Origin of the sequence: Arthrobacter sp. efr-133-TYG-120 (genome assembly GCF_030209785.1) — a bacterium.
Classification (GTDB): Bacteria; Actinomycetota; Actinomycetes; order Actinomycetales; family Micrococcaceae; genus Arthrobacter.
The window spans coordinates 1-113,062 of the sequence record NZ_JARVRI010000013.1 but is presented as its reverse complement, the minus strand read 5'-3'; the positions used below and the strand labels follow the sequence as shown (position 1 = coordinate 113,062).

Below are 113,062 nucleotides of genomic sequence, written 5' to 3'. Positions count from 1 at the left end.
TGCTGAACCGTCAGGTCTTGGCTCCTGCCGGAACGGCAGCACCCTGGAACGCCGCCGACGGCTGGCGCGTCGGCGCGCCCGCACCGTGGAAGACCACAGTCGGACGTCCCGACGGCGGACTGGCCACCGTGGGATTGACAGTGAACGGGCCAGGCTTCACCGCCCGCGTGGACAGCGGCGTCGAGCACTCTGCCGTCATGCGGCCGGGACCCTCGGGACATGCGGTGCTGGTGCTCGACGGCGTCGAGCACCCTTTCGCGCACGGCTCACCATCTTCGGAGCTTGGGACACGCGAACTCTGGCTGGGCAGCGACGGCTGGTCCTGCCGGCTGGAGATCCTGGACCGCGAAGCCCGGCTCCAACGCATCCTCGCGGGCATCCAGCGCGAAGAAGGCGCCGCGGATCCCGAAGTCCGGTCTCCCATGCCGGGAACCGTCGTCTCCGTTTCGGTGCACAACGGCGACCACGTGGAAGCGGGCGACGTCCTCCTCGCAGTAGAGGCCATGAAGATGGAACACCAGCTCGTGGCCTCTGTGTCCGGCACGGTGCACCTCAGCAGCAAGACCGGGGACCTCGTCAAGGCTGACCAAGTCCTCGCCACCATCCACGTGGCGGCGGAGCCCGCCCCAGAAGTCTCAGCAGAAAACCAGAAAGACGAGGAAGTCTAGCCATGGCAAGTTTTGAACTCACCGAGGAATACCAGGACCTGAGCGACTCCGTCCGGGAATTCGCCGACGAGGTAGTGGCCCCTGTGTCCACCAAGCACGACGAGGAACACAGCTTCCCGTACGAGGTAGTCAAGCAGATGGGTGAGATGGGTCTTTTCGGCCTGCCCTTCCCTGAAGAGTTCGGCGGAATGGGCGGGGACTACTTCGCCCTGGCGCTCGCGCTGGAACAGCTGGGCCGGGTGGACCAGTCCGTGGCCATCACCCTCGAGGCGGGTGTCTCGCTCGGCGCCATGCCCGTGTACCGCTTCGGCACCCAGGAGCAGAAGGAACACTGGCTGCCCCAGCTGACCTCGGCCGAAGCGCTCGCAGGCTTCGGTCTGACCGAGCCGGAAGCCGGCTCGGACGCCGGTGGCACCAAGACGAACGCGCACCTCGAGGACGGCCGCTGGGTCATCAACGGCAACAAGGAATTCATCACCAACTCCGGGACCGACATCACCCGGCTCGTCACCGTCACCGCCGTCACCGGGCAGCACGAACGCAAGGACGGGAGCATCAAGAAGGAAATCTCCACCATCCTGGTTCCCACCGACACACCCGGTTTCACCGCCGAAAAGGCCTACAACAAGGTGGGCTGGAACGCCTCCGACACCCACCCGCTGACACTGAACAACGTGCGGGTTCCCGAAGAGAACCTGCTCGGTGTCCGGGGACGGGGCTACGCCAACTTCCTGTCCATCCTGGACGAAGGCCGCATCGCCATCGCCGCGCTTGCCACCGGAGCGGCCCAGGGCTGCGTCGACTTGTCCGTGAAATACGCCAAGGAACGCGTGGCCTTCGGACAGAACATCGGCAAGTACCAGGCCATCCAGTTCAAGATCGCCCGCATGCAGGCACGGGCCCACACAGCCCGCCTGGCCTACTACGATGCGGCCGCGAGGATGCTGGCCGGCAAGCCGTTCAAGACCGAAGCGGCCATCGCTAAGATGGTCGCAGGCGAGGCAGCCATGGACAACGCACGGGACGCCACCCAGGTGTTCGGTGGCTATGGCTTCATCAACGAATTCACGGTGGCACGGCACTACCGCGACTCCAAGATCCTGGAAGTCGGGGAAGGCACCACCGAGGTCCAGTTGATGCTCATCGCCCGCGAGCTGGGCCTTTAACCGTCAGGGAAGGTAAACGATGATCGACAAAGTTGTTGCCAGCGCCGCGGAAGCGGTGAAGGACATCCACGACGGTGCCTCTCTCGCCGTCGGCGGGTTCGGCCTGTGCGGTATCCCGGTGGCGCTGATCGATGCGCTCCACCATCAAGGCACCAAGGACCTTGAAACAGTCAGCAACAACTGCGGCGTGGACGACTGGGGCCTGGGCATCCTGCTGAAGGACGGACGGATCCGCCGGACCATCAGTTCCTATGTTGGTGAGAACAAGGAGTTCGCGCGGCAGTACCTCGCCGGTGAACTCGAGGTGGTCCTCACCCCGCAAGGTACCCTCGCCGAGAAACTGCGCGCCGGCGGGGCCGGAATCCCCGCGTTCTTCACGGCGGCCGGCGTCGGGACGCAGGTTTCGGAAGGCGGTCTGCCGCAAAAGTACGACGCCGACGGCAACGTGGCGATCGCATCCTCACCTAAGGAAGTGCGCACCTTCAACGGGGCGGACTATGTCCTGGAGGAATCCCTGACACCCGATTTCGGACTGGTCCACGCCTGGAAGGGGGACCGTCACGGGAACCTCGTCTTCCACGCGACGGCTATGAACTTCAATCCACTGTGTGCCATGGCGGCCCGGATCACCATCGCCGAGGTCGAAGAGCTTGTGGAACCCGGCGAACTCGATCCGCAACATATCCACACCCCGGGCATCTTCGTCCAGCGGGTCGTGGTTGCACCGGACACGGAGAAACGCATCGAAAAGCGGACCGTCGCGTTGACCCGGCAGGCAGGAGCGTAGCCATGGAATCGAACATCACCCAGGATGTGCCGCCGCGTCCCGAAGCGGTCAGGCACGAGTACCGCCGCGCCGGCGCCGAGCACCACGAGGGCAAGGGCTGGACGCGGAACGAACTCGCCGCCCGCGTAGCCCGCGAACTCACCAACGGGCAATACGTCAACCTCGGGATCGGCATGCCCACCCTGATCCCCAACTACATCCCCGAGGGCGTCGAGGTGATCCTCCATTCCGAGAACGGGATACTGGGCGTCGGCCCCTACCCGGCCGAGGACGCGGTGGACCCGGACCTGATCAACGCCGGCAAGGAAACGGTCACAGTCAACGCGGGCGCCGCGTTCTTTGACTCGGCTACCTCGTTCGGCATGATCCGCGGGGGCCATGTGGATGTCGCCGTGCTGGGGGCCATGGAGGTCGCGGCCAACGGGGACCTGGCCAATTGGATGATCCCCGGCAAAATGGTCAAGGGCATGGGCGGCGCCATGGACCTGGTCTTCGGCGCCAAGCGGGTGATCGTGATGATGGAGCACGTGGACCGCAACGGCAAGCCCAAGATCGTCAAGGAATGCTCGTTGCCCGTCACGGGGAAAGGCTGCGTGGACCGGATCATCACCGACCTCGCCGTGATCGACGTCGTCTCCGAGGGCGGGGCCTCGAGGCTCGTGCTGCGCGAGCTGGCACCGAATGTCTCGGCCGAGGACGTGGCGGCAGCGACCGGCGTCGAGCTCTTCGAAGAGGACCAGGAGCTGACTGTATGACGGCGGACGCTGAACCCCGCGTGGTCGAGCAGCGGGGGATGTACTTCGACGAACTCGAGGAAGGCGTTGTGTACGCCCACCGGCCCGGGCGGACCGTCACCGAAACGGACAACGTCCTGTTCACCACGTTGACCATGAACACCCAGGCCCTCCACCTGGACGCGGCGTGGAGCGCCAAACAGCCCTTCGGGCAGAGGCTCATGAACTCGATGTTCACGCTGTCCACCATGGTGGGACAGTCCGTCACCCAGCTGACCCAGGGCACCATCATTGCCCAACTGGGCCTCACGGACGTCTCCTTCCCGCACCCCCTCTACCACGGCGACACCCTCTACACGGAGACGGTCATCATCGGGAAACGGGAGTCGTCGTCGCGTCCCGGGCAAGGCGTGGTGACCATGAAACATACCGGCCGCAACCAGGACGGCACTGTGGTGGCGCTGGCGACGCGGGCCTGCCTCATGTGGAGCCGGACAGCGCATCTGGAGGCGCAACAGGGGACAATCAATACATGACCTTCACCATGGGCCCCGCTTTGCTTTTCTGCCCCGCCGACCGGCCGGAACGGTTCCAAAAGGCCGCTGAGCGTTCCGACGCCGTCATCGTGGACCTCGAGGATGCTGTCGCGCCCGCAGACAAGAAGCGGGCCCGGGGCGCGATCCTCGCCCAGCTCGGCTCAGGCGGCGAGACCGCCGAACTCGACCCCAGCCGCACGATTGTGCGCGTCAATCCGGTGGGCACCCCGGACTTCGAGAAGGATCTGCACTGCCTGGCGCATACTCCTTACCGCACCATCATGCTGGCCAAGGCCGAGACCGCCGAACAGTTGAAAGCACTCGACGGATACCACGTCATCGCCCTGTGCGAGACGGCCAAGGGAATCGTCAACGCGGCTGAGATCGCCCAGGCTCCCAACGTCGTCGGGCTCATGTGGGGCGCCGAGGATTTGATCGCCTCGATGGGCGGCACCTCCAGCCGCAAGGACGATGGCGGCTACCGAGCCGTCGCAACGCACTCCCGGTCCACCGTGCTGCTGGCGGCCAAAGCCGCAGGCAAGGAGGCCATCGACTCGGTCTACGTCGACATTCCCGATCTTGCGGGGCTGGCCGTGGAATCCGCCGACGCCGTGGCCAGCGGATTCGGTGCCAAGGCCTGCATCCACCCGAACCAGGTAGCCGTTGTCCGCGAAGCCTATGCACCGTCGCCCGAAGCCGTCGCAGTGGCGCGGGAACTGCTTGACGCTGCGGCTGCGGCCGGAACCGGTGTGTTCCAGCACAAGGGCAAAATGGTGGACGGTCCCATCCTGAAACACGCCGAATCCACGCTGCGCAGGGCCCGGCTTTCCTGATGGGTCGCCCCGGGTCTATTGACCGCGCCGTCGTGGCTTCGGCAGCGACAACGGGGCGATGACCTCGTAGAGCTCCATCCGGATCCAGCGCTGACCCGTTTCCCGGAACTCGGCCCTCGTGGCGAAGCGGTACAGGAAGCTGCGGGCCCGCACCCAACGCGGCCGGTCGCCGTCGAACGGGTCCTGGCGCAACAAGCGCAAGGTGGGCGGATCGGCGTCGAGCAGCTTGCCCAGGAACGCGTAGAACCATTCCTCGTGCACAGTGCGCAAGGGCAGGAACCACATCAGCCAGTCGAGGCGCAAGTGGTAGGGCGCCCATTGCCGGGGGAGCCGGCGGACGTCGCCGGGCTTGCCCTTGAAGCCGTATTCGCGCCAATCTGCCTCGTCGACGGGAACGTCTGCCTGGGTGCCTTCCACCACGATTTCCACGCGGTGCCGCGTCACCGTGCCGAACGCCCCGTACGTGTTGACCAACTGCCATCGGTTGAAGCTCGCGTTCATGAGCTGCCCCCGTGAGAGCAGGTTGCGGATGGGCCAATAGCTGAGCACCAGGAGGAGCACCGTCACCGCGAGCACGACGGCGAGCCACCACATCGGGGTCTGCGGAACCGCCGCTGCCGGGTTGGTCCGTTGCGGGATGAAAGGCAGCACAGCATGGGCAACCGGGTCGCTCACCGCAGCGAAGGCAAGCACGATCGCGGACCAATTGAGCCACGCGAAGTTTCCGCTCCCCACCAGCCAAAGCTGCGTGAAGACCACAATTCCTGCGGCGATGGTGGCCAGCGGCTGCGGGGCGAACAGGAAGAACGGCACCACCAGCTGGGCGAAGTGGTTGCCGAGCACCTCCATGCGGTGCATCGCTTTGGGCAGGAGATGCGCCTGGCGGCTCAACGGTCCGGGCATGGGCTGGGTTTCGTGGTGGTAGTACAGGGCGGTTAAATCACGCCACTCGCTTCCGCCATGGATCTTGATCATGCCGGCGCCGAATTCCAGCCTGAAGAGCAACCACACGAGCAGGACGAGGATGGTCCTGGGCGGGGGGACCTGGTCCGAACCGAGGAAGCCGACGGTGAAGCCCATTTCCAGCAGCAGCATCTCCCAACCGAAGCCGTAGAAGGTCTGGCCGACGTTGACGATCGACATGTAGAGCAACCACAAGGCCAGGAACGCGGCCAAGGGAAGCCACGGCGGGCCAAGCTGCGGCAGCCCGCCCACGAGTGTCAGGGACACGGCAAGTCCTGCGGCGCACACGGCGCGGAGCAACGTGTCCGAGTACTTCCAGCGGAACAGGCTGGGCCTGCGCAAGACCCTGTGGCCGTCCACATACCTCGGGACAGGCAGGAGCCCATGTTCGCCAAGGAGTGCGGGAAACTGGTTGAGGCTGGACAGGAACGCGATGAAATAGAGCGCGGCCGTGCCGCGCTGGAGCACCTGCCGGGCGAATTCATAGTCCGGCGCCTCGAACCACGAGACCCAGTCCACAAACCAACGCTACGCCTGGGGTGCGGGATACTTAAGCAATGCAGCCGCGCAAGATCATCCTCCTCGGGTCCACTGGTTCAATCGGCACTCAAGCGATTGACGTCGTCGACGCCGCCCCCCACCTGTTTGAGGTCGTGGCGCTGAGCGCAGGTGGCGGGAACCTGGAACTCATCGCGCAGCAGGCAGTCCACACCAAGGCACAGGCAGTCGGCATCGCCTACGGCGACGCCCACGAACTCCACAGACTCATCGGCGCTGCCGCCTCCGCCGCCGGACTCCGGAACTACGATCCGGCGATCATCACGGGGCCGGATGCGTCCACCAAGATTGCCGCGATCGAAGCGGACGTCGTACTCAACGGCATCACGGGGTCCATCGGGCTGGCGCCCACGCTGGCAGCACTCAAGTCGGGCGCCATCCTGGCCTTGGCGAACAAGGAATCCCTCATCGTGGGCGGTGCCCTGGTGAAGGCCGCTGCCGCCGTTGACCAGATCGTGCCCGTGGATTCCGAGCACTCGGCCATCGCCCAATGCCTCCGCGCAGGAACCGACAAAGAGGTTGGGAAACTCATCCTGACGGCGTCCGGCGGACCTTTCCGGGGCCGCAGCCGGGAGCAACTCCGCAACGTCACCCCGGCCGAGGCCCTTGCGCACCCCACGTGGGACATGGGCCTCATGGTCACCACCAACTCGGCCAGCCTCGTCAACAAAGGCCTGGAGGTCATCGAAGCGCACCTGCTGTTCGACGTCCCGTTGGACAGGATCGACGTCGTGGTGCACCCGCAATCCGTAGTGCACTCGATGGTGGAGTTCGTGGACGGCTCCATCATTGCCCAGGCCTCGCCGCCGGACATGCGACTGCCCATCGCCCTCGGCCTCGGGTGGCCGGACCGCGTGCCCGGCGCCGCCAAGGCCTGCGACTGGACCAAGGCCACCCGTTGGACGTTCGAGCCCCTCGACTCGGTGGCTTTCCCGGCCGTGGAACTGGCCAAGGACGCCGCGAAGCAGGGGAGCACGTTTCCAGCGGTCTTCAACGCGGCCAACGAGGAAGCGGTGGAAGCCTTCCACGCCGGGAGGATCCGCTTCACCGACATCGTGGACACGGTGGAGTCCGTCCTCAGCGAACATTCAGGATCCTTGGAGCTGACGGTGGACTCGGTGTTGGATGCTGAGAGGTGGGCACGCACGCGCACCCACGATCGTTTAGCCAACAGCACCCTTTAGGAAGCAGTACTTAAGGCATGAATCCCGTCATTCTCTTCATTCTCGGAGTCGTCTTCGTCGCGATCGGCGTGGCCGTCTCCATTGCGCTGCACGAGGTGGGGCACTTGCTTCCCGCCAAGCTCTTCAAGGTGCGCGTCACGAAGTACATGATCGGGTTCGGTCCTACCCTGTGGTCCACGCGGAGAGGCGAGACCGAATACGGCGTCAAAGCGATCCCGCTGGGCGGCTACGTCGCCATGATCGGCATGTACCCGCCCAACAAGGAAGATGGCAGCGTCAGGCCGTCCAGCACCGGCATGTTCCAGACACTCGCCACCGAAGCCCGGTCCGCGGCGCACGAGGAAGTGGGCCCCGGCGACGAGAACAGGGTCTTCTACAGGCTGCCGGTCTGGAAAAAGGTCATCATCATGCTGGGTGGGCCGGCCATGAACCTGCTCATCGGCCTGGTGCTGACAGCGGTGCTGCTCATGGGCTTCGGAGTGTCCACCGCCACCACCACCATCGCCGAGGTGTCAAAGTGCCAAGTCAAGGCCGGTGAGACCGTCGATCCGAACTCGCCGAACTGCCAACTGACCCCGGCCGCGGTGGCCAAGCTCCAGCCGAACGACGTTGTCACCAGCTTTGACGGCAAGCCTGTGACGAGCTGGGCCGAGATGAGCGGCTGGATCCGGGCATCCGCCGGCAAGTCCGTGCAAATCACCGTGGACCGTGGCGGCAAGAGCGTCACCACGCAGGTTACCCCGGTGCTGTCCGCACGCCCCGTCATCGCCGACAACGGGCAGCAGGCCAAGGGCTCGGACGGCAAGCCACTGTACGAGGAGGTCGGGTTCCTCGGCATCGGTGCGCAAACCGCCATGGTGCCCCAACCGGCGTCGACCGTTCTTCCGATGGCCGGCGAGAACATCAAGCAGATCGCCGGAGTCATCCTCAACCTCCCCGCCAGGGTAGTCGGAGTAGCGCAAGCGGCTTTCGGCTCCGAACCGCGCGATCCCAATGGCCCTATCAGCGTCGTCGGCGTTGGCCGGGTGGCCGGTGAAGTGGCTGCCATGGATCAGGTTCCGCTGCAATCGCGCGTCAGCGCCCTCGTGGGGCTCCTCGCCGGACTGAACTTCGCCCTCGCCGTCTTCAACCTGGTTCCGCTCCTGCCGCTCGACGGCGGACACGTGGCGGGCGCGCTCTACGAGGGAGCCCGGCGTCGATTCGCCAAGCTGTTCGGCAAACCGGATCCCGGCGCTTTCGACATCGCCAAGCTCCTGCCGCTCACCTACGTCGTGGCGAGCGTCCTCATGGCCATGAGCGCTCTGCTGATCTACGCGGACATCGTCAAGCCCGTCAACCTCTTCGGCTGATCCGGATTGGGCTGGGGGGATAGGCTATCCATATGACTGTTTTCGCTGTTGAGTACGTTTACGACGCCGAGTCCGCCGAGGTGCGCGACGCGAACCGCCCCGCCCACCGCGCCTGGCTCGCCAGCCTCGCCGAGCAGGGAACCCTGCTGGCGAGCGGCCCTTACACCGACGGGGCGGGTGCGCTGCTCCTGCTCGAGGCCGCCGACGAGGCCGAGCTGAACGCCACGTTGAAGGAGGATCCGTTCGCCGCCGTCCGGGGGATTGCAGGCATCCGGACGTCGGAGTGGAACCCCGTCATCGGAATGCTCTCCGCCCACGCTTCCTAGCAGCATGACCGGCCGGGTTCCCGGCCCTACGATCCACCCATTTCAACCCAAGGAGTCCACGTGACCTCGGTCAGCCTGGGAATGCCGTCAGCCCCGCCCCCCGTTCTCGCGCCCCGCCGCAAGACCCGCCAGATCAAGGTGGGTTCGGTCGGCGTGGGCTCCGATTCACCCATCAGCGTGCAATCGATGACCACCACCCCCACCACGGACATCAACGCCACCCTGCAGCAGATCGCCGAGCTGACGGCGTCCGGCTGCGACATCGTGCGTGTCGCTTGCCCCTCCGCGGACGACGCCGAGGCACTGCCGATCATCGCCCGCAAGTCCCAGATTCCCGTGATCGCGGACATCCACTTCCAGCCGAAGTATGTCTTCGCCGCGATCGAGGCCGGTTGCGCCGCGGTGCGCGTCAATCCGGGCAACATCCGCAAGTTCGATGACCAAGTGAAGGAAATCGCGGCGGCAGCGCGCGATCACGGTACGTCCATCCGGATCGGCGTCAACGCCGGGTCCCTGGAGCCCGGCATCCTGAAGAAGTACGGCAAGGCCACCCCGGAGGCCCTCGTCGAGTCCGCTGTGTGGGAAGCGTCGTTGTTCGAGGAACACGGCTTCCACGATTTCAAGATCTCCGTCAAGCACAACGATCCCGTCATCATGGTGGCGGCCTACGAGATGCTTGCCGAAAAGGGCGACTGGCCGCTGCACCTCGGCGTGACCGAGGCCGGGCCCGCCTTCCAAGGCACCATCAAGTCCGCGACGGCCTTCGGGGCGCTCCTGTCCAGGGGCATCGGCGACACTATCCGCGTGTCCCTCTCCGCCCCGCCTGTCGAGGAAATCAAGGTCGGCAACCAGATCCTGCAGTCCCTCAACCTGCGCCCCCGCAAGCTCGAAATCGTCTCCTGCCCTTCATGCGGACGCGCCCAGGTGGACGTCTACACGCTGGCTGAGCAGGTCACGGCCGGGCTTGAGGGAATGGAGATTCCGTTGCGCGTCGCCGTCATGGGTTGCGTGGTGAACGGCCCGGGTGAGGCCCGTGAAGCCGATCTCGGTGTGGCCTCCGGAAACGGCAAGGGCCAGATCTTCGTGAAGGGCGAAGTCATTAAGACTGTCCCCGAGAGCCAGATTGTTGAGACACTGATCGAAGAGGCCATGCGTATCGCCGAAGAGATGGGGGAGGCCGATGGCGAAGATGCTGTCAAGGGTAGCCCCGTGGTTAGCGTCTCGTAGCGAGACAGCCGCCGATGGGATTTCCGTCCGGGTGCTCGGCGCTGCCGACACCCGGGCCCTTCGCGTGCTCGCGATGGAAGACCCTGTAGCGAATGTCTTCATTCTGGCGCATCTCGATTCGTCGGGGAGCGCCGCACCCACGTCCGGTGGGGCGAGCGTCTTTGGAGTGTTCGACGGCGATGCCCTGGTGGGTGCCTGCTGGGCCGGCGCCAATCTGGTTCCGGTGCAGCTGGACCCCGGGCTGGCTTCCCGCGTTGCGGCTGTTGCGCACCGGGCAGGACGCCGGTACGCCTCGATCTTCGGGCCGGCGGAGACCGTACTGGCGCTGCATTCCCGCTTGGAGCAACTGGGCCATTTCGCCCACGAGGTACGCGCCGACCAGCCACTTCTGGCCATCTCGGGGCCACCCGCCATCGAAGCCAATCCGCAGCTCGGCTTCGGAAACATCGCGGATTTCGACCGTATCCTGCCCGCGTGCGCAGCCATGTTCGAAGAGGAAGTGGGGTATTCTCCCTTCCTCGGGAGCGAGGACTTCTACAGCCGCAGGGTGGCCGGACTGATCCGGCAAGGCCATTCCCTGGTGCACATCGACGCCGGCGGGAAAGTGAAGTTCAAAGCCGAACTCGGGGCGGTCACCGCTCAGGCCACCCAAGTGCAGGGCGTCTGGATGAACCCCGAGTTCCGCGGCCAAGGACTCAGTGCCGGGTACATGGCGGGAGTCGTTGTCCTGGCCCAGCAGTTCGCGCCGATCACCAGCCTCTACGTCAACGAGTACAACACCAGGGCGCGCGCCACGTACGAGCGGGTCGGGTTCAAGCGCCTGGGAACCTTCGCCACGGTGCTGTACTGATCAACCCCGTTCTAGGCAACCCAACTAACTCGCAATAGATGTCGTTTTGAGGGCTCATAACGACGTCTAATGCGAGTCAGTTGGGAGGGGTGAGCGCGCCGGTGAGGTAGTGCTGGACGTTCGGGGCCACAAGCCGCACTACCTCGTCCTGGGATGCCGAAGCCAGGGGCTCCAGCCGGACCACGTAGCGCATCAGCATGAGACCCACCACCTGCGTGGCAACAAGGGTGCCGCGCATCTTCGTCTCCTCAGGGGAACCGGGAAGACCCGCTGTGATCCTGGACAGGATGGTCCTCGCCACCATCTCCCGCAGCAAGGCGGTCTTGGCCTTGGAGCCGATCGTTCCCCTGACAAACGCGACAAGCCCGTGTTGTGCCGGGCTTTCCCACAGACGCAACACGGCGCGGACGATTGCTTCGGAGCGTTGCGCCGGGGCCAACGATTCGACGCCGGCCAGGACCTCGTCGGGATCAGCCGGGAGTTCGATGCTCTGGGCGAAGAGTTCGTCCTTGCCCTTGAAGAAGTGGTGGACCATGGCCGGGTCCATCTCTGCTTCGCGGGCCACTTGCCGCAGGCTCGTGCCGTCGAAGCCGTGTTCGGCGAAGAGCCGGCGCGCTGTAGCGAGGATCAGCTCGCGGGAGTCGCTCCCGCCGCTGCGGCGTCCCCGCCGCAGGGGAGGCACGCCGCCGCTCATGAGGTCCGCCGTCGGAGGGTGAACGAAGCCAGGACCAAGACCCCCACAACGATCGCCGCCATGACCCCGGCATCCTGCCACATGGCCTGCGTCGCCTCGGTGTTGTCGGCGATCTGCTGGAGCGCATCGACCGAAAACGTCAACGGCAGCACATTGGAAATGCCCTCCAGGAGGCTGTTCATGTGGTCCCTGGCCACGAAGAGTCCGCACAAGAGGATCTGCGGTATCACCACCACCGGCATGAATTGCACCGCCTGGAATTCGGTCCTCGCAAAGGCCGAGCACAACAGGCCGAGCGCAACACCGAGTACTGCGTTGATGACGGCAATCATCACGACGTAACCGGGACCGCCCTTGATATCCAGATTGAAGATCCAGTAGGCCACAGCGGTTGCCACAAGGGACTGCAGGGCCGCCATGATGGAGAACGCCAACGCGTAGCCGAACAGGAGATCGGCTTTGTGGATGGGCGTCGTCAGGAGCCGTTCCAACGTCCCCGACGTCCTTTCGCGCAACATCGTGATCGACGTGACCAGGAACATCACCACAAACGGGAAAATGGCCAGCATCATGAGTCCCACGCGGTCAAAGGTCCGGGGGAATCCGGGAGGCGGGGTTTCGTTCTCGAACAGATAGTAGACGCCCGTGAGTAGCAGGGCCGGAACCACCATGATGAGCGCGACGCTCCGGTGGTCGTGCCGCAGTTGTTCCAGGACCCGCCTGGTGGTGGCAAACATCATCCGTGGATTCATCACGCCACCTGGCTTTCATTGGCACTCCGGTGGCTCGAAGCGGCGCCCGCTTCCTGGATGATGTGCAGGAAGGCCTGTTCCAGGTCGTTGCTGTGTCCCCGCTCGCTCAGTTCCGCCGGACTGAGCTGCGCCAGCAGCAATCCATCGCGGAGCAGGAGCAACGAGGAACAGTGCGAGGCCTCCTCCATGACATGGCTGGACACCAGCAGGGTGGTGCCCGCTTTGGCCAAGGCGGCGAACCGTTCCCACAGCTCGGCACGCAGTACCGGATCCAAGCCAACCGTCGGTTCGTCGAGGACCAGCAGCTTCGGATGCGAGACGAGCGCGCAGGCCAGCGAGACCCGGCTGAATTCACCGCCGGAAAGGTCTGCCGTTTTCCGCCGTGCCAGTGATTCGAGCCCGACGGCGGCAATCGCCTCCGCGGTGTCGGCCGCCGAGACGCCGTGCATGGCTCCGAAATACCTCACGTTCGCCTCGACGCTGAGGTCCGTGTAGACGCTCGGTGCCTGGGTGACGTATCCGACGTCGTGCCGCAATGACGGAGTACCTGCTGGACGGCCCAATACGTCCACGCTGCCGGCTGTCAGCCGCTGGACGCCGACGATGCAGCGCATGAGGGTTGTCTTGCCGCTCCCCGAGGGTCCAAGCAGGCCCGTGATCCGTCCGGGTTCCATGGCGAAGTCCACGCCACGGAGAATCTTCTTGCGGCAGCGCGTGACGTGCAGGCCCTCCACCGTGACCGCAGGGGACATGCCTGGTGCAGGACTTCCCGCTGGACTGTGGGACATCGCGGCCTCCGATTTATTCATCAGGTGATGAATAAAAGGTAAATCCATTACACAGGCGCGTCAACTGTGAGCCTCGGTGACAGATCCTGCAACGCGGGGTCACTTACGGCCCATGTCGGACCTCCGGATGGGCGCTAACTGACCCCGCGTTGTTCGTTGCCAGAATTGATTAGTCCAAGCCCTTGAAAAAAGTGTCCACCATCACATAAATTCAGAACCAGCCGTGTCGCTGGGGCGCGGACGGTTTCAGAGAGGAAACACAAAACCAAATGGCTGTAGGCGTTGATCTTTCGAAGGCATTCGACGAGTCCGACTAAGCCTCCAGGACAACGCCCGCGGCCGACCAGCCGCTGAGCCACGCCATGGCAGGATGACCAGCCGCCCAGCGGCCAGGGGCTTCCTCGCACCATGGCGTGGCTCATGTTCGTTCGGGGCGGCTTTGCTTTCCGAAGAACCCGGGGAAGGGATCCGGGGGGGACGGCCCCGGCAGGTTCCCCGGCCGCAAGCCGGTAGATTGGTACACAGTAGTTTTTGCCAGCTCTTGCCATAGAAACGGATTCTGACCCGTGGTCCTTCGCCTCTCCCAGCTGTTCCTGCGCACCTTGCGTGAAGATCCCGTCGACGCCGAAGTCGCAAGCCACAGACTCCTGGTCCGTGCGGGCTATATCCGCCGTGCCGCACCGGGCATCTACACGTGGCTGCCTTTGGGATTGAGCGTCCTGCGCAAGGTCGAGCAGATCATCCGCGAGGAAATGGCCGCTATCGGCGCCCAGGAAGTCCACTTCCCGGCACTGCTGCCCCGCGAACCGTACGAGGCGACCAACCGCTGGACCGAATACGGCGAAGGGCTGTTCCGCCTCCAGGACCGCAAGGGTGCCGATTACCTCCTCGCCCCCACGCACGAGGAAATGTTCACCCTCCTGGTCAAGGACCTGTACTCCTCGTACAAGGACCTGCCGCTGAGCCTGTACCAGATCCAGAACAAGTACCGCGACGAAGCACGCCCCCGGGCAGGCCTCCTCCGCGGCCGCGAATTCATCATGAAGGATTCCTACTCGTTCGACGTCGACGACGCCGGCCTGGACGCGAGCTACGCGGCCCACCGTGCCGCGTACCTGAAAATCTTCGAGCGCCTTGGCCTTGAGGTCATCCCCGTCGCCGCCACGGCAGGCGCCATGGGCGGATCCAAGAGCGAGGAGTTCCTGCACCCCACCGAGATCGGCGAGGACACCTTCGTGCGCTCGGCGGGCGGCTACGCCGCCAACGTCGAAGCCGTGACCACCGTGGCCCCGGCCGAGATCGACTTCAGCAACGTGCCTCCCGCACGCGTCCTGGACACCCCGGACACGCCCACGATCGACACCCTCGTGACGGCTGCCAACCAGCTCGCACCGCGCAGCGATTCCGACGGCGGCGCCTGGACTGCCGCCGACACCCTCAAGAACGTGGTCCTCGCCGTCACGCTGCCCACGGGCGAACGCCAGATCGTGGTCATCGGCGTTCCCGGTGACCGCGCCGTGGACCTCAAGCGCGTCGAAGCCAACATCGGTTCATTCCTGCCCATTGCCGGCGAAATCGGGCTCGAAGCGGCGAACGAGGACGACCTCAAGAAGATTCCGGAACTCGTCAAGGGCTACATCGGCCCCGGACTTGTCCTCGGCGAGGCCGTTCTCGGGCTCGAAGGAACGTCCAAGTTGCTCTTCCTTGTTGACCCCCGGGTTGTCTCGGGTACCAGCTGGGTTACCGGGGCGAACGAAGACGGAAAGCACGTGTTCGGTCTCGTAGCCGGGCGCGACTTCGCCTGGGATGGCGTCATCGAATGCACCGAGGTCCGCGCGGGAGACGAAGCCCCGGACGGCTCCGGCCCCTTGGAGACTGCCCGCGGCATCGAAATGGGACACATCTTCCAGCTCGGCCGCAAATATGCCGAGGCCCTCGACCTGAAGGTCCTTGACCAGAACGGCAAGCAGGTTGTGGTCACCATGGGCTCCTACGGTGTCGGCGTGACACGTGCCGTGGCCGCCCTGGCCGAGGCCAACAACGACGACCGGGGCTTGATCTGGCCGCGCTCCGTGGCCCCCGCGGACGTCCACGTGGTCGCCGTCGGACGCGGCGAGGAAATCTTCGCTGCGGCCGAGAAGCTCTCCGCCGAGCTCGAGGCCGCCGGCCTCGACGTGATCTACGACGACCGCCCCAAGGTTTCCCCCGGCGTGAAGTTCGGCGACGCCGAGCTCGTGGGCGTCCCCACCATCGTGGCGGTGGGCCGTGGCTTGGTGGACGGCGTTGTGGAGATCAAGGACCGTCGCACCGGCCAGGCAGAGAACGTGGCAGTCGAGAAGGCTGCCGACTACGTGGTCAACGCCGTACGCCAGAAGTGATCTCCGGCTTCGAGTCGGTCCAGCTCACCACGCTCGTCATGATCGTCGTCGCTGGATTCGCGGCCGGTTGGATCGATGCCGTGGTGGGCGGCGGGGGACTGATCCAGCTCCCCGCGTTGCTCCTGGTTCCGGGGATCACCCCGGTCCAGGCGCTGGCCACCAACAAGATGGGCTCTATTTTCGGGACGACAACCAGCGCTGTCACCTACTACCGCCGGGTTGGCCCTGACCTCAAGACGGCCATACCCATGGCGGTGATTGCCCTCGCGGGCAGTTTCGGCGGAGCCGTCCTGGCGGCCAACCTTCCGTCGAGCGTCTTCAAACCCATCATCGTGGTGGCCCTCATCGCCGTCGCGCTCTTCACTGCGCTGCGCCCCAATGCAGGCGAGCTGACCGCTCTGCGTCATGACGGCCACACGCACTACGTGGTGGCCTGCGCCATAGGCAGCGTGATCGGGTTCTACGACGGCCTGATAGGTCCTGGTACAGGCTCCTTCCTGGTGATCGCCCTCGTCTCCGCGATGGGCTATGCCTTCCTTGAGGCCAGCGCCAAGGCGAAGATCGTCAATATGGCCACGAACGCCGGTGCCCTGTTGTTCTTCCTGCCGCACGGATCACTGCTGTGGGGCGTCGGCGCCGTGCTGGGCTTGTCCAACATGGCCGGCGGCTACCTGGGCGCCCGGACAGCCGTGAAACAGGGCAGCGGGTTTGTGCGGATTGTGTTCCTGATCGTGGTCGGCGCGTTGATCGTCAAACTCGGCGTGGACGTCTGGAACGACTACTTCGCCGCGTAGCGCCCCGGACGTCGCAAGCGATGGCCGCAGGGAAGCCCCGGGCGTAGCATGCACTCATGTGGGTCGATTCCGGCGACTATGAGCAGGCACTGGAACGTGCATGGGAGCATACGCGTGAGTGGTTGAGGGCCTTGCCCAGGCGGCCGGTACGGCCAAGCATCACGGCTGACGACGTCGCGGCAGTCTTCGGTGGACCGTTGCCGGCCAGCGGACTGGACGCGGCCTCGGTCATTGATTTCCTTGCCGAACATGCAGAGCCCGGGCTCATGGCCATGCAATCGGGGCGTTTCTTCGGTTGGGTCATCGGCGGCACGGTGCCGGCAGGCATGGCTGCGGACTGGATGGTTTCCGCATGGGACCAGAACTCCGGACTGCGTTTTGCCACACCCGCCACTGCCGGGATCGAAGAGGCGGCAGGGCAATGGCTCCTTGAGCTGCTCGGCCTACCTGTTGGCTCCGACGTCGGATTCGCGACCGGCGCAAGCATGGCCAACTTCACGGCGCTCGCGGCGGCCCGATGGCGCCAGCTGGCCGCCGTCGGCTGGGATGTCAACGCCGGGGGACTCCAGGGCGCGCCGAAACTTCGTGTCCTCGTCGGGGCCGAGCGCCACGAGAGCCTGGACATGGCCTTGCGCTTCCTGGGCTTCGGGGCCCCGGAGGTTGTTGCGGCGGACCATCAAGGAAGGATTGACCCAGCCGCGCTTCGGACTGCGTTGGAGTCCGGTTCCGGTCCGGCAATCGTGTGCCTCCAGGCCGGGAACCTGCATTCCGGAGCCTTCGATCCTTTCCCCGAGGCGATTTCTGCTGCCAAGGATCATGGCGCGTGGGTCCATGTTGACGGGGCTTTCGGGCTGTGGGCAGCCGCTGTGCCGGGACTGCGGCATCTGGTGGAGGGCGTCGGATTGGCCGATTCGTGGGGAACCGATGCCCACAAGACCCTCAACGTGCCGTACGACGCCGGGATCGTGGTGGTACGTGACGTTGCTGCCCTGCGATCCGCCATCGGCATGCACGCCGAATACTTGATGCAGGATGACCACGGCCCCGGCGACCCCATGGAGAAGGTACCCGAGCTTTCCCGACGGGCCAGGGGAGTGCCGGTATGGGCGGCCTTGCGTTCCCTGGGTGGGGATGGCGTGCGGGAGCTTGTCGCCGGGCGCGCCGAGTGTGCCGCGGAACTGGCCAGGCGGCTTGCCGAGGTGCCCGGCGTCGAGGTCCTCAACGATGTGGTGTTCACGCAGTTGTCGCTGGCCTTCGGTTCCGACGAGAGGACGCGTGCCGTGACGGACTTCATCATGGCCGACGGGAGGGTCTGGATGTCCGGTTCACGCTGGCAGGGCAGGGATATCCTGCGAGTCTCGGTGACCAACTGGTCCACGGACTCGGCAGACCTGGATATCGCGGTGCAGGCCATCAAGGATGCTCTGGCGGCCACCGCCTAAGCGTGGCGCCTGAACGGTACGGCCTCCGGCGCCCTGAAGCTAGCTCGAGGCGGCCAGTCCAGGTTCGGGCAGGTCGTGTGCGGCGGGCAGGCCGTCCAAGGGACGTCCTGCGAGGGTGCTGGCCACCCACAAGGAGCGTGCAAGGTCGCCCTCATGCCGTGGCTTTCGGGCATACCACAGGGCGTTTTCGACCTCGCGAACCAGGCTCCATTCGCGGGCCGCTTCGCCGTCCAGGCCGGCCGCGCGGCTGAAATCCGCGCAACGCTCCAGGAGCGCAACCTCCGGGGCCGTCGTGGAGAGGTCGCGGATACGGTTCCACAAGATCGGGGCGACGGCGAACTCCGCCTCACCGATCTTTGGTTGCGGATCGATCGCCACGTATGCGCGCCTTCCGGCGGCCCGGGCGCCATTGAGGTGGGGGAGGATGTTCATGAAATGCAGGTCGCAATGGACCAGGACGTCCCTGCCCGCCCGCCGTCCGACAGCGCCCCGGGTCTGGCACACCTCCAATGCGGCTTCCAGGAGCCATCGGGGGAAGGGCTGGCCAAGGTGCTCCCAGTCCGCCGGCAACTCATCGCTCCAGCGCTCGGCACGTGCCGCTATATGCTCAAACTCTTTCCACTCGGGCCGCTCGTCGGGTTCGATGCTGAGTTCCTTCACGAGCGATCCCCACACGTCGCGGGCTTCGTCCATCGGGGCGCCCTGTAACCAACTGACGGCGTCGAGCCGCTCCAGGAGCATCGCGCAGGACGCGGCATCGGCGTCGAGCATCCTGACGGCCCCGGTGCCGCCCCACAGGGCCAGCGCGTGCCGTTCAACGAGGGCCTCCTCGTGCGGGAACGCTATCTTGAGCACCGAACGGGCGCCGTTGTAGAGGACCGGAATGACGATGCCGCCGTGGCCATTCCAAGGTTGCCCGCCGGGTTCCAGGTCAACGGACAGCCGCCAGCGTTCCAAGCTGGCATTGATCAGTCCGGGCAACCCTGAGAGCCACGCCCGCCCCTCCGCTGTGCGGGAGTAGCGTGCCTGGAGGTCGCCAGGGATCGAAACGAAGGTAGACATCACTGTCAGCCTACCCAAGCCGGTCCGGGGATGGTTCAGACCACTCCGGAGGAGCCCAGGAGGCTTCCGATGAAGAACGTCGCAGCAAGCGCAAGGGCTCCGCCGATGACGACCCGCACGGCGGCGCGGGTCTTCGAGCTGCCGCCGATCCACGCCCCGATCGCTCCCGTGATGGCCAAGGCGAGCAGCACGGAAATGAAGGTCAGCGGTACACGCAGTCCCGGAGGCGGGAGCAGGATCGCGAGCATCGGCAGTACCGCGCCGAGGGTGAAGGCAATGGCGGACGCGAAGGCCGCATGCCAAGGGCTCACGATGTCGTCCTCGTCGATGTTCAATTCGGCGGAAAGGTGGGCCGCCAAGGCGTCATGCTCCGTCAACTCCACGGCCACTTTCCGCGCTGTTTCAGGCCGCAGTCCCTTGGCCTCATAGATCGCAGTCAATTCCGCGAGCTCTTCTTCGGGTTCCTCGGCGAGCTCCCGGCGTTCCTTCTCGATGAGGGCCTTTTGGCTGTCACTTTGGCTGCTGACGGAGACGTACTCGCCGAGTGCCATGGACACCGCGCCGCCCACGAGTCCGGCGGCTCCGGCAGTGAGGATCGCGCCGGTGTTCGTGGTGGCGCCGGCGACACCCACCACGATGGCGGCGACGGAGACGATTCCGTCATTGGCGCCAAGGACGCCTGCCCGGAGCCAGTTGAGCCGGTGGGCGAGGTCGTTGGCGTGTGGTTCATTCTCGTGCAGGGCTGCAGTTTCGATGGAAGCCATGGTACAAGCCAAGCACTTGGAATCTGCTGCCGCCAGCAAAGAAAGGCTTTCCTATGGACCCGGAGTGCCGCTCGGCAGTGGGGGCAGCGCCTTGCCGTCGACCGCAAGGCCGGCGAAGGGACCAACCGGGGTTCCCCAGGCCTGGCTGCGTTTGGCGGCGTCCACGAGCCCGTCGATCGCCCATTGGCGCGTCTCGCCCTCCGACAACGCGACGAGGTCGGCGTAGGCAGTCAGCGAGCTGGACTCCATGCTCCCGAGCGCCAGCCCGGGTTTGGCGGCGAAAGTCGCAGGCAGGCGATAGCCGGCTTCCCGCGGGGGCGTGGCGATGCAGTGCAGCCGGCCCTGGGCCTCCGCTCCGCGGAGCAGCTCCTGGTGGCGCGCCAACCACGTGCTTGCCGTCGCCGACGCCTTCGCGTCCAGCTTGGTCAGGGCCACTTGGTACGCATAGATCGCCTCCTGTTCGGAGCTGACGACGGCGGCAAGGGCTCCGGGCAGATTGGCCTGGGTGGGCGCCGTTCCGGGTGTCGGCGCCGTCGTCGAGGTGCCCGTTGAGGCAGGGCAGCTCGGCGGCGGTGCCGGGGCGGCACTCGCCCCGGGCGGGGTCGCTGGTAGCGGCAAGCCCCAGTTCGTGGCAAGCCGCGATGACTCAAGCAGCTGGGCGGTCCCGACGGCGGCAAGCAGCCGGGCCATGCCGCCGTCGGCATTCGCGGCGTCCGCCAAGCGACGGGAAGCGCTCGCGGAGAGCGCGGAGACGAAGCCAGCCCGCGTTGGGCGGTCCTGCGTGGCACGGAGGCTGGGGGTGGCCGTGGGAGTGCTCGACGCCGACGGGCCGGAAGGTTGCAGCAGCGCCTGCGCCTGGCTTGTAAGCAACATCACAGTCTCGGTGCTCTCCAGGAGCGATGCGTTGCCCAGGAGCGTCTCGGCCGAAGAGAGCGCTTCGGAACGGGCAGTTTCGGAAAACGGCACCGCCTGGGGCTTTCCAACGTCCCGCGGGACAAGCACGGCGCCGACTCCGAGGACGAGGACTGCGAGGAAGGCCAGCAGGAGGGTCCTCATCCAGCCATGGCTCCGTGGTTTCTCAACAGTCTCGTGGTTCACAACAGACTATGGTGTCACGCCCGCAGGCAACTTGCGTCCCCGCGGAGGGACCCCGTGCACCACGCCGCCGCAAATGTCGTTAAGCTAGTAGTCACAACATCATCTATCGGGAGGCGGCTGGCCAGTGAGTCATTCGGAAGCCACGACTTCAACAGACCAGGCTGGAACGGATCCGACGAGTCCAGCACAACACGAGGTCCGCAACCCCGAGGAGAGCAGGCTGAAGGCCCTTCTGGAGCCTGCCGTCCTGGCGAGCCGGCTCTATCTTGAGGATGTTGCCATCCACGTTGCCGGTTCGCACCGGGTAGTCCACGTGGTCATCGACCTGCCCCAGGAGGAAACCGGCGGCGTCAGCCTGGACGTCATCGCGGAAATCTCCAGGGCGCTCTCGGACATCCTGGACAACGATCCCCGCACCGACGGCCGCCCCTACGACCTTGAGGTCTCCTCGCCCGGCGTCGGGCGCCCCCTCACGGAGCCCCGCCACTGGCACCGGGCGCGCGGACGCATGGTCAAGGTCAACGTGATCCAGGGAGAGAACCTGACGGGCCGCATCCAGTCCGTCGACGACGACGGCGTCACGCTGGTTCCCGAGCAAGAGGTCAAGAAGGGCATGAAGCCCAAGCAGGGCGAACCCGTGAAGATTCCTTTCGACAGGATCCGCCAAGGAAAAGTCGAGATAGAGTTCAGCCACCTCAACGAGGCCGTGCTGGAAGACGAGTACAACGGACCTTCCGAGGAGGCCTAATGGATATTGACATGAGTGCGCTGAGACTCCTGGAGCGTGAGCGTGAAATCCCGCTGGACCTCCTGATTCCCACCATTGAGCAGGCGCTCCTGGTGGCATACCACAAGACGCCGGGCGCCTTCGAAAAGGCCCGTGCGGAGCTGGACCGCAAGAGCGGGCACGTGACCATTTGGGCCACGGAAATCGACGACGACGGCGAAGCCATCGGCGAGTTCGAGGACACTCCTGCCGGATTCGGCCGCATTGCGGCGAGCACCGCGCGGCAAATCATCCTGCAGCGCCTGCGCGACGTCGAGGACGACAACGTCCTCGGCGAATTCAAGGGCCGTGAAGGCGAACTCGTCGCCGGCCTGATCCAGCAGGGCAACAACCCGCACATGATCCAGGTGAACCTCGGTTCCGTGGAAGCACTGTTGCCGCCGCCCGAGCAGGTGCCGGGGGAGAAGTACACCCACGGCAACCGCCTGCGTGCGTTTGTGGTGGACGTCCACCGCGGCGCCAAGGGACCCTCCATCACGCTGTCGCGTTCACACCCGGGCCTTGTACGGAAGCTTTTCGAACTGGAGGTCCCGGAGATCGCGGACCGATCCGTCGAGATCGTGGCATTGGCACGCGAGGCCGGACACCGGACCAAGATGGCCGTCAAAGCCAACACCCCGGGCATCAACGCCAAGGGTGCCTGCATTGGTGAAATGGGTTCCCGCGTCCGCGCGGTCATGACCGAACTCAATGACGAAAAGATCGACATCGTCGACTTCAGCGACGATCCGGCGACCTTCATCGCCAACTCCCTTTCGCCGTCGCGCGTGAATTCCGTCACTATCACGGACGAAGCCACGCGTTCGGCCCGCGTGGTTGTTCCCGACTACCAGCTCTCCCTCGCCATCGGCAAGGAAGGCCAGAACGCCCGCCTCGCAGCCAAGCTGACCGGCTGGCGGATCGACATCGTCTCTGACGCCACTCCGGCCAAGGGCAACTAAATAGACCAAACGGTGCCCGGCCCCGGATCCCCGCAGCTTGTGGATTCGGTGGCCGGGCACTCGGGGGCTTAGAATGGATGGAACCGGGCCTATGCCCGGTATCCGTGCGCTTTGGCGTGCTCGCGGCTTGTGGGGCAATAATCCCGGCAAGTCGAGGGTGGGCGCCGAGCCAAGCAGAACCGCAGAAGACAGGCAAAGACACTGAGGCAGGTTGATACACCCAGTGACTGAACTGCTTCACACCAGGCACCAGCCTGTGCGCACCTGCATCGGATGCCGGAAACAAGGCAAGCGGAGCGAGTTGATCCGGCTTGTCGCCGAAGGCGGCGGGTCACCCGTCGTCCTGGTGGATGAACGACGCCGGATGGCTGGCCGGGGTGCGTGGCTGCACCCCAGCACCACGTGCCTGACGCTGGCAAGCAAACGGCGTGCTTTCGCTAGGGCCCTCGCGGGCGCAAGTGAAGTCACCGCCGTCGAACGCTACCTGGCGGCAGTCATACCCCCTGCGGACACCCACGTGAAAGCAGGAAAACCGTCCAAACCTGAAAGCGGGTCAGAAAACTGATGGAAACCCGATGAGTTCCCAGCGATGAGTGCGCAACGATGACAACTTTGTTGCGCTCTGCACAGGGCCTATCCGCCGCGTTAGCGGCAGGGGCCCGCAGTAAGAATTAGACGGTTCGTGCCTGGCTCGGTGCGGACCGAGACAGGAGAAATGTGGCCAAGGTCCGCGTACATGAGCTCGCCAAAGAGCTCGGTATTACTTCCAAAGATGCAGTGACAAAACTGCAGGAATTGGGCGAATTCGTTCGCTCCGCCTCTTCGACAATTGAGGCACCGGTCGTGAAGAAGCTTCGCGACGCCTATCCGGGCGCCGGCGCTGCGAAGGCCGCTGCCCCGGCAGCACCTCGCGTTGCAGCCCCCGCGGCACCCGCTGCCCCTGCTGCACCGGCAGCATCCCGCCCGGCTCCGGGCCCCGCTGCGCCCAAGGCTCCGGTTCCAGCCCCCAAGGCTGAAACCCCCGCCCCGGCGGCGCCTGCGGCTCCCGCAGCCGCAGCAAGCCCCGTTTCCGCCAAACCGGGTGCCCGTCCGGCACCCAAGGCCGAAGCCCCTGCCCCGGCACGTCCGGGCAGCCAGGCACCGCGGCCAGGCGGCCCCCGTCCGGGCAACAACCCGTTTGCGACCTCGCAGGGCATGCCCCGCGGCCGTGGCGACGGCGAGCGTCCTCCCCGTCCGGGCAACAACCCCTTCGCAACTTCGCAGGGCATGCCGCGTTCCGGTGGCCGCACTGACGGCGAGCGTCCCGGCGGTCCGCGTCCCGCGGCCGGCGCAGGCGGTCCCCGCCCCGCAGCCGGTTCCGGTGGTCCGCGTCCGGGTGCTCCGCGCCCCGGTGCTCCCCGTCCGGGCGCTCCGCGTCCGGCAGGTGGCCCCGCAGGAAACCGTCCCAGCCCGGGCATGATGCCCAACCGCACCGAGCGTCCCGCTCCCGGTGGCGCAGGCCGTCCGGGCGGCGCTGGCCGTCCCGGTGGTGGCGGCCCCGGCCGTCCGGGTGGCGCTCCTGGTGCCGGCACCGGTGGCGGAGCTCCCGCCGGCGGTGGCTTCGGCAAGGGCGGCCGCGGACGCGGCGGTACCCAAGGTGCCTTCGGCAAGGGTGGCGCAGGACGCGGCAAGCAGCGCAAGTCGAAGCGTGCAAAGCGTCAGGAACTGGAGCAGATGAGTGCTCCGTCGCTGGGTGGCGTATCCGTACCCCGCGGCGACGGCAACACCGTAGTCCGGCTCCGTCGCGGCTCGTCCATCACGGACTTCGCCGACAAGATCGAGGCGAACCCCGCTGCACTGGTGACCGTGCTGTTCCACCTCGGTGAAATGGCAACGGCTACGCAGTCGCTGGACGAGGACACCTTCGGCCTGCTCGGCGCCGAACTCGGCTACAAGGTACAGGTTGTCTCTCCGGAAGACGAAGAGCGCGAGCTCCTCGACTCGTTCGACATCGATCTCGATGCCGAACTGGAAGCCGAAGGCGACGACGTCCTCGAACCGCGTCCGCCGGTTGTCACCGTCATGGGTCACGTTGACCACGGTAAGACCCGATTGCTCGACGCTATCCGGAAGACCAACGTGGTTGCCGGCGAACACGGCGGCATCACGCAGCACATCGGTGCCTACCAGATCAGCCACGTCCACGAAGGCACTCCGCGCGACATCACCTTCATTGACACCCCGGGTCACGAGGCGTTCACCGCCATGCGTGCACGTGGTGCCAAGGTCACCGACATCGCCATCTTGGTTGTCGCAGCCGACGACGGCGTCATGCCGCAGACGGTGGAAGCACTCAACCACGCACAAGCGGCCAACGTGCCGATCGTCGTCGCGGTCAACAAGATCGACAAGGAAGGTGCGAACCCGGACAAGGTCAAGGGCCAGCTCACCGAGTACGGCCTGGTTCCCGAAGAATACGGTGGCGACACCATGTTCGTTGAGGTTTCTGCCCGCCAGAACATCAACATTGACGAACTGATCGACGCCGTGCTGCTGACCGCAGACGCCGCTTTGGACCTGCGCGCCAACCCGGACAAGGACGCTCGAGGCATTGCCATCGAAGCGAACCTGGACAAGGGCCGCGGCTCCGTGGCCACCGTCCTGGTCCAGTCCGGTACCCTGGCCGTCGGTGACACGATCGTGGCCGGTACGGCCCACGGCCGCGTGCGTGCCATGTTCGACGAAGACGGCAACGCCCTCGACGTCGCGCTCCCGTCCCGTCCGGTCCAGGTCCTGGGCCTGTCCAACGTACCGCGTGCAGGCGACACCTTCCTGGTGACCTCCGACGAGCGTACGGCCCGCCAGATCGCTGAAAAGCGCGAGGCAGCCGACCGCAACGCGGCACTGGCCAAGCGCCGCAAGCGCATCAGCCTCGAGGACTTCGACAAGGCTGTGGCCGAAGGCAAGATCGACACCCTCAACCTCATCCTCAAGGGTGACGTTTCCGGTGCGGTCGAAGCCCTCGAAGACGCCCTGCTCAAGATCGATGTGGGCGACGAAGACGTTCAACTGCGCGTCATCCACCGCGGTGTGGGTGCCATCACGCAGAACGACGTCAACCTCGCCACGGTGGACAACGCCATCATCATCGGCTTCAACGTCAAGCCCGCCGAGCGCGTGGCTGAACTGGCCGATCGTGAAGGCGTGGACATGCGCTTCTACTCCGTCATCTACTCGGCAATCGATGACATCGAGCTGGCCCTCAAGGGCATGCTCAAGCCGGAGTACGAGGAAGTCCAGCTCGGTACCGCCGAGGTCCGCGAAGTCTTCCGTTCTTCCAAGTTCGGAAACATCGCCGGTTCGATCGTGCGCTCGGGCATCATCCGCCGTAACACGAAGGCCCGCGTCAGCCGCGATGGCAAGGTCATCGGCGACAACCTCACCGTTGAGACGCTCAAGCGCTTCAAGGACGACGCCACCGAGGTCCGCACGGACTTCGAGTGTGGTATCGGTCTTGGCTCGTACAACGACATCAACGAAGGTGACATCATCGAGACCTTCGAGATGCGCGAAAAGCCGCGCGTCTAAGGTGTCGCAGGCCGGTGCTGCTCTCGGGCGGCTCCGGCCCGTTCCGCCGATATGGGGGCCCCGCCCCTACGCTGGGCGGCTGACGTCTTACGACGTCGGCCGCCCAGCTTCGGCAGGCCCGATGCCACTCCCGGGCCCCCCATATCGGCTCCACGGGCCTCAGTGGGAAGCTCGCGGCCCGTTTCGGGCCTTTTTTGGCGAGTGGCATTTTTTTGACTTAAGTACGCGAGACGCCACCGCGCCGTCGTACGCAAATTTTAGGAGTAGAAATGGCTGATCCGGCACGCGCTGCCAAGTTGGCGCAGCGGATTAAGGTTGTTGTTGCTGAGGCACTGGGCCGGCGGATCAAGGATCCTCGGGTTGAGGGCATCACTATTACGGATGCCCGCGTCACCAACGATCTTCAGCACGCCACCGTGTATTACACCGTCTTCGGCGACGAAGCCGCCCATTCTGATGCTGTTCGGGCGTTGGAGAAGGCCAAGGGTGTTTTGCGCCAGGAAGTGGGCCGCAACATCACCGTGCGGCTGACTCCGACCTTGGAATTCGTTGCCGACCTCATCCCGGTCAACGCCTCGAACCTTGAGGAGCTCTTGCGCACCGCCAAGCAGCGCGACGCCGAGGTGGCCGCCCTGGCCGCCGGCGCCAAGCACGCCGGCGACGCAGACCCGTACAAGAGCGATGCCCCGCAGGATGCGGACATCGACGAAGACGATTTTGACGAAGAAGACATCGACCTCCGTGCCGATGAAGATATCGACGAAGACGGCGGCAAATAGTCCGGCGCTTCCCGGGTGGGGCCGGATCCGCAGTTCTCGCGACTGCCGGATCCGGTCCTGCGTGTTTAACCGTGAAAAGCCGGGCCAAAATGCTGGCCCGTCGCTAAGATCGGAGCATGGCGGCCCACGATGCAGCTCAGAGTCCCGAAGACTACCTTGAACACGCCGTGCGGCTCGCGGTGCAAAACGTGGCCGACGGCGGCGGCCCTTTCGGCGCCGTCGTGGTCACCCCGGACGGACGGCTCCACGACGGCGTCAACCGGGTCACCCGCGACAACGACCCCACAGCGCACGCCGAAGTAGTGGCCATCCGGCGGGCCGCGTCGGAACTGGGGAGCTTCAACCTCAGCGGCTCGGTGCTCTACTCAAGCTGCGAACCGTGCCCTTTGTGCCTCTCGGCGGCCCTATGGGGCCGGGTCAGCCGCGTCTACTTTGCCGCCGATCGGCACGGGGCAGCGGCCGCAGGCTTCGACGATGCCGTGTTCTACGAATATTTCGACGGCAACAGGCCCGACCTGCTGCCCGTCCAACACACTGACGTTCCTGCATCCGAGGCTCCCTTCGATGCCTGGCGCGGGCACAAGAACCGGACCAAATACTGAGGCTCACGTCCGCGCCGGGAGACGCCCGACGCCGTCGAGCAGTTGCTGCTGGTCACCGCACAAAGCGATCCTGATCCATCCTTCGCCGATGGAACCGAACGCGGTTCCCGGTGCCACGGCCACTCCAGAGTCTGCCAAGAAGGTGCGCACCCAGGCACGCACGTCCCCGCCGCTCACATGCGAGACGTCCGCCCAGAGATAGAAAGCTCCCTGGGCGCCCAGGAAGGGAATGCCCTTCCGGGCAAGCACCGCCGAGGCGGCATCGCGGTTGGAACGGTAGTGCTCCCGCGCCGTGTCCACATAGTCCTGCGGGCCGGTCAGCGCCGCGACGGCAGCGTACTGGGACGGCGAAGCCACGCAGGAAACGATCGCTTCCATGACGTTGTTCATCTTCCGTTCGAGGCCCGGCGGGCAAATGAGTGCGCCGATCCGCAGTCCCGTCAGCCCGTACGTTTTGGACAAGGTCAGGGACGTGAAGACCCGGGCCTCCCCGGGAACGGCGCTGTCGAAGCGGGCGGGACTCGTGTGCGGAACGTCGAAGGTGAAGGCTTCGTAGCATTCATCCGAAATGATCCACAGATCGTGTTTGACGGCCAATTCCACGAGCTCGCGCGTCGTTTCCTCGCAGATCACTGCGCCCAGGGGATTGGACGGCGAATTCAGGACCAATACCTTGGTGCGCGGCGTGATCAGGGCCTCGATGTCCTCGATGCGGGGTTGGAACTCGTGCTCCGGGTAGAGCGGATACTGCACCGGGACGGCGTGCAACAAATGGCTTGTCATGGCAAAAGTCGGGTAGCCCGGATTGGGAATCAGGATCTCGTCGCCGGGGGAGAGGAGCAGGCTCATGGCGAAGTGCAGTCCCTGCTGGGCTCCGTCCACGACATATACGCGCTCCGCCCCGATATCCACGTGGTTGTGGGCACGGAAGCGGTCGGCGAAGGCTTCACGCAGCGCCGGGATTCCGGCATTGGGGGTGTAGTTGGTCTCGTCCCTGTCCAGGCACGCGATCCCCGCGTCCAGGATGTGCCGGGGCAGCGCGAAGCCCGGCTCGCCGATGCTGAGGACGATCGCCCCGGGGGTGCTCCAGGCCGCCTCGGTGATCTCGCGGATCTGGTTCACGGGCACTTCGCGGACGTGTGCGGCAAGCTCAGGCATGGGAGCCATCTTAGCCGCGGTCCCGGAGCGTCCAGGGAAGCCGCGGGCCGCAGGATGCATGCCCCGGCGCGGATATACTGGGAGGCGTGCTTTCTGGACTGGTAATCGTTGACAAGCCGCAAGGATGGACCAGCCACGATGTGGTTGGACGGATGCGGCGACTGGCCGGTACCCGGAAAGTGGGCCATGCGGGGACCCTGGATCCCATGGCCACGGGGGTGCTTGTGCTTGGCATCAACAAGGCCACGCGATTGCTGACCTACATCGTGGGCACCTCCAAGACGTACTCCGCCACCATCCGGCTCGGTGAATCAACCATCACGGACGATGCCGAGGGCGACATCACCGCAAGCCGCAGCGCCGCCGCAGTCACTGAGGACGCCATCCGTTCCGGCGTCGCGCAGCTGAGCGGCGAGATCCAGCAGGTCCCCAGCAGCGTCAGCGCCATCAAGGTCAACGGCGAACGGTCCTACGCGCGCGTGCGTTCGGGGCAAGAGGTCAAGCTCGCCGCCCGGCCCGTGACCATCCACCGTTTCGAGATCCACGCCATCCGGAGGGTCGACGACGGCAGGATAGTGGACATCGACGTGACCGTCGAATGCTCCTCAGGCACCTACATCCGCGCGCTGGCACGCGACCTGGGCGAGGCTCTCGGCGTCGGCGGCCATCTGACGGCGCTGCGCCGCACCCACGTGGGGCCGTACTCCCTGGAGCAAGCCCGCACCCTCGAACAGCTTGCCGAGGAACTGGAAGTCCTCGACATGTCCGCCGCCGCCCGGGCGCTCATGCCCAACCGGGAACTGAGCGACGCCGAAACCACCGAAATCTCCTTTGGCCGCAGGATCGCCGCGGGACCCGCTGCCGGCACGGCCGGCGCGGCCACCGCCGAGAACCCGGCTGCCGCGTTCTCTCCGTCAGGGGAGCTGGTGGCGCTGTTGGCCGATGCGGGGAGCTTCGCCAAGCCCGTCCTGGTGTTCGCCCCCGACAACGAAAAGCAGGCACAGTAACCATGGACGGATACTTTTACGCTGTCCTGATAGTGGGCCTGTTGTCCACCATCATTTGCGTCGCGGCCGGCATCATGAAGAAGGCCCCCAACGACGTCACCATACTGTCGGTTGCCGCCGTCGAACTCGTCCTGCTGGTCTATCTGGTGGGATCGATCATCCGCGTGGCGATGGGTGAAAAGATCGCGGGGGAGCCCTGGGAATTCTGGGGCTACATCATCACGGCGCTGATCCTCCCCGTCGTCGCGGTGTACTGGTCCATCCTGGAGCGGACCCGTTGGAGCAATTTCGTCATGGGCGCCGTGGGCGTCACCGCATTGGTCATGGCGGCCCGCATGAACCAGATCTGGTACTGACATTGGAAGAAGCACACGAAGTGACTGTTGAAACCACCGGGAAGAAGAACCGGGACACCCGCAACACCGGGCCCGGGAGGCTGCTGATTGCGGTCTACGCGGTGTTCGCGATCTCGGCCACGGCCCGTGCCGGCTACCAGATCCTGACCAAGTTCTCGGATGCTCCCTTGGCCCACATCCTCTCGGCTTTCGCCGCCGTGGTGTACATCGTGGCGACGGTCTCCCTCGCGAAGCCAGGCCGCACGTGGTTCAAGGTGTCCCTCGCGGCCGTCCTTGTTGAGATGATCGGCGTGGTGGTGGTTGGCGCCATCAGCCTTTTCGATCCGGTGGCTTTCCCGCACGACACTGTGTGGTCCTTGTTCGGACGTGGATACGGCTTTGTGCCGTTGATCCTGCCGGTCCTGGGACTACTGTGGCTCTACCGTCGGCGTCCGGCACCACTCACGCAGTAGAAATCGGAGCTCCGCCACCGGGCAAGGGCGCCGTGGGATAGCGGGTAACCTTAGAGAATTCCGGCGCCGGAGCAGGCACCGGGCATAGTGAATACCAGCAGTAAAAGGCGAGGTTGATGGTCCACATCTGGAACGATCCCACCGAGGTCCCCGAGGATTTCGGTCCCAGCGTCGTGACCATCGGCAACTTTGACGGCGTCCATCGCGGACACCAGCAAGTGCTGACGCAACTGTTGCGCACGGCAAAGCAGCACGGTGCGCGGTCCGTCGTCGTGACCTTCGATCCCCACCCGGCACTGGTCCATCGGCCCGACTCGGCGCCGGAGCTCCTCATGGGGCTGCAGGACAAGCTCGATGCCCTGGCCGGCACGGGCGTGGACGCCGTCCTCGTCATGAAATACAACCTCACGCTTGCCGCCATGACGCCCGAGGAATTCGTCGTCAAGGTCCTGCTGGACGGGCTTCACGCAGCACATGTCGTTGTGGGCCACGATCTTCGTTTCGGCGTGGGAAATTCCGGCGACGTCGGCACCATGCAGGAATTGGGCAAGGAACTCGGATTCGGCGTCCACGTGGTCAACGAGTTCGGCGCGGAAGGCTTTCCAGTACACGACGACGGCGGCACGGACCGCCGCTGTTCCTCCACCTGGGTGCGCGAGGCCCTTGCCGAAGGCGACGTCGAGACCGCGTCCGCCGTCCTCGGCCGCCCGCACAGGATGCGCGGCGAAGTGGTCCATGGCGCTGCGCGCGGACGCGCCCTGGGCTTTCCGACCGCAAACCTCGACCACGGCGCCACGGGCTACGTACCGGCGGACGGAATCTACGCCGGCTGGCTCGTGGACGAATCCGGAACCCGCTGGCCAGCCGCGATTTCAGTGGGTTCCAACCCCACGTTCGACGGCGTGAGCCGCCAGGTGGAAGCGCACGTGATCGACCGCCCCGAGGAGGCGGTGGAGGACTTCAACCTCTACGGCCAGACCGTCGTGGTGGAATTTACGGCGCGGCTGCGAGGCATGGTGGCCTACCGCGGACCCGAGGCCCTGGTGGAACAGATGCGGCTGGACGTCGTCCAAGCCCACCATCTCCTGCTGGACAAGTAGCCCCCTACCGTGAGCGTTGAGAAGAACACCCGGCCACTCGACGAAGGCATCGTCAAGGACTTCAGCTCACGCATGAGCTACGCCTCCTACCTGCAGCTGCCCGTGCTGCTCAGCGCCCAGCAACCTGTCAGCCAGCCTGAACACCATGACGAACTCCTGTTCATCATCCAGCACCAAACCACCGAGCTCTGGCTAAAGCTGGTCCTGCACGAACTCCGCAGCGCGGCCGCCTGGCTCCGCCAGGACGACCTCGGCTCCGCGCTCAAGGCCATCGCCCGGGTCAAGCACATCCAGAAGACGCTCACCGAGCAATGGTCGGTGCTCGCAACGCTCACCCCCACCGAGTACTCCCAGTTCCGTGGCTTCCTGGGCAATGCCTCCGGCTTCCAGTCGAGCCAATACCGCGCGGTCGAGTTCATCCTCGGCAACAAGAACGCCAAAATGCTGCCAGTGTTCGAATCGGATCCGGAGTCCCGGACCATGCTGGAGGAGCTCCTGAATGCCCCGAGCATCTACGACGAATTCCTGGCTTACCTGGACCGGCATGGCTACGAGGTTCCGCGGTCCGTCCTGGATCGGGACGTCACCCAGGCCCACGAGTTCGCCCCCGAGCTCTTGCCTCTTTTCAAGCACATCTACGAACATGCCGTAGACAACTGGGCGGCGTACGAAGCGTGCGAGGAACTGGTGGACTTGGAAGACAACTTCCAATTGTGGCGCTTCCGGCACCTCCGCACGGTGCAGCGGACCATCGGCATGAAGACCGGAACCGGAGGCTCGAGCGGTGTGTCCTTCCTGAAGAAGGCCCTTGACTTGACGTTCTTCCCTGAGCTTTTCGCCGTCCGGACTGAGATCGGGCAGTGAGCGGCGGCCGTCGTTGAAGAGGCTTTGATGAGGGTCACACGGCAGCTTTCGACAAGATTGCCGGGCTGCCGGTAAACTGAGGGATGGATCCGGCTGCAGTCCGTGGCGGCTGGACCTGTTTTGTGTGCGGTCATCGGCGCATTACAACCCGGCAGCGAGGCGCTGAATCGGGACGCACGGCACAACTCTAGGAGTTCACGTGGCACTTGAAGCCGCTGTTAAGCAGTCCATCATCGAGGCATACGCAACGTCCAAGGGCGACACTGGTTCGCCGGAGGTCCAGATTGCAGTCCTGACTCAGCGGATCAAGGATCTGACTGAGCACATGAAGGAGCACAAGCACGACTTCCACACCCAGCGCGGTCTGCTGGCCATGGTTGGTCGTCGCAAGCGCATGCTGGGCTACCTCAAGAAGACTGACATTGCCCGCTACCGTGCGCTCATCGAGCGCCTCGGCCTGCGCCGCTAGTTTGACTTCGGGCGGCCCGATCCTCCGCGGAACGGGCCGCCTTTTCTCCATAACTAAATCCAACACTTAACAGGAGTTCAACCGCATCGCGCATTCGCGGTCCTCGGTAGTGATCCCCGGGAGCAGCCTTCTGTGATGAAGGCACAGCCCGTGGGTCTCGATCGATGACCGGGTGTCGTACAGGCCAGGAACAGACGCTGGCCTGGGTCGATGCGGGAGGACTTCCGCTAAACAAGAAACGGAGGTGACTCTCAATGGAGGGTCCCGAAATCCAGTTCTCAGAAGCCATCATCGACAACGGCCGCTTCGGCAAGCGTGTAATCCGCTTCGAAACCGGCCGCCTCGCCAAGCAGGCAGCCGGCGCCGCGATGGTCTACATCGACGAAGACACCGCACTGCTGTCCGCAACCACCGCAGGAAAGTCCCCGCGTGAAGGCTTCGACTTCTTCCCGCTGACCGTCGACGTCGAAGAGCGCATGTACGCCGCCGGCCGCATCCCGGGCTCGTTCTTCCGCCGTGAAGGCCGCCCGTCCACCGAAGCCATCCTTGCTTGCCGCCTCATGGACCGCCCGCTGCGTCCCGCGTTCGTCAAGGGCCTGCGCAACGAGGTCCAGATCGTCGTGACCGTCCTGGCGATCAACCCGGACGAGCTCTACGACGTCGTGGCCATCAACGCCTCGTCCATGTCCACCCAGCTCTCCGGCCTCCCGTTCTCCGGCCCGATCGGCGGCGTCCGCGTTGCCCTCATCGCCGACGAACAGGGCACCGAATGGGTTGCCTTCCCGAAGCACTCCCAGCTCGAGAACGCCGTCTTCAACATGGTTGTTGCCGGCCGCATCGCCGGGGACGACGTCGCCATCATGATGGTTGAAGCCGAAGCCACGGACAACTCCTGGAACCTCATCAAGGAACAGGGCGCCACCGCTCCCACCGAAGAGGTCGTTTCCGAGGGCCTCGAGGCTGCCAAACCGTTCATCAAGGCCCTGTGCGAGGCCCAGGCTGACCTGGCCGCCCGCGCTGCCAAGCCTACGGTTGAATTCCCGGTCTTCCTGGACTACCAGGACGACGTTTACGCCGCTGTTGAAGCCGCCGCTGCCGAGAAGCTTGCTGCTGTCTTCCAGATCGCCGACAAGCAGGACCGCGACAACGCCTCCGACGAACTCAAGGACGAAGTCCTTGGCGCCCTCGCCGGCGAGTTCGAGGGCCGCGAGAAGGAACTGTCCGCAGCCTTCCGCTCCTTGACCAAGCAGGTTGTCCGCCAGCGCATCCTCAAGGACCAGATCCGCATCGACGGCCGCGGCCTGACGGACATCCGCCAGCTGACCGCCGAGGTAGAGGTCCTGCCCCGCGTTCACGGTTCCGCCATCTTCGAGCGTGGAGAAACCCAGATCATGGGTGTCACCACGCTGAACATGCTCAAGATGGAACAGCAGATCGACTCGCTGTCTCCTGTCACGCGCAAGCGCTACATGCACAACTACAACTTCCCGCCGTACTCCACCGGTGAAACCGGCCGCGTCGGCTCCCCGAAGCGCCGCGAAATCGGCCACGGTGCACTCGCAGAGCGCGCCCTGGTTCCGGTTCTGCCGTCCCGCGAGGAATTCCCGTACGCCATCCGCCAGGTGTCCGAGGCCCTCGGCTCCAACGGTTCGACGTCGATGGGTTCCGTCTGTGCTTCCACGCTGTCCCTGCTCAACGCAGGCGTGCCGCTGAAGGCCGCCGTTGCCGGTATCGCCATGGGCCTGGTTTCCGACCAGGTTGACGGTCAGACCCGCTACGCTGCCCTGACCGACATCCTCGGCGCCGAAGACGCTTTCGGCGACATGGACTTCAAGGTTGCCGGTACTTCCGAGTTCGTCACGGCCATCCAGCTGGACACGAAGCTCGACGGCATCCCCGCATCGGTCCTGGCCGCAGCCCTGAAGCAGGCCCGCGAAGCCCGCCTGCACATCCTGGACGTCATCAACGCCGCCATCGACACCCCGGACGAGCTCTCCGAGTTCGCACCGCGCGTGATCGCCGTCAACATCCCCGTTGACAAGATCGGTGAGGTCATCGGCCCCAAGGGCAAGATGATCAACCAGATCCAGGAAGACACCGGCGCCGACATCTCCATCGAGGACGACGGCACCGTCTACATCGGCGCCACCAACGGTCCGTCTGCTGAAGCAGCCCGCGCCGCGATCAACGCCATTGCCAACCCGCAGATCCCGGAAATCGGTGAGCGTTACCTGGGCACGGTCGTCAAGACCACCACCTTCGGTGCGTTCGTTTCCCTGACCCCGGGCAAGGACGGCCTGCTGCACATCTCCGAGCTGCGCAAGCTGGCCAGCGGCAAGCGCGTGGACAACGTCGACGACGTCGTCTCCGTGGGCCAGAAGATCCAGGTCGAGATCACCAAGATCGACGACCGCGGCAAGCTCTCCCTCTCCCCGGTTGTGGCCGAGGAAGAAGGCGCCGTCTCCGAGGAAGCTCCCGCCGAAGAGGCTGAAGTTTCCGCCGAGTAGCCTGAACCGGCAAACACGCGGCAGGACCGGTGGACATGTCCACCGGTCCTGCCCGGTTTTAACAACGGATTCCCGTCCCGGGGGCGATGCACCCGCTGGTACGATTGCAGCCAGATTTGGCACCCATGATTTCCCGCAGAACTGAAAGGTCTTGATGACTGTCGTACCCCTCCCATTGGCGCAGACCGTGCCCGGCGGCGAATTGATCCATGGCGCCGAAGGCGGCTCCGTTGTCCGGCGTTCAGTGCTTCCGGGAGGCGTCCGGGTGCTCACAGAGGCCATGCCCGGGCAGCGATCCGCAACCATCGGATTCTGGGTGGGTGTCGGTTCCCGGGACGAGGCGGACGGCCAGCACGGCTCCACCCACTTCCTTGAGCACCTCTTGTTCAAAGGCACCAAGAAGCGCACAGCCCTGGAGATCGCGTCCGCTTTCGACGAGGTCGGCGGTGAATCGAACGCGGCCACCGCGAAGGAAAGCACGTGCTACTTTGCGCGGGTGCTGGACACAGATCTTCCGATGGCTATCGACGTCATCGCGGACATGATCACCGGCGCCGTGCTGGATCCTGCGGAACTTGAGCAGGAACGCGACGTGATCCTTGAGGAAATCGCCATGGACAGCGATGACCCCACCGACGTCGCACATGAAAACTTCGTGGCCGCAGTGCTCGGTGTGCATCCGCTGGGCCGACCGATCGGGGGCACCCCTGCCGCCATCAAGGCTGTGTCCCGCGATTCGGTGTGGGCACACTACCAGCGCTACTACCGACCCGACGAAATCGTGATCACCGCTGCCGGCGGCCTGGACCACGACATCGTGTGCCGCCTCGTGCTCGATGCCTTGCGGACGGCAGGCTGGGAGCTGAAGGACACCGCCGCCCCCGTTGAGCGCCGTTCCACCGAGCGGGCGGACATCACGGGTACCGCAGGGCTGCATGTGATCAAGCGTCCCGTGGAGCAGGCCAACATCATCATGGGTTGCCCCTCGATCGTGGCCACCGACGATCGGCGCTTCGTGATGAGCGTCCTGAACGCTGTCCTTGGCGGTGGCATGTCTTCGCGCCTCTTCCAGGAGATCCGCGAAAAGCGGGGCCTCGTCTACTCCACCTATTCCTTCGCCTCCGCCTATGCTGACGCAGGCTACTTCGGCATGTACGCCGGCTGCACGCCGTCGAAGGTCAAGCAGGTCCTGGAACTCCTGGGCGCCGAGCTGGACAAGCTCGCTGCCGACGGAATCACGGACGAGGAACTGCGCAAGGCCGTCGGCCAATTGTGCGGCGGAATCGTCCTGGCCCTTGAAGACACCGGTTCGCGGATGTCCCGCCTCGGCCGCGCCGAGCTCGTCTCCGGCGAATTCCAGGACATCGACGAAACGCTGGACCGCATCAAGGCCGTCACCGCCGAGCAGGTCCAGGAACTCGCCCGGGTGCTCGCCGAAGCCCCCCGCACCGTAACCGTCGTCGGGCCCTTCGAGGAATCCGAGACGTTCGGCCTCTAAACCCGCGTCCGGGTGGGGAAGGCTGGACGCGCCTGCTCGATCGGGAACATGATGGTGACGTATCCATCGTCCCGCGCAGGAGTCGCCATGAACGAGCCATTGAAGAGTCATGCACACACTGCGCTGGAGGCATTCCTGGGTCATTGGCGGGGGAGCACCGAGCTTGCGGCCTCGCCCTGGGGACCCGCCCGGACCGCCGACGCCGAGGTGACATTCTCGCGCGCGGCGGGAGGCTACGCCTTGGTGCAGAGCTACCGGCACATCGAGCCTGACGGCACCCATTTCGAGGGCCACGGTGTCTTCACCGTTGACCCGGACCACGGAGAGACCCTCTGGTACTACGTGGACAGTATGGGCCGGCCACCGGAAGCTCCGGCCCGCGGGCATTGGGAGGACGGCACGCTCAGGCTTGAGCGGCGTAGTCCTCGCGGGACCGCGCGCCACACCTTCAAGGTGGACGGCGGCGTGCTGACCCACACGGCGGAACTGAGGCTCGGGGATGCCCCGACATTCAGCCCGTTCATGGTCTCTGTGTGCAGGCGCGTCTAAGGCACACGTCCGGCAGGCACAGCGTTCAGAGGACCTTGGCCTCCAACGACTCAACGATCCGCGCATCCGGCATGCCGTCGAGCGAGGCCGGCCTTCCAGGTCCACTCCACACCCGTGTCCGCAAGGTGTCCAGCATTGATTCAGCGCGCTCCCGCTCGGCGAAATCAAGCTCAATCAGGACCCGCTGGGAATCGTCCACGGGCTTGGAGACCCTGTACGAAACAACGCCGGAGCCGGTGCGATCTGCCGGATCCGAGTCGAACGACCGCTTCCATGCGTCGAAGTCGTTCACGGCGTGTTCGATCAGGAGGGTGTACATGGCTGTTCCTTTGCTGTTGCGCGGATAGGCACAGCGTAGGCTCCTTGGACCCCGGGAGCTACCCTCCGGCCGTGGCCGGCTCAGCCCCCGGCAAACGGCGGGAGGACGTCAACGACGTCGTCCGCACCGAGGGCCGCCGAATGGTCGCGGACCGCTATCTCGTTGCGCAGGAAGCTGCTGCGCGAAATGATCCGGGCCAGGGGCGGTGTGCCGGCCGGTGGTTCCGGACGTTCGACGGCGAGCACGGCCGCGATCAGCCCGTCCAAGCTGGTTCCGTCCGGGAGATCGTGGTGTTCCTCTTCGACGCCTGCCGCGGCGCGCGCGGCAGCGAAGTATCTTACGAGCAAAGCCTCAGCCTCCGATGGCGCTCATGCTGCGGTCTGGTTGGACGAAGTCGGGTGCGCCGAGGCCGCTGTGGTCCATGCCGTGTGCTTTGGGTTTGATCCACATGGCGTCCTGCCAGCGTTGGGCGAGTTCCTCGTCGCTGGCTCCGGACCGGAGTAGTCCCAACAGGTCGAATTCTTCGCGGGAGAACAGGCAGCTCATGATCTTGCCTTCGGCGGTGATCCTTGTGCGCCGGCAATCGGAGCAGAACGGTTCGGTGACGGAGGCGATGATGCCGACGGTGCCCAGGAGCGGACCGGTGGCTTGGACGGATGCCGGGTCCCGCCGTCGTACTTCGAATCGTTCCGCTGGTGCGCCGTCGCGTTCGCGCGGGTCCGGGGCCAGGGCGAAGTCGCGGGAGAGCAGTTCGCGGATCTCGGCTGCGGTGATCATGTCGCGCCGGGTCCAGCCGTGGTCGGCGTCCAGCGGCATTTGTTCGATGAAGCGCAGTTCATAGCCGCGCTCCACTGCCCAGGCCAGGAGCTCGGGGGACTCGGCGTCGTTGATTCCGCGCATGAGGACGGCGTTGATCTTGACCGGTCCCAGGCCCGCGGCCCGGGCGGCATCGACGCCTGCCAGGACCTTGTCCAGGAAAGGCCGCCGGGTCAGCTTCGTGAAGGTTTCTTCGTGGAGGGAGTCGAGGGAGACGTTGATGCGGGTGAGTCCGGCTTGCTTGAGCGCTGCTGCTTTCTTGTCGAGTCCGACGCCGTTGGTGGTCATGGAGATCGGCAGATCGGGGTGCGCCTGGCGGAGGGCGGTGATGATGTCCACCAGGTCGGCGCGGACCAGGGGCTCGCCTCCGGTGAGGCGCAGTTCGCGGACCCCGAGGTGTTCGACGCCGATCCGCACCAGCCGGACGATCTCGGCGGCGGTCATCACGGCTTGTTTGGACAACCATTCGAGGCCTTCGGCCGGCATGCAGTAGGTGCAGCGGAGATTGCATTTGTCGGTCAGGGACAAGCGCATGTCGGTGGCCCGGCGTCCGTAACGGTCGAACAGGCCCGGAGGAGTTCCGGCAGGGCGCGGCGGAGGAGCAGACACGCTGCTTCCCGTCCCATCGCCCGTAGGGGGCAACGGCATGCCTAGCTGAACACTCATGGGTTCAGGCTACGCCAGGCAGGGCCCGAGCGTGATATCGGCCACCAGTCACGTTCGTCATCCGCTCCCGTGGAAGGCAACGCAAGAGGTGACTTCTTACGGAATGCATACGGTTGGCCCGTGGACGCCCGGAACACGTACCGCGGGCACCCCGCGAATCTATGCTGAAGGTGTGAACACGCAGCCCGCCCCGCACGGTGCCGACGTCGGCAATCGGCGTATCCTGCTGGTCGAAGACGAACAGACCATCGCCGACGTCGTCCGGGACTACCTGGTCCAGGCAGGCTTCCAAGTCGATCTCGCGGGGGACGGCTTCACCGCGCTGAGCCTCGCGGCCGCCAGGCGGCCCGACCTTGTCATCCTGGACCGGATGCTGCCCGGACTCGACGGCGTGGAAGTGTGCCGCAGGCTCCGCCTGGCCATGAGCGTACCGATCATCATGGTGACCGCCCTCGGCACGGAAGACGACCGGATCCTGGGATTGGAAAGCGGAGCGGACGACTATGTCACCAAGCCCTTCTCGCCCCGCGAGTTGGTCCTCCGTGTGAAGTCCGTCCTGCGCCGGAGCATCCGGGAATTCAGCCCGGAACCGCCAGTCGAACTCGCCGGCTTCGAATTGGATCCTGCCTCGCGCACAGTGCTCCAGGATGGCAAACCCCTGATGCTCACGGTGCGTGAGTTCGATCTGCTGGCGTTCCTCCTCCGCCGGCCCAACCAGGTGTTCAGCCGCGAGGATCTCATCAAGGCAGTGTGGGGTTGGGACTTCGGGGATTTGTCCACTGTGACCGTCCACGTGCGTCGCTTGCGGGAAAAGATCGAAGACAACCCCACCACCCCGGTGCTGCTCAAAACGGTCTGGGGAGTCGGCTACCGCTTTGACGCGAAGGAAGGTGGACATGCAGCCGGCTGAAATGTTCACCATCCTGGGCTGGATGCTGCTGTGGGCGGTCCTCATCGGCGCCTTGACCCTTGCCTTGCTGCGTTTCCTGCGTGGCGCGTCGATCCTGGTCCAGATTTGCCTCGTGGTGGTGGCCACCGTTGCCGTCCTCGTGGCAGGGATGGTGAGCGCCTTCAATGCGATGTTCATTTCCGCCCTGGACCTCGAAGTCATGTGGTACATCCTCGGGGTAGCCTCGGCCGTGGCGATCGCGATTTCCCTGGTCCTCGGGGCCGGGGTGTCCCGCAACGCCATCCGGCTCGTCGCAGCAACGCGGCGCCTCGGCAGCGGAGAAGCCCTCGATGGCTCCTTCCTGCCACAATCGGGATCGCGGCGGGCCGGACCGGCAATGAACTCCGAGCTCGCCCAGCTAGCCCAGGAACTCGAAGCGAGCAGCGTCAAACTTGAGGAATCCCGGCGACGGGAAGCCGCCGTCGAAACCGCCCGCCGCGAACTGGTCTCCTGGATCTCGCACGACCTCCGGACCCCTTTGGCCAGCATGCGGGCCATGGCCGAAGCGCTGGAAGATGGCATGGCCTCCGACATCCCCGCGTACTACCGCAAGATCATCGCCCAGACGGACCAGATGGCGGTCATGGTCAACGACCTCCTGGAACTGTCCAAAATCCAGGCGGGAACGCTCCGCCTGAGCGCAGAATCCCTCGACCTCTACGACCTCGTGAGCGACGCCATCGCCGATCTCGCGCCCCTCGCCGCCCAACGCGGCATCCGGCTCGACGGCGGCGGCGACCGGGAGTGCATGGCCGTCGCGGACGGCCCCAGCCTGGGACGGGCCGTCCGGAACGTGCTGCTCAACGCGATCATCTACAGCCGGCCCGACGGCGGGGTCATGGTTCGCGTCGGACGCGACGGGAGCGACGCCGTCGTCGACGTCGTGGACAGCTGCGGAGGCATCGACGAGGAGGATCTCGCCCACGTTTTCGAGACCGGCTGGCAAAAGGACCGTGCCCGGGGAGCGGGGAAGCCTGTGGAAGGGGGTCCACCGCGATACAGCGGAGCAGGCGTGGGGCTCAGCATGGTGGCAGGCATCGTGAAGGCTCACGGCGGCACGGTCACGGTGGCGAACACCGGCGAGGGCTGCCGATTCACGCTCCGCCTTCCGTCGGGTGCACAGGCCGCCCCGGCCCACGCCGAGGTATTTCCGAAGCAGACAGTCCACGCGGACACCGTTCCGTCCGAGAGCCCCAAACAGGCAGGCACATTATGAGCAGGACCACTTCGAAGAAAGCCGGTACCAGGACGGCCGTCCGGTGGGCGGCGGCGTGCGGCGTGGTGGCCATCGGGTTCGGGGTGGCGGCCGGCGAGTTGCTGGCCGGGTTCCTGAGCCCGTCCGTTTCACCGGTCACCGCGTTGGGCGGTGTGGTCATCGACGCCGTGCCGGGTTGGGCCAAGGAACTGGCCGTCAACCTTTTCGGCACCGCCGACAAACTTGCCCTGATTGTCAGCATCGCCCTGGTGACCTTGGTCCTCGCCGCGGTAGCAGGACTGCTGGAGTATCGGCGAAAAGGAGCGGGGCTGGCGCTCGCCTTGCTCGCTGGAGCTGCGGGGCTGGCTGCAGTGCTGACCCGTGCCCAAGCCGCGCCGACAGCCGCAATTGCCCCCGTCGTGGCCACGATCGTCACCATGCTTTTCCTCCGGCTCCTGATCCAGCGGCTGGAAACCTGGCGACCCGTGCCCGTTGCAAGCGACATGCCCTTGGCGCGCCGAAGCTTTATGCAATTGCTGGGTGGAACCGCGATAGCAGCGGCGGCGGCGGGGATCGTCACGACCCTCGTGCGGAGGGCGGGAACGGTGGCATCCGATTTCCGCCGCGGGGTGGCGCTTCCTGCCCCGGTGACGCCCCCGCAAAAGGTTCCCGACGGCGCCGCCCTCACCTTGGCGGGCCTGCAGCCGCTCGTCACGCCGAACCCCGACTTCTACCGGATCGACACCGCGCTGATCCCGCCTGCCGTGAATCCGCCGGACTGGACCCTCAAGGTGACTGGCCTGGTGGAACGCGAAGTCACCTTGGATTTCGCCACCCTGCTGACGAAGCCGATGATCGAGCGTCACGTGACCATCGCGTGCGTATCCAATGAAGTCGGCGGAGACCTGATCGGCAACGCCCTCTGGCTGGGCTGGCCGGTCCGCGAACTCCTCGCCATGGCCGGACCGAAGCCTGGTGCGGACATGGTGCTCTCCCGCAGCACTGACGGCTGGACCGCCGGAACCCCCCTCGAGGCGCTCACCGACAACCGGGACGCGATCCTCGCCGTCGGAATGAACGGCGAACCCCTGCCGCTGGAGCATGGCTTCCCCGTCCGGATGGTCGTCCCGGGCCTCTACGGCTATGTTTCGGCCACCAAATGGCTGACCGAACTGAAGGTGACGCGTTTCGCCGACGATCAGGGCTACTGGGTCCCTCGCGGTTGGAGCGACCACGGTCCCATCAAGACCCAGTCGCGCATCGACGTGCCCCGGGACGGCCGCTCAGTAAAGGCGGGAACGGTCCAGTTCGGCGGTGTCGCGTGGGCTCAACACCGCGGCGTCTCCCGGGTGGAGCTGCGCGTCGACCGCGGCAAGTGGCAGGAAGCCAAGCTCGCGCCGGGGATCTCGTCGGATACGTGGTACCAATGGCAGCTGGGCCTTGAGCTGGGCTCCGGGAACCATGAAGTCCAGGTCCGTGCCACCGATGCCACGGGTACGCCGCAGCCCGAAGCCCAAACTCCCGTCGCCCCGGACGGCGCCACGGGGTTCCACACCATCCATGTCACCGCCAACTGACATTAGGCTGTGAAAGTCTGAGCGAACCAATCCGGGAGGAACCCTCGTGGCACGATCCGTCGCAGCACACCGCCAAGCCGTCCAGGAGCTGCTGTCCGGCCTCGCGGACACGAAGGGCACCGAGGAGCTTCCGCTGATGGGGGCGCTCGGCCGGGTACTTGCCGCCGATGTCCTGGCCCCGCTCAGCCTGCCGCCGTTCGCCAACTCCCAGATGGACGGGTTCGCCGTCCGCTCAGCCGACCTTGCCCCCCACGCAGGGAGCGACGCCGGTGCGGAGTTGACGGTCGTGGACCCGGTCCCGGCCGGCGCGGCACCGGTCCGACTCATCCCGGGCACCGCAGCCCCGATCATGACGGGCGCCATGATGCCCGAGGGGGCCGACGCCGTCGTGCCTATCGAACAGGCCCTGCCTGATGTCTTTCCCGTCCCCGGCGTGCCAGCAACAGTCCGTCTTCCCACCACCGAGCCGGGAACGTTCGTCCGCGACGCCGGGAGCGACATCACCGCGGGAACCGTCGCCTTGCACGCAGGAACTGCCCTCGGGCCCGGGCAATTGGGGCTGCTCGCCGCCTTGGGGATGACCGCCGTCGAGGTCCGCACGCCGGTGCGCGTGCTCCTGGTGACCACGGGCGACGAAGTCGTGGAGCCCGGCACGTCCCTGCCGGCAGGCAAGATCTACGATTCCAACGGAACCCTGCTCGAAGCCGCCATGCTGCAGTCCGGCCTCCACGTCACACGGACGGGAATCAGCGGCGACGATCCCGCCGAGCTGTTGGCGCTCCTCCGCGGCCGGAGCGGGACCGTCGATCTCATCGTCAGCACCGGGGGCGTCAGCAAAGGAGCCTACGAAGTGGTCCGGCAGGCGATGATGGGCCACGCCGTCGAATTCGTGTCGGTGGCCATGCAACCTGGCGGCCCCCAGGGGATCGGAATGTTCGACGGCGTGCCCTTCCTGGGATTCCCGGGCAATCCCGTGAGCTGCCTCGTGTCCTTCGAAATGTTCCTTCGCCCGGCGCTCGCCGCCGTGGTCGGAATCCCCGCCTTGCGGCCCAGCCTGCAGGCCCGCCTTACGGAGTCTTTGACTTCGCCCGCCGGAAAACACCAGGTCCGCCGCGGAACGCTGCTTCCGGGGGGAACAGTCCGGCTGGAGGGCGGTGCCGGCTCCCATCTCATCCATGCGCTGGCCAACTCGAACGCGCTGGTCCAGGTGCCTGCGGCCGTCACGGAACTCGACGCCGGGGCGGAAGTGGAAGTATGGATGTTGTGAACGACACTCCAGAACCCGCCGGCATGGTCGGCGGCGCCCTTACGCATTTGCGCCAAGATGGTACAGCCCAAATGGTCGACGTCTCCGGGAAGGCCGTGACCACACGGGAGGCGACCGCCACGGCCACCGTCCACAGCACCGCCGAGGTGCTTTCCTTGCTCGGCGCCGGTGAGCTTCCGAAAGGCGACGCCCTCGCGGTAGCGCGCGTTGCGGGCATCATGGCAGCCAAGAAGACGCCCGAACTCATCCCGCTGTGCCACCCGCTGCCGATTTCCAAGGTCACCGTGGACTTCGAACTCGGCCCGGACACGGTGGTTGTCCTGGCAACGGTGAAGACCAGGGGTGTCACGGGCGTGGAAATGGAAGCGTTGACTGCGGCATCGGTGGCCGCCTTGAGCGTCTACGACATGATCAAGGCAGTGGACAAGCACGCAGTCATCAGCGGCATCCAGGTGCTGGCCAAGAGCGGCGGAAAGAGCGGCGACTGGGCCGTTCCCGCCCCGTCCGCCGCGACCGGCGAAGGAGAGCGCGCATGAACGCCTGCGAACCCGTCCGTGGGCCGCGGAAGGCCGGCGTGGTCATCGCCTCCAACCGTGCCGCGGCAGGAATCTATGAGGACAAGAGCGGCCCCGTGATCCTGGACTGGCTGGTCGAACACGGCTACGAGACCTTCCCCGTCATGGTAGTGCCGGATGGGGAGCCGGTCGGTGCCGCCATCCGGGCGCTGCTGACCCTGGAACCCGCCGTCGTCATTACGAGCGGCGGTACCGGTCTGAGCCCCGATGACCGCACACCGGAAGTCACCTTGCCTTTGCTTGACCGAGAAATACCGGGGCTCATGGAAGGCATCCGGCGCGCCGGTGCCGCCAAGACCCCCATGGCGATGTTGAGCCGGGGCCATGCAGGTACAGCCGGCAAGACGTTCATCGTGAACCTGCCGGGCTCACCGAAGGGCGTAATGGACGGCCTTGCCGTCCTTGATCCTGTCATCGTCCACCTATGCGATCAGTTGGAGGGAAGCCATGACCACTGAAACCGGCTTCGAAGTCATCAGCGCGATCCTCAGCGCGGAGCCGATTTCCGTCGACCAGGCCATAGCGGCGGTTGAATCGGACACGGCGGGAGCGGTAGTGAGCTTCAGCGGCGTGGTCCGGAACCACGACGGCGGCAAACCCGTCGACAGGCTCAGCTACAGCGCCCACCCCACGGCGCACCAGGTCATGGCCGACGTCGTCGCGAAGCTCGTGGCCGAGCACTCGGGGGAGGCAGCCCAGCCTGTACGGATCTGGGCAGCGCACAGGATCGGCCTGCTGGAGATTGGCGAACCTGCGCTCGTCTGCGCCGTTGCCGCTGCACACAGAGGGCAGGCTTTCGCAGTGTGCTCGGAGCTCGTGGACAGGATCAAAGCGCAAGTGCCCATCTGGAAGGAACAGTTCTTCAGCGATGGCACGGTCGAGTGGGTCGGGGCAGGGGAGTAGCTTCCCGGCGACCCCACGTTGGGGCGAAAAACCCGGCGCGCCGCCCGGTAGGGTTAAGGGCATGACCGAACAACTTGCTGTCGCCGTTCTGGGCGCCCAGGGCCGCATGGGTATCGAAGCCGTCAAGGCGGTGGAGGCAGCCGCCGACATGAAGCTCGTCGCGGCGCTCGGCCGCGGCGATTCCCTTGATACCCTGCTCGACGCCGGTGCGAAATATGTCGTCGACCTGACCGTTCCGGACAGCACCGAAGCGAACGTCCGCTTCGCCGTCGAACACGGCATGCATGCTGTTGTCGGCACCACTGGCTGGGACGCCGAGCGGCTCGCGGCGTTGCGCGAGTTGCTTGCGGCGAACCCGGAGGCAGGCGTCCTGATCGCCCCCAACTTCGCCCTCGGCTCCGTCCTTGCCTCGGCCTTCGCCGCCAAGGCTTCCAAGTATTTCGAATCGGTGGAAATCATCGAGCTGCACCACCCGAACAAGGTGGACGCGCCCTCGGGCACGGCCGTCCGCACGGCCCAGCTCATTGCCGCCGCCCGCGAAGAAGCCGGCGTCCCCGCTAGCCCGGATGCCACGAACACTGCCCTTGACGGTGCCCGCGGTTGCGACGTGGACGGTGTCCGCGTCCACAGCGTCCGTTTGCGTGGACTCGTGGCGCATCAGGAAGTGCTCCTCGGCGGCCCGGGAGAGCAACTGACCATCCGCCACGATTCCTTCGACCGGGCGTCCTTCATGCCCGGTGTGCTGCTGGGACTGCGCAATGTGGCGTCCCACCCCGGGCTGACCGTCGGCCTGGACGGCTATTTGGATCTGGGGCTGTAGGCGCATGGGCTTGCTCTGGAAAGCATTCAAGGAGAACCGCACCAAGATCTGGGTAGGTGCCGTCACCCTGTTGCTGGTTCTCTACCTCGTGGTTACCTTCGAGCGCTCGATCCTGCTGCTCAGTGACGCGAACCTGGTCGCCAAGGGAATCGGAGCCGCCTACCTGGTGCTTCCGATCATTGGAGCGTGGGCATTGATCCGCGAGCTTGTTTTCGGTGCGCGCACGGAAAAGATGGCGAAGGTGCTCGAAGCCGAAGGCGGGCTGCCGGTGGACAACCTGCCGCGCACGCCGGGAGGCCGCATCGTGCGTGCAGCCGCGGACGCCGAGTTTGAAAAGTACCGGGTGGAGGCCGAGGCCGCCCCCGAGGACTGGCGTTCCTGGTTCCGGCTCAGCTGCGCCTACGATGCCGCCGGCGACCGCAAGCGCGCGCGGGAATCCATGCGCGACGCCGTGCGACTCTTCCGCGCTGAGCCCACCGCTGCGGAGCGGTAGCGTCCGGCCCCTCGGAGAGAACACCTTGTATTCGAATATATGTTCGAATACCATGGCTGCATGAACGATCCTTCGAAGCGGCCGAATGGCTATCCCCAAGGCCTGGATGGGCCCATGAAGGCGATGAGCCCGGGCGTCGTCGATTTCCTCTTCCGGCAGCTTGTCGCAGGGGAACCCCCTGAAGATGTGCAGTGGCGCCGCGAGGGAACCGTTCTGGGCGAACAGCAACCGGGCGCCGAACTTGCCAGGCGGCTCGCGGAGACCGACGTTGAATCGCTGACCCCCGTTGAATTGTTCGACTATGTGCGGGCAGCACAGCGGCTGGGAGCGTGGGCGGGCCGCTTGCGGGAGTCCGCGGTTGCCCGGTATTGCTCGCCGGAGAGGCCAGCGACGCCCGGGCGCCACAGCGACGCTTCGGCCTGAGGCCGTGCTCCCATTTCGTTGAATTTGACGACAATCACGCGGGCCCCATTCTCCTAACCCGCAGCTGACAGGGTAACGTTTTTCATATGTCTGACTCTCGTGCGAACGTTCCTGCTCTCGGTACCCTTCTGACCGCCATGGTCACCCCGTTCACCAAGGACGGCGAAGTTGACTACAAGCAGGCAGCGGAACTGGCAGTCAAGCTTGTTGACGACGGCTGCGATGGCCTGGTGGTCACCGGAACAACGGGGGAGACGTCCACGCTCACCGACGAGGAAAACCTCGGCATGTTCCGCGCCGTGAAGGAAGCCGTGGGCGGTCGCGCGGCAATCATCGCGGGCACGGGAACCAATGACACCGCGCACTCGGTGCACCTCTCCCAGGAAGCCGCGAAGCTCGGCGTCGACGGACTCCTGCTCGTCACCCCGTACTACAACAAGCCGAGCCAGGCCGGCGTCCGGGCCCACTTCGAGGCCATTGCGTCCGCCACCGAGCTTCCTGTCATGCTCTATGACATTCCTGGGCGTTCCTCCATCCAGATCGCGCCGGAGACCATGATCGGCCTTGCCTCCCACCCCAACATCGTTGCGGTCAAGGATGCCAAGGCCGATTTCGCCGCGGCCACACGCGTCATGGCGGAAACCGACCTTCTTTTCTACTCGGGGGACGACGGACTGACCCTCCAGTGGATGGCCATGGGTGCGGTGGGCCTGATTGGCGTCACCACCCACGTTGTCACCCGCCGCTTCCGTGAGCTGATCGACGCCATCAACTCGAACGACCTTGGCACGGCACGCAAGATCAACTTCGAACTCGAGCCCGTGATCCGCGCAACCATGACCCGGGTCCAAGGCGCCGTCGCCGCCAAACAAATTCTTAAATGGCAGGGAGTCCTGCCCAACTCGGTTGTCCGTTTGCCCCTCGTGGAGCCGGACGCCGCCGAGATCGCAATCATCCGCGAGGACTTGGCGGAAGCTGGAATGGACTTCACTGTCTAGAACGATTCCGCCGGAAAGTAGCGCATTATGACCCAAACCGCCCTTCCCGGACTTGTCACCCCGCCCAAACTTCCGCAGGGAACACTCCGGATTGTGCCCCTCGGCGGGCTGGGGGAGATCGGCCGCAACATGGCCGTTTTCGAAATCAACGGCAAGCTGCTGGTGGTTGACTGCGGCGTGCTCTTCCCTGAAGAGACACAGCCGGGTGTCGACCTGATCCTGCCCGATTTCTCGTACATCGAGGACAGGCTGGACGACGTAGTTGCCATCGTCCTGACGCACGGCCACGAAGACCACATCGGCGCTGTGCCGTATCTTCTGCGCCTGCGCGCGGACCTGCCGTTGGTCGGTTCCCAGCTGACGCTTGCCCTCGTCGAGGCCAAGCTCCAGGAACACCGGATCAAGCCGTACACGCTGACGGTCGCCGAAGGGCAGGTGGAGCAGTTCGGCCCCTTCGAATGCGAATTCGTTGCCGTCAACCACTCCATTCCGGATGCCTTGGCCGTCTTCATCCGCACTGCCGGCGGCAACGTCCTGCACACGGGCGACTTCAAGATGGACCAGTTGCCCCTCGATGGCCGCATCACGGACCTGCGCCACTTCGCCCGCCTGGGTGAAGAAGGGGTGGACCTGTTCATGGCCGACTCCACCAACGCGGATGTTCCCGGCTTCACCACGGCGGAAAAGGAGATCGGCCCCACCTTGGACCGTTTGTTCGGCCAGGCCAAGAAGCGGATCATCGTTGCCTCCTTCTCCTCGCACGTGCACCGGGTGCAGCAAGTGCTCGACGCCGCCGCCAAGCATGGCCGCAATGTCGCCTTCGTGGGCCGGTCCATGGTGCGCAACATGGCTATCGCCGCGAAACTGGGCTACCTTGACGTCCCGCCGGGAATCCTCGTGGACATCAAGAACATCGACAACCTGCCGGACCACCGCGTGGTCCTCATGTCCACGGGCTCGCAGGGCGAACCCATGGCGGCACTGTCCCGGATGGCCAACGGTGACCACCGCGTGGTGGTGGGCCAGGGCGACACCGTTATTCTGGCCTCGAGCCTCATCCCCGGCAACGAGAACGCGGTCTACCGGATCATCAACGGGTTGCTCAAGCTCGGCGCCGACGTCGTGCACAAGGGCAACGCCAAAGTGCATGTCTCCGGACACGCCGCTGCGGGCGAACTGCTCTACTGCTACAACATCCTCAAGCCCCTGAACGCGATGCCTGTGCACGGCGAAACCCGTCACCTCATCGCCAACGGCAACCTGGCGGAGGACTCCGGCGTGCCCTCGGACCGCGTCATCCTCAGCGACAACGGCACAGTCATCGACGTCAGGGACCACAAAGCCAATGTTGTTGGCCAGGTGGAAGTGGGCTTCGTCTATGTGGACGGCTCCAGCGTGGGTGAAATCACCGACGCCGACCTCAAGGACCGCAGGATCCTCGGCGACGAGGGCTTCATCTCGGTCATCACCGTGATCAACCGGACCACCGGCAAGATCGTCTCGGGCCCGGAAATCCACGCCCGCGGCGTGGCCGAGGACGATTCCGTATTCGACGAGATCATCCCCAAGATCAATGCTGCCCTCGAAGACGCGGTGCTCCACCACGCGGACCACACCAACCACCAGCTCCAGCAAGTCGTGCGCCGCGTGATCGGCACGTGGGTCAACCGCAAGCTTCGCCGGCGCCCCATGATCATCCCGTTGGTTCTGGAAGCATAGCCCGGACGGAGATGACTCCGAACGGCCCGGTTCAAGCGAACCGGGCCGTTCGTGTTTGAAGGCCGGCCCGTCGCGGAACCAGGTCCGCGGATTGTTCTACAGGGGCAACATGGCTCCTCCGTTCCCCTGAAATCCGCGGCTTTCCGGACGGCTTGGGGTAGCGTGGCCGATATGGCGACTCGTACTACCTCCGCGCCTAGAGGCAGCTCCAACAGCAAGACCAGCGGCTCGGGCAGCGGCCGGACCCCGGCCAAGACCGGCAGGAGCGGCACAGGCGCGGCCCGCGGCAAGCAGGCCGCCGTCGTCGAACCCCAACAGCCATGGATCCTGCGTGCGCTTGCGGGCGTCTGGCTGGGAATCGGGCACGTGGTGGGTGCGGGCATCCGCCGGATCGGCCAGGACGTCAGTGACCTTGATCCAGCCGACCGCCGGGACGGCGCCGCGCTCTTCAACCTGGCTCTCGGTGTCTTCATCGCAACCTTCGCCTGGTGGGGCTTCAAAGGCTGGTTCCCGGACGTTGTCTACAGCATCGTGAACGGAACCTTCGGTTGGGTGTCCCTGCTTCTGCCGCTCATGCTTTTCGTCTGCGCCTTCCGGCTCTTCCGGCAGCCATGGGACAGCCGCGGCAACAACCGCGTGGGCATCGGTTTCCTGATCATGACGTTCGCCGGCACCGGCTTGGCCCACATCATCGGGGGCCAGCCGACCGTCGCCGACGGCTTCGATGGCCTCCGGCGTGCGGGCGGGATGCTCGGTTTCCTCGCAGCATCGCCTCTTGCCGCCATCCACCCCGCCGTACCAGTCATGGTCTACGGTGCCTTGGCGTTCGTCTCCCTCCTGATTGTCACGGCCACGCCCTTCGGCGCCATTCCCCGGCGTATCCGGGGCGCCTACGAGCACCTCATGGGCGTCGATCTCGTGGATGGCGGCGCGCAGCACGACGATTCCCACGACCGCAGCTACCTTTACGAAAACGAGGCGGCCGTGGAGCCAAAGAAGAAGCGCCGCAAGCGCTTCTTCGGCAAGGACCACGACGACGACCCCACACTCGAGGGTTATGTGGGCGACGAAGCCTTCGAGCACGCAATCGTCGACGACGATGCCCCTCCCGCGAAGGGCGGGCCCGCCGTGCCGCCGGGCGTGCGCAGGCCGACCCAGGCTGAAATCGCCGTCGAGAAGATCAAAGCCGCGCAAGGTCTTGGAAGTGCACAGGGACTCGGAAGCGCGAAGGCGGTTGCGGACAACGCCACCGAAGCGATCCCCTTGGTCGCGCCGGCCGCCGCCGTTCCACCGGTCATCGTGCCTTCGGCACCGGTCAGTCCACCACCGCCCCCGACGCCGATCCCGCAGCGCACCGAACAACTTTCGCTCGCCGGGGACGTCACCTACACGCTGCCGTCCTCCGACAACCTGACTCCGGGCTCCATCCCGAAGGAACGCACGGAAGCGAACGACGCCGTCGTGGCCGCCTTGACGGACACGATGCAGCAGTTCAACGTGGACGCCACTGTCACCGGATTCAGCCGCGGACCCACCGTGACCCGCTACGAGATCGAACTTGCTCCCGGCACCAAAGTGGAGCGCGTCACTGCCTTGTCCAAGAACATCTCGTACGCCGTGGCATCGAGTGATGTCCGTATCCTCAGCCCTATTCCGGGCAAGTCGGCCATCGGCATCGAGATCCCCAACACGGACCGCGAGACCGTGTCCCTCGGCGATGTCCTGCGCAGCCAGAACGCCAGGCGGACAGACCACCCCATGGTGATGGGCGTCGGCAAGGACGTCGAGGGCGGCTACGTCGTCGCGAACCTCGCCAAAATGCCGCACTTGCTCGTGGCCGGTGCCACAGGTGCCGGTAAGTCGTCGTTCGTGAACTCCATGATCACGTCGATCCTGATGCGTGCCACACCCGATGAGGTCCGCATGGTCATGGTGGACCCCAAGCGCGTGGAACTGACCGCGTATGAGGGCGTTCCGCACCTCATCACGCCCATCATCACCAACCCCAAAAAGGCCGCCGAGGCACTTCAATGGGTGGTGCGCGAAATGGACGCCCGCTACGACGACCTCGCCAACTACGGCTTCAAGCACATCGACGACTTCAACAAGGCGGTCCGCGCCGGCAAGGTTCTGCCGCCGGTCGACTCCAAGCGCGTCATCAAGCCGTACCCGTACTTGCTGGTGATCGTGGACGAGCTCGCCGACCTCATGATGGTGGCCCCGCGCGACGTCGAAGACTCGATTGTCCGCATCACCCAACTGGCCCGTGCTGCCGGCATCCACCTGGTCCTCGCCACCCAGCGTCCGTCCGTTGACGTCGTCACCGGCCTGATCAAGGCCAACGTCCCTTCGCGTATGGCGTTCGCAACGTCCTCCGTCACCGACTCCCGCGTGGTCCTGGACCAGCCCGGCGCGGAAAAACTCATTGGCCAGGGTGACGCCCTCTTCCTGCCGATGGGCGCTTCCAAGGCGATGCGCGTGCAGGGCGCCTGGGTCACCGAGTCCGAAATCCACCGCGTGGTGGAACACGTCAAAGGCCAGCTCAAGGCTGTCTACCGTGACGACGTCGCACCCGAGGCGCAGAAGAAGCAGATCGACGACGACATCGGAGACGACCTCGAGGTCCTGCTCCAGGCCACCGAACTGGTGGTCACCACGCAGTTCGGTTCAACCTCGATGCTGCAGCGCAAGCTCCGCGTCGGCTTCGCCAAGGCCGGCCGCCTCATGGACCTGCTCGAGTCGCGCGGCGTCGTGGGCCCGTCCGAAGGTTCCAAGGCCCGCGATGTCCTGGTCAAGCCCGACGACCTCGCTCCCGTGCTGGCAGCCATGAAGGGGCAGGATGCTCCGGCTATCCCCGACGCGCACACCGCGGCGCTGAGCGACAACGCGAACGCGAACATCGCCGTCGGCGGCTACGCCGAGGACTTGGTCGCCGCCGATCTCGAACGCCGCAAGCAGGCCACGGAGTACCACGACGGAGCAGATGGCCTCGATGACGAGGACGACGGCGGCGAAGACGCCTGGTCATTGACCGGACGGTAGCCTAGAGGGGTGACTACATCCGACGGCAGCAAAGCCGGTTCCAGCAGCTCCGATATCTGGAACCTGCCCAACATCCTGACGATGCTTCGAATTGTCCTCGTCCCGTTCTTCGTGTGGTTCCTTTTGGCGGACAACAGCCAGCACGGCATTTGGCGCTGGGCCGCCGTTGTGGCCTTCGCTGTGGCGATCTATACGGACAAGCTCGACGGCGACATCGCCCGGAGCCGCAACCTCGTCACCAACTTCGGCAAGATCGCGGACCCGATTGCCGACAAGCTGCTGATCGGATCGGCTCTCGTTCTCCTCTCGGCGCTGGGGGAGCTGCCGTGGTGGATCACGATCCTCATCCTCGTGCGCGAATGGGGCATCACCGCCTTGCGCTTCTTCGTCATCCGCTATGGCGTGATGCCGGCCTCGCGGGGCGGCAAGCTAAAGACCGTCATCCAGACCGTCGCGATCTTCCTCTACATCCTGCCGCTGAATTCCTTCGCGCCGTGGCTCGTCAGCGTGGCCTTCTGGGTCATGATCGTCGCACTCGCCATTACAGTGTGGACCGGCGCCGAATATGTGATCGAAGCCGCAAAGCTTCGCTCGGCGGGCAAGCGCGCATGAGCCCCACCGCTGATGAGGCGGCTGCGTCCGCCGTCGCCCTCGCCATCGAGCGGGGCGTTACCGTGGCTACCGCAGAATCCCTGACAGCCGGAATGGTTGCCGCCACCCTCGCCGATACTCCCGGCGCGTCAGGCATGCTCCAGGGCGGGGTGGTCGCCTATCAGAATGCCGTCAAGGCCGGAATCCTGGGGGTCTCCGAGGAGTTGCTGTCCGCCGTCGGATCCGTCGACGCCGGAGTGGCGGCGGCCATGGCCGACGGCGCCAGGCGCGCGTGCGGGGCCGACGTCGGGGTCTCCACGACGGGGGTTGCGGGACCTTTGCCGCATGACGGGAAGCCGGTTGGCACCGTCTTCATTGGCGTCGCCACGCCGGGCGGAGCTGCGGCCCATGCCTACTCCTTTCGGGGAGATCGCCCAAGTATCCGTGCGCAGGCGACCGCGGCCGCACTGGAGCGCTTGTTGGAGTGCCTTGTCCATGCCGACTTACCGCACGTAAAGTAGCCGGGAACAAAAACAGCGGCCCAATAGTTGTTACATTGTGTCGCCCCGGAATGGCCGGGGCGCCTAGGATGTAAAAAACAACCGGTGCACCCGCAAGGTGAACCGGCCTCACGAGGGAGCAAGGCGATACAGATGGTTAAGCAGCCCGTATCCATAAACGGCGTTGTCCGCTGGAAGGATGTGGGCTTGGCCGAGAAGGCACCGAGCGAACAGAAGGAGCGCAAAATGGTTGTACTGCGTCACGAAATTGGTGATGTCCTGCGCGATGTCCGCCAGCGCCAGGGCCGTACGCTCCGCGAAGTCTCGCACAGCGCCCGCGTTTCCCTTGGCTACCTGAGCGAAGTTGAACGCGGCCAGAAGGAAGCATCCTCAGAGCTGCTGTCCTCGATCTGCTCGGCCCTGGACGTTCCGTTGTCCGGCATGCTCCGCGAGGTCAGTGACCGGGTTGCCGTCGCCGAAGGCGTCGCTGTTCCGGACACCGTCCCGCAGGAATTCGCCCAGCGCTATGGCCGCGATCTCGATCGCGAGCTCAGCGCCGAACTAAACGACGACTTCACCCAGGGCATGCTCTCCGGAGCCCGCTAGGCGGACCTGAAGTAAAGAAGGAGGGCCTCCAGCTGGAGGCCCTCCTTCTTGGGCTTTTGTGGCCTGGCGAGGTCAGTCCTTGCCGATACCTTCGCCATACGCGGCGTTGAGCCGTTCAATGTAGTCAGCAAGCGTCTGGATTTCTTCCAGCGGCCATTCACCCAGGCGTTCCCGGAACACCTGCCGGCGTGCGTCCTGGACCTGGTGCATCTTTTCTTCGCCCTTGGGGGTGAGCCGGATGGATTGTGCGCGGCCATCCTGAGGGTCGGCCTCTTTGTAGACCATGCCGATGCTTTCCAGGAACGCGATCTGGCGGCTCACCGATGGCTTCCCGACGCCGATGCACGAGGCGAGCTCCGTGAGGCGGATTGGCCCCTCTTTCCGGATGATCGTCAGCAGTCCGTAGGCGGCTGGTTCCATGTCGGGATGGACCTGGCGGGACAACTGGTGGGACAGCGATCGTGCGCGTCGCCAGAACATGCTCAGCTGGTGTTCCACCTGCTGGAGGGCGGCGTCGACGTTGTCGCCAACCTCCACCATCTCTGGCGCGTCGTCGGGAGTGTTGCTCATGACAACCATTCTAGAGTCCGCTCCCATGAGAGACTCTATTGGTGCGGATCAGTGACTTCTGGCGGCTGATGGACGATGAATTCGGGGCTGGCTACTCCCGGGTCCTCAGCAGCTCCCTTGTATTGGCCGGCGTCGGCGGACGGACGGCAGACGACGCCTTGGCAGCGGGCTACAGCCCCCGCGACGTCTGGCTTGCCCTGTGCGACGTCCAGGACGTTCCGCCGGAGCGACGGCTCGGCAGGGATATCAAGCCCGCCGACAAGGGTTCCCGGACGTTCTGAGTTCCGGTTCCTGGACGGACACGCCCACAAATTTGTTCGAATATCTGTTCGGATGAGGCTATGCTCCTATCAGAGGAAAATTGGTCCTGACGGAGCGGTTTCCGTGTCATTCGAAGCCCGTAGTTGTCCACATAGACGAAGTCGCACACAAAATTGTCAGCGGCTCGTACTAGCGTCGGATGAGACAGGAAAGCGGCCGTTCAGGCCAGTCCACAGCGAGAAAGCATCAGAGGTGTGAACCATGGCGGCAAACCAGGATCGTGAGAAGGCGCTCGAGGCAGCGCTTGCCCAAATCGACAAGCAATTCGGCAAGGGCTCCATCATGCGCTTGGGTGACGATATCCGTGCGCCCATCGAAGTCATTCCCACTGGTTCCATCGCCTTGGACGTCGCCCTGGGAATTGGCGGCCTGCCGCGCGGCCGTATCGTGGAAATCTACGGCCCGGAATCCTCGGGTAAGACCACCGTCGCGCTTCACGCTGTGGCCAACGCCCAGCGCCAGGGCGGCATCGCAGCCTTCATCGACGCCGAGCACGCCCTCGATCCCGAGTACGCGGCGAAGCTGGGCGTCGATACCGACGCGCTGCTGGTTTCGCAGCCGGATACCGGTGAGCAGGCCTTGGAGATCATGGACATGCTGATCGGCTCCGGCTCCTTGGATATCGTCGTGATCGACTCCGTCGCCGCATTGGTTCCCCGCGCTGAAATCGAAGGCGAAATGGGCGACTCCCACGTCGGCCTCCAGGCCCGCCTTATGAGCCAGGCCCTGCGTAAGATCACCGGCCGGCTGAGCCAGACCAAGACGACTGCCATCTTCATCAACCAGCTCCGCGAGAAGATCGGCGTTTTCTTCGGTTCCCCGGAGACCACCACCGGTGGCAAGGCCCTGAAGTTCTACGCGTCCATCCGCATCGACGTCCGCCGTATCCAGACGCTGAAGGAAGGCGCGGATTCGGTAGGTAACCGGACCAAGGCCAAGATCGTCAAGAACAAGATGGCTCCGCCCTTCAAGATCGCGGAGTTCGACATCATCTACGGCCAGGGTATTTCCCGCGAGGGCGGCATCATCGACATGGGCGTCGAGCACGGCATCATCAAGAAGTCCGGTTCATGGTTCACTTACGACGGTGACCAGCTGGGCCAGGGCATGGAGAATTCCCGCCGTTTCCTGCGGGACAACCCGGAGTTGGCTGCGGACCTCGAGCGGCTCATCAAGGAGAAGCTTGGCGTCGGAGTAGTCAAGCCTGCCGAAGCCGAAAAATCTCCGAAGCTGAAGGCCGTTGACGGCTAAGCGCCAGGGCCGCTCCCGTTCCTCAAGTTCTTCCCGGTCGTGGGGCCCGTCTGCGGATTCGTCCGTGGCGGCGGACCCTGAGGCCAATCCGGAATCGGTAGCCCGGTCCATTGTTTTGCGGCAACTGACCAACTCGCCCAAGAGCAGGCTTCAGCTTGCCCGCAAACTGGCCGAACGGAACGTGCCGGAGGAGGTGGCCGAAGCCGTGCTGGACCGCTTCGAGGAAGTCCGGCTCATTGATGACGCCGATTTCGCCGAGATGTGGGTCCGCAGCCGTTCCCAGTCGAGGAAACTCGCCCGAGGTGCCTTGAGGCGCGAATTGGCGGACAAAGGCATCGACACTGAAACCGCGGAGCAGGCGCTCGCGCAAGTGAGTGACGACGACGAGCGGAACGCGGCCAGGGATCTGGTCGCGCGCCGCTTGAGGGCCGGGACGGACCTTTCCGACAGGGCCGAGCGGGACAAGCAAACCCGGCGGCTCGCGTCGATGCTTGCCCGCAAGGGTTACCAGCCATCCACGGCATTCCGGATTGTCGGCGAGGTCTTGGACGAAACCTTGGCGCAGGAGTCTGGCTCCTATGGCGCCGGAGAGTACGGCGGTCCTGAAGCACACGGTCCTGAAGCAGGCAGTCCTGAAGCAGAGGACATCGGCTAAACGGTGTCTCGGAGAAACTGAGAGCTGCCTGTGAGTATTGTCCCCGGCGGCGGGGTTGGGTGGCTTCTGGGTGCCTGTCGGCTAAGGTTCTGGACTAGTGTTCCGAGTCGGGAGGCAGGTCAGATCCAATGAATCCGTTGTCGTTACGGCTTTCGGCAATCATTGTGCCCTTGCTTGTCGCGTCGCTTCTCCAAGCAGGCCCGGCTTCGGCGGACGACGATGCCCCGCCGTCGGGCTATCCCAGCTGGGCAGAAGTACAGCAAGCCCAAGGGAACGAAGCTGCCGCAAGCGCCGAAGTAGACCGCATCAACCAGTTATTGGCTGGACTTCAGCAGAAATCCGGAGAGCTCGGCGCGGCGGCCATCAAGGCCGGAACTGAGTACGCCAAGGCCCATGACGCCCTGCAGCACCAGCAGGCAGTCACCCAGAAACTGGCCGAGGCGTCCCAACAGGCCAAGGCAAAAGCGGATTCCTTGAGAAAGGCCACGTCCTCCCTGGTGGTCCAGGCATACGAGTCGGGCGGCTTCGATCCCGGTCCCTGGTCCCTTGCGAACGCCGCCATCGCGCCGGACAACATTCAAAATTTCGCCTTGCTGAACAGGGTCCTGGATCGTACGGCGAAGCTGCACGATGATGCCCTGAGCGCGTCCCGGGCATCTGCCGCCGCAACCGCCCAGGAACAAGCCGCCCGCGATGTGCTGGCCCAGTTGGACAGCGACGCCGCGGCAAAGGCCCAGGCCGCAGAGTCTGCAAGGCGGGCAGCCGAAGACAGCGTGGCCGCCACGGACGGCCAGCGAAAGACCATGGTGGCCCAACTCGCGTCCTTGACCTCCACTTCTGCCGCTGTCGCACAGAAATATCAAGAAGGCCAGGTTGCGCTTGCCGCGTACCAGGCCGCCCAGGAGGCCAAGAGGGATGCGGCGCAGCGCAAGGCGATAGCCGACGCAGCGGCAGCCGCAGCGGCCGCCGCCAACAACCAGCAAGCGGTCCAGCCGCCCCTCAGCAGTGGAGGAGGCGGCGGCTTCGTAGGCGGGGGTGGCGGTGGCGGGGGAAACGTCGTCAACGACCCCGCCGGCGCACGGCAATACGCGTCCTCCCGGCTCGGCGCCTATGGTTGGGGCCAGGACCAAATGCAGTGCCTGTCCTTGCTGTGGACCCAGGAATCAAGCTGGATGACGGACGCCACCAATCCCAGCAGCGGCGCTTACGGTGTAGCGCAGGCGCTGCCGCCGGACAAGTACTATTCGGCAGGCAGCGACTGGCTCAGCAACTACCGGACCCAGATCGATTGGGGCCTCGGCTATATCCGCGACCGTTACGGTTCGCCCTGCAACGCTTGGCAGCATGAGATGGGCTTCAACTGGTACTAGTCCGAGGGGCTACCCTAGATTGGTGAGTTCCCCTTCTGCAGCACCAGCACCAGCCCCCGTTCAGCAGCCCGCTCCGGGCCCTGTCGTCGATCCGGCACCCGAGCACGCGGCGAAGCGCACCTACCAGGTCCGCACCTTCGGTTGCCAAATGAATGTCCATGATTCCGAGCGCATGGCAGGGCTCCTCGAGGATGCAGGGTACGTGCCGTTCGACGGCGGCGTCGCCGACGTCGTGGTTTTCAACACCTGTGCCGTCCGTGAGAACGCCGACAACAAGCTTTACGGCAACCTCGGGGAACTCAAACAGGTCAAGGCCGCCCATCCTGGAATGCAGATTGCCGTCGGCGGATGCCTTGCGCAAAAGGACCGCGAAACCATCGTGCGCAAGGCGCCGTGGGTGGACGCAGTCTTCGGGACCCACAATGTAGGGGCGCTCCCGGCGTTGCTGGACAGGGCCCGCCACAACAACGAGGCACAGCTGGAAATCCTGGAGTCGCTGGACGTCTTCCCCTCCACCTTGCCGACCAAGCGCGACTCCGTGTACTCGGGCTGGGTTTCCATCTCCGTCGGGTGCAACAACACCTGCACCTTCTGCATCGTGCCGTCGCTCCGCGGCAAGGAGAAGGACCGACGTCCCGGCGAGATCCTCGCCGAAATCCAGGCGTTGGTGGACGACGGCGCCGTCGAGGTGACGCTGCTCGGGCAGAACGTGAACTCCTACGGCGTGGAATTCGGGGACCGCTTGGCTTTCTCCAAACTGCTCCGCGCCTGCGGTGATATCGAAGGCCTCGAGCGTGTCCGTTTCACGAGCCCGCACCCGGCTGCCTTCACCGACGACGTCATCGACGCGATGGCCGAGACCGCCAATGTCATGCCGCAGTTGCACATGCCCCTCCAGTCCGGTTCGGACAAGGTCCTCAAGGACATGCGCCGCTCCTACCGTTCGACCAAGTTCCTGGGGATCCTGGACAAGGTCCGCGACAAGATTCCCCACGCCGCGATCACCACGGACATCATCGTGGGCTTCCCCGGCGAGACGGAAGAGGACTTCCAAGCCACGCTCGACGTCGTCGAGAAGTCACGCTTCGCCTCAGCCTTCACCTTCCAGTACTCCAAGCGCCCGGGCACCCCGGCCGCGGATCTTCCGGACCAGCTGCCCAAGGCCGTTGTCCAGGAACGCTACGAGCGGCTGACGGCCCTCCAGGACCGCATCGCGGCCGAGGAGAACGCGAAACAGCTCGGACGCCGGGTTGAACTGCTTGTCACGGCCCAATCCGGCCGCAAGGCCGAGGAAACGCATCGCCTTTCGGGTCGTTCCCAGGACCAGCGCCTGGTCCACTTCTCCGTGCCGGAAGGCGCGGAGACTCCGCGGCCCGGCGATTTCGTTACCGTGACCATCACCGAGGCAGCTGCCTTCCACCTCGTCTCCGATCCGGCGACAACGGCGGACTACAGCTTGAGGCGCTCCCGTGCCGGCGACGCGTGGGACCGCTCGCAGGCCGATTCCTGCGGCGCTCCAGCCCCGAGTGCCTCGGGCGCAGGGTCCGGCGGCATCGGGTCTTCAGGTTCAAGGGCCGTCTCCCTCGGTATGCCGTCGCTCCCCGTACGACGCGGTTAGCCCGGCATGGCAGCAGTACCGGCCGGGTCAGCTGATCCGAATCCGCCCGTGATCGCCGTCGTCGGCCCCACCGGTTCCGGCAAGTCCGATCTCGCCGTCCACCTCGCCCTCGCGCTCGACGGCGAGGTCATCAACGCCGATGCCATGCAGTTCTACCGTGGAATGGACATCGGCACGGCCAAGATCACCGTCGCCGGACGCAGGGGAGTGCCCCACCACCTCCTGGACACGATGGAGGTCACCGAGGAAGCCAGCGTCTCCGCTTTCCAGGCCGACTGCCGCGCCGCCATCCGTGATATCCATGGCCGAGGCAAGCGCGCCATCCTGGTGGGCGGCTCCGGCCTCTACGTCCGCGCAGCCTTGGATGTCCTGGAATTTCCCGGCACGGACCCCGGCGTGCGGCAGCGGCTGGAACAGGAGCACGAAACCTCCGGTCTTCCAAGCCTCCAGGAACGCCTCCAACGCATCGACCCCGTGTCCGCCGGCAGGCTCGGCGACGCCCGCCGCGTCATCCGCGCGCTGGAAGTCTTCGAGCTCACCGGCCGCCCGTTCAGCTCCTTCATGCCGCAGCGCGAGTACTTCCAGCCGGCCGTGCAGATAGGGCTCGACGTCGACCGGGGGATACTGCGCGAGCGTTTGGCCGAGCGCGTGCTGAAGATGGTCGACGCGGGACTTCTTGAAGAGGTCGCGCGGCTGGACGCCGTCGGACTGCGGCAAGGCAAGACGGCATCGCGGGCGCTCGGATACGCGCAGTTCCTGAAGGTCCTCGACGGCGAATCCGACACAGCTGCCGCGGTCGAAGAAACCATCGTGGCCACCCGGCAATTCGCCCGGCGCCAGCTCACGTGGTTCCGGGCGGACCCCCGGATCCACTGGCTGGACTGGCAGGATACGGATTTGGTGGCCAAAGCCGCAGAAATCTGCGCGAGTCCGGCGTCGGTGATTTAGGCGCAACCCCCAGTACAGGTAGCCTTGAGCCATGGATGAAACCCTTGCATTTTCCGCCCCGCAGCCTGCCGCTGCCGGCGGTTCCGTACCCGCCTCCGGTCTTCACGGGCTGGCCTTCTCCAAGGGGCACGGTACGGGCAACGACTTCGTCCTCATTGCGGACCCCGAAGACGCACACCAGATCTCTCCGGAGCAGGTCGCAGCGCTCTGCAACCGCCACCGGGGCATTGGCGGCGACGGGCTCATCCGGGCAGTCCCGTCACGATTCCTGCCCGAAGGCCTCCAGCTGCTCGAGGCGGATTCCGCTGCCGAGTGGTTCATGGACTACCGCAACGGCGACGGCTCGTTGTCCGAAATGTGCGGCAACGGAGTCCGCGTCTTCGTCCAATTCCTGATCGAGCAAGGACTTGTCACCCTCAACGCCGGTGAATCCCTGACCATCGGGACGCGCGGCGGCATCAAGAAGATTGTCCGGACCGCTGAGGGCTATGCGGTGGACATGGGTCCGTGGGAGTTCATTTTCCCCAAGGATGCCACCAGCAAGGCCATGGACTCCCTCGTGAGCGCCGACGGACTGGAAGTGGCCCGGCCTGCCCTTTCTGTCAGCATGGGCAATCCGCACACTGTGGTGGCGTTGGCCGAACTTTCAGAACTCAAATCCACGCAGCTCTTCAAGGCGCCCGTCGTCGATCCCAAGCCGGCCAACGGCACCAACGTCGAATTCGTGGTTCCCGCTGAGCCCCTCGTCCACGAAGGCGTAGGCAACATCACGATGCGAGTGCACGAACGCGGCGTCGGCGAGACCCAATCGTGCGGCACCGGCGCCTGCGCGGCCGCCGTCGCCATCCGGCACTGGGCCGGGGAAGGTGCTCCCGACACGTGGCGCGTCAACGTGCCGGGCGGCGTCGTCGGCGTGCGGTTCTTCCCCGGAGAAAGCGGCCGCGAACACGTGGAGCTCAGCGGCCCCGCCGTGATTGTCGCTAGCGGGACGCTTTCCTGACCCGCAGGACGCGGAAGGATTTCGACGTGCTTTCCCGGGACACCGCGAAGGAACCATCGAGGGTATCGGCCAGCCAGCGCTGAAGCGAGTCCGCGCCAAGGTTCTTCTGCACCACGAGCCAGGCGTTTCCACCCGGAGCGAGCCGCGGCAGCCAGGTGAGCAGCAGGCTGTGGAGTTCATCCTTGCCGATACGGATGGGCGGGTTTGACCAGATAGTGTCGAACGTCACGGCGGGATCGACCTCGTCGGGCAGGCTCGCGGTGACATTCCCGAGCTCCAGGAGTGCGGCGTTCTCGTTGGTCAAGGTGACGCAGCGTTCGTTGACGTCGACGGCGTGGACCTGAGCGTGCGGCGCCATGAGCCCCATGGTCAACGCAATGGGACCCCAGCCGCAGCCGATGTCCAACAGGTTTCCCTGCGGCGCCGGCGGTGGAACCTCGGAGAGAAGGATCGCGGTTCCCTTGTCGATCCCGTCGGGGCTGAAGATACCGCCCGATGTCTGGAGCCGGCGGGTCGCGCCGGCCAGTTCCACCGTGAGGGGCTTGCGGGTGAACGGCCCCGCGGGCTGTGCGCTGAAATAGTGAGCAGACTCCATAGCTTGCCAGATTAGTGGCCAGCAGCGGGCAAGGGAAACCGCGCACTGCTCCAAACTGCCCCGGCCCGGGCTTGACGAGGTCTGATAGCGTGGTTCGCATGTTCTTGATCTCCGAGTAACCGACTCCGTGTAGCCGGCACCGCCCGCGACGCAGGCCTGCATTATGTGCAGCGCCATTCCGCCTTGGCATGTCCGTTCCAGACGCCGTTCTTGACGCTTGGACACTCAGCAGATCGTCCCCTCCCGCCCCTGGGATCTGTGTTCGCAATCCGCGCAGCCCGTCCGGATGGAGACCCCAGGCCATCGGCAGAGGCTTGCCAGGCATCAGCCCTGCGCGAATTCCGCGCCACAAGAGACGAATCGGCACTATTCTGGAAGTGCCGAACCCCCTAAAAGGAGACCATGACCACGCAGAAGAACACCGGACCCGATTCCGACGCCCAGGACATGAGTCCTGAAGAAATCCAGGCTGTCATCGACCGGATTCTCTCCAAGGACGCACCTGCCATAGTTCAGGACCGCGACGAGCCCCGGGGCGTGTTTGGCAAAGCCCAGGCAATTTCCCGCCTGGACGAAGAGCACAGCATCTACGACGGCGATCAAGAGGACCTGGCCGAACGCCGGGCCCTGCGCCGTACCGCCGGGCTGTCCACGGAACTTGAAGATGTTACCGAGGTCGAATACCGGCAGCTGCGCCTTGAGCGCGTCGTGCTGGCAGGCCTCTGGACCGAAGGCACCCTGGCCGACGCCGAGAATTCCCTGAGGGAGCTCGCCGCCTTGGCCGAAACCGCCGGCTCGGAAGTCTTGGACGGCATCGTCCAGCGCCGCATGAAACCGGACCCCGGCACCTTCCTTGGCTCAGGCAAAGCGTTGGAGCTCAAGGACATCGTGATGTCCACCGGAGCCGATACCGTGGTGGTCGACGCCGAACTGACCCCGTCCCAGCGGCGTGGCCTTGAAGACATCGTCAAGGTCAAGGTGGTGGACCGCACCACGTTGATCCTCGACATCTTCGCGCAGCATGCCAAGAGCCGCGAGGGCAAGGCCCAGGTTGAGCTCGCACAGTTGGAATACCTGTTGCCGCGCCTGCGTGGTTGGGGCGATTCCATGTCCCGCCAGGCCGGTGGCCAGGTGGGTGGCGCGGGTGCCGGCATGGGTTCGCGTGGTCCTGGTGAAACCAAGATCGAACTGGACCGGCGTCGAATCCGTACACGCATGGCCAAGCTGCGGCGCGAAATCGCCGCCATGAAGCCATCGCGCGAGACCAAGCGGGCCAACCGCCGTCGTAATGCCGTTCCTTCGGTTGCCATCGCCGGTTACACGAACGCCGGAAAGTCGTCACTGCTCAACCGCCTGACGGATGCCGGTGTCCTCGTGGAGAACGCGTTGTTCGCCACCCTGGATCCGACGGTGCGCAAGGCCCAGACCCCTGACGGAATCGGCTACACGCTCTCGGACACCGTCGGCTTCGTGCGTTCGCTGCCCACCCAGCTCGTGGAGGCTTTCCGCTCCACGCTGGAAGAAGTGGCCGACGCCGATCTGATCCTCCACGTGGTGGACGTTTCGCATCCCGATCCGGAAGGCCAGATCGCGGCCGTCCGCACGGTGTTCAGCGAAGTGGATGCCCGGAAGATCCCGGAAATCATCGTCCTGAACAAGGCGGACGCCGCTGATCCGTTCGTCATTGAGCGGCTCAAGCAAAAAGAGCCACGCCACGTCGTCGTGTCCACCCGCACCGGGCAGGGCATTGCCGAGCTCCTCGGGGCTATCAGCGAGGCTATTCCGCGCCCTGGCGTGCGCCTTGAAGTCCTGATTCCGTACAACCGCGGCGAGCTCATCAACAAGCTGCACAATACCGACGCCGAAATCCTCAGCCTTGAGCATGAGGAGGAAGGCACCCGCGTGGTGGCCATGGTCCACGAGAACCTGGCAGCCGAGTTGGAGTCGTTCGTCAGCAATGGTTGATCCAGAGGCGGGGGAGCGCGGCGAAACCGTGGGGGAACGGACCGCCCTCGAACTCCTGGACAAAGCCGTTGCCGGCATGGGAGGCCAAAACCGCACGGGCCAGCACCAGATGGCCAGGCAGGTGGCGCGGGCGATCGAGACCGGCGAACACCTCCTGGTCCAGGCGGGCACTGGCACTGGCAAGTCCCTTGCGTACCTGATTCCGTTGATTGCGCACTCGATGGAGAGCAACAAGCCCACGCTCGTGTCCACGGCCACCTTGGCCCTGCAGACGCAGATCGTGGGCCGGGATCTGCCCCGGCTCCTGGAAACCATCAATCCGGAGCTGGAGCGCCCGGTCAGCATCGCCCTGGTCAAAGGCCGGGCCAACTATGTCTGCCGGCACAAGCTGGAGGGCGGGTTCCCCAGCGAGGAACCGGCTGAGGGGCAGCTGTTCTCCCTTGGCGAGGACACCAGCGTTCCGCATCTGGCCGCAGCCATCGGTGGGCCTGCCTCGCAGCTTGGCAAGGAAGTCGTGCGGCTGCGTGAATGGGCGGCGAAGACCACGACGGGGGACCGCGACGAACTCATGCCGGGCGTGACGGACCGGGCCTGGCGCCAGGTATCCGTCACGTCCATGGAGTGCCTCGGAGCGCAAAAGTGTCCGATGGCCGAGGAGTGCTTCAGCGAGCTCGCCCGCCACCGCGCCGCGGAGTCCGACGTCGTGGTCACCAACCACGCGATGCTCGCCGTCAGCGCCTTTGAAGGGCTGGCCGTCCTGCCCGAATACGACGTCGTGGTGGTGGACGAAGCACACGAGCTCCAGGACCGCGTGACCGGTGCCGTGTCCGGGCAGCTGTCCGTGGCGATGATCCATGCCGCTGCCTCCAGCGCCCGCAAACACACGGCCATCACCGTGGACGCGCTGAACGCCGCCGCGGATCGCTTGGAACTGGCGATCACGGGAGCGCCGTCCGGCCTCTTGCCCAACGGGCTCAATGACGAACAACTTGATGGCGTGGACCAGCTCCGGGAAGCGTGCCGTGCGGCGCTTTCCGATTCGAAGGGGGATTCGTCCAACGCGGTCGACGGCGGACGTCAGCTCGCGCGCTCACGGCTCATGCTGATCCTCGAGTTGTGCGAACGGCTGCTCTCCGCCCGGGAAAACAGGGAAGTCGTGTGGCTCTCCCGGAACAGCAGCTTCGATCCCCAGCAGGGCTACACGGCCCCCGACGAGGACTCGCCGGCGCTCATCAACATCGCGCCGCTCAGCGTCGCCGGACGCCTCCGCGAAGGGCTCTTCGCGGGCCATACCGTGGTGTTGACCTCTGCCACTTTGGCTATCGGGTCTGCATTCGAGGCCACAGCCGGAGGGCTGGGCTTGACTGGCCAGGGCGCCCCCAGCTGGACGGGCGTGGATGTCGGCTCGCCCTTCGACTACCCGAAGCAGGGCATGCTGTACGTCGCCAAGCACCTGCCCAAGCCGGGTCGCGGCACCTCGCCCGAAGCGTTGGACGAACTTGAAGAGCTCATCAAGGCCTCGCACGGCGGAGCTTTGTGCCTGTTCTCTTCCCGTCGTGCGGCTGAGGACGCCGCGGAAGCGATGCGGTCGCGCCTGGATGTGGACATCCTGTGCCAGGGAGAATCGACCATGGCCGCGCTGGTCAGGCAGTTTGCCGAGGAGGAGGACACCTGCCTGTTCGGCACCATGTCCCTCTGGCAGGGCGTCGACGTTCCCGGCGGTTCATGCCGGCTGGTCGTAATTGACCGGATCCCGTTCCCTCGCCCGGACGATCCCCTGATGACGGCACGGTCCCGCGCGGTCGCCCAGGCCGGGGGCAACGGTTTCATGGCAGTGTCTGCAACGCACGCGGCCATCCGGCTGGCACAAGGGGCCGGCCGCCTCATCCGTTCAACGGGGGACAAGGGCGTCGTGGCAGTACTGGATTCACGGCTTTCGACGGAGCGCTACGGCAACTTCCTCAGGGCAGCGTTGCCGCCCTTCTGGCCCACCACGGACCGTTCAGTGGTGCGCGGTGCCCTCGAACGTCTTTACGCCGAGTCGGCCACGGCCTAAGGCAGGGGCCCCTCGGGTGAGGGTGCCTTAGAGCGAGCGCGTCCTAGAGTGAGCGCAGGACCGAGACGACTTTGCCCATGATGGTGGCATGGTCGCCCAGGATGGGTTCGTACTGCGTGTTCTGCGGGAGCAGCCACGTGTGGCCGTCGCGCTGCCGGAAGGTCTTGACGGTGGCTTCGTCGTCCAGGAGTGCGGCCACGATGTCGCCGTTGAGTGCGTCGTTTTGACGCCGCACTACCACCCAGTCTCCATCGCAGATAGCGGCGTCGATCATGGAATCACCGGCGACCTTGAGCATGAAGAGCTCGCCATGGCCTACCAATTGCCGGGGCAGAGGCAGGACGTCCTCAACGGTCTGGTCGGCCAGGATGGGTCCACCGGCAGCAATGCGCCCGACGAGGGGAACCATGGCCGTGTCACTGGCACTCGCGAGTTCCGTGACGGCCAGGCCGCCGGCGCTGCGGAGTTTCGCCGGCGCTTCAACGCCGGGGATGACGGAGCCACCGTCCAGGGTCAACGGCATGAGAACTTCCATGGCGCGTGGACGCTTGGGATCGCGGCGAAGATAACCGAGCTTCTCGAGCTGCGACAACTGGTGGGTGACGCTGGACAAGCTGGCCAAGCCGACCGTGTCTCCGATTTCGCGCATCGACGGCGGATACCCGTGATCGTTCACTGAACGTTGGATGGTCTCCAGGATTTTCTTCTGGCGGACGGTCAGGCTCTTGGGGGCCTTCTGCGGCTGCTGGCTCCGCGCTGAGGCCGACCCGCTGCCAGTGGCTTTCGCTGCCATGTTCGCCAACACCCTTCCGTTCCGTCCGCGCGGCCCTGAGGGGCTTGCCGGGACTGTCGGCCTGAAATGTCAGACCCTCCTGTTGCACTGATTCAGTGCTCGTTCCTTCACTCAAACGTAGGGCAGGCGCAGGCGTTTATCAAACATTTGTTCTAGCGAGTCTCGACATCGTTCGTTGATAAGTGCTAAAAATGTCGTAGCAAGGTTCGAATATGTGTTCTATAAAAGTGGTGCGGGGTCCGGGTGTTCGCCCGAATCGTTCGAAGACAACAACGAACAACCGTCCTGCAAGCACTGAATGAAGGCAAGAATTGGCAGCCGCAACCAGAGATTCCGGAACGCGGCATTGTTCAGAAGGGCTCAGCTCATGTCCGCAATCACCATCACCCACACACCCGGCCACGGTGCGCCGGCGGGCCGGCTCCGCCTGACCCGCAGGGGCCGCATGGTCTTCTTCGGCGTCCCGGCCATGCTCCTGGTTGCAGCGCTCCTTAGCCTGGCGGGATTCCTGAATTCGCCGGCCAAGGCTGCTGATTCCGCCGCTGAGCTGCAGCCCACCTCCAGCACGAGCGTCACGGTACAAGTGGGCCAGTCCTTGTGGGGGATTGCGGGAAGCGCCGCACCGTCCCGGGATCCACGCGACGTCGTTGCGGAGATCATCCAGCTGAACAACCTCCAGGACGGCCACATCGTGCCCGGCCAGCAGCTGTTCATTCCTTCGACTTAGCGGCAACTTGGACCGGGTTGCCCGGCCCCTGGACGGTCTCCGTGCCGTCACAGTTTCAGGGCATCCGCCGCGGCACCTTAAACTGTCATGGTGAGTGACCAGCTTGAGCGACTTGACCGACTTCCCCTCCGGACCAACCTTCGCGGCCTGAGCCCCTATGGCGCGCCGCAGCTTGATGTTCCGATTTTGCTCAACGTCAACGAAAACACGCATGGCGTCCCAGCGGACGTCCAGGCGGCCATCACCGAAGCGGTCGCGGCAGCCGCCACCGGACTGAACCGCTACCCGGACCGCGAGTTCACCGAATTGCGCGAAGCCCTTGCGGAATACCTTGGCCACGACCTTTCGGCCGAGAACATCTGGGCAGCCAACGGCTCCAATGAAGTACTCCAGCAGATCCTCCAAGTCTTCGGCGGCCCGGGCAGGTCCGCGCTCGGTTTCCCGCCGACGTACTCCATGTACCCTTTGCTCGCGAGCGGAACCGACACTGCATACATCGCTGGTGTTCGCGCTGAAGACTATGGCCTCGATGCGGCCTCGGCGGCCGCGCAGGTCCGTGAACTCAAGCCCAATGTCGTGTTCCTTTGCTCCCCGAACAACCCCACCGGCACGGGACTTGGCCTGGACGTTGTCGAAGCCGTGTACGACGCCGGCGAGGCGAGCCGGACCGTGGTGATCGTGGACGAGGCCTACCACGAGTTCGCCCACGACAACACGCCAAGCGCGTTGACGCTCCTCCCCGGCCGGGAGCGCCTTATTGTGTCCCGGACCATGAGCAAGGCGTTCGCCCTCGCCGGTGCGCGCATCGGCTACATGGCAGCTGCCCCCGAGGTCGCCGACGCCATCCGTCTGGTACGCCTTCCGTACCACCTCTCCGCCATCACCCAGGCGACCGCACTGGCGGCCCTCCGTCACCGCGAAGCCCTCATGGCGGACGTCGAGGACATCAAGGTCCAGCGCGATCGCATTGTCAGCGAGTTGACCCGCATGGGCTTCAAGCCGGCTGCCTCGGATTCGAACTACGTATTTTTCGGCGGAATCGAGAATCCCCACGCCCTGTGGCAAGGCCTGCTGGAGCGCGGAGTCCTGATCCGCGACGTCGGCATCCCGGGCCACCTCCGTGTCACCGCCGGCACGGAGCCTGAAACCACTGCATTCCTCAAGGCGCTCGAAGCCTTGCTGGACGGCCAGGTCTCCGCACCGGCCTAGACTTGAACAAGTCCCACCACTCCTTCCTCCTAAGGACATATCGATGAGCGAAAACGGCGCCAGCACGGCGGCCGCCCGGACAGCACGCATGGAACGCACCACCAGCGAATCCTCCGTCCTGGTTGAAATCAACCTCGACGGCACGGGCGTCTCGGATATCAGCACCTCGGTGCCGTTCTATGACCACATGCTGACGGCGCTCTGCAAGCATTCGCTCATCGACATGACCGTCAAGGCGAGCGGAGACACCCACATCGACGCCCACCACACCGTGGAGGACGTTGCCATTACCTTCGGCGAGGTCCTGCGCATCGCCTTGGGTAACAAAGCAGGGATCCGTCGGTTCGGCGAGGCCACGGTCCCGTTGGATGAAGCGTTGGCCCACGCCGTCGTCGACGTCTCCGGACGTCCTTACCTGGTCCACGGCGGTGAGCCCGCAGGGCAGGAATACCACCTGATCGGTGGACACTTCACCGGTTCGCTGACCCGCCACGTCTTTGAGGCCATCACCTTGCACGCCGGTATCTGCCTCCACATGAATGTCCTGGCCGGCCGGGATCCGCACCACATCGTGGAGGCCCAGTTCAAGGCCTTTGCCCGTGCACTTCGTTCCGCCGTCGAGTCCGACCCCCGTGTCGAAGGCATTCCGTCCACCAAGGGTGCCTTGTGAGTGGGCAGATCCTCAAGGACGGCGCTGTGGTCGATCCGAAGGCTGCCAGCCGCATCGTCTCGCCCGAGGGAAAGCCGACCGTAACGGTCCTTGACTACGGCTCGGGCAACGTCCGCTCGGCGGTCCGCGCGCTTGAGCGTGCCGGAGCGGCAGTCACGTTGAGCGCCAAACCCGAAGACGTCCTGAACGCCGACGGTCTCCTGGTCCCCGGCGTCGGCGCCTTCGAAACGGTGATGCGCGAACTCAAGGCAGTGGACGCGATCCGGATGATCGGCCGTCGCGTTGCCGGAGGCCGGCCAGTCCTGGGTATCTGCGTAGGGCTCCAGGTCCTGTTCGAGGCCGGAGTGGAGCACGGTACCGAGGCCGAAGGCATGGGCGAGTGGCCCGGCAAAGTGGAACTCCTGCCTGCCCCCGTTGTGCCGCACATGGGCTGGAACACTGTGGACGTGCCGGAAGGCTCGAAGCTGTTCGCCGGCGTCGAGCACGAACGCTTCTATTTTGTGCACTCGTATGGCGTACAGAAGTGGGAATTCGACGTTGTCCAGCCCCGCATGGCTCCGCCGACGGTGACGTGGTCCGAACACGGCGCCCCCTTCATCGCCGCCGTGGAAAACGGACCGTTGTGTGCCACGCAATTCCACCCCGAGAAGTCGGGCGACGCCGGAGCCCGGCTCCTGCGCAACTGGGTTGAGGGTTTGCGCCCGCAAGCAAAAACCCAGCCGCAGCCGACCGAGGCCGGAGGCGCTGCCTGATATGTGGTCCGTTATCTTCATGGGCGCAGCCGGGCTGCTGGTTGGCGGCGGAATCTCCTTCCACCAGCAGAAACGCCCCGCCTGGGTCTCCATTTCGTTCTACGTACTCGCCGGCTTGGCTCTGCTGGCCGCCTACCTCTTCACTTTGCCTGCAAAATAAGTTGCCGGGCAACTGACGCCCGTCCCCACAACACCGAGGACTTCAATGACCACCGCCTCCGAACTGCCCGTTCTGGAACTCCTGCCCGCCGTCGACATCGTGGACGGCCAGGCCGTTCGTCTCCTTCAGGGAGAAGCCGGCTCCGAGACCAGTTACGGCACCCCGCTGGAAGCGGCGCTGAACTGGCAGAACGCCGGAGCCGAGTGGGTGCACATGGTGGACCTTGACGCGGCGTTCGGACGCGGCAACAACGCCGGCCTCATCAGCGAGGTCGTCTCGCAGCTGAACGTCAAGGTGGAGCTGTCCGGCGGACTGCGCGACGACGAATCCCTTGAGCGCGCGCTTGAGCTCGGCGTCGCCCGCGTGAACCTCGGAACCGCCGCGCTGGAGAATCCGGAATGGACCCGCCGGGCCATCGACCGCTTCGGTGACAAGATCGCCGTCGGGCTCGACGTCCGTGGAACGACGCTCGCAGGCCGGGGCTGGACCAAGGAAGGCGGGGACCTCTGGGAGGTGCTGGCCCGCCTTGAGGATGCCGGCTGCGCCCGTTACGTGGTCACCGACGTCACGAAGGACGGGACACTGCAGGGACCCAACGTCGAGCTGTTGCGCCAGATGGTCGAAAAGACCGGCAAGCCCGTTGTCGCGTCGGGCGGCATCTCCAGCCTTGAGGACCTGCGCGTCCTGCGGGAGCTCGTACCGCTTGGGGTCGAAGGAGCGATCGTCGGCAAGGCGCTGTATGCCGGTGCCTTTACGCTCCCGGAAGCCCTGGACGTCGCCGGCCGCCGCTGATGTCGCAGGATCCACAGTCCCCGGCTGCTGACCGGGCTTCGACTCCGGCCGCACGGCCGTTGCCCGGACACATCGCTGCGGCCCTGGCAGGTGCTGGCGGCGCAGGCGATTCCGCCGGCCAGCCCTGGGCAGGCCGCGACCTGAGCGGCGACGCCGCCAAGATCCATAATTTCGAGGACGACGACGGAACGGCCGACGCCGGATACCTCGGCGCCGTCGCGGCATTGCTCTCAGGAACCGGCAGCGAGGCCGGTGTGGTGGCTTCGTTGGCAACGGCGAGGGTGTTCGTCCCGGTGGTGGCCCAGCTCGCTGAGGAAGCCGAGGGCGTGGACGGACTCCATGCGGACAAGCAGGCCGACATGGCGCTCGTGACATTGAAGGCGCCGGATGGCCGCACGGCCATGCCTGTGTTCACGTCGGCGGCCGCCCTTGAAGCCTGGCATCCGCAGGCCCGTCCCGTCGCTGTTTATGCGGCCCGGGCAGCGCTGTCTGCCGTCTCCGAAGGAGCCCAGTTGCTCGTCCTGGATCCCGGTTCGGATGTCACCTTCGTCGTCCGCCGGCCTGCCATGTGGTCACTGGCACAGCAGCGCGACTGGACGCCGTCGTACCTTGATGATGAACTGGAGTCTGCTCTCAATTCCATGGCAGGGATGTACCCGGCCGTGCGGCGCCTGGAGGTGCGGCCGGGATCTGGAATGGCTTCGCGCACGGCTGACGGATCGGCCATGGCCGGCGGGGGACCCGGGCCCGAATTGCGCGTGGTGCTGTACCTCGAAGACGGCCTGGACGCCGCCGCGGTGCAGGATCTCGTCTCCGGACTGAACGGGCGTTGGGCGCAGAACGAATTGTTCGCCGAGCGGGTTGACTCGATCGAGGTCAGCTTGCAGCGGGCGGCACAGTAGCCGAAGGCACAGGGGGAACGTCCTTGTCCTGCCCTCGGCAGAACAGAGGATGAGCTCGTGAATTTCTCTCTCTACCGGGAGATGCTGTCCATCACGTCCGTGCGGCGTCTCCTGCTGGTGGGCATGGTGGCCCGCATACCGCACTCGGCAGCGGGAGTCCTGCTCACCCTGCACATCGTGCTGACTTTGGGCAAGGGATATGCCGCCGCCGGTGCTGCCGCGGCGGTATTCACCATCGGCATCGCGATCGGCGCTCCGTGGCGGGGGCGGCGCGTGGACACTGTCGGCCTGCGCAAGGCGCTTATTCCTTCCGTTGTGTCTGAGTTGGTGATTTGGTCCGTGGTGCCGCACGTCAGTTACGAATGGATCCTCCCACTTGTCTTCGTCGGGGGCCTGTTGACGCTGCCCATCTTCAGCGTCATCCGCCAGTCCCTGGGGGTGCTGGTTGACGGCGAGCAGCGGCGTTCGGCCTATGCGCTGGACTCCATTGGCACCGAAGTGGTCTTCATGATCGGCCCCGCGGTGGGCGCGGTCGTGGCTACCAGCGGGTTCACGGTCCCCGGCCTGACCATCGTGGGTGTGTGCACTTCGGCCGCCGGGCTCTTCCTTCTCTGGTTCAACCCGCCCACCCGCAGCGAGGGCGTCCTGGACGCCGGCCAGACGGCCGACCGGGATGCCGATGAGCTTCATGCGGCCGAAGCCGCGGTGGTGGCATCGGCTCCGGCCCGTCTTCAGGAGGCGGCTTCGGAGATGGCTCCGACAGTGTCGCAACCTTCCGGGTTGCGGGGAAAGATGGCCCGGAACTTCACATGGTTCACCGCGGCGGTAGCCGCCGTGTTCGCCGTCGCCGCAGGATCCGGAATGGTCCTGAGCGGCACCGACGTCGGAATCGTCGCGGTGTTGCAGCGCGGCGGGCACGAGAGCGAGATCGGAATTGTCTTCTTCTTCTGGTGCGCCTCATCGGTAGTCGGCGGGCTCATCTACGGCGCCATGCACCGGCCCGTCTCGCCCATCCTGCTCCTGCTGGGAATGGCGGCATTGACCATCCCGATGGGCTTCGCCGGGGACACGTGGACCCTTGCATTGTTGTCTCTGCTTCCCGGCCTGCTCTGCGCGCCGGTGCTGTCCGCGGCGTCGGAAAAGGTCGCCGACATCGTGGATGAGGAGCGGCGCGGCGAGGCCATGGGCTGGTACGGCTCGGCCCTCACTGCAGGTGTGGCTTTCGGTTCGCCCGTCGCGGGCCTCTTCATCGACGGCGTGGGACCGTGGGCCGGCTTCGTCGCCATCGGGACGGCGGGAGTGGTGTTGTGCCTTGCCGGGTTGTTCCTCCAGTTGCGTCGGCGCCGGAGCATGACCATCACCCAGGCGGGCGCGGGAGACCCCGCCACCTGAGTCGCGCCTAAGCCGCCAAACGACGACGGCGGGCCGGCCAAAGGGGCCAGCCCGCCGTCGGGGTCGTACAGATAGTCCGGATCAGTTGACCGGGCCGGTGAACTTTTCGCCCGGTCCCTTGCCCGGCTCGTCCGGGATCAGGGACGCCTCGCGGAACGCAAGCTGTAGGGAGCGGAGGCCGTCACGCAAGGGGCCGGCGTGCTGCGAACCGATTTCCGGTGCTGCGGCGGTGACGAGTCCGGCCAAGGCGGTGATAAGCTTGCGGGCCTCGTCCAGGTCCTTGAGCTCTTCGGCCTCGGGGTCGTCGGCCAAGCCCACTTTGACGGCTGCCGCGCTCATGAGGTGAACGGCGCCGGTGGTGATGACCTCAACAGCGGGAACTTCCGAAATGTCGCGGATCTGCTGGCTTACTCCGGCACCGGTGCCGGCGGGCTCGTGGTCGAGGGAATTGCTGTCTGAAGTGCTCATGCTGGTAAGCTTGTCACAGACCGACTGGAAGTTGCCATTTTCCATGGCTCACGCAGCGCTCGGCCACCCACCGTTAATGTGCGGTTGGTTGCCGATTTCTGTAGAATTGATTTTCAGTTTGCAAGCGGAGTTCTCTCCCACCCGCGTCAGCCGTTTCCCTTCGGGGATGTAAGTTGCCGGGTACCTGGTCGGACACCGTTCAAGGTCAGCCTTGGATGGTGCGAACGCCTCCTTTGAGGGGCCGTTTCCGATCTTCGAGGCCTTCGATTGCGCCAGCAATTGGGGGCCTTCTCTATTTGCCGGTGGAATACTCATCACAACAACAGGAGCTTTGACATTAGCGAGCCAAGAATCAATGAGCGTATCCGCGTCCCCGAGGTGCGTTTGGTCGGCCCTGCCGGCGAACAGGTTGGAATCGTCCGTATTGAGGACGCCCTGCGTCTGGCTGCCGAGGCTGACCTGGATCTCGTTGAAGTTGCACCGCAGGCGAAGCCTCCGGTGTGCAAGCTGATGGACTTCGGCAAGTACAAGTACGAAGCCGCTGTTAAAGCCCGTGAGGCCCGAAAGAACCAGACCAACACGGTCCTCAAGGAAATCCGCTTCCGCCTGAAGATCGACACCCACGACTACGAGACCAAGCGCGGCCACGCGCTTCGCTTCCTCGGTGCCGGTGACAAGGTGAAAGCCATGATCCAGTTCCGCGGACGTGAGCAGCAGCGCCCTGAAATGGGCATCCGCCTGTTGCAGCGCTTCGCTGAGGACGTTGCCGAAGTCGGCGTGATTGAGTCCAGCCCGCGCATCGATGGCCGCAACATGGTCATGGTGATCGGTCCGCTGAAAAACAAGGCCGAGGCCAAGGCCGAGGCCCGCCGCGCGGCGCAGCGTGCAGAAGCCAAGGCCCAGAATGAAGCCAAGGCCGCAGGCCGGATTGACGTTTCAGGCGAGGATGCTCCCCTGACCCAGTCACTCGCGGACTTGCTGCCGGCGGAACTCCTTGCCCAGGCCGAGGAAACCCAGGCCGAGGAGACCGTATCGGAAGCCGTTGAGGCGGAGGCCGCTGAAGTCGAAGAGACTCCGGTCGCTGAGGAAACGGTTGTCGAAGAGGCTCCCGTGGTTGAAGCAGCTCCGGTAGTCGAGAAGGCTCCTGTAGTTGAAGCAGCCCCTGTGGTTGAAGCAGCTCCAGTTGTCGAAAAGGCTCCCGTGGTTGAAGCAGCTCCCGTTGTCGCGCCGGCGCCCGCAAAGGCACCGGCACCGGCAAAGGCACCTGAGCAGGCAGCTTCGAAGCCTGTTGTGCCGGCTGCCCCCAAGCCTGCCGCCACACCAGTACCGAAACCGATGGCGAAGCCCGCGGTTCCGAAGCCTGCAGCTCGGCCGGCAGCCCCCAAGGCCGCTCCGAAGCCAGCGGCACGCAAGACCAACTAGTCACGCCGCAGGAGGCATTCCCTCCGCCCGGCACGAAAGCAGCAGCCGCCCCCTATGGGGTGGCTGCACGAAAGAACTGCAGACCCAGTCTGCGGACACGTAAGGAGATCGGTTCCCATGCCGAAGATGAAGACCCACAGTGGTGCTAAGAAGCGCTTCAAGCTGACCGGCACCGGCAAGCTGAAGCGTCAGCAGGCCAACCGCCGCCACTACCTGGAGCACAAGTCCTCCACCCTGACCCGTCGCCTTGCCGGCGACAAGATCGTCTTCAAGGGCGATGCCAAGGTCATCAAGAAGATGCTCGGCGTCTAAGTTCCAAGTTTTCTGGTTGCTGCCATCCGGTAGCCGCCGACTACACCAAAGCCTTCTCAGGCCGGCCGGGTTTCCGGCAGTAGCAGCTTGGGATAAGAATTTTGAAGGAGTACGCACGTGGCACGTGTGAAGCGGGCGGTAAACGCCCACAAGAAGCGTCGGGTTGTCCTTGAACGGGCCAAGGGTTACCGCGGTCAGCGGTCTCGCCTGTACCGCAAGGCAAAAGAGCAGCTGCTGCACTCGTTTGTGTACAGCTACGGCGACCGCCGCAAGAAGAAGGGTGACTTCCGTCGCCTCTGGATCCAGCGCATCAACGCTGCATCCCGCGCCAACGGCCTGACCTACAACCGTCTGATCCAGGGCCTGAAGGCCGCTGAGGTCGAGGTTGACCGCCGCATGCTGGCAGAGCTGGCCGTTTCCGACGCCAACGCTTTCGCCGCGCTGGTCAAGGTTGCCAAGGACTCCCTGCCTGCCGACACTTCCGCTCCGGCCGCCAAGGCCGAGGCCGCTCCGAAGGCTGCCGCCAAGGCTGCTCCGGCTGCGAAGACCGCTACCGCCGTCAAGGCCTCTGCCTCCGAGAAGCCGGCCATCGAAGGCGCTGTTGTCGCCGTTGAGGGCGAAGCCGCACCGGAAGGCCACGCCATCAAGGGCAACGCCGAGTCCAACAAGTACCACGTTCCGGGTTCCACCTGGTACGACGTAACTGTTGCCGAGTACTGGTTCTCCACCGTTGAGGCCGCAAAGGCTGCAGGCTTTGAGCCTGCCGGTGGCGAAGCCCGCCAGCAGATCAAGAACTAGTCGCAACTGCCACTAAAGTTCTTTATATGAACGAAACCGGGCGCCCGCAAGAACTTCCGATGTCCAACCCCCGAGCCGATCGGGTCAGGGATGTCGCAAAGCTTGCAGGGCGCCCGGCCCGTTTAAAGCGCGGGCGGTTCCTCGCGGAAGGCCCCCAGGCCGTTCGCGAGGCGCTGGTCCTGCACCGGGAGCGGACCGCGGCGGGGGAGTCCGGCGTCGTACACGAAGTGTTCGCGAGCGAAAGCTGCCTTGACCGGCTCCCTGAACTCGCCGAACTCGCCGACGGCGTTGCCTTGCGGCTGGCGAACGACGATGTCCTGGCCGCCATGGCGGACACCGTCAATCCCCAAGGGATTGTGGCCGTCTGCAGCTTTGTGGACGTCAGCCTTGAATCAGTGCTCGACGCCGGGCCGCGGCTGATCGCCGTCATGTGCCAGGTGCGCGACCCCGGCAACGCGGGCACGGTGCTTCGGGCCGCTGATGCCGCCGGGGCGGACGCCGTGGTCCTGACGGCCTCCAGCGTTGACATTTACAACCCGAAGGCTGTGCGGTCCACGGCAGGTTCGCTCTTCCACCTACCGGTTGTGTTGGGTGCGGACGTCGGGGAACTCGTGGCCGGCTGCAAGGAGCGCGGCATCGGGATCCTCGCAGCGGACGGTTACGGCACCCTCAACCTGGACAAACTTCAGGACGAGAACGCGGCGCGCCGCCTGGGTGCGTCAGCAGCGACTTCCGCCTACGCCCTCGAAGCCCCGACCGCCTGGCTCTTCGGCAACGAGGCGCAAGGACTTTCAGACTCCGAGCTTGCCCTTGCCGACCATCGTGTCGCAGTGCCCGTCTACGGTTCCGCGGAAAGCCTGAACCTTGGCACAGCAGCCACGGTTTGCCTCTACGCCAGCGCACGCTCGCAGCAAGCCTCCTGACACTCCCGCTGCAGGTACGGTATTGCTTGCAGGAACGCGACCTCGCGGTCTGTTCGTGCCTTTCACTCACATCCCCTGAATTGAAGAAGAGGTGGAGCCTCCGTGGCTGCAAATGGCGGTACCAAGGCAATCGTGGCGGCATTGAGTGCCAACCTGGCGATCGCTGTGCTCAAGTTCGTCGCATTCGTCCTGACGATGTCGTCGTCCATGTTGGCCGAGGCAATCCACTCCGTCGCCGACTCCGGCAACCAGTTGCTCCTGCTGCTTGGCGGGAAGCGCGCACAGCGCGCAGCGAGTCCCGAGCACCCGTTCGGCTATGGCCGTGAGCGCTACATTTACGCCTTCATCGTCTCGATCGTGCTGTTCAGCGTTGGCGGACTCTTTGCGCTCTATGAATCCTGGGAGAAGTTCCAGCACCCCCATGCCATTGAGGGCGATTTCTGGTGGGTACCCCTGGCCGTGCTGCTCGGCGCTATTGTGGCGGAATCCTTCTCGTTCCGGACCGCCATCCACGAATCCAATCCCTTGCGCGGCAAACAAAGCTGGATCAAGTTCATCCGCAACGCCAAGCAACCGGAACTGCCCGTGATCCTCCTGGAGGATTTCGGAGCCCTTCTGGGCCTCGTTTTCGCGCTGTTCGGCGTGAGCCTGACCCTCATCACGGGCAACGGCTTGTGGGACGCCGCGGGCACCGGAATGATCGGCCTGCTCCTTGTGGGAATCGCCGTGGTGCTCGCGGTGGAAACCAAGTCCTTGCTGCTCGGCGAATCTGCCACCAAAGAGGACAATGCGCGGATCACGGAAGCCATTGAGTCGGATGGCACGCGCATTATCCACCTCAAGACCATGCATTTGGGCCCGGAAGAGTTGCTGGTCGCTGCGAAGATCAGCGTGGGCGCGGCAGATACGGGGCAGGCGATTGCGACAGCGATCGACGCCGCCGAACTCAGGATCCGCACCGCGGTACCGATCGCCCGGGTCATCTACCTCGAGCCCGACGTAGAGCGTGTCCAGGTCTAGGCAGCCAGCGGCTTCCTGCGTTCCAACCAGCCGCTGATGCCCGCGACGCCGAGCCCCAGGATCGCCAGGACGGCCCCGACGAGGGCAGGGGCAACGTATCCCCAGCCCCAGGCGATGACCACCCCGCCGAGGAATGCGCCAAGGGCGTTGGCGATGTTGAGCGCGGAGTGGTTGAGCGAAGAGGCCAAGGACGGCGCGTCCGGCGAAGCGTCGAGCAGGCGCGTTTGCAAGGGCGGGATGAGCATGGAGCCGATGCCGCCCACGATGAAGACCATGACGAACGCCGACCACGCCCAGTGGGCCGCGACCGCGTAGGCCACCAGCGCCAAGGCGATGAGGGGCAGCACCCGGTAGATGGTTCCCATGACCGACTTATCGGCGATGCGGCCGCCCAGGATGTTGCCTGCCACCATGCCCAGTCCGTACAGGGCCACCACGAGGGGTATCAGCGCCTCCGGGATGCCGGCCACGGACGTCATGGTGTGGGAGATGTACGTGTAGGTGGCGAAGAAGCCGCCAAAACCGATGATTCCGATCAGCAATGCCAACCACACCTGGATGCGTTTGAGGGCACCAAGTTCCCGGCGGATGCTTGCCTCCGGGTGGGCTGGCTCAAAGGGGACGAACTTCCAGAGCAACACACTCGTGGCCAGGCCGATGATGCCCACCACCACGAAGAGAAGGCGCCACCCGAAAGTCTGGCCGAGCCACGTCGCCGCGGGAACACCGATGACGTTGGAGACGGTCAGTCCGCCCATGACCATCGAAATCGCCCAGCCGCGCTTGGTGGGAGCAACCAGGCTCGCGGCGATGACCGCGGCGATTCCGAAGAAGGCGCCATGGGGCAGTCCCGAGGCAAACCTCGTGATCACCATGGTTCCGTAGTCCGGTGCGATGAAGGACGTCAGGTTCGCTATCGACAGGAACAGCATGAGCCCCAGGGCAAGTTGCTTGCGGGGGAGCCGGGCACCAAGTGCCGCGAAGATGGGCGCCCCTACCACGACACCCAAGGCGTAGGCCGAAATCAGGTTCCCGGCCTCGGGAGTGCTGATGTGGAGTCCCTGCTCGATCTCCTTGAGCAAGCCCATCATGGTGAACTCCGTTGTCCCGATGGCAAATCCACCCATGGCAAGGGCGAAGATCGCCAGCGCCACGTGACGGCTTCGGGTCTTTTGGGAGGTCTTGGTGACAGCAGTAGTGGTCATCGTCCTGTTTCTTGGGGCGAGCGGGAGGCCACTCGAAGGGAATAAAGCCGACTTTCAAGCTTAGTGCGAGTCCTGGGTGAATAGCCCTGAATGTGACAACTTCCATAGCGGGGGTGATGACCGGAGGGCCAATAGACTGTTGCGGTGACTGGACTGATAAGCGTGGCGGGCGCCGCCGTCGTCGATTCCCTTGAAAATCCGAAACGGCTGCTCGCCGCGAGGCGCAGCGCCCCACCGCAATTCGCGGGAATGTGGGAGTTCCCGGGCGGCAAGCTGGAGGCCGGGGAATCCTTCGAAGACGCGCTGCACCGCGAGTTGCTTGAGGAACTCGGGATCACTGTCCGGCTCGGGTCCGAGGTGGAGCCTGACGCGGGCGCCGCTTGGCCGCTGAACGAGCGCGCCGTCATGAGGGTATGGTTCGCCGAACTGCTCGACGGCGAGCCGCGTCCGCTCCAGGACCACGATGAACTCCGGTGGGTTCCGCTTGGCAATGGCGACGAGGCGTTGACCTTGCCGTGGATTCCTGCCGACCTGCCGATTGTCCGTGCACTGCTGGAACGGGTGGCCTCCGGCCTGCTCAACTAGAAAAGCGTGGACTGGCCCGTTGTTGGAAAGGAAGCAAGTGGAAGCGAAGCAGGCGTCTCCTTGCCCGCCGTCGCGTTCCTGTGGCTGAAACCGCTGCTCCCGGAGAAACCGTGACGGGCCTTGAAGTAGTTGATACGGCCGCTTAGCCAGGTCCTGTATTCCTTCGAGGCATACGAGCCTTGGCCATAGAGGCGCCGGTACTTGCCAACGAGCTCGGGGTGGTTCGCCGCCAGCCATTGCATGAACCATTCCCGCGTGCCCGGCTTCAGGTACAACGCCCCGGCCGTGACGCCAGTGGCGCCGGCCCCGGAGAGTGCCGTAAAGAGCGACTCCAGTGCATCATCACTGTCCGTCAGCCACGGCAGGATGGGCATGGCCATGACACCGCACGGCAGCCCGGCCTCGCGCAGCCGGCGGATGAGCTTGAGCCTGGCGCGCGGCGCGGGTGTGCCGGGCTCCACTGCCGAGGCCAGGGCTTCGTCAGTCATGGCCAGGGAGATACCCAGGTCCACCGGCACGTGGCTGGCGGCGTGCTTGAGGAGGGGGATGTCGCGGCCCAGGAGGGTTCCCTTGGTGAGGATGGAGAACGGAGTACCGGAATCCGCCAGGGCCCGGATGATCCCAGGCATCAGCTGGTAGCGGCCTTCTGCCCGCTGATACGGATCCGTGTTGGTGCCGAGGGCCACATGATGGTGGCCCCACGAAGGCTTGGACAGTTCCTTGCGCAAGACGTCTGCCGCGTTGATCTTCACGATCACCTGGGAATCGAAATCGTGTCCGGCGTCGAACTCCAGATAGGTGTGGCTCTTGCGCGCAAAACAGTAGACACAGGCATGGCTGCATCCGCGGTACGGGTTGACCGTCCATTCGAAGGGCATCTGGGAACCGGACGCCACCTTGTTGAGCACCGATTTGGCGGTGACCTCATGAAAGGTGACTCCGGAGAATTCGGGGGTTGAGACGGAACGCACAAGCCCGGCCAGCGGCAGCAGTGCGTCCGTTGCTGGGGCGGCTCCGGACGGACCGCTGCTGCTGTTGTCTCCGGGTGCCGGACCACGTTGTGGTGAAAGTGCCTGTGCGTCCCATCTCATGGCCTCCATTCGAATATATGTTCGAAAGCTTGTCAAGGCCGGTTGAAAGAAGGCCGGCTAAAGATCGAACGAGCCACCTGGAAATCGCTCAGCCGTTGCTAGGGTGGATGCATGATTCTGCTGACGGGATTCGAGCCTTTTGGCGGCGATTCCAGCAATCCCTCGTGGGCTGCCGTCCTCGAAGCACAGGAGATCTTGCGCTCAGAAGGCCATGACGTGGAAGCGCTCGAACTGCCGTGCGTTTTCGGTGAATCCGCCGCGGTCCTGCGCGAGGCCGTGGAGAGGCTGCGCCCGGAGCTGGTCATCTGCGTGGGGCTCGCCGGCGGCCGGGACCGGCTCTCGTTGGAACGCGTGGCCATCAACTGCGATGACGCCAGGATTCCGGACAACGCCGGAAACAGGCCCATCGACGAGCCGGTAGTCCCCGAAGGTCCCGCGGCGTACTTCAGCACACTCCCGGTGAAGTCCGCGCTCCGGGCGCTCCAGATCGCCGGAATCCGTGCCGAGGTCTCGCAGACTGCCGGGACCTACGTGTGCAACCACGTGTTCTATGCCCTGATGCACGAACTCGCCGGAGCCGTTCCGCCCCGCGCGCGGGGCGGCTTCATCCACGTTCCCTATGACGAAGCCCTACTTCCGCAGGGTAGTGCGACGCCCGGGATGGCGACGCGGGACATGGGGCGGGGGATCGCCGTCGTCGTTCGCGCTGCGCTTGAGACTCCGGTGGACACCAAGCTGTCCGCGGGCGCCGTTCACTAGGCCGGCTCTGTTCACTTGGCTGGCGCCGCCGAGTCCAGCTCCCACTGCACCACCACGCTCGCGGAAACCGCCACCGATCCCGCTTCGATGGGCACGCCTTCGCTTGCTGAGGCGCGCTGCATACCGGCCGTCATGGGCACCGGAGATCCATGCTCCGGCCGCTGATCGATGGAGAGGACGAGCCCCAAGCGGCCGCCGGCAAGCGCGGCGAAGCGGGCCGCCTTCGCTTCGGCCTCCCGCCAGGCAGCCTCCTGTGCCCGTGCCGCAACGGCCGAGGCATCCGTGAATCCCTGTTCGATCCCGTGGATGCGAAGGTTGTCGCCGCCCGCCGCCACCGCGGCGGAGATGGCCGCGGGGGCCGCCGACGGCGGGCCGACCCTGGCAACCAGGGTGGTTGACGCAACATAACCGCTGACCTTTTGCCCCTGGTTCTCAGCCCACACAAGGTCGGCGCGAAGATTGAGGCCGCTGGTCCGCAAGTCGGAACCGGCCACGCCGTGCCCTCGTAACGCGTCGGTCACCGCCGAGACGATCGCTCCCGCATCGCCATAGGCCGCTTCGGCGGCGTCGCGCCTGACCTCGACGGCGAGCGTGAGCGTGAGCAGGTCGGGAACGGCTTCCGCGGTTCCCTCTCCGGTGACAGTGATGGTGCGGACCGGTGTCATGAGGCCATGCTAGCCCCGGGCGCGCCGATGAATCGATGAGGCAGGGTCACGGGTTAAATCCCCGCGGGACCCTTCTACTAGACTGGTTGTTAGTGCCCGCCGGACGCGTCCAGCGAGCATCGCTCCTGCTTTTGCCATGGCCCTGCCTGGTGAAGACCATTTCCGACTCGTAGCTAAGAACAGTAGATGACTGACACTTTGCCGGGCGCTGCCATCCCGAACCCTCTGGATGAAGCCGCCATCACCGCTGCCGTTGAGGAAGCCGTCGCCGCGATTGCCGCTGCATCCTCCCTCGAAGAACTCAAAGCCGTCCGCTTGGCGCACACCGGCGAGAAGTCGCCCTTGAGCCTTGCCAACCGTGAAATCGGCGGCCTGCCCAAGGAGCAGAAGGCCGCCGCAGGCAAGCTCATGGGTTCCTCCCGTGGCCGCGTCAACCAGGCGCTCGCAGCACGGACCGCTGTGCTCGAAGCCGAAAACGACGCCCGCATCCTTGTCGAGGAAACCGTCGATGTCACGGCAGCGCCGCGGCGGCGCCGCGCCGGTGCCCGCCACCCGCTCTCCACGCTGCAGGACCGCGTGGCGGACATCTTCGTCGGCATGGGCTGGGAAATCGCCGAAGGACCGGAGGTCGAGTCCGAGTGGTTCAACTTCGACGCCCTCAACTTCAAGCCGGACCACCCGGCGCGCGAAATGCAGGACACCTTCTTCGTGGAACCTCCCGAGGCGCACCTGCTCATGCGCACGCACACGTCCCCGGTACAGGTCCGGTCCATGTTGGAGCGCGAAGTACCCATCTATGTGCTGTGCCCGGGCAAGGTATTCCGCACCGATGAACTCGATGCCACGCACACACCCGTGTTCCACCAGTTCGAGGGCCTGGCCATTGACAAGAAGCTGAGCATGGCCGACCTGCGCGGAACCTTGGAGCACTTCGCCCGCCAGATGTTCGGTGACGAGGCACAGATCCGCCTGCGTCCCAACTACTTCCCGTTCACCGAGCCGTCCGCGGAGTTGGACATTTGGCACCCCGGTGCCAAGGGCGGCCCCCGCTGGATCGAATGGGGCGGCTGCGGCATGGTCAATCCCAACGTCCTGCGCGCTGCCGGCATCGACCCGGACGAGTATTCAGGTTTTGCCTTCGGCATGGGCATCGAGCGCACGCTCATGTTCCGCAACGAGGTCGGCGACATGCGCGACATGATCGAAGGCGATGTACGTTTCAGCGAGCACTTCGGGATGGAGATCTAACAGTGCGTATCCCACTTTCATGGCTGCGTGAATTCGCGCAGGTTCCGGCCGACGCCACGGCCGAAGACGTCATGGCGGAACTGGTCAAGGTCGGCTTTGAAGAAGAAGCTGTCCACCGCCCCACGGACGAACTCAAGGGTCCCATCGTGGTGGGCCAGGTCCTGAGCCTCGTCAAGGAACCGCAGAGCAACGGCAAGACCATCAACTGGTGCCAGGTCCGCGTGGTCCCCGAAGGCCAGGAGCAGACCCTGACCGGCAAGGGGATCGATCCCTCCGGCGTGCAGGGCATCATTTGCGGTGCCCACAACTTCGTCGAGGGGGACAAGGTTGTAGTGACCCTCCCGGGCGCCGTGCTCCCGGGCGACTTCCACATTTCCGCGCGCAAGACCTACGGGCACCTGTCCGCGGGCATGATCGCCTCCGTCCGTGAACTCGGCATCGGCGAGGACCACGACGGCATCCTGGTGCTTTCCCGCATCGGCCTGGATCCCGAAATCGGCACCGACGCCATGTCCCTCCTTGGCCTCTACGACGAAGCCGCCGAAATCAATGTCACTCCGGACCGCGGCTACGCGTTCTCGATCCGTGGCGTGGCCCGCGAGTACGCCCACGCCACCGGAACCGTCTTCACGGACCCGGCTGCCAAGGTCAATGCCCCCGCCGCGCTCTCCGGCGGCTACGGCGTCAAGCTCAACGACGACGCCCCCATCTACGGGAAGCCCGGTTGCGACCGCTTCGTGGCCCGTACGGTCCGCGGCGTGGATGCCACCCGCCCCACCCCGCCGTGGATGGTCTCCCGGCTGCGCCTGGCCGGCATCCGCTCCATTTCGCTGCCTGTGGACATCTCCAACTACGTGATGCTCGAACTCGGCCAGCCGAACCACTGCTACGACCTCGACAAGCTTTCGGGCGATATCGTGGTGCGCCGCGCCGTCGCGGGGGAGAAGATCACCACCCTCGACGACAAAGTGCGTTCGCTCGACGTCGAAGACCTCCTGATCACCGACGACTCCGGCGCAATCGGCATCGCGGGCGTCATGGGCGGAGCCAATACCGAGGTTTCCGATTCGACCACCAAGGTCCTGGTCGAGGCCGCGCACTTCGACGAGGTCTCGATCGGGCGCTCGCGCCGCAGGCACAAGTTGCCGTCAGAGGCGTCCAAGCGCTTCGAACGCGGAGTGGATTGGCAGGTTGCCAACGTGGCCGCCCAGCGCGTCGTGGACCTCCTGGTGGAACTCGCCGGCGGGACGGCGGACGAAGCCGGTACCGACGTCGGGACGGCACCTGACGCCGTGACCATCGAGCTGCCGGCCGGCTACGCGGCCTCCCGGATCGGCATCGACTTCACGGAAGAACAGATCACGGGTTCCCTCAAGGACCTGGGCGCCATCGTCCTGAAGGACGAAGTGGGCGGCTCCTATGTGGTCACGGCACCGAGCTGGCGCAATGACCTGGAAACCAAGGAAGACCTTTCCGAGGAAATCGCGAGGCTGGTGGGCTACGACAACATCCCGGCGACCCTACCCGTGGCACCTCCAGGGCGCGGCCTGACCCGGACCCAGCAGCAAAAGCGCCGCGTGGTCCAGGCCCTCGCCGACGCCGGGCTCACCGAGGTCCTCTCTTACCCGTTCGTCTCCAAGTCGGCCAACGACACCTTCGGCGTGGCGGAAGAGGGCGCGGCACGCACCGCCCTCAAATTGGCCAACCCGATCAGCGAGGAACACGGTTACCTGCGTACCTCCGTGCTTCCCGGCCTGATCGAGGTGGCCCGCCGCAACCACTCCCGCGGTTTCCGGGACCTCGCCCTCTTCGAGGCAGGCTCGGTGTTCCTCCCCGACGGTCAGCTGGGCACGGCATCCATCCCGCCGCTGGGAGTCAAGCCAACCGACGAGGTCCTTGACGGACTGTACGACGGCGTGCCGGACCAGCCGCTGCACATCGCCGCTGTTTTGACCGGCCATGATTCCCCGGCAGCCGCGGCCCACACCCCGCGTGCCTGGGACTGGGCCGACGCCCTGGACGTTGCGCGGCTCGTCGGCGACGTCCTCGGCGTGGAACTCGTGGTCAGCCAAGGCAGCCACCAGGCGTTCCACCCGGGCCGTGCCGCCCAGTTGGCGCTTCGCTCGGGCGACGTCGTGGGCTACGCGGGCGAATTGCACCCCAAGCTGCTCGCAGCACATGACATGCCGGCGCGCTCCGTGGCCCTTGAGCTCAACGCGGACGCACTGTTCGATGCTGCTCCGGACGTCATTGTTGCCAAGCACATCTCGGGCTTCCCGGTCGCCACGCAGGACGTTGCCCTCGTGGTGCCGCAGGACGTTCCGGCGGACGCCGTACTGGCTGCCCTGCGGGAAGGCGCCGGCGAACTCCTCGAAGACGTCGCCCTGTTCGATGTCTACGCAGGCCAAGGGATCGAAGACGGCAAGAAATCGCTTGCCTTCGGGCTGCGGTTCCGTGCCACGGACCGCACCTTGACCGCCGACGAGGCCTCGGAGGCACGCGAGGCCGCCGTCGCCGTCGCCGCAGAGCGGTTCGGAGCAGTCCAGCGCTGACGAGTATCAACCCGGGCATCCAGGGGCTGGCTGTTCACATCCAGTCCCTGGATCTTGCCGATTCCGCCGCCATCGAAAAGATAGCGGCGGAATTGCTGTCTCCGGCCGAAACCCTAAGGGGAGACGCCATGGCTGCGACCCTGCGCCTGGAGTTCCTGGCATCCAGGCTGGCGCAGCAAGACTTCGCCGCCACCCTTCTGGGTGTTCCCGCCTCGAAGCTCAAGGCGGCCTATGAGTGCCCGGACTGCGGTTCTGGTCCGGACATCGCGCATGGCCGGCCCGGATACGTACTCGACGGCGGCCCCGCACCCCTGGCGCTCAGCGCCTCACGGTCGTCGGGCTGGGTGCTGTTTGCCGCCATCGCGCATCCCGGGCCCGGGCTGCGGGTGGGCGTCGACCTGGAAAATGCGGCGGGCAAGGAGTTCGTCGGCTTCGACGACGTTGCCCTGACCGCACGGGAGCGGCGCCATCTCGACGCGCTGGAACCCGGACGTCGGGCCCAAGAGCGGACACGATTGTGGGCGCGCAAGGAAGCCTGGTTGAAGATGACAGGCGAAGGGCTCAGGGTGGCGCCGGATTCCCTCGAGGTGCTTGAACGGCCGGGGCTGTGGGACCTGCAGCTCCCGGCCAGCGCTGACGGCCGGGATCTTCCGGCCGGACTGCTCGCCGCGCTCGCGGTAACGTCCCGCTGAGTCCTTGGCTTAGCTGAATTCCAGGGTCAGCTGAAAGCGGGCAGCCCTGCTTGGTACAGCCACGGTTCCAGGACACTGGCCGCGTCGAGTCCCGGGACGTAGGCGTTGGCCGCAGCGATGAATTCCTCCGTGGAGACCGAGCTGTGGCGCTTGGCCTCGGTCCAATGCCGCAGCAACCCGAAAAACGCTGCGTCTCCGCATGCACGACGGACGGCATGGAGGGCAAGGGCTCCGCGCTTGTAGACGCGGTCATCGAACATGTGCTCCGGCCCGGGGTCCCCGATCACCAAGTCCTGGGCGCCCATGTCGAGCTTGCGCCACGCCGTCTTTGCGCGGTTGGCGAGGGACATGACGCCGGCTTCCTCGGACCAGATCCACTCCGCGTAGCAGGCGAAGCCCTCGTGCAGCCAGATGTCCCTCCAGCTGCTCACCGTGAGCGAGTTGCCGAACCACTGATGGGACAGCTCGTGGGCGATGAGGCGCTGCGCGTCCCACGATTGCTCCATGTGGTTCCGGCCGAAGATCGAGAGCGTCTGGGCCTCAAGCGGGATTTCCAGTTCGTCCTCGGTCACCACGGCCGTGTATTCGGCAAAGGGATACGGACCGAAACACTCCACGAAGGTGCGCATCATGTCGGCCTGCCGTGCCAGGCCTTCACGGGCCTCGGTCAATAAACCGGGGGAGACCGCGACGAACTGGGGCACCGGAGCCTGCCGCAGGGCTTCGGCGTGATGGGCAGTCCCGGCGCGGACGCCGTCGGGGGCGGGGCTGAGCTGGTGAAGCCGGTAGCGTCCGATTTGCACCGTGGCGAGATAGCTTGCCATCGGCTCGGCTTGTTCGTAGACCCAGGTTTCGCGGCTTGATTTCCTGCTGTGGGAGACGAGGCGGCCGTTGCAGATGGCACGGTAGTTGTCGTCGGTAGTGATGCTGATCAAGTAGCTGGACTTGTGCCGCGGATGGTCGTTGCACGGGAACCAGGACGCGGCGCCGTTCGGCTGCCCGGCAACCAGCACTCCGTCCTCGAGCTCTTCCCACCCGACTTCGCCCCACAGGCCCCGGCGCGGCTTCGGGTTGCCGTCGTAGCGGAGTTCAACCGTGAAGTGCTGGCCTGCCCGCAAGCGGTCTTTGACGGTGATCACGAGGTGTTCGCCGCGCGGGCTGAACTTCGGCACTTTCTTGCCGTCAACCAGGATTTTGGAAGCCCTCAGGCCCACCAGGTCCAAGACTACGGAGTCCGTGTCTTCGAGGGTTATGCAACGGAGCATGGCGCGGCCGTTGAGCCGGTTGCTGCCCAGGCTATAGTCCAGGTCCAGCTCGTACCTCAGCACCTGGAATGCCGTGCTCCCGTGGTGCAGGGTGTAGGGATCGGCGGCAGTCGCGGTTGTTTCCTGCGCTTGGGTTGTTCCGGGTTCGCTGCGGCTCATGTGCGCTGGCTGCCTCCGTGTAGCTTGTTGTGCTGCGGTCGTGTCACGGGCCGGTATTTCACGCCCTCTTGCCAATCTACGCTACGGTCCGGACCACGGGCTGACCGGGTTGCCCATCCAGTATGTGCCCGCGGGAACCGTCTCGCCACGCATAACCAGCGACGCCGGTCCCACCGTTCCGCCGGCCCCGATACTTGCGCGCGGCAGGATGACGCCGTGCGGACCCATCGTGGCGCCATCCCCGAGGACCACGGTATCGATGCTCATGATGCGGTCATGGAAGAGGTGTGTCTGGACCACGCAGCCACGGTTGACCGTGGAGCTTTCGCCGAGCGTGACGAGGTCGGCTTCGGGGAGCCAGTAGCTCTCGCACCAGGTACCCCGGCCGATTTTCGCGCCGAGGGCACGGAGCCACCACACCAACGCAGGCGTGCCGGATGCCGAACGTGCGAACCATGGAGCACTGACCATCTCGATGAAGGTGTCCACCACTTCGTTGCGCCAGATGAATGAGCTCCACAGGGGGTGCTCGCCCTCTTTGATGCGCCCCACCAGTATCCATTTCGCGGCGACCGAACTTGCCGCGGCCACCGCGCCGGCCGCGAGGACCACGACGCCTCCGAGGACGGCGGCAAGCCAGTAGGAGGTCTCGGTGGCGATCCAGTCGAGGGCCAGCATGATGCCGACGGCGATCCCCACGGTCAGGATGACCGGCACCAGCCGGCATAGTTCCCACAGGGCCCGTTTGGTCTTGAGGGCCAGCGGCGGGTTGAAGGTGAGGCTCAGATCTGCGTTGACGGCGGTCCGGCGCAGCCTGACGGGCGGACTGCCCAGCCAGGAGGTGCCCGATTTGGCCTTGGCCGGCGTGGCCGACAGGACCGCGACGAGTGAGTTCTTGGGCACGCTGCGTCCTGCGGCGGTCATGCCGGAGTTGCCGAGGAACGAGCGTTTGCCGATCTTGGCCGGTCCGATCTTCATCCAGCCGCCGCCGAGCTCGTAGGAGGCCACCATGGTGTCGTCGGCGAGGAACGCGCCGTCGCCGATGGTCGTCATGCGTGGCAGCAGCAGCACCGTGGAAGCCTCCACATTGCGGCCTACTTTGGCGCCCAGCAGGCGCAGCCACACGGGCGTGAAGAGGCTGGCGTAGATGGGGAAGAGCAGATCCCGGGCCATGTCCAAGACCCGTTCAGTGGCCCAAACCTGCCAACCGACGCGGCTGCGGACGCGATAGTATCCCTCCTTGAGACCGACGCCGAGCATCCGGGTAGTCGCCAGGATCAGCAGGAGATTGCACAGGAACCAGGCGAGTGCAGCCAGGGGAATGGCAAGCAGGAGTTCAGGGAAGGCATCCTGCAGCGAGCTCCGGCCTTGGATGAAGACCAGGATGACGATCGCGGCGACGAATGCCGAAATATACGGAATCAAGGCGAGCAGCGCCGAGGCGGCAGCGAACGCCGCAAACCAGAGCCGGCCGATCAGGTGGTGCGACGAGGGGGTCTCGGGCCATCCATTCTTGGCTTTGCCACGGCGTTCGGCGGGGGATCCGGCAACGAGGTGCCCGGCCTTGACCTTGCCCAACACCGCGGAACCGGGCTCCACCCGCGCGCCCGCGCCGATGCTGGTTCCTGGCATCAGCGTGCTGCGGGAGCCGACTGTGGCACCGGCACCTACATGGATGGCGCCGATGTGGACAAAGTCACCGTCGATCCACCAGGCGGAGAGGTCCACTTCGGGTTCGATGTTGCAGCCGCTGCCCAAGGACAGCAGTCCTGTGACGGGAGGAAGGGAGTGCAAATGGACGTTGTTCCCTATCTTCGCCCCCAGTGCCCTGGCGTAGTAGGGAACCCACGGAGCGCTGGCAAGGCTGATGGCGCTCGAAAGGTCCTGGATCTGTTCGGCCAGCCACAGCTTCAAGTGGACTTTGCCCGATCGCGGGTAGGTTCCGGGTTGGACCCCACGCAAGAGGGTTCGCGCGGCCAGGATCGAGATGCCCATGCGTCCGGGCGGGCTTACGAACACCAGCCAAGACGCCAGGATCCACCACCAGGACACCACGGGAGCGGCTGTGAAACCGGCGAGGTCGGCCAGCAAATGGTTCGCGGCCATGAGATACGTGAGCCAGCGCATGCCAACCAGGATGTTGAGGAAGATCCCCATCAGGGTCTGGAAGACCTGCGATTTCCGGGAGGTGGGGCGAACCGTGCGTTCCGCCGCCGGCCCCTGTATGCCGCCTTCGGGCAAAGACTGCCGCGCGGCGTCGACCAGGGCGCCGACGCGGGGTGTCGCGTAGATTTCGGCCACCGTGATGGTGGGGTAGCGCACGCGCAGCGCCGAGACCAGTTGGGCGGCGGCGAGGGAGCCGCCACCGTAGGCGAAGAAGTCGGCGTCGAGCGAGGTGACGCTGGAGCCGAGGACGCTTTCCCATTGCTCAACCACCCATTGGGCGTCTTCGGGAAGGTTGAGTGGTGCCTTGTCGGCATCCGCGGCGCCTGCGCCCGCCAACGGCCACGGAAGGGAATGCCGGTCTACTTTGCCGCTGGTCTTCGTTGGAAGCGAATCCACGACCGTGAGCAGGGGGATCAGCGCCGCGGGCAGGCTTTCCGTCAGGAGCTCGCGGGAAGCTGCGAGGTCGATGTCCTCAGGTCCGGCCGGAGCCAGGTAGCCGACCAGTATCTGGTTCCCCGCCGCCGTCGTGCGGACTGCGGCCGCGGCACCGGCGACTCCCGGGAGGGCCTGGAGGGCGGCGTCGATCTCGCCGAGTTCGATGCGCCTGCCGCCAAGCTTGACCTGTTCGTCCGCGCGGCCTTGGAAGATGAGGCCGGCTTCCTCGTAGCGGACGAGGTCGCCCGAGCGATACGCCCGTTCCCATCCAAGGGATGGCATGGGGGCGTACTTTTCGGCGTCCTTGGCCGGATCCAGGTAGCGGGCCAGTCCGACGCCGCCGATGATCAGTTCGCCCGTCCCGCCTTCCGCTACCGGAACCCCGGCGGCGTCGACGACGGCGAGGTCCCAGCCGTCCAGCGGCAGTCCGATCCGGACGGGGCCGTGCCCGCCGAGGGGAGCCGCGCACGCCACGACGGTCGCTTCGGTGGGGCCGTAGGTGTTCCACACTTCGCGGCCTTCCACCGCGAGGCGCTCGGCGAGTTCGGGCGGGCAGGCCTCGCCGCCGAAAATAAGCAGGCGCACGTTCTCAAGGGCTTCGGCCGGCCACAGGGCCGCGAGCGTCGGAACGGTGGACACCACTGTGATGCCGTGGTTGATGAGCCATGGGCCGAGGTCCATGCCGGAACGCACGAGGGCGCGCGGTGCCGGGACCAGGCAGGCACCGTGCCGCCATGCAAGCCACATCTCTTCGCAGGAAGCGTCGAAGGCCACTGAAAGGCCGGCGAGGACCCGGTCCTGCGGACCGATCGGATCTTCCTGGAGGAAGATCCGGGCCTCGGCGTCAACAAAAGCAGCGGAGGAACGGTGCTGCACCGCCACGCCCTTGGGCGTGCCGGTGGAACCTGAGGTGAAGATGACCCACGAATCGTCGTCCAGCCCTGGGGTGCGCGGAGCCGGGTGCGGTGCCGCGCGCTCCCCGGACACTTCGATCTTGCGGCCCTTGGTGACAACGGCAGATACCTTGGCTTCTCCGAAAACCAGCCGTGCCCGTTCCTCGGGATCGTCCGCGTCCACGGGCACGTAGGCGGCCGCAATCGAGAGGATCGCCAGGATGGCAATGTACAGATCGTTGGATCCGGAAGGGACCCGCACGCCGATCTTGTCTCCCGGCCCCAGTCCGGCTGCGTTGAGCGTCGCCGCAAAACCGCGCACCTGAGCCATGAGTTCGGAGTAACTCAGCGACTTGTGCCCGTCATCGAGGGCAGACGCCTCCGGGAATGTCCGGGCCGTGTCCTGGAGGATCTCGACGAGTGTGCGCGCTGGAGGTGCGGCTGCCGAGCCTTGCAGCTGGGGGAGATGCACGACTTTGAGTTCCAGGCTGTCCGCCGGGATTTCATGTTCCTGGGTCACGTTCCCAAGTTTCTCGGATTGAGGTGAACAAAAAGTGTCAGCGGCCGCGTGGCATTTGCTTCGATTTATGGGACCAACAGTAGTTTGCCTGTGGTGTTGCGCGCTTCCAGGTCGCGATGGGCCTGGGCGGCCTCGGCGAGCGGGTAGGTTCCGCCAACCCGGACTTTGAGGGCGCCGCTGGCGGCAGCGCGGAAGACTTCGGCCGAACGCCAGTGCCGTTCCTGCGGGTTTTGGAGGAAATGGCCAAGCGTCGGGCGTGTCAGGGACAACGATCCGCCTGCGTTCAGTCGCTGCGGGTCGAACGGGGGCACGGGTCCGGACGCCGCCCCGAACAAGACGAGTGCGCCGCGGATGCGAAGGCTCGCGAGGGATCCGTCGAAAGTATCCTTGCCGACGCCGTCGTACACCACGTTGACGCCTTCGCCGTCGGTGAGCTCGCGGACCTTGTCCGCAAATCCGCTGTAGCGCAGGACCTCGTCCGCGCCGGCTTCCCGGGCCAGGGCTTCCTTCTCGTCCGAGGATACTGTGGTGATGACGCGGGCACCCCGGGCCTTGAGCAACTGCGTCAGGATGAGTCCCACGCCACCGGCGCCGGCATGGGTCAGGACGGTGTGGCCCGGCTCCACGCGGAAAGACGAGTTGATCAGGTAATGCGCGGTCATTCCTTGCAGCGGCAGGGCTGCCGCGGTGTGGTCGTCGACGCCGTCCGGTACCGGAAGCGCTTTGTCGGCGTCCACCAGGGTGTACTCCGCGTAGCTGCGGGATCCTTCAGCGGTAGCGATCCTGTCGCCGACGGTGAAATCCACCACGTCCGCGCCGATGGCAACCACGGTGCCTGCCGACTCGGAGCCGGGGGTGAATGGATACTCAACCTTGTAGATGCCGCTGCGCTGATATGTGTCGATGAAGTTCACTCCGGCGGCTGCAACTTTGACAAGGAGCTGGCGCGGACCCGGAACCGGGACCTCTGCCTCGGTGAGTTCGAGGACTTCGGGTCCTCCGGCTTTCCGGGCAATGATTGCGTGCGTCATGGGTCTCCTTCTCCGTCGAGGCACTTTCGTGCCCGCATTCACACAACCATCCTAGGGAGCGGAGTCCGTCGAGTGTCCAGTCAGCGGCTCGGGGCGGTGGTTCGCCGTAATGTGTCCGGATGACTTCCGGGCGTGTCAGCCCCTGCCGTGCGCGGAAGCGACGGGGCAGTCAAAGCCGCGGCCCGCGGCGAGTCCGACCTCATTGAGGTAACGCACGACGATGGCGTATGACTGCATCAACGTGGTTTCGGTGTAGGCAATCGAGTGCTTTTCGCAGTAGCTTCGGACGATCTCCGAGGCGCGGCGCAAGTGGGGGCGGGCCATGTCCGGGAAGAGGTGGTGTTCGGCCTGGTGGTTGAGGCCGCCCAGGAGGATGTTCATGAAGGGGCCGCCGGAGATGTTCCTGGCAGTCAGGATCTGGCGACGCAGGAAATCGACGCGGGAGTCTTCCGGCAGAACCGGCATGCCCTTATGGTTCGGGGCGAAGGAAGCACCCATGTAGAAGCCGAACACCATGATCTGGACGCCCAGGAAGGCAAATGCCATGCCCAGCGGCAGGAAGGTAAAGGCGAGGACCGGCAGGGCGAGAAGCCGTGCCAGGAGGATGGGCGTCTCCACCCAGCGGTGCTTGATTGCTCCGGGCCGGCAGATGTACATCAAGGACTCCCACTGCAGGCTGATACCCAGCAGGAGGAGGAGCGGGAAGAAGAACCAGCCCTGCCTGCGCGTGAGGAACGCGAAGCGTCCCTGCCTGCCGGCAGCGGCTTCAACGTGGAAGGCCAGGGCGCCGGTCTTGATGTCCGGGTCCTTGGAAATAACGTTCGGGCTGTTGTGGTGCGCGCCGTGCTTCTGTTCCCACCAGGAGTAACTGATGCCGGCAACCGACGTGGCCAGGATACGCGCGGACCAGTCGTTGGCCCTGCGCGAGGCAAAAATCTGGCGGTGGCCGGCCTCATGTGCCAGGAAGCTCAACTGGGTACAAAGGATGCCCAGGGCTGCGGCGATGAGTAGTTGGTACCAGCTGGGGCCGATCAGCGCGAAGCCGAACCAGGTGCCGGTCAGCAGGAGGACCAGGGAAGCGAAAACGCTGATATAAAAGCCGACGCGGCGCTTCAAAAGCCCCTCCGCGCGGACCGTCTTGAGAAGCTCGGAATAGCTGAGCACGACGGCGTTGGGTGGCCGGACGACCTTGCTAGGACGTTCAGTGGTGGAGGTCTGTGACATATGCAGTTGCCCCGTAATACATAACGGGCAACGCTGCAACCGACGATCGGCTGCACGGTCTAGATCACCCTCTATTCAGCATACGCTCCCAAATCGGCGCGCCGAGCCGGGCTGCTCCAGAAAGCCCTGAAAAGGTCGTGCATAAATATCGGCAACTATGAATAGTTTTGCTGTATAGTCGTGCCATGACTATTTCTGTTGCCGTCTCCGGTGCCAGCGGCTATGCCGGGGGAGAGGTGCTGCGCCTCCTGGCGGGCCATCCGGACGTCACCATCGGCGCCATCACCGCGCACAGCAATGCCGGTTCCAGACTAGGGGAGTTGCAGCCGCATCTCCACGGTTTGGCCAGCCGGATTCTCGAGGACACCAGCGTGGAAAACCTCGCTGGCCACGACGTCGTGTTCCTGGCCCTCCCGCACGGAGCCTCGGCTGAGATCGCGGCGCAGCTGCCCGAAGGCACACTGGTGATCGACGCCGGCGCTGACCACCGGCTCGAAGACCCCGCGGCGTGGGAAAAGTTCTACGGCTCCGCCCACGCGGGGACCTGGCCCTACGGGCTTCCGGAACTTCCCGGCCAGCGCGACGCACTCAAGGGGGCGAAGCGGATTGCGGTGCCCGGTTGCTACCCGACGTCGGCCCTTCTCGCCCTCACGCCCGGCTTCGCCTACAAGCTTCTCCAGCCGGACGACGTCGTGATTGTGTCTGCTTCCGGCACCTCGGGTGCCGGCAAGGCAGCCAAGGTGAACCTCATCGGTTCCGAGGTCATGGGGTCCATGAGTCCTTATGGCGTGGGCGGCGGACACCGCCACACCCCCGAGATCGAACAAGGACTTTCCAACGCGGCCGGTGAACCAGTCACCGTGTCCTTCACTCCCACCCTCGCGCCCATGAGCCGCGGCATCCTGAGCACGGCGACAGCAAAGGTCAAGGCCGGGGTCACGGCCGCCGAACTGCGCAGTGCCTGGGCCGAAGCCTACGACGACGAACCGTTCGTCCACCTGTTGCCCGAAGGGCAGTGGCCCACCACTAAATCGGTGCAGGGTTCCAACCACGCAGTCATGCAGTTGGCCTTCGACGAGCATTCCGGCCGCGTGGTTGTCACGTGCGCCATCGATAACCTGACCAAAGGGACCGCCGGCGGCGCCGTGCAGTCCATGAATATTGCCCTCGGCCTGGACGAATCCGCCGGCCTCAACGTCCAAGGAGTTGCCCCGTGACCATCACCGCCCCCCAGGGATTCCGGGCCGCAGGTGTCAAAGCCGGCATCAAGGCGTCCGGGAATCCGGACCTTGCCCTGGTTGTCAACGACGGCCCCCTGAAAGCCGCGGCAGCCGTTTTCACCTCGAACCGCGTGGCCGCGGCACCCGTGCACTGGTCACGCCAGGTCCTCTCCGACGGGCGCGTTGACGCAGTGGTTCTGAATTCCGGCGGCGCCAACGCCTGCACCGGTCCGCAGGGATTCCAAAATACGCACGCAACCGCAGAGAAAGTGGCGGCCGTGCTCGGGATCTCCGCCTCCGACGTCGTGGTCTGCTCCACCGGACTGATCGGTGAGCAGCTGCCCATGGACAAGATCATCCCGGGCATCGAAGCGGCGTTCGCGGAACTCTCCGAGAACGGCGGTCCTGCCGCCGCTACGGCGATCATGACCACGGACAGCGTGGCGAAGGAAGCAGTCTTCAGCGGCACCGACTCCGAAGGCAACTCGTTCACCGTCGGGGGCATCGCGAAGGGCGCCGGCATGCTGGCGCCAGGCCTCGCAACCATGCTCGTGGTGCTCACCACTGATGCCCAGGTCCCGGCGGAAGAGCTCGACGTCGTCCTCCGCGACGCCACGCGCGTTACCTTCGACCGCACCGACTCGGACGGCTGCATGTCCACCAACGACACGGTCGTCCTGTTGGCCTCCGGGGCCTCCGAGGCCATCCCGTCCGCCGAGCAGCTTGGCGCAGGAATCACCCAGGTGTGTGCCGAGCTTGCCCGCAAGTTGATCGGCGACGCAGAAGGTGCCAGCCACGACATCGCTATCCGCACATTCAACGCGGCGAGCGAACGCGACGCCGAAATCGTCAGCCGTTCAGTGGCCCGCTCCAACCTCTTCAAGACCGCCATCTTCGGCAAGGACCCCAACTGGGGCCGCGTCCTGTCCTCGGTGGGCACCACGGACGCCGTCTTCGAACCGGACCAGCTCAACGTCTCCATGAACGGCATCCAGATCTGCCGCAACGGCAGCATCGGCGACGACCGAAACCTGGTGGATCTCGAGCCCCGCGAGGTGCTCGTGGAAATCGACCTGCAGGCCGGCGACGCCGAGGCCACCATCTGGACCAACGACCTCACGCACGAGTACGTGCACGAGAACAGCGCCTACTCGAGCTAGACGGGATGACCATGACTGCGCACACCCGCGAGAATACCTCCATGAGCGATGCCCAGGACAAGGCCGCGACGCTGATCGAGGCACTGCCGTGGATCCAACGCTTCGCCGGTACCACCATGGTGATCAAGTACGGCGGCAACGCCATGGTCAACGAGGAACTCCGACGCGCCTTCGCCGAGGATATCGTCTTCCTGCACCACGTGGGTATCCACCCGGTCGTCGTGCACGGGGGAGGCCCGCAGATCAACTCGATGCTTGGCCGCCTGGGCATCGAATCCGAATTCAAGGGCGGCCTGCGCGTCACCACTCCCGAGGCCATGGACGTGGTCCGTATGGTGCTCACCGGACAAGTGGGCCGCGAGCTCGTGGGCCTCATCAACTCCCACGGACCCTATGCGGTCGGGATGTCCGGTGAAGACGGCGGACTCCTGCGTGCCGTGCGCACCGGCACCGTGGTGGACGGCGAGGACGTGGACCTCGGCTTGGTGGGCGAAGTGGTGGGCGTTGATCCCAGGGGTATCGAGGACATCCTCGACGCCGGCCGCATCCCGGTGATTTCGACGGTCGCCCCCGAGATCCTTGACGAAGGGGATGGCACCGGCTCCACTACCGGACAAGTGCTTAACGTCAACGCGGACACGGCAGCAGCGGCGGTTGCCTCGGCACTGGGCGCATCCAAGCTCGTCATCCTGACCGACGTCGAGGGCCTCTACGCCAACTGGCCGGACAAGTCCTCGCTCATTTCCTCGCTCACGGCCACGGAATTGCGGGAGATGCTGCCGCGCCTGGAGTCCGGCATGATCCCGAAAATGACGGCCTGCCTGAAGGCCATCGATGAAGGAGTCGAGCGGGCGCACATCGTGGATGGCCGCCTGCCGCACTCCATGCTCCTGGAAACCTTTACGACCGCGGGCATCGGAACCCAAGTTGTCCCCGACGAGGAAGTGAACGCATGAACGAAACTGTTGGTTTGAGCCCGACCGGCGCTGCGGAGGCCGCCGCAACCACGCTCGTTTCCCAGAGCACGGGAAGCGACTGGCTTGCCCGTTACTCTTCTTCGCTCATGGGCGTCTTCGGCACCCCGCAGCGGGTCCTGGTCCGTGGCGCGGGAGCCCTCGTGTGGGACGCCGACGGCAAGGAATACCTGGACCTCCTCGGCGGGATTGCCGTGAACGCGCTGGGCCATGCCCACCCGTTCGTCACCTCTGTCATCTCCAGCCAGCTGGCCACGCTGGGGCACGTCTCCAATTTCTTCACGAGCCCCACGCAGATCGCGCTCGCCGAGAAGCTCCTGGCCATCACCAAGGCTCCTGCCGGCTCCAAGGTGTTCTTCGCCAACTCCGGCACCGAGGCCAACGAGGCCGCGTTCAAGCTGGCTCGGCGCAACAGTTCTGCGACGCGCACCAAGATCATCGCCCTGGAAGGTGCCTTCCATGGCCGCACCATGGGCGCCCTGGCCCTGACCGCCAAGGAAGCCTACCGGGCACCGTTCGAGCCGTTGCCCGGAGGCGTCGTCCACATCCCGTTCGGCGACATCGAGGCGCTCCGTGCCGCCGTCGACGAAAGCACAGCGGCCGTGTTCCTTGAGCCCATCCAGGGCGAAGCGGGCGTCCGCCCGCTCAGCGTCGAGTACCTGCGGGCTGCCCGCGAAGCCACCACCGCCGCCGGCGCGCTGCTGATCCTGGACGAGGTCCAGACCGGCATCGGGCGCACCGGCAAGTGGCTGGCCAGCGAAGACGCCGGAATCGTGCCCGACGCCGTGACCCTCGCCAAGGGCCTGGGCGGCGGCTTCCCGGTCGGCGCGCTCATCACCTTCGGGGAGCCGACGTCGTCGCTCCTGACCGCCGGCCAGCACGGCACCACCTTCGGCGGGAACCCGGTGGCAACTGCCGCCGCCCTCGCCACCTTGCATGCCATCGAAAGCCAGGGCGTGCTGGCGAACGTTCTTAGCGTCGGCGCCCGCTTGCGGGCCGGACTGTCCGACGTCGACGCAGTCACCGAAGTGCGGGGCGAAGGCCTCCTGATCGGTTTCGACCTTGACGCCGACATTGCCCCTGCCATGGTGACTGCCGCCCTCGACGCGGGCTTCATCATCAACAGCCCGGGCCCGCGCACCATCCGGCTGGCTCCGCCGCTCATCCTGACCACCGAGCAGGCCGACCGTTTCCTCGACGCGCTGCCCGGCATTATCCAGGCGGCGGCAGCCCAGAACGCTGCACCCCTGACCGCTAAGGACGCACAGTGAACACCACACGTCATTTCCTCAAGGACACGGACCTCACACCGGCCGAGCAAGCCGAAGTGCTTGAGCTCGCCGTTCGAATGAAGGCCGCTCCGTACAGCGTCCAGCCGTTCGCAGCTGCCGGCAATGGGCGCAAGACCGTCGCTGTCATCTTCGACAAGACCTCCACCCGGACCCGTGTGTCCTTCGCTACCGGAATCGCGGACATGGGCGGGAACGCGCTCATCATCAACCCGGGCGAGGCGCAGATCGGCCACAAGGAATCCGTGGAGGACACCGCAAAGGTCCTCGAACGCATGGTCTCCACCATCGTCTGGCGTACGTCCGCGCACTCCGGCCTCGTAGCAATGGCCGAAAACTCCAAGGTTCCCGTCATCAATGCCCTGTGCGATGACTACCACCCCTGCCAGTTGCTCGCGGACCTCCTGGCAGTCAAGGAGCACAAGGGCGAACTCAAGGGCCTCACCATGGCCTACCTGGGCGACGCTGCGAACAACATGGCCAACTCGTATCTCTTGGCAGGCGTCACGGCGGGCATGCACGTCAGGATCTCGGGCCCGGAAGGCTACCTGCCCGCGGCCGAGATCGTGGCGGCAGCGGAGGAGCGCGCTGCCGAGACCGGCGGTTCCGTGCTCATCACCACCGACGCCAAGGAAGCCCTGAACGACGCCGACGTCGTCGCCACCGACACGTGGGTGTCCATGGGCCAGGAAGCCGAAAAAGAAGCCCGGATGCAGCTCTTCCGCGAGTACTCCGTGGACGAGGCGGCCATGGAACACGCCGCACCGGACGCCGTCGTGCTCCACTGCCTGCCTGCGTACCGAGGCTATGAAATTTCCGCCGGCGTCATCGACGGGCCCCAGTCCATCGTCTGGGACGAAGCCGAGAACCGCTTGCACGCCCAGAAAGCGCTCATGGCGTGGCTGATGCACAAGTCGGGACTCGCATTCGTCGACGGCCTTTCCCCCGTTGAGGGCACCGGGGAGAGCACGTTCTAGTGTCCACCCATCCTGCGTCGCAAGGTGCCAGCCCTGCCACCAAGACTGCCCGGCAAGCGCGGATCACCGCGATCCTGACGGGCGAGTCCGTGCGCTCGCAGGCCGAGCTCGCGGCACTGCTGGCGGACGACGGCGTGCAGGTCACGCAGGCGACACTCTCCCGGGACCTCGTGGAACTCGGGGCGGTCCGCGTGCGCGGCAAGGACGGCGCGCTGGTCTACGCAGTGCCCGGCGAGGGTGGCGACCGCAATGCGAAAAGCGGTGTCACCCAGGAAATCCTGGACGCTCGCCTGTCGCGCCTGTGCGGCGAGCTGTTGGTGACCGCCGAGGCGTCGGGCAATATCGTGGTGCTGCGGACGCCGCCGGGTGCCGCGAACTTCCTCGCCTTGGCCATCGACCACTCGGTGATGCCGTCGGTATTGGGTACGATCGCAGGCGACGACACCTTGCTTTTGGTTGCCAGGGATCCCGACGGCGGCGCCGAGCTGGCAGCCCGTTTCCTCCAGCTGGCCCAGGAAGCCGGACCGGGGAACTAGTCCAGCCCGGCAAGTGAACCATTCCGGCGCTGTTCCACCCGGGCCTTCGGCCCGAACCAAGCTTTGACTCAAAAGAACCAAGCAACAACAAAGGAGCACTCTCGTGACTGAGCGCATTGTTCTGGCCTACTCCGGTGGCCTTGATACTTCCGTAGCCATCGGCTGGATCGGTGAAGCCACCGGGGCCGAGGTCATCGCTGTGGCCGTCGACGTCGGACAGGGCGGCGAGTCGCTGGAGACCATCCGCCAGCGCGCCCTCGGCTGCGGCGCCGTCGAGGCCTACGTGGCCGACGCCCGCGACGAATTCGCCAACGAATACGCCATGCCCACGCTGAAGGCCAACGCCCTCTACCAGGGCCACTACCCGCTGGTTTCGGCGATCTCGCGCCCCGTGATCGTCAAGCACCTCGTCAAGGCCGCCCGCGAATTCGGTGCCACCACCGTTGCGCACGGTTGCACGGGCAAGGGCAACGACCAGGTCCGCTTCGAGGTCGGCATCCAGACGCTGGGCCCGGACTTGAAGTGCATCGCACCCGTCCGCGACCTCGCCCTGACCCGCGACAAGGCCATCGCCTTCGCCGAGGAAAAGGGACTGCCGATCGAGACCACCAAGAAGAACCCGTACTCGATCGACCAGAACGTCTGGGGACGCGCCGTCGAAACCGGCTACCTCGAGGACATCTGGAACGCTCCCACCAAGGACATCTACGACTACACGGCCACCCCGGAATTCCCGCCGGCACCGGACGAAGTCACCATCACCTTCGAAGCCGGCGTCCCCGTGGCCATCGACGGCGTCAAGCACACTCCGCTCCAGGTCATCCAGGAACTGAACCGCCGCGCCGGTGCCCAAGGCGTTGGCCGCATCGACGTCGTCGAGGACCGCCTGGTGGGCATCAAGTCCCGCGAAATCTACGAAGCTCCGGGCGCGATGGCCCTCATCACCGCCCACAAGCACCTCGAGGACGTCACCATCGAGCGCGAGCAGGCCCGCTTCAAGGCCACCGTCGGCCAGCGCTGGTCCGAACTGGTCTACGACGGCCAGTGGTTCTCCCCGCTCAAGCGCTCCCTGGACGCCTTCATCGAGGACACCCAGAAGTACGTCTCCGGCGACATCCGCATGGTCCTGCACGGCGGCCAGGCCATCGTCAACGGCCGCCGCTCCGACACCTCGCTCTATGACTTCGACCTCGCCACCTACGACACCGGCGACACCTTCGACCAGTCGCAGGCCAAGGGCTTCATCGAGCTGTGGGGAATGTCCTCCAAGGTCGCCGCAGGCCGCGACCTGCGGGTGTCGGGCAAATGACGTCGGTGGGCCCACGGACGCCGGGGTCCCCGGCCGAGCGCAGCGAGGTTGGGGAGCGTTCGGGGACGAATGAAGGCGCGCTGTGGGGCGGCCGGTTCGCCGGCGGTCCCGCGGACGCGCTTGCGGCGCTGAGCAAGTCCACGCATTTCGACTGGCGGCTGGCCCGCTACGACATCGCTGGCTCCAAGGCCCATGCCCGCGTGCTGCACAAGGCGGGGCTGCTGGACGACGCCGAACTAGAAGGCATGCTCGCGGCGCTCACCCAGCTGGATGACGACGTCGCGAGCGGCGCCTACCAGCCGGCCGAGAGCGATGAGGACGTCCACGGTTCCCTCGAACGCGGGCTCATTGAGCGCGCGGGAACCCACCTGGGCGGCAAGCTCCGGGCAGGCCGTTCGCGCAACGACCAGGTGGCCACGTTGGGCCGCATGTTCCTGCGCGACCACGCCCGCATCATCGCCCGCGGCGTGCTCGCCACGATCGACGCCCTCGTTGATCAGGCCAAGGCCCACCAGGGCGTTGCCATGCCCGGCCGGACGCACCTGCAGCATGCCCAGCCTGTCCTGCTGAGCCACCACCTGCTGGCCCATGCCTGGGCACTGTTGCGCGACGTGCAGCGGTTCCAGGACTGGGACAAGCGCGCTGGTGTCTCGCCCTACGGTTCCGGTGCCCTGGCAGGTTCGTCGCTCGGCCTGGATCCCGAGGCCGTCGCTTCGGACCTCGGCTTCTTCTCGGCGGTCCACAACTCGATCGACGGCACTGCCTCGCGCGATGTCTTCGCCGAGTTCGCATGGATCTGCTCGATGATCGGCGTGGACCTGTCGCGGGTCTCCGAGGAAGTCATTCTGTGGGCCACCAAGGAGTTCTCCTTCGTCACGCTCCATGATTCTTACTCCACGGGGTCGTCGATCATGCCGCAGAAGAAGAACCCGGATGTCGCCGAGCTCGCCCGCGGCAAGGCAGGGCGCCTCATCGGCAACCTGACCGGGCTGTTGGCAACGCTCAAGGGCCTGCCGCTCGCGTACAACCGCGATCTGCAGGAAGACAAGGAACCGGTATTCGACGCCGCGGACACCTTGGAGGTGCTGCTCCCGGCCGTCTCCGGCATGATCGCCACGCTCACTTTCAACACCGAGCGCATGGCATCGCTGGCACCGCAGGGCTTCGCGCTTGCCACGGACATCGCCGAGTGGCTTGTCCGCCAGGGAGTGCCGTTCCGCGAGGCGCACGAGCTCTCCGGTGCGGCGGTGAAGCTGGCTGAAGGGCGCAGCGTCGAGCTGTGGGACCTGACGGACGAAGAGTACGCGGGCATTTCGGAGCACTTGACTCCCGAGGTCCGCACCGTGCTCAGTACCGAAGGTTCACTCAACAGCCGCAACTCCCAAGGCGGAACGGCCCCGGCCGCCGTCGAGCGCCAACTGCTTGCCCTCGAAGCGGAGCTCGCGGCGGTGCGGAAGTACGCGGAGTAACGAAAAGAAGGCCAACGCCGGCGGGTATTTCGAGGCAGTCTTTTTCGCAAAGGCTGCAGCGAAATGCCCGCCGCTGCCAGTTAATCCTCGTTAACAGTCATTAACCCTGTCGGATACTATGGCGCTATGACCGAGATCACTACCTCAGCGCTTCTTGCCGAGCTCCACAAAGCAGCCGGCACTGTCACCGACGTTGTCGCCAAACTCGACGACGCCGATGTTGCAGCTCACTCCGAGCTGCCCGGGTGGACCCGCGGCCACGTACTGGCTCACATTGCCGGTATCTCGAACGCCATGGCCAGGCAACTGGAATACGCCGCACGCGGCGAGACCGTCGACATCTACGACGGCGGCTACGAGGGCCGTACGAAGGCGATTGAGCTGGCGGCTAGCCATAGCCTTGCCGAACACCGTGACGCCACCGAAGCGGCCCTCTCGCGGGCCCTGCGGGCCTTCGATGGGCTTGTGGAGTCCGGCTGGAACACCCGGATCAGCTTCCGGAACGGAACAGTGCTCGACGGCGGCCTGGCGCTCTGGCGCGAACTGGTCATCCACGTCACGGACCTGGGAATCGGTCGCGGACCGGAAGCCTGGAGCCGGCAATTCTGCGAGCACCTTTTCGATTTCCTCTCGGCCCGCGTGCCCGCAGACCAGAAATTCGTGCTTCAGCCCCTGGGCCTGCCGCAGGTGGTCATCGGCTCGGGGCGGCAGTCCGTTGCCATCAACGGCATGATCACGGATATTGCCGCCTGGCTCGCCGGCCGCACGCCTACCCTGGGGAGCCTGCGGGCCTCTGCCGACGCGGACGGTGTTGACTTGCCGGAGCTTCTCCCGTGGCCATCGAGCGTTCCCGCGACACGATAGCGCTGCCGCGTTTGCTTGCCGCTGCCCTCCACAGATGCATCGTGGCGTAGGAACGCCACGGGCTCACGTTGCGGAAGTCTGTAGGCAGGCCCTCCGAGGCGGCCAAGTTCTTGAGGCCGTTCCGGACGGCTGCGTCGTTGGCGAGGAAGACATCCGGGTCGCCGATGACCCTCATCGCCACGTAGCCCACGGTCCATGGTCCGACGCCGGGCAACGGCAATAGTTTGTCCGCGAGCGTTTGTGGGGCGTCGCCGTAGTCGAAGTCGAGTTCCCCGCTGGCCATGGCTGCTGCCGCGGCAAGCACGGAATCTATGCGGCGCTGGGGGCCTTTCAGTAGTTCCCGGCCCGAGCGTGCGATTTCCCCGGCCGTGGGGAAGAGACGGTCCAGGCCCAGCGCGTGTCCCGGGTGCCCTTCTGGCAAGCGGGTCCCGGCGTCGGACAGTTGGCTCAAAGCGGTGCGTGCGGCGGCTACGGTGATTTGCTGGCCGATCATCGCCCGGATCAGCAGTTCCTGGGGATCCACGGCACCCGGAACCCTGATCCCGGGCGTATCGCGAACTGACGGGCAGAGCCTGGCATCGGAGGCCAACGCCTCGTCGACGGCCACGGGATCGGCGTCGAGATCGAACAATCGCCGCACCCGGCTAAGGAGCACGGGAAGATCGTGGAGATCCAAGGTGCTGACGGCGAGGGTCAGCGCGCCGCCGCGCGCCCCGGCGTCGTACTCCACTGCGAACACTGCGTTGCCGCGGGGCAAGCGGAGGGTCCGCGTATAGCTGGTGGGGCCCGCCAGTTCGACGCCGGGAATCGCACGGGCCGCGAGGAAATCGAAAATCCCCGTGTCGAAAGGCTCCCGGTACGGGAGGTTGAGGGTCAAGGAAGTGGCCTCACCCTGCTTGCCGTGATGGCCTAGGGGCTTGGCGGTGGCCCGGAGTGCCGTGGGAGTCAGGGCGAAGACTTCGTTGATGGTGTCGTTGAACTGGCGGACACTGTTGAACCCGGCGGCGAACGCCACGTCCGAGAGTTTCATCGAGGTGGAGACCAGGAGCGTCCTGGCCGTCTGCGCCCGGCTGGCCCGCGCCAAGGACAGTGGCCCGGCCCCGAGTTCGTGGCTGAGGATCCTGTTGAGCTGGCGGGAGGAGTAGCCCAGCCTGGCGGCGAGTCCTTCGACGCCCACCCGGGAGATCGCGCCGTCGTTGATGAGCCGCATCGCCCTGCCGGCGACCTGCGAGCGCAGGTTCCACGCAGGCGTGCCCGGAACCGCCTCCGGCAGGCAGCGTTTGCAGGCTCTGTACCCGGCCTCGTGGGCGGCGGCCGAGGTTTCGTAGAACGTCACGTTTCCTGCCTTGGGTGTCCGTGCCGGGCACGACGGCCGGCAATAGATGCCCGTCGAGCGGACGGCGGTGAAGAACTGGCCGTCGAACCGGGGATCCCGCGCATCGATGGCACGGTAGCGTTGCCAAAAGTCCATGACTTCATCCTTTCAGCATCGGCACGCGCGTCCTAGCGGAAATCGGACATTGCCGGCCACGGCCCGGTTGGCGGATTTTTGCTAGGGTCTGGGCATGACAACGCAGGGTGCGTCACCGGAGGCCATCAGGGCCATTCTTTCCGGTGATCCGCGGCACGTTGCCCCCTTGCTCCTCGGTGCCGTGCTGAGCCACCGGACTCCCGAGGGCACGGTGTCCGTCCGGCTCAGCGAAGTGGAAGCGTATCTGGGCCCGCGGGGATCGGCCCAACCCGACCCTGGATCCCATACCTTCGGCGGCCCCACCGCCCGGAACGCTCCCATGTTCGGTCCGGCAGGCCACCTCTATGTCTACTTCACGTATGGCATGCACTATTGCGCCAACATTGTCTGCGGTCCCGACGGCGTTGCGTCCGCGCTGCTGTTGCGGGCAGGGGAGGTGGTGGCCGGCCAAGCCTTGGCACAGTCCCGCCGTCCGGCGTCGAAATCGCCGACCGATCTTGCCAGCGGGCCCGCCCGGCTGGCGTCCGCCATGGGGCTGACGACGGCGGACAGCGGCCGGGATGCCTTGGCCGAGCCCTTCGGCCTCGAACTTCCGGTCACTCCGGCGGCGCCATCGGCAGTCGCGAGCGGGCTCCGGGTCGGAGTATCGGGCGACGGCGGTTCCGCCGACTACCCGTGGCGCTTTTGGCTCTCCGGGGATCCCACGGTGTCCCGCTACAAGCCGGGCCGCAGCCGCACCGTCGGGAAGCGTTTGTAGGGGCCCACGGAGGAATCCTTCAAGCGGCGTGTTCGGTCCGGGCAGGCTCCGCGACATATGCACACTGGTTGTCGGCCAGCTCGAACGGCGCGAGGCGGCCAAGCAGGGACTCGCGCACGTGGGGCCATTCTTCGCGCAGGATCGAGAACACGGCGGTGTCGCAACGGCTCCCGTCGGGAGCGAAGCGGTGCCCCCGCAGCGTGCCCTCGTAGCTGGCACCAAGCCGCTGAATAGCCGAGGCGCTGCGCGTATTGCGGGCATCGCAGCGGAAGGCCACCCGGTGGACGTCCAACACATCGAAGGAGTACGCCAACAGCAGTTGCTTCGCGGCCGGATTGACGTGGCTGCCCCAGAATGGGCGCCCGTAAAAAGTGCCGCCGATTTCCAAGCGCTGCTGGCGCGGACTGTACTCGCACAGGGATGTGGTTCCGAGCAGCGCTCCCGTCCGCTGTTCGACGACAGCGAACGGCATGGCCGCCGGATCTTCGAGGCGGGCCGCGAAGAATTCGGCGAGCTCCGCGGCACTCAAGGGCTGCTCGGCGGCCATGCCGGACCACATCCCGGAGTCCACAAAATCGAAGAGCGGACCGGCATGTGCGGGGGAGAGCGGGACCAGGCTGATGCCGTGTCGGGTCAGGGCAACGTCGTGCTGCATTGCAGCATTGAAGCACCACTTGGTGCGGATGGAAAAGCTCAGGAGGTTAGCGCCGGGTGAACATTGTGTGACGCACCGGCGTGCGGGCAGTTTCACCCACGTCAAGCAAAACCGCTGTAGAATGGACGGTCCGTCTTTTTCGATAGGGGAACGTTTCGATGCACGACGCTGATTTGATCCACGAGCGGGAGTACGTGGCCGGTCTCTACTCGCGCCTGGATGAGCTGCGGGAGGAAAAGCGCCAACAGCTGGCGCAGGTCCGGCGCGCCGGAGCGGTGGGCACCATGCAGAACGTTTCCGAAAGGGACGCCTTCGCGGCACTGTACGAGGACCGGCTCGCCCAGCTGGACGCCGTCGACGACCGTCTCGTGTTCGGACGCCTTGACCTGGACAGCGGCGAGGCGCAGTACATCGGCCGCATCGGACTGTCCACGGCGGATCTCCAGCGGCTTATGGTCGACTGGCGCGCCCCCGAAGCCGGCCACTTCTACCAGGCGACCGCTTTCGACCGGCAGGGCGTCCGCCGTCGTCGTCACCTGATCCTGCAGGGCCGGGAGGTCAAAGCGATCGAGGACGATGTCCTGGATGCCAGCATGCTGGCGGACAACGCCTCGCTCCAGGGCGAGGGCGCACTCCTTGCCGCCCTGAATTCCAAGCGCACCGGCCGCATGTCGGACATCGTCGGCACCATCCAGTCCGAGCAGGACCGGATTATCCGTTCGTCCATGTCGGGTGCCTTGGTTGTCCAAGGTGGTCCCGGTACCGGCAAGACGGCCGTCGCGCTCCACCGCGCCGCCTACCTGCTGTACACCCACCGTGACCGCCTGAAGTCGGCAGGTGTGCTGCTTGTTGGACCTTCTTCGTCGTTCATGCACTACATCGAGCGGGTCCTGCCGTCCCTCGGCGAGACCGGCGTGGTCATGGCGAGCCTGGGCCGCCTCATGCCCGGTATCCATGCCGTCCCGGAGGCGGATCCGGACGTCGCAGCGCTCAAGGGCAAGCTGAACATGGCCGACGTGATTGCGAATGCCGTGGCCAACCGCCAGCGGACTCCCGCTGAGGACCGCATCCTCGAGGTTGACTCGCGCAAGCTCACGCTGTCCGTGCGGCAAGTCCGCCGCGCCCGGGACAGGGCACGCGCCACCGGCAAGCCGCACAATGAAGCGCGCGTGACGTTCGTCAAGATCCTGCTGCGCGAACTCACGGAGCAGCTGACGGAGATCGTCGAGGAATCGAACATCGGCAACAATGCCGACCGTTCCTACCTCGCCGAGGACGTCCGCTCGGCACGCGACGTCAGGATCGTCCTGAACTTGTGCTGGATGCCCATGACTCCCGAGAAGCTCGTTTCCGAGCTCTTCAGCAAGCCAGCCATCCTGGAGGCCTGCACCCCGCACCTCACGCCGGCGCAGCGTGCCCTCCTGCTTCGCCCCGCGGATGCACCGTGGACGGAAGCCGATGTTCCGCTGCTCGACGAGGCCGCTGAACTCCTCGGCGAGCTCGATCCTGCCGCGGGCAGGGGACTGGCCCAGCAAGAACACGACCGTGCCCGCGACATCGCCAACGCCAAGCAGACACTGGTCAACATGGAGGCCATGGGCGTCGACGTGTTGATGACGGCCGAAGAACTGGCAGACCAGAACCAGGAACGCGAAACACGGCTGACCGCCGCAGAACGTGCCACGAGCGACCGTTCGTGGGCGTTCGGACACATTGTGGTGGACGAAGCGCAGGAGCTCTCGCCCATGCAGTGGCGGCTTTTGGTCCGCCGCTGCCCGCTGAAGTCCTTCACGATCGTCGGCGACATCGCCCAGACGAGTTCCTCCGCCGGTGCGAATTCCTGGCAAAGTGCCCTCGCGCCGTCGTTCGGGGACCGCTGGCAGCTCGAAGAACTCACCGTCAACTACCGGACTCCCTCGCAGATCGCCGAAGCGGCAGTCCGCATGGCGAACCGCGCTGGGCTGGTTGTTTCTGCTCCCAAGGCCGTTCGCGAAGGCAAATGGTCACCGATCGTGGACCGCGTCGACGAGGCGGGGATGGTAGACCGGCTCGTCGAAATCCTTCCGGAGGAACTGGAAGCGATCGACGGCGGCCTCCTTGCCGTGATTGCCGACGGCGCCCTCCTGCCTCGGGCTGCAGCCGCCCTCCGTGGGGTCTACGGTCACCGTGTGGGCACCGGAGCGGGCAGCTACTCCCAGGACATCGTGGTCATCAGCCCCAAGGAAGCCAAGGGCCTGGAGTTCGACGGCGTGGTTGTTCTTGAGCCAGCCGCGATGCTCAATCACGAGCATGGCAAGGTGGGCGATCTCTACGTTGCCATGACCCGTCCGACGCAGCGGTTGCGCCTCATCACCGCGGCGCCACTGCCGGCGGGTATCGAGCGCTGAGCCATGTACGCAAGCTGATCGGCAATCCTGCTAACTTAGAACTCGTGTCACACGTAAACAACCTCGAGTCCCAACACAACGACCCGGGCTTTGCCAATATCTGGCAAGAGCTCAAATGGCGCGGCCTGATCCACGTTTCCACTGATGAAACGGAACTGGAAAAGCTGCTCGCCGGGGACCCGATCACGTATTACTGTGGCTTCGACCCCACGGCTCCGTCACTGCACCTTGGCAACCTTGTCCAGCTCCTGCTCATGCGCCGCCTGCAATTGGCCGGCCACAAGCCGCTCGGCCTGGTGGGCGGCTCCACCGGACTGATCGGCGATCCGCGCCCGACGGCGGAACGCACCTTGAACACCAAGGACACCGTGTCGGAGTGGGTCGGCTACCTTCAGGCCCAGGTCCGACGCTTCCTCAGCTTCGAGGGCGACAATGCCGCACGCATGGTGAACAACCTTGACTGGACCGCGCCCCTGAGCGCCATCGATTTCCTGCGCGAAATCGGCAAGCACTTCCGTGTGGGCACCATGCTCCGCAAGGATGCCGTGGCCTCCCGTCTCAGCTCCGATGAGGGCATCAGCTACACCGAGTTCAGCTACCAGATCCTGCAGGGCATGGATTACCTCCAGCTCAACCGCGACTACGGTTGCGTGCTGCAGACCGGCGGCTCGGACCAGTGGGGCAACCTCACCAGTGGCACGGAGCTGATCCGCAAGGTCGACGGCAAGGTTGTCCACGCTTTGGGTACTCCCCTCATCACCAACTCGGACGGCACCAAGTTCGGTAAGAGCGAAGGCAACGCCATTTGGCTCGACGCCCACATGTGCAGCCCGTACGCCTTCTACCAGTTCTGGCTCAACACTGCGGATGCCGACGTCGTTGACCGCCTCAAGGTCTTCACGTTCCTTAGCCGCGCCGAGATTGAGGAACTCGCAGCCGCTGTTGCCGAGCGCCCGTTCGCCCGCGAAGGCCAGCGCAGGCTCGCCTACGAAGTCACCTCGCTGGTGCACGGAGTGGACGCGACCGAAAAGGTGATCGCTGCTTCGGCTGCGCTGTTCGGAAATGGCGATCTCTCGGTTCTGGACGAAAGCACCCTGGCGTCGGCAACTGCAGAGCTGCCGTCTGCCTCGATCGGCGCGGATGGCCTCGGGATCATCGACCTCTTGGTTGCGTCTGGATTGTCCGAGAGCAAGTCCGCTGCCCGCCGCACGGTGGGGGAGGGCGGCGCCTACGTGAACAACAGCAAGGTGACCGACCCCGACGCCGTCATCGACCAGGCGGAACTGCTACACGGCCGGTACCTTTTGCTGCGCCGCGGCAAGAAGAATCTGGCCACCGTCGAAGTGACCGTCTGACGCCTACTTAGCTCCACGGTGTGTTCTTGTGTGGGCGCGCCAGACGGGCTGTTCCATGTTCTATTGCACGCTCCTCCGAGCCGACTTGCGCGGCTCCGGGGGAGCGTGTATCGTTTTCTGAGTCGCTGCCGCTGAAGCGGATAAATTGCGAACAAAATCCCATTGAATGTGAATAATTCGGTTTAGACCAAAAGTCTGGAAATCGGATAATTTATCGATTCTGTGGGGAAATTCGATTCACTTGGGTAAATTTCGGGAGAAATCCTGGATTTGCAAAGTTGAAATGAATGAAATAAAGTAGAAATATCGCAGCGAGGAAATGCGGAACATCGAATTTGTTCCGAAAAGTATTCGGATTGTGTCTGTTGTTTGAGAACTCAATAGTGTGCCAAGTTTGTTGATACCGATTTGT

At 65.3% G+C, this 113,062-nt stretch carries 108 protein-coding genes (1 of these 108 cut by a window edge); 84 read left to right on the top strand and 24 right to left on the bottom strand.

The window, feature by feature from the left end:
* The 6 genes in view from QRN51_RS08005 to QRN51_RS07980 are tightly spaced (at most 19 nt apart) and all read left to right on the top strand, a layout consistent with a single transcriptional unit that may run on beyond the window.
* Positions 1–668, top strand: partial view of an acetyl/propionyl/methylcrotonyl-CoA carboxylase subunit alpha gene (locus QRN51_RS08005; protein ID WP_284989371.1) — the 3' end only. 1,426 nt of this gene lie to the left of the window's left edge; the window shows 668 of its 2,094 coding nt (coding positions 1,427–2,094); its start codon lies off the left edge, out of view; it ends in the stop codon at positions 666–668.
* Positions 669–670: 2 nt separating this feature from the next.
* A complete protein-coding gene (locus tag QRN51_RS08000) occupies positions 671–1,834 on the top strand; it encodes an acyl-CoA dehydrogenase family protein (RefSeq protein WP_234753077.1) in 1,164 nt (387 codons plus the stop codon).
* A gap of 19 nt (positions 1,835–1,853) precedes the next feature.
* Positions 1,854–2,621 (top strand): CoA transferase subunit A, encoded by a 768-nt coding sequence (locus tag QRN51_RS07995; RefSeq protein WP_284989370.1) that lies wholly within the window; start codon positions 1,854–1,856, stop codon positions 2,619–2,621.
* A gap of 2 nt (positions 2,622–2,623) precedes the next feature.
* On the top strand, positions 2,624–3,376 hold the full coding sequence (locus QRN51_RS07990) for a CoA transferase subunit B (protein ID WP_284989369.1): 753 nt from the start codon (positions 2,624–2,626) through the stop codon (positions 3,374–3,376).
* Positions 3,373–3,891 (top strand): MaoC family dehydratase, encoded by a 519-nt coding sequence (locus QRN51_RS07985; protein WP_059387831.1) that lies wholly within the window; start codon positions 3,373–3,375, stop codon positions 3,889–3,891. The genes QRN51_RS07990 and QRN51_RS07985 overlap by 4 nt, the downstream gene beginning before the upstream one ends.
* Positions 3,888–4,724, top strand: coding sequence for an HpcH/HpaI aldolase/citrate lyase family protein (locus QRN51_RS07980; RefSeq protein ID WP_284989368.1), 837 nt, complete (start codon positions 3,888–3,890; stop codon positions 4,722–4,724). Before QRN51_RS07985 ends, QRN51_RS07980 begins: the two co-directional genes overlap by 4 nt.
* Before the next feature lie 15 nt (positions 4,725–4,739).
* Here QRN51_RS07980 and QRN51_RS07975 read toward each other — a convergent pair whose 3' ends face one another.
* On the bottom strand, positions 4,740–6,206 hold the full coding sequence (locus QRN51_RS07975) for a lipase maturation factor family protein (protein ID WP_284989367.1): 1,467 nt from the start codon (positions 6,204–6,206) through the stop codon (positions 4,740–4,742).
* A gap of 38 nt (positions 6,207–6,244) precedes the next feature.
* Between QRN51_RS07975 and dxr the strand changes: the two genes are divergently transcribed.
* Genes dxr through QRN51_RS07950 form a run of 5 tightly spaced genes read left to right on the top strand, consistent with a single transcriptional unit; the run spans position 6,245 to position 11,181 of the window.
* Positions 6,245–7,429, top strand: coding sequence for a 1-deoxy-D-xylulose-5-phosphate reductoisomerase (gene dxr, locus QRN51_RS07970; protein WP_284989366.1), 1,185 nt, complete (start codon positions 6,245–6,247; stop codon positions 7,427–7,429).
* Positions 7,430–7,446: 17 nt separating this feature from the next.
* The gene (locus tag QRN51_RS07965; RefSeq protein ID WP_284989365.1) at positions 7,447–8,778 is read left to right on the top strand and encodes a M50 family metallopeptidase; all 1,332 of its coding nucleotides are present in this window, start codon (positions 7,447–7,449) and stop codon (positions 8,776–8,778) included.
* A gap of 32 nt (positions 8,779–8,810) precedes the next feature.
* Positions 8,811–9,104 carry a YciI family protein gene (locus QRN51_RS07960; protein WP_284989364.1) on the top strand — a complete coding sequence of 98 codons (294 nt, stop codon included), beginning with the start codon at positions 8,811–8,813 and terminating at the stop codon, positions 9,102–9,104.
* A 60-nt stretch (positions 9,105–9,164) separates the two neighbouring features.
* A complete protein-coding gene (gene ispG / locus QRN51_RS07955; protein ID WP_013600504.1) occupies positions 9,165–10,331 on the top strand; it encodes a flavodoxin-dependent (E)-4-hydroxy-3-methylbut-2-enyl-diphosphate synthase in 1,167 nt (388 codons plus the stop codon).
* On the top strand, positions 10,294–11,181 hold the full coding sequence (locus QRN51_RS07950; protein WP_284989397.1) for a GNAT family N-acetyltransferase: 888 nt from the start codon (positions 10,294–10,296) through the stop codon (positions 11,179–11,181). The genes ispG and QRN51_RS07950 overlap by 38 nt, the downstream gene beginning before the upstream one ends.
* 76 nt (positions 11,182–11,257) lie before the next feature.
* Here the strand turns inward: QRN51_RS07950 and QRN51_RS07945 are convergent, their stop codons facing one another.
* The 3 genes from QRN51_RS07945 to QRN51_RS07935 are packed head-to-tail and all read right to left on the bottom strand — an operon-like array spanning position 11,258 to position 13,379.
* Positions 11,258–11,875 (bottom strand): TetR/AcrR family transcriptional regulator, encoded by a 618-nt coding sequence (locus QRN51_RS07945; protein WP_284989363.1) that lies wholly within the window; start codon positions 11,873–11,875, stop codon positions 11,258–11,260.
* Positions 11,872–12,615 carry an ABC transporter permease gene (locus QRN51_RS07940; RefSeq protein ID WP_284989396.1) on the bottom strand — a complete coding sequence of 248 codons (744 nt, stop codon included), beginning with the start codon at positions 12,613–12,615 and terminating at the stop codon, positions 11,872–11,874. The genes QRN51_RS07945 and QRN51_RS07940 overlap by 4 nt, the downstream gene beginning before the upstream one ends.
* 11 nt (positions 12,616–12,626) lie before the next feature.
* Positions 12,627–13,379 carry an ABC transporter ATP-binding protein gene (locus QRN51_RS07935; RefSeq protein WP_284989395.1) on the bottom strand — a complete coding sequence of 251 codons (753 nt, stop codon included), beginning with the start codon at positions 13,377–13,379 and terminating at the stop codon, positions 12,627–12,629.
* A gap of 602 nt (positions 13,380–13,981) precedes the next feature.
* Here QRN51_RS07935 and QRN51_RS07930 point away from each other — a divergent pair.
* The 3 genes from QRN51_RS07930 to QRN51_RS07920 are packed head-to-tail and all read left to right on the top strand — an operon-like array spanning position 13,982 to position 18,029.
* Entirely contained in the window at positions 13,982–15,793 is a 1,812-nt protein-coding gene (locus QRN51_RS07930) for a proline--tRNA ligase (RefSeq protein WP_284989362.1), read from the top strand.
* A complete protein-coding gene (locus QRN51_RS07925; RefSeq protein ID WP_284989361.1) occupies positions 15,790–16,587 on the top strand; it encodes a sulfite exporter TauE/SafE family protein in 798 nt (265 codons plus the stop codon). Before QRN51_RS07930 ends, QRN51_RS07925 begins: the two co-directional genes overlap by 4 nt.
* A gap of 56 nt (positions 16,588–16,643) precedes the next feature.
* Positions 16,644–18,029 carry a pyridoxal phosphate-dependent decarboxylase family protein gene (locus QRN51_RS07920; RefSeq protein WP_284989360.1) on the top strand — a complete coding sequence of 462 codons (1,386 nt, stop codon included), beginning with the start codon at positions 16,644–16,646 and terminating at the stop codon, positions 18,027–18,029.
* 39 nt (positions 18,030–18,068) lie between these two features.
* On the opposite strand, the gene QRN51_RS07915 is transcribed toward QRN51_RS07920, so the two are convergent.
* The 3 genes from QRN51_RS07915 to QRN51_RS07905 are packed head-to-tail and all read right to left on the bottom strand — an operon-like array spanning position 18,069 to position 20,911.
* Positions 18,069–19,091, bottom strand: a complete 1,023-nt coding sequence (locus QRN51_RS07915) for an aminoglycoside phosphotransferase family protein (RefSeq protein WP_284989359.1) — start codon at positions 19,089–19,091, stop codon at positions 18,069–18,071.
* A gap of 35 nt (positions 19,092–19,126) precedes the next feature.
* Positions 19,127–19,855, bottom strand: coding sequence for a VIT1/CCC1 transporter family protein (locus tag QRN51_RS07910; protein WP_059387825.1), 729 nt, complete (start codon positions 19,853–19,855; stop codon positions 19,127–19,129).
* Between the two features lie 51 nt (positions 19,856–19,906).
* The gene (locus QRN51_RS07905) at positions 19,907–20,911 is read right to left on the bottom strand and encodes a DUF4439 domain-containing protein (protein WP_284989358.1); all 1,005 of its coding nucleotides are present in this window, start codon (positions 20,909–20,911) and stop codon (positions 19,907–19,909) included.
* Positions 20,912–21,077: 166 nt separating this feature from the next.
* Between QRN51_RS07905 and rimP the strand changes: the two genes are divergently transcribed.
* From rimP to QRN51_RS07875, 6 genes are all read left to right on the top strand, one after another.
* A complete protein-coding gene (rimP, locus tag QRN51_RS07900) occupies positions 21,078–21,701 on the top strand; it encodes a ribosome maturation factor RimP (RefSeq protein ID WP_059387824.1) in 624 nt (207 codons plus the stop codon).
* A complete protein-coding gene (gene nusA / locus QRN51_RS07895) occupies positions 21,701–22,681 on the top strand; it encodes a transcription termination factor NusA (RefSeq protein WP_059387823.1) in 981 nt (326 codons plus the stop codon). The genes rimP and nusA overlap by 1 nt, the downstream gene beginning before the upstream one ends.
* A 223-nt stretch (positions 22,682–22,904) precedes the next feature.
* Positions 22,905–23,246 carry a YlxR family protein gene (locus QRN51_RS07890; protein WP_059387822.1) on the top strand — a complete coding sequence of 114 codons (342 nt, stop codon included), beginning with the start codon at positions 22,905–22,907 and terminating at the stop codon, positions 23,244–23,246.
* Between the two features lie 152 nt (positions 23,247–23,398).
* Entirely contained in the window at positions 23,399–26,248 is a 2,850-nt protein-coding gene (infB, locus tag QRN51_RS07885) for a translation initiation factor IF-2 (RefSeq protein WP_284989357.1), read from the top strand.
* Positions 26,249–26,517: 269 nt separating this feature from the next.
* Positions 26,518–27,027: a 30S ribosome-binding factor RbfA gene (gene rbfA / locus QRN51_RS07880; protein WP_236816645.1), complete on the top strand. Its 510-nt coding sequence runs from the start codon at positions 26,518–26,520 to the stop codon at positions 27,025–27,027.
* Positions 27,028–27,143: 116 nt separating this feature from the next.
* Positions 27,144–27,629: a nucleoside deaminase gene (locus QRN51_RS07875; RefSeq protein WP_284989356.1), complete on the top strand. Its 486-nt coding sequence runs from the start codon at positions 27,144–27,146 to the stop codon at positions 27,627–27,629.
* Positions 27,630–27,632: 3 nt separating this feature from the next.
* On the opposite strand, the gene QRN51_RS07870 is transcribed toward QRN51_RS07875, so the two are convergent.
* Entirely contained in the window at positions 27,633–28,787 is a 1,155-nt protein-coding gene (locus tag QRN51_RS07870; protein ID WP_284989355.1) for a pyridoxal phosphate-dependent aminotransferase, read from the bottom strand.
* 86 nt (positions 28,788–28,873) lie between these two features.
* On the opposite strand from QRN51_RS07870, the gene truB reads away from it, so the two are divergent.
* The 9 genes from truB (at position 28,874) to QRN51_RS07825 (ending at position 37,589) form a co-directional block, all read left to right on the top strand.
* Positions 28,874–29,794 carry a tRNA pseudouridine(55) synthase TruB gene (gene truB / locus QRN51_RS07865; protein WP_284989354.1) on the top strand — a complete coding sequence of 307 codons (921 nt, stop codon included), beginning with the start codon at positions 28,874–28,876 and terminating at the stop codon, positions 29,792–29,794.
* Between the two features lie 2 nt (positions 29,795–29,796).
* Entirely contained in the window at positions 29,797–30,150 is a 354-nt protein-coding gene (locus tag QRN51_RS07860; protein ID WP_284989353.1) for a hypothetical protein, read from the top strand.
* Positions 30,151–30,152: 2 nt separating this feature from the next.
* On the top strand, positions 30,153–30,602 hold the full coding sequence (locus QRN51_RS07855; RefSeq protein ID WP_441433213.1) for a hypothetical protein: 450 nt from the start codon (positions 30,153–30,155) through the stop codon (positions 30,600–30,602).
* Between the two features lie 116 nt (positions 30,603–30,718).
* The gene (locus QRN51_RS07850; protein ID WP_284989351.1) at positions 30,719–31,702 is read left to right on the top strand and encodes a bifunctional riboflavin kinase/FAD synthetase; all 984 of its coding nucleotides are present in this window, start codon (positions 30,719–30,721) and stop codon (positions 31,700–31,702) included.
* Positions 31,703–31,711: 9 nt separating this feature from the next.
* Positions 31,712–32,566: a tryptophan 2,3-dioxygenase gene (kynA, locus tag QRN51_RS07845; RefSeq protein WP_284989350.1), complete on the top strand. Its 855-nt coding sequence runs from the start codon at positions 31,712–31,714 to the stop codon at positions 32,564–32,566.
* Between the two features lie 199 nt (positions 32,567–32,765).
* A complete protein-coding gene (rpsO, locus tag QRN51_RS07840) occupies positions 32,766–33,035 on the top strand; it encodes a 30S ribosomal protein S15 (protein ID WP_028266602.1) in 270 nt (89 codons plus the stop codon).
* 254 nt (positions 33,036–33,289) lie between these two features.
* Positions 33,290–35,542: a polyribonucleotide nucleotidyltransferase gene (locus QRN51_RS07835; protein WP_284989349.1), complete on the top strand. Its 2,253-nt coding sequence runs from the start codon at positions 33,290–33,292 to the stop codon at positions 35,540–35,542.
* Positions 35,543–35,696: 154 nt separating this feature from the next.
* Complete coding sequence (locus QRN51_RS07830) at positions 35,697–37,040, top strand: M16 family metallopeptidase (protein ID WP_284989348.1); 1,344 nt, start codon at positions 35,697–35,699, stop codon at positions 37,038–37,040.
* Between the two features lie 87 nt (positions 37,041–37,127).
* Positions 37,128–37,589 (top strand): DUF1579 family protein, encoded by a 462-nt coding sequence (locus QRN51_RS07825; protein ID WP_284989347.1) that lies wholly within the window; start codon positions 37,128–37,130, stop codon positions 37,587–37,589.
* A 25-nt stretch (positions 37,590–37,614) separates the two neighbouring features.
* On the opposite strand, the gene QRN51_RS07820 is transcribed toward QRN51_RS07825, so the two are convergent.
* The 3 genes from QRN51_RS07820 to moaA all read right to left on the bottom strand — a co-directional run bounded on the left by QRN51_RS07820 (position 37,615) and on the right by moaA (position 39,390).
* Positions 37,615–37,908, bottom strand: a complete 294-nt coding sequence (locus tag QRN51_RS07820) for a hypothetical protein (protein WP_284989346.1) — start codon at positions 37,906–37,908, stop codon at positions 37,615–37,617.
* An 80-nt stretch (positions 37,909–37,988) separates the two neighbouring features.
* A complete protein-coding gene (locus QRN51_RS07815) occupies positions 37,989–38,255 on the bottom strand; it encodes a MoaD/ThiS family protein (RefSeq protein ID WP_284989345.1) in 267 nt (88 codons plus the stop codon).
* Positions 38,256–38,259: 4 nt separating this feature from the next.
* Positions 38,260–39,390, bottom strand: coding sequence for a GTP 3',8-cyclase MoaA (moaA, locus tag QRN51_RS07810; RefSeq protein WP_284989344.1), 1,131 nt, complete (start codon positions 39,388–39,390; stop codon positions 38,260–38,262).
* Between the two features lie 172 nt (positions 39,391–39,562).
* On the opposite strand from moaA, the gene QRN51_RS07805 reads away from it, so the two are divergent.
* The 16 genes from QRN51_RS07805 (at position 39,563) to QRN51_RS07730 (ending at position 55,048) form a co-directional block, all read left to right on the top strand.
* Positions 39,563–40,300: a response regulator transcription factor gene (locus QRN51_RS07805; protein ID WP_284989343.1), complete on the top strand. Its 738-nt coding sequence runs from the start codon at positions 39,563–39,565 to the stop codon at positions 40,298–40,300.
* Entirely contained in the window at positions 40,287–41,555 is a 1,269-nt protein-coding gene (locus QRN51_RS07800; RefSeq protein WP_284989342.1) for a sensor histidine kinase, read from the top strand. Before QRN51_RS07805 ends, QRN51_RS07800 begins: the two co-directional genes overlap by 14 nt.
* The gene (locus tag QRN51_RS07795) at positions 41,552–43,111 is read left to right on the top strand and encodes a molybdopterin-dependent oxidoreductase (protein WP_284989341.1); all 1,560 of its coding nucleotides are present in this window, start codon (positions 41,552–41,554) and stop codon (positions 43,109–43,111) included. Before QRN51_RS07800 ends, QRN51_RS07795 begins: the two co-directional genes overlap by 4 nt.
* A gap of 46 nt (positions 43,112–43,157) precedes the next feature.
* Positions 43,158–44,378 carry a molybdopterin molybdotransferase MoeA gene (locus QRN51_RS07790; protein ID WP_284989340.1) on the top strand — a complete coding sequence of 407 codons (1,221 nt, stop codon included), beginning with the start codon at positions 43,158–43,160 and terminating at the stop codon, positions 44,376–44,378.
* Positions 44,366–44,914 carry a cyclic pyranopterin monophosphate synthase MoaC gene (gene moaC / locus QRN51_RS07785; protein ID WP_284989339.1) on the top strand — a complete coding sequence of 183 codons (549 nt, stop codon included), beginning with the start codon at positions 44,366–44,368 and terminating at the stop codon, positions 44,912–44,914. Before QRN51_RS07790 ends, moaC begins: the two co-directional genes overlap by 13 nt.
* Entirely contained in the window at positions 44,911–45,411 is a 501-nt protein-coding gene (locus tag QRN51_RS07780) for a MogA/MoaB family molybdenum cofactor biosynthesis protein (RefSeq protein WP_284989338.1), read from the top strand. The genes moaC and QRN51_RS07780 overlap by 4 nt, the downstream gene beginning before the upstream one ends.
* Entirely contained in the window at positions 45,401–45,856 is a 456-nt protein-coding gene (locus tag QRN51_RS07775) for a molybdenum cofactor biosynthesis protein MoaE (RefSeq protein ID WP_284989337.1), read from the top strand. Before QRN51_RS07780 ends, QRN51_RS07775 begins: the two co-directional genes overlap by 11 nt.
* A 61-nt stretch (positions 45,857–45,917) precedes the next feature.
* Positions 45,918–46,676, top strand: coding sequence for a 4-hydroxy-tetrahydrodipicolinate reductase (dapB, locus tag QRN51_RS07770; protein ID WP_284989336.1), 759 nt, complete (start codon positions 45,918–45,920; stop codon positions 46,674–46,676).
* Between the two features lie 4 nt (positions 46,677–46,680).
* A complete protein-coding gene (locus tag QRN51_RS07765) occupies positions 46,681–47,169 on the top strand; it encodes a hypothetical protein (RefSeq protein WP_502870852.1) in 489 nt (162 codons plus the stop codon).
* Between the two features lie 60 nt (positions 47,170–47,229).
* Entirely contained in the window at positions 47,230–47,592 is a 363-nt protein-coding gene (locus tag QRN51_RS07760) for a hypothetical protein (protein ID WP_284989334.1), read from the top strand.
* Between the two features lie 86 nt (positions 47,593–47,678).
* On the top strand, positions 47,679–48,590 hold the full coding sequence (gene dapA, locus QRN51_RS07755; protein ID WP_059387812.1) for a 4-hydroxy-tetrahydrodipicolinate synthase: 912 nt from the start codon (positions 47,679–47,681) through the stop codon (positions 48,588–48,590).
* A gap of 27 nt (positions 48,591–48,617) precedes the next feature.
* A complete protein-coding gene (locus QRN51_RS07750) occupies positions 48,618–50,309 on the top strand; it encodes a ribonuclease J (RefSeq protein WP_059387811.1) in 1,692 nt (563 codons plus the stop codon).
* A 171-nt stretch (positions 50,310–50,480) separates the two neighbouring features.
* Positions 50,481–53,351 carry an FtsK/SpoIIIE family DNA translocase gene (locus QRN51_RS07745; RefSeq protein ID WP_284989333.1) on the top strand — a complete coding sequence of 957 codons (2,871 nt, stop codon included), beginning with the start codon at positions 50,481–50,483 and terminating at the stop codon, positions 53,349–53,351.
* A gap of 9 nt (positions 53,352–53,360) precedes the next feature.
* Positions 53,361–53,963, top strand: a complete 603-nt coding sequence (pgsA, locus tag QRN51_RS07740) for a CDP-diacylglycerol--glycerol-3-phosphate 3-phosphatidyltransferase (protein ID WP_284989332.1) — start codon at positions 53,361–53,363, stop codon at positions 53,961–53,963.
* Positions 53,960–54,463, top strand: a complete 504-nt coding sequence (locus tag QRN51_RS07735) for a CinA family protein (protein ID WP_284989331.1) — start codon at positions 53,960–53,962, stop codon at positions 54,461–54,463. Before pgsA ends, QRN51_RS07735 begins: the two co-directional genes overlap by 4 nt.
* A gap of 132 nt (positions 54,464–54,595) precedes the next feature.
* On the top strand, positions 54,596–55,048 hold the full coding sequence (locus QRN51_RS07730) for a helix-turn-helix domain-containing protein (RefSeq protein ID WP_059387810.1): 453 nt from the start codon (positions 54,596–54,598) through the stop codon (positions 55,046–55,048).
* A 72-nt stretch (positions 55,049–55,120) separates the two neighbouring features.
* Here QRN51_RS07730 and QRN51_RS07725 read toward each other — a convergent pair whose 3' ends face one another.
* The gene (locus tag QRN51_RS07725) at positions 55,121–55,618 is read right to left on the bottom strand and encodes a MarR family winged helix-turn-helix transcriptional regulator (protein ID WP_284989330.1); all 498 of its coding nucleotides are present in this window, start codon (positions 55,616–55,618) and stop codon (positions 55,121–55,123) included.
* Between the two features lie 41 nt (positions 55,619–55,659).
* On the opposite strand from QRN51_RS07725, the gene QRN51_RS07720 reads away from it, so the two are divergent.
* The 7 genes from QRN51_RS07720 to dapF all read left to right on the top strand — a co-directional run bounded on the left by QRN51_RS07720 (position 55,660) and on the right by dapF (position 62,781).
* Positions 55,660–55,899, top strand: a complete 240-nt coding sequence (locus tag QRN51_RS07720) for a DUF3046 domain-containing protein (protein WP_059387808.1) — start codon at positions 55,660–55,662, stop codon at positions 55,897–55,899.
* A 241-nt stretch (positions 55,900–56,140) separates the two neighbouring features.
* Positions 56,141–57,190 carry a recombinase RecA gene (gene recA, locus QRN51_RS07715; protein WP_059387807.1) on the top strand — a complete coding sequence of 350 codons (1,050 nt, stop codon included), beginning with the start codon at positions 56,141–56,143 and terminating at the stop codon, positions 57,188–57,190.
* Between the two features lie 64 nt (positions 57,191–57,254).
* Positions 57,255–57,845 carry a regulatory protein RecX gene (locus QRN51_RS07710; protein ID WP_284989329.1) on the top strand — a complete coding sequence of 197 codons (591 nt, stop codon included), beginning with the start codon at positions 57,255–57,257 and terminating at the stop codon, positions 57,843–57,845.
* Between the two features lie 128 nt (positions 57,846–57,973).
* Positions 57,974–59,215, top strand: a complete 1,242-nt coding sequence (locus QRN51_RS07705) for an aggregation-promoting factor C-terminal-like domain-containing protein (RefSeq protein ID WP_284989328.1) — start codon at positions 57,974–57,976, stop codon at positions 59,213–59,215.
* A 22-nt stretch (positions 59,216–59,237) separates the two neighbouring features.
* On the top strand, positions 59,238–60,833 hold the full coding sequence (gene miaB / locus QRN51_RS07700) for a tRNA (N6-isopentenyl adenosine(37)-C2)-methylthiotransferase MiaB (RefSeq protein ID WP_284989327.1): 1,596 nt from the start codon (positions 59,238–59,240) through the stop codon (positions 60,831–60,833).
* 6 nt (positions 60,834–60,839) lie between these two features.
* Positions 60,840–61,781: a tRNA (adenosine(37)-N6)-dimethylallyltransferase MiaA gene (gene miaA / locus QRN51_RS07695; RefSeq protein WP_284989326.1), complete on the top strand. Its 942-nt coding sequence runs from the start codon at positions 60,840–60,842 to the stop codon at positions 61,779–61,781.
* A 31-nt stretch (positions 61,782–61,812) separates the two neighbouring features.
* Positions 61,813–62,781 carry a diaminopimelate epimerase gene (gene dapF / locus QRN51_RS07690; RefSeq protein WP_284989325.1) on the top strand — a complete coding sequence of 323 codons (969 nt, stop codon included), beginning with the start codon at positions 61,813–61,815 and terminating at the stop codon, positions 62,779–62,781.
* Here the strand turns inward: dapF and QRN51_RS07685 are convergent.
* Positions 62,762–63,376 carry a class I SAM-dependent methyltransferase gene (locus QRN51_RS07685; RefSeq protein ID WP_059387802.1) on the bottom strand — a complete coding sequence of 205 codons (615 nt, stop codon included), beginning with the start codon at positions 63,374–63,376 and terminating at the stop codon, positions 62,762–62,764. The genes dapF and QRN51_RS07685 overlap by 20 nt on opposite strands.
* 402 nt (positions 63,377–63,778) lie before the next feature.
* Here QRN51_RS07685 and hflX point away from each other — a divergent pair, with 402 nt between their 5' ends.
* Both hflX and QRN51_RS07675 read left to right on the top strand, forming a co-directional pair.
* Entirely contained in the window at positions 63,779–65,341 is a 1,563-nt protein-coding gene (gene hflX, locus QRN51_RS07680) for a GTPase HflX (protein ID WP_284989324.1), read from the top strand.
* A complete protein-coding gene (locus QRN51_RS07675) occupies positions 65,334–67,397 on the top strand; it encodes an ATP-dependent DNA helicase (RefSeq protein ID WP_284989323.1) in 2,064 nt (687 codons plus the stop codon). The genes hflX and QRN51_RS07675 overlap by 8 nt, the downstream gene beginning before the upstream one ends.
* Before the next feature lie 43 nt (positions 67,398–67,440).
* Here QRN51_RS07675 and lexA read toward each other — a convergent pair whose 3' ends face one another.
* The gene (gene lexA / locus QRN51_RS07670) at positions 67,441–68,190 is read right to left on the bottom strand and encodes a transcriptional repressor LexA (RefSeq protein WP_059387803.1); all 750 of its coding nucleotides are present in this window, start codon (positions 68,188–68,190) and stop codon (positions 67,441–67,443) included.
* A 367-nt stretch (positions 68,191–68,557) separates the two neighbouring features.
* Between lexA and QRN51_RS07665 the strand changes: the two genes are divergently transcribed.
* The 8 genes from QRN51_RS07665 to QRN51_RS07630 all read left to right on the top strand — a co-directional run bounded on the left by QRN51_RS07665 (position 68,558) and on the right by QRN51_RS07630 (position 74,794).
* Entirely contained in the window at positions 68,558–68,917 is a 360-nt protein-coding gene (locus tag QRN51_RS07665; protein ID WP_059387800.1) for a LysM peptidoglycan-binding domain-containing protein, read from the top strand.
* 90 nt (positions 68,918–69,007) lie between these two features.
* A complete protein-coding gene (locus QRN51_RS07660; RefSeq protein WP_284989322.1) occupies positions 69,008–70,126 on the top strand; it encodes a histidinol-phosphate transaminase in 1,119 nt (372 codons plus the stop codon).
* 43 nt (positions 70,127–70,169) lie between these two features.
* Positions 70,170–70,796, top strand: a complete 627-nt coding sequence (gene hisB, locus QRN51_RS07655; protein ID WP_284989321.1) for an imidazoleglycerol-phosphate dehydratase HisB — start codon at positions 70,170–70,172, stop codon at positions 70,794–70,796.
* Complete coding sequence (hisH, locus tag QRN51_RS07650; RefSeq protein WP_284989320.1) at positions 70,793–71,548, top strand: imidazole glycerol phosphate synthase subunit HisH; 756 nt, start codon at positions 70,793–70,795, stop codon at positions 71,546–71,548. The genes hisB and hisH overlap by 4 nt, the downstream gene beginning before the upstream one ends.
* Position 71,549: 1 nt before the next feature.
* Positions 71,550–71,708: a CG2302 family histidine operon protein gene (locus QRN51_RS07645; RefSeq protein ID WP_172465499.1), complete on the top strand. Its 159-nt coding sequence runs from the start codon at positions 71,550–71,552 to the stop codon at positions 71,706–71,708.
* 45 nt (positions 71,709–71,753) lie between these two features.
* Positions 71,754–72,500: a bifunctional 1-(5-phosphoribosyl)-5-((5-phosphoribosylamino)methylideneamino)imidazole-4-carboxamide isomerase/phosphoribosylanthranilate isomerase PriA gene (gene priA, locus QRN51_RS07640; protein WP_059387797.1), complete on the top strand. Its 747-nt coding sequence runs from the start codon at positions 71,754–71,756 to the stop codon at positions 72,498–72,500.
* The gene (locus tag QRN51_RS07635; protein ID WP_284989319.1) at positions 72,500–73,402 is read left to right on the top strand and encodes an SseB family protein; all 903 of its coding nucleotides are present in this window, start codon (positions 72,500–72,502) and stop codon (positions 73,400–73,402) included. Before priA ends, QRN51_RS07635 begins: the two co-directional genes overlap by 1 nt.
* A gap of 57 nt (positions 73,403–73,459) precedes the next feature.
* Positions 73,460–74,794, top strand: a complete 1,335-nt coding sequence (locus QRN51_RS07630) for an MFS transporter (RefSeq protein WP_284989318.1) — start codon at positions 73,460–73,462, stop codon at positions 74,792–74,794.
* 81 nt (positions 74,795–74,875) lie between these two features.
* Here the strand turns inward: QRN51_RS07630 and QRN51_RS07625 are convergent, their stop codons facing one another.
* Positions 74,876–75,262 carry a DUF1844 domain-containing protein gene (locus QRN51_RS07625; RefSeq protein ID WP_284989317.1) on the bottom strand — a complete coding sequence of 129 codons (387 nt, stop codon included), beginning with the start codon at positions 75,260–75,262 and terminating at the stop codon, positions 74,876–74,878.
* A 378-nt stretch (positions 75,263–75,640) separates the two neighbouring features.
* Between QRN51_RS07625 and infC the strand changes: the two genes are divergently transcribed.
* From infC to QRN51_RS07600, 5 genes are all read left to right on the top strand, one after another.
* A complete protein-coding gene (gene infC / locus QRN51_RS07620) occupies positions 75,641–76,684 on the top strand; it encodes a translation initiation factor IF-3 (RefSeq protein ID WP_502870851.1) in 1,044 nt (347 codons plus the stop codon).
* Between the two features lie 117 nt (positions 76,685–76,801).
* Positions 76,802–76,996 (top strand): 50S ribosomal protein L35, encoded by a 195-nt coding sequence (gene rpmI, locus QRN51_RS07615; RefSeq protein ID WP_059387794.1) that lies wholly within the window; start codon positions 76,802–76,804, stop codon positions 76,994–76,996.
* A gap of 117 nt (positions 76,997–77,113) precedes the next feature.
* Complete coding sequence (gene rplT, locus QRN51_RS07610) at positions 77,114–77,794, top strand: 50S ribosomal protein L20, sunset domain variant (RefSeq protein ID WP_284989316.1); 681 nt, start codon at positions 77,114–77,116, stop codon at positions 77,792–77,794.
* Positions 77,795–77,820: 26 nt separating this feature from the next.
* Entirely contained in the window at positions 77,821–78,717 is an 897-nt protein-coding gene (locus QRN51_RS07605) for a TrmH family RNA methyltransferase (RefSeq protein WP_284989315.1), read from the top strand.
* A gap of 102 nt (positions 78,718–78,819) precedes the next feature.
* Positions 78,820–79,737 carry a cation diffusion facilitator family transporter gene (locus QRN51_RS07600; RefSeq protein ID WP_284989314.1) on the top strand — a complete coding sequence of 306 codons (918 nt, stop codon included), beginning with the start codon at positions 78,820–78,822 and terminating at the stop codon, positions 79,735–79,737.
* Here the strand turns inward: QRN51_RS07600 and QRN51_RS07595 are convergent.
* On the bottom strand, positions 79,734–80,942 hold the full coding sequence (locus QRN51_RS07595) for an MFS transporter (protein ID WP_284989313.1): 1,209 nt from the start codon (positions 80,940–80,942) through the stop codon (positions 79,734–79,736). The two genes, QRN51_RS07600 and QRN51_RS07595, sit on opposite strands and share 4 nt — an antisense overlap.
* A gap of 144 nt (positions 80,943–81,086) precedes the next feature.
* Between QRN51_RS07595 and QRN51_RS07590 the strand changes: the two genes are divergently transcribed.
* Positions 81,087–81,527 carry a (deoxy)nucleoside triphosphate pyrophosphohydrolase gene (locus QRN51_RS07590; RefSeq protein ID WP_059387790.1) on the top strand — a complete coding sequence of 147 codons (441 nt, stop codon included), beginning with the start codon at positions 81,087–81,089 and terminating at the stop codon, positions 81,525–81,527.
* Here QRN51_RS07590 and QRN51_RS07585 read toward each other — a convergent pair.
* Entirely contained in the window at positions 81,524–82,618 is a 1,095-nt protein-coding gene (locus tag QRN51_RS07585; protein ID WP_284989312.1) for an Rv2578c family radical SAM protein, read from the bottom strand. The genes QRN51_RS07590 and QRN51_RS07585 overlap by 4 nt on opposite strands.
* 111 nt (positions 82,619–82,729) lie before the next feature.
* Here QRN51_RS07585 and pcp point away from each other — a divergent pair, with 111 nt between their 5' ends.
* On the top strand, positions 82,730–83,377 hold the full coding sequence (gene pcp / locus QRN51_RS07580) for a pyroglutamyl-peptidase I (RefSeq protein WP_284989311.1): 648 nt from the start codon (positions 82,730–82,732) through the stop codon (positions 83,375–83,377).
* A gap of 11 nt (positions 83,378–83,388) precedes the next feature.
* Here the strand turns inward: pcp and QRN51_RS07575 are convergent, their stop codons facing one another.
* Positions 83,389–84,042: an SIMPL domain-containing protein gene (locus QRN51_RS07575; protein ID WP_284989310.1), complete on the bottom strand. Its 654-nt coding sequence runs from the start codon at positions 84,040–84,042 to the stop codon at positions 83,389–83,391.
* Between the two features lie 186 nt (positions 84,043–84,228).
* On the opposite strand from QRN51_RS07575, the gene pheS reads away from it, so the two are divergent.
* The 3 genes from pheS to QRN51_RS07560 all read left to right on the top strand — a co-directional run bounded on the left by pheS (position 84,229) and on the right by QRN51_RS07560 (position 88,534).
* Entirely contained in the window at positions 84,229–85,290 is a 1,062-nt protein-coding gene (gene pheS, locus QRN51_RS07570; protein ID WP_078105647.1) for a phenylalanine--tRNA ligase subunit alpha, read from the top strand.
* Positions 85,291–85,292: 2 nt separating this feature from the next.
* Positions 85,293–87,842: a phenylalanine--tRNA ligase subunit beta gene (pheT, locus tag QRN51_RS07565; RefSeq protein ID WP_284989309.1), complete on the top strand. Its 2,550-nt coding sequence runs from the start codon at positions 85,293–85,295 to the stop codon at positions 87,840–87,842.
* Positions 87,843–87,970: 128 nt separating this feature from the next.
* On the top strand, positions 87,971–88,534 hold the full coding sequence (locus QRN51_RS07560; RefSeq protein ID WP_284989308.1) for a 4'-phosphopantetheinyl transferase family protein: 564 nt from the start codon (positions 87,971–87,973) through the stop codon (positions 88,532–88,534).
* Positions 88,535–88,560: 26 nt separating this feature from the next.
* Here the strand turns inward: QRN51_RS07560 and QRN51_RS07555 are convergent, their stop codons facing one another.
* The 4 genes from QRN51_RS07555 to QRN51_RS07540 form a co-directional block, all read right to left on the bottom strand.
* The gene (locus QRN51_RS07555; RefSeq protein WP_284989307.1) at positions 88,561–89,958 is read right to left on the bottom strand and encodes a M1 family metallopeptidase; all 1,398 of its coding nucleotides are present in this window, start codon (positions 89,956–89,958) and stop codon (positions 88,561–88,563) included.
* An 81-nt stretch (positions 89,959–90,039) separates the two neighbouring features.
* Complete coding sequence (locus QRN51_RS07550; protein WP_284989306.1) at positions 90,040–93,972, bottom strand: Pls/PosA family non-ribosomal peptide synthetase; 3,933 nt, start codon at positions 93,970–93,972, stop codon at positions 90,040–90,042.
* Positions 93,973–94,037: 65 nt separating this feature from the next.
* Complete coding sequence (locus tag QRN51_RS07545) at positions 94,038–95,003, bottom strand: quinone oxidoreductase family protein (RefSeq protein WP_284989305.1); 966 nt, start codon at positions 95,001–95,003, stop codon at positions 94,038–94,040.
* 135 nt (positions 95,004–95,138) lie between these two features.
* Positions 95,139–96,227, bottom strand: coding sequence for a fatty acid desaturase family protein (locus QRN51_RS07540; RefSeq protein ID WP_059387786.1), 1,089 nt, complete (start codon positions 96,225–96,227; stop codon positions 95,139–95,141).
* A 185-nt stretch (positions 96,228–96,412) separates the two neighbouring features.
* Between QRN51_RS07540 and argC the strand changes: the two genes are divergently transcribed.
* The 9 genes from argC to QRN51_RS07495 all read left to right on the top strand — a co-directional run bounded on the left by argC (position 96,413) and on the right by QRN51_RS07495 (position 106,025).
* Complete coding sequence (gene argC, locus QRN51_RS07535; RefSeq protein ID WP_284989304.1) at positions 96,413–97,444, top strand: N-acetyl-gamma-glutamyl-phosphate reductase; 1,032 nt, start codon at positions 96,413–96,415, stop codon at positions 97,442–97,444.
* Complete coding sequence (argJ, locus tag QRN51_RS07530; protein ID WP_284989303.1) at positions 97,441–98,607, top strand: bifunctional glutamate N-acetyltransferase/amino-acid acetyltransferase ArgJ; 1,167 nt, start codon at positions 97,441–97,443, stop codon at positions 98,605–98,607. Before argC ends, argJ begins: the two co-directional genes overlap by 4 nt.
* Before the next feature lie 11 nt (positions 98,608–98,618).
* Positions 98,619–99,563, top strand: a complete 945-nt coding sequence (argB, locus tag QRN51_RS07525; RefSeq protein WP_284989302.1) for an acetylglutamate kinase — start codon at positions 98,619–98,621, stop codon at positions 99,561–99,563.
* Positions 99,560–100,852: an acetylornithine transaminase gene (locus QRN51_RS07520; RefSeq protein ID WP_284989301.1), complete on the top strand. Its 1,293-nt coding sequence runs from the start codon at positions 99,560–99,562 to the stop codon at positions 100,850–100,852. Before argB ends, QRN51_RS07520 begins: the two co-directional genes overlap by 4 nt.
* Positions 100,849–101,847 carry an ornithine carbamoyltransferase gene (gene argF, locus QRN51_RS07515; RefSeq protein ID WP_284989300.1) on the top strand — a complete coding sequence of 333 codons (999 nt, stop codon included), beginning with the start codon at positions 100,849–100,851 and terminating at the stop codon, positions 101,845–101,847. The genes QRN51_RS07520 and argF overlap by 4 nt, the downstream gene beginning before the upstream one ends.
* Positions 101,847–102,383 carry an arginine repressor gene (locus QRN51_RS07510; protein ID WP_284989299.1) on the top strand — a complete coding sequence of 179 codons (537 nt, stop codon included), beginning with the start codon at positions 101,847–101,849 and terminating at the stop codon, positions 102,381–102,383. The genes argF and QRN51_RS07510 overlap by 1 nt, the downstream gene beginning before the upstream one ends.
* 103 nt (positions 102,384–102,486) lie before the next feature.
* Positions 102,487–103,692: an argininosuccinate synthase gene (locus tag QRN51_RS07505; RefSeq protein ID WP_236816785.1), complete on the top strand. Its 1,206-nt coding sequence runs from the start codon at positions 102,487–102,489 to the stop codon at positions 103,690–103,692.
* On the top strand, positions 103,689–105,161 hold the full coding sequence (gene argH, locus QRN51_RS07500; RefSeq protein WP_284989298.1) for an argininosuccinate lyase: 1,473 nt from the start codon (positions 103,689–103,691) through the stop codon (positions 105,159–105,161). Before QRN51_RS07505 ends, argH begins: the two co-directional genes overlap by 4 nt.
* A 126-nt stretch (positions 105,162–105,287) precedes the next feature.
* A complete protein-coding gene (locus tag QRN51_RS07495; protein ID WP_284989297.1) occupies positions 105,288–106,025 on the top strand; it encodes a maleylpyruvate isomerase family mycothiol-dependent enzyme in 738 nt (245 codons plus the stop codon).
* Here the strand turns inward: QRN51_RS07495 and QRN51_RS07490 are convergent.
* Positions 105,931–107,496, bottom strand: a complete 1,566-nt coding sequence (locus tag QRN51_RS07490) for an AlkA N-terminal domain-containing protein (RefSeq protein ID WP_284989296.1) — start codon at positions 107,494–107,496, stop codon at positions 105,931–105,933. The two genes, QRN51_RS07495 and QRN51_RS07490, sit on opposite strands and share 95 nt — an antisense overlap.
* 94 nt (positions 107,497–107,590) lie before the next feature.
* On the opposite strand from QRN51_RS07490, the gene QRN51_RS07485 reads away from it, so the two are divergent.
* Positions 107,591–108,253 (top strand): DNA-3-methyladenine glycosylase, encoded by a 663-nt coding sequence (locus tag QRN51_RS07485; protein ID WP_284989295.1) that lies wholly within the window; start codon positions 107,591–107,593, stop codon positions 108,251–108,253.
* A 19-nt stretch (positions 108,254–108,272) separates the two neighbouring features.
* On the opposite strand, the gene QRN51_RS07480 is transcribed toward QRN51_RS07485, so the two are convergent.
* Complete coding sequence (locus QRN51_RS07480) at positions 108,273–108,908, bottom strand: GNAT family N-acetyltransferase (protein ID WP_284989294.1); 636 nt, start codon at positions 108,906–108,908, stop codon at positions 108,273–108,275.
* A gap of 158 nt (positions 108,909–109,066) precedes the next feature.
* On the opposite strand from QRN51_RS07480, the gene QRN51_RS07475 reads away from it, so the two are divergent.
* Together QRN51_RS07475 and tyrS are read left to right on the top strand one after the other, a co-directional pair.
* On the top strand, positions 109,067–111,295 hold the full coding sequence (locus QRN51_RS07475) for a helicase domain-containing protein (protein WP_284989293.1): 2,229 nt from the start codon (positions 109,067–109,069) through the stop codon (positions 111,293–111,295).
* 44 nt (positions 111,296–111,339) lie between these two features.
* Positions 111,340–112,650, top strand: coding sequence for a tyrosine--tRNA ligase (gene tyrS / locus QRN51_RS07470; RefSeq protein WP_284989292.1), 1,311 nt, complete (start codon positions 111,340–111,342; stop codon positions 112,648–112,650).
* Positions 112,651–113,062: the final 412 nt, after the last annotated feature.

What these genes read in the sequence shown, in the direction of transcription:
- QRN51_RS08000 (WP_234753077.1), top strand. Translation starts at nt 671, where the DNA reads ATGGCAAGTTTTGAACTCACCGAGGAATACCAGGACCTGAGCGACTCC.
- QRN51_RS07995 (WP_284989370.1), top strand. Translation starts at nt 1,854, where the DNA reads ATGATCGACAAAGTTGTTGCCAGCGCCGCGGAAGCGGTGAAGGACATC.
- QRN51_RS07990 (WP_284989369.1), top strand. Translation starts at nt 2,624, where the DNA reads ATGGAATCGAACATCACCCAGGATGTGCCGCCGCGTCCCGAAGCGGTC.
- QRN51_RS07985 (WP_059387831.1), top strand. Translation starts at nt 3,373, where the DNA reads ATGACGGCGGACGCTGAACCCCGCGTGGTCGAGCAGCGGGGGATGTAC.
- QRN51_RS07980 (WP_284989368.1), top strand. Translation starts at nt 3,888, where the DNA reads ATGACCTTCACCATGGGCCCCGCTTTGCTTTTCTGCCCCGCCGACCGG.
- dxr (WP_284989366.1), top strand. Translation starts at nt 6,245, where the DNA reads ATGCAGCCGCGCAAGATCATCCTCCTCGGGTCCACTGGTTCAATCGGC.
- QRN51_RS07965 (WP_284989365.1), top strand. Translation starts at nt 7,447, where the DNA reads ATGAATCCCGTCATTCTCTTCATTCTCGGAGTCGTCTTCGTCGCGATC.
- QRN51_RS07960 (WP_284989364.1), top strand. Translation starts at nt 8,811, where the DNA reads ATGACTGTTTTCGCTGTTGAGTACGTTTACGACGCCGAGTCCGCCGAG.
- QRN51_RS07950 (WP_284989397.1), top strand. Translation starts at nt 10,294, where the DNA reads ATGCTGTCAAGGGTAGCCCCGTGGTTAGCGTCTCGTAGCGAGACAGCC.
- QRN51_RS07945 (WP_284989363.1), bottom strand. Translation starts at nt 11,875, where the DNA reads ATGAGCGGCGGCGTGCCTCCCCTGCGGCGGGGACGCCGCAGCGGCGGG.
- QRN51_RS07940 (WP_284989396.1), bottom strand. Translation starts at nt 12,615, where the DNA reads ATGATGTTTGCCACCACCAGGCGGGTCCTGGAACAACTGCGGCACGAC.
- QRN51_RS07935 (WP_284989395.1), bottom strand. Translation starts at nt 13,379, where the DNA reads ATGTCCCCTGCGGTCACGGTGGAGGGCCTGCACGTCACGCGCTGCCGC.
- QRN51_RS07920 (WP_284989360.1), top strand. Translation starts at nt 16,644, where the DNA reads ATGTGGGTCGATTCCGGCGACTATGAGCAGGCACTGGAACGTGCATGG.
- QRN51_RS07915 (WP_284989359.1), bottom strand. Translation starts at nt 19,091, where the DNA reads ATGTCTACCTTCGTTTCGATCCCTGGCGACCTCCAGGCACGCTACTCC.
- QRN51_RS07910 (WP_059387825.1), bottom strand. Translation starts at nt 19,855, where the DNA reads ATGGCTTCCATCGAAACTGCAGCCCTGCACGAGAATGAACCACACGCC.
- QRN51_RS07905 (WP_284989358.1), bottom strand. Translation starts at nt 20,911, where the DNA reads ATGAGGACCCTCCTGCTGGCCTTCCTCGCAGTCCTCGTCCTCGGAGTC.
- nusA (WP_059387823.1), top strand. Translation starts at nt 21,701, where the DNA reads ATGGATATTGACATGAGTGCGCTGAGACTCCTGGAGCGTGAGCGTGAA.
- rbfA (WP_236816645.1), top strand. Translation starts at nt 26,518, where the DNA reads ATGGCTGATCCGGCACGCGCTGCCAAGTTGGCGCAGCGGATTAAGGTT.
- QRN51_RS07875 (WP_284989356.1), top strand. Translation starts at nt 27,144, where the DNA reads ATGGCGGCCCACGATGCAGCTCAGAGTCCCGAAGACTACCTTGAACAC.
- QRN51_RS07870 (WP_284989355.1), bottom strand. Translation starts at nt 28,787, where the DNA reads ATGCCTGAGCTTGCCGCACACGTCCGCGAAGTGCCCGTGAACCAGATC.
- QRN51_RS07860 (WP_284989353.1), top strand. Translation starts at nt 29,797, where the DNA reads ATGGACGGATACTTTTACGCTGTCCTGATAGTGGGCCTGTTGTCCACC.
- QRN51_RS07850 (WP_284989351.1), top strand. Translation starts at nt 30,719, where the DNA reads ATGGTCCACATCTGGAACGATCCCACCGAGGTCCCCGAGGATTTCGGT.
- QRN51_RS07835 (WP_284989349.1), top strand. Translation starts at nt 33,290, where the DNA reads ATGGAGGGTCCCGAAATCCAGTTCTCAGAAGCCATCATCGACAACGGC.
- QRN51_RS07830 (WP_284989348.1), top strand. Translation starts at nt 35,697, where the DNA reads ATGACTGTCGTACCCCTCCCATTGGCGCAGACCGTGCCCGGCGGCGAA.
- QRN51_RS07825 (WP_284989347.1), top strand. Translation starts at nt 37,128, where the DNA reads ATGAACGAGCCATTGAAGAGTCATGCACACACTGCGCTGGAGGCATTC.
- QRN51_RS07820 (WP_284989346.1), bottom strand. Translation starts at nt 37,908, where the DNA reads ATGTACACCCTCCTGATCGAACACGCCGTGAACGACTTCGACGCATGG.
- moaA (WP_284989344.1), bottom strand. Translation starts at nt 39,390, where the DNA reads ATGAGTGTTCAGCTAGGCATGCCGTTGCCCCCTACGGGCGATGGGACG.
- QRN51_RS07800 (WP_284989342.1), top strand. Translation starts at nt 40,287, where the DNA reads ATGCAGCCGGCTGAAATGTTCACCATCCTGGGCTGGATGCTGCTGTGG.
- QRN51_RS07795 (WP_284989341.1), top strand. Translation starts at nt 41,552, where the DNA reads ATGAGCAGGACCACTTCGAAGAAAGCCGGTACCAGGACGGCCGTCCGG.
- moaC (WP_284989339.1), top strand. Translation starts at nt 44,366, where the DNA reads ATGGATGTTGTGAACGACACTCCAGAACCCGCCGGCATGGTCGGCGGC.
- QRN51_RS07780 (WP_284989338.1), top strand. Translation starts at nt 44,911, where the DNA reads ATGAACGCCTGCGAACCCGTCCGTGGGCCGCGGAAGGCCGGCGTGGTC.
- QRN51_RS07775 (WP_284989337.1), top strand. Translation starts at nt 45,401, where the DNA reads ATGACCACTGAAACCGGCTTCGAAGTCATCAGCGCGATCCTCAGCGCG.
- dapB (WP_284989336.1), top strand. Translation starts at nt 45,918, where the DNA reads ATGACCGAACAACTTGCTGTCGCCGTTCTGGGCGCCCAGGGCCGCATG.
- QRN51_RS07765 (WP_502870852.1), top strand. Translation starts at nt 46,681, where the DNA reads ATGGGCTTGCTCTGGAAAGCATTCAAGGAGAACCGCACCAAGATCTGG.
- QRN51_RS07760 (WP_284989334.1), top strand. Translation starts at nt 47,230, where the DNA reads ATGAACGATCCTTCGAAGCGGCCGAATGGCTATCCCCAAGGCCTGGAT.
- dapA (WP_059387812.1), top strand. Translation starts at nt 47,679, where the DNA reads ATGTCTGACTCTCGTGCGAACGTTCCTGCTCTCGGTACCCTTCTGACC.
- QRN51_RS07750 (WP_059387811.1), top strand. Translation starts at nt 48,618, where the DNA reads ATGACCCAAACCGCCCTTCCCGGACTTGTCACCCCGCCCAAACTTCCG.
- QRN51_RS07745 (WP_284989333.1), top strand. Translation starts at nt 50,481, where the DNA reads ATGGCGACTCGTACTACCTCCGCGCCTAGAGGCAGCTCCAACAGCAAG.
- QRN51_RS07735 (WP_284989331.1), top strand. Translation starts at nt 53,960, where the DNA reads ATGAGCCCCACCGCTGATGAGGCGGCTGCGTCCGCCGTCGCCCTCGCC.
- QRN51_RS07730 (WP_059387810.1), top strand. Translation starts at nt 54,596, where the DNA reads ATGGTTAAGCAGCCCGTATCCATAAACGGCGTTGTCCGCTGGAAGGAT.
- QRN51_RS07725 (WP_284989330.1), bottom strand. Translation starts at nt 55,618, where the DNA reads ATGAGCAACACTCCCGACGACGCGCCAGAGATGGTGGAGGTTGGCGAC.
- recA (WP_059387807.1), top strand. Translation starts at nt 56,141, where the DNA reads ATGGCGGCAAACCAGGATCGTGAGAAGGCGCTCGAGGCAGCGCTTGCC.
- QRN51_RS07705 (WP_284989328.1), top strand. Translation starts at nt 57,974, where the DNA reads ATGAATCCGTTGTCGTTACGGCTTTCGGCAATCATTGTGCCCTTGCTT.
- miaA (WP_284989326.1), top strand. Translation starts at nt 60,840, where the DNA reads ATGGCAGCAGTACCGGCCGGGTCAGCTGATCCGAATCCGCCCGTGATC.
- dapF (WP_284989325.1), top strand. Translation starts at nt 61,813, where the DNA reads ATGGATGAAACCCTTGCATTTTCCGCCCCGCAGCCTGCCGCTGCCGGC.
- QRN51_RS07685 (WP_059387802.1), bottom strand. Translation starts at nt 63,376, where the DNA reads ATGGAGTCTGCTCACTATTTCAGCGCACAGCCCGCGGGGCCGTTCACC.
- hflX (WP_284989324.1), top strand. Translation starts at nt 63,779, where the DNA reads ATGACCACGCAGAAGAACACCGGACCCGATTCCGACGCCCAGGACATG.
- QRN51_RS07675 (WP_284989323.1), top strand. Translation starts at nt 65,334, where the DNA reads ATGGTTGATCCAGAGGCGGGGGAGCGCGGCGAAACCGTGGGGGAACGG.
- lexA (WP_059387803.1), bottom strand. Translation starts at nt 68,190, where the DNA reads ATGGCAGCGAAAGCCACTGGCAGCGGGTCGGCCTCAGCGCGGAGCCAG.
- QRN51_RS07665 (WP_059387800.1), top strand. Translation starts at nt 68,558, where the DNA reads ATGTCCGCAATCACCATCACCCACACACCCGGCCACGGTGCGCCGGCG.
- hisB (WP_284989321.1), top strand. Translation starts at nt 70,170, where the DNA reads ATGAGCGAAAACGGCGCCAGCACGGCGGCCGCCCGGACAGCACGCATG.
- QRN51_RS07645 (WP_172465499.1), top strand. Translation starts at nt 71,550, where the DNA reads ATGTGGTCCGTTATCTTCATGGGCGCAGCCGGGCTGCTGGTTGGCGGC.
- priA (WP_059387797.1), top strand. Translation starts at nt 71,754, where the DNA reads ATGACCACCGCCTCCGAACTGCCCGTTCTGGAACTCCTGCCCGCCGTC.
- QRN51_RS07635 (WP_284989319.1), top strand. Translation starts at nt 72,500, where the DNA reads ATGTCGCAGGATCCACAGTCCCCGGCTGCTGACCGGGCTTCGACTCCG.
- QRN51_RS07625 (WP_284989317.1), bottom strand. Translation starts at nt 75,262, where the DNA reads ATGAGCACTTCAGACAGCAATTCCCTCGACCACGAGCCCGCCGGCACC.
- rpmI (WP_059387794.1), top strand. Translation starts at nt 76,802, where the DNA reads ATGCCGAAGATGAAGACCCACAGTGGTGCTAAGAAGCGCTTCAAGCTG.
- QRN51_RS07605 (WP_284989315.1), top strand. Translation starts at nt 77,821, where the DNA reads ATGAACGAAACCGGGCGCCCGCAAGAACTTCCGATGTCCAACCCCCGA.
- QRN51_RS07595 (WP_284989313.1), bottom strand. Translation starts at nt 80,942, where the DNA reads ATGACCACTACTGCTGTCACCAAGACCTCCCAAAAGACCCGAAGCCGT.
- QRN51_RS07585 (WP_284989312.1), bottom strand. Translation starts at nt 82,618, where the DNA reads ATGAGATGGGACGCACAGGCACTTTCACCACAACGTGGTCCGGCACCC.
- pcp (WP_284989311.1), top strand. Translation starts at nt 82,730, where the DNA reads ATGATTCTGCTGACGGGATTCGAGCCTTTTGGCGGCGATTCCAGCAAT.
- QRN51_RS07575 (WP_284989310.1), bottom strand. Translation starts at nt 84,042, where the DNA reads ATGACACCGGTCCGCACCATCACTGTCACCGGAGAGGGAACCGCGGAA.
- pheS (WP_078105647.1), top strand. Translation starts at nt 84,229, where the DNA reads ATGACTGACACTTTGCCGGGCGCTGCCATCCCGAACCCTCTGGATGAA.
- QRN51_RS07560 (WP_284989308.1), top strand. Translation starts at nt 87,971, where the DNA reads ATGGCTGCGACCCTGCGCCTGGAGTTCCTGGCATCCAGGCTGGCGCAG.
- QRN51_RS07555 (WP_284989307.1), bottom strand. Translation starts at nt 89,958, where the DNA reads ATGAGCCGCAGCGAACCCGGAACAACCCAAGCGCAGGAAACAACCGCG.
- QRN51_RS07545 (WP_284989305.1), bottom strand. Translation starts at nt 95,003, where the DNA reads ATGACGCACGCAATCATTGCCCGGAAAGCCGGAGGACCCGAAGTCCTC.
- QRN51_RS07540 (WP_059387786.1), bottom strand. Translation starts at nt 96,227, where the DNA reads ATGTCACAGACCTCCACCACTGAACGTCCTAGCAAGGTCGTCCGGCCA.
- argC (WP_284989304.1), top strand. Translation starts at nt 96,413, where the DNA reads ATGACTATTTCTGTTGCCGTCTCCGGTGCCAGCGGCTATGCCGGGGGA.
- argB (WP_284989302.1), top strand. Translation starts at nt 98,619, where the DNA reads ATGACTGCGCACACCCGCGAGAATACCTCCATGAGCGATGCCCAGGAC.
- QRN51_RS07520 (WP_284989301.1), top strand. Translation starts at nt 99,560, where the DNA reads ATGAACGAAACTGTTGGTTTGAGCCCGACCGGCGCTGCGGAGGCCGCC.
- argH (WP_284989298.1), top strand. Translation starts at nt 103,689, where the DNA reads ATGACGTCGGTGGGCCCACGGACGCCGGGGTCCCCGGCCGAGCGCAGC.
- QRN51_RS07495 (WP_284989297.1), top strand. Translation starts at nt 105,288, where the DNA reads ATGACCGAGATCACTACCTCAGCGCTTCTTGCCGAGCTCCACAAAGCA.
- QRN51_RS07490 (WP_284989296.1), bottom strand. Translation starts at nt 107,496, where the DNA reads ATGGACTTTTGGCAACGCTACCGTGCCATCGATGCGCGGGATCCCCGG.
- QRN51_RS07485 (WP_284989295.1), top strand. Translation starts at nt 107,591, where the DNA reads ATGACAACGCAGGGTGCGTCACCGGAGGCCATCAGGGCCATTCTTTCC.
- QRN51_RS07480 (WP_284989294.1), bottom strand. Translation starts at nt 108,908, where the DNA reads ATGCAGCACGACGTTGCCCTGACCCGACACGGCATCAGCCTGGTCCCG.
- QRN51_RS07475 (WP_284989293.1), top strand. Translation starts at nt 109,067, where the DNA reads ATGCACGACGCTGATTTGATCCACGAGCGGGAGTACGTGGCCGGTCTC.